112 protein-coding genes, 2 tRNA genes and 1 pseudogene (1 of these 115 running past the window's edge) are annotated in these 115,343 nt (G+C 52.8%); 44 read left to right on the top strand and 71 right to left on the bottom strand.

Going from position 1 to position 115,343, the window contains the following annotated elements; genetic code table 11:
• Positions 1 to 1,601, bottom strand: partial view of an ATP-dependent DNA helicase RecG gene (gene recG / locus ACMZ66_RS17240; protein WP_416939014.1) — the 5' portion only. It extends 487 nt beyond the left edge of the window; only the first 1,601 of its 2,088 coding nucleotides appear in the window; its start codon is at positions 1,599 to 1,601; its stop codon lies beyond the left edge, outside the window.
• A gap of 224 nt (positions 1,602 to 1,825) precedes the next feature.
• Between recG and ACMZ66_RS17235 the strand changes: the two genes are divergently transcribed.
• Together ACMZ66_RS17235 and mfd are read left to right on the top strand one after the other, a co-directional pair.
• Positions 1,826 to 2,098, top strand: coding sequence for a succinate dehydrogenase assembly factor 2 (locus tag ACMZ66_RS17235; RefSeq protein ID WP_416939012.1), 273 nt, complete (start codon positions 1,826 to 1,828; stop codon positions 2,096 to 2,098).
• 7 nt (positions 2,099 to 2,105) lie between these two features.
• On the top strand, positions 2,106 to 5,603 hold the full coding sequence (gene mfd, locus ACMZ66_RS17230; protein ID WP_416939010.1) for a transcription-repair coupling factor: 3,498 nt from the start codon (positions 2,106 to 2,108) through the stop codon (positions 5,601 to 5,603).
• 57 nt (positions 5,604 to 5,660) lie between these two features.
• On the opposite strand, the gene ACMZ66_RS17225 is transcribed toward mfd, so the two are convergent.
• The 9 genes and pseudogenes from ACMZ66_RS17225 to ACMZ66_RS17185 form a co-directional block, all read right to left on the bottom strand.
• Positions 5,661 to 6,347, bottom strand: a complete 687-nt coding sequence (locus ACMZ66_RS17225; protein WP_416939008.1) for a DsbA family oxidoreductase — start codon at positions 6,345 to 6,347, stop codon at positions 5,661 to 5,663.
• A 4-nt stretch (positions 6,348 to 6,351) separates the two neighbouring features.
• Complete coding sequence (locus tag ACMZ66_RS17220) at positions 6,352 to 7,575, bottom strand: phosphopentomutase (protein WP_416939007.1); 1,224 nt, start codon at positions 7,573 to 7,575, stop codon at positions 6,352 to 6,354.
• Between the two features lie 59 nt (positions 7,576 to 7,634).
• The gene (gene deoC / locus ACMZ66_RS17215; protein ID WP_416939005.1) at positions 7,635 to 8,468 is read right to left on the bottom strand and encodes a deoxyribose-phosphate aldolase; all 834 of its coding nucleotides are present in this window, start codon (positions 8,466 to 8,468) and stop codon (positions 7,635 to 7,637) included.
• Positions 8,469 to 8,694: 226 nt separating this feature from the next.
• On the bottom strand, positions 8,695 to 9,834 hold the full coding sequence (locus ACMZ66_RS17210; RefSeq protein ID WP_416939003.1) for a succinylglutamate desuccinylase/aspartoacylase family protein: 1,140 nt from the start codon (positions 9,832 to 9,834) through the stop codon (positions 8,695 to 8,697).
• A 116-nt stretch (positions 9,835 to 9,950) separates the two neighbouring features.
• The gene (locus tag ACMZ66_RS17205; protein WP_416939001.1) at positions 9,951 to 10,694 is read right to left on the bottom strand and encodes an ABC transporter permease; all 744 of its coding nucleotides are present in this window, start codon (positions 10,692 to 10,694) and stop codon (positions 9,951 to 9,953) included.
• A gap of 3 nt (positions 10,695 to 10,697) precedes the next feature.
• The gene (locus ACMZ66_RS17200; protein ID WP_416938999.1) at positions 10,698 to 11,390 is read right to left on the bottom strand and encodes an ABC transporter permease; all 693 of its coding nucleotides are present in this window, start codon (positions 11,388 to 11,390) and stop codon (positions 10,698 to 10,700) included.
• A 113-nt stretch (positions 11,391 to 11,503) separates the two neighbouring features.
• On the bottom strand, positions 11,504 to 12,301 hold the full coding sequence (locus tag ACMZ66_RS17195; RefSeq protein ID WP_416938998.1) for a transporter substrate-binding domain-containing protein: 798 nt from the start codon (positions 12,299 to 12,301) through the stop codon (positions 11,504 to 11,506).
• Positions 12,302 to 12,389: 88 nt separating this feature from the next.
• A complete protein-coding gene (locus ACMZ66_RS17190) occupies positions 12,390 to 13,151 on the bottom strand; it encodes an ABC transporter ATP-binding protein (protein ID WP_416939188.1) in 762 nt (253 codons plus the stop codon).
• A 427-nt stretch (positions 13,152 to 13,578) separates the two neighbouring features.
• A pseudogene (locus tag ACMZ66_RS17185) lies at positions 13,579 to 15,524 on the bottom strand (methyl-accepting chemotaxis protein).
• A 312-nt stretch (positions 15,525 to 15,836) separates the two neighbouring features.
• Between ACMZ66_RS17185 and ACMZ66_RS17180 the strand changes: the two are divergent.
• Positions 15,837 to 16,811, top strand: coding sequence for a TAXI family TRAP transporter solute-binding subunit (locus tag ACMZ66_RS17180; protein ID WP_416938997.1), 975 nt, complete (start codon positions 15,837 to 15,839; stop codon positions 16,809 to 16,811).
• A gap of 114 nt (positions 16,812 to 16,925) precedes the next feature.
• Positions 16,926 to 19,166: a TRAP transporter permease gene (locus ACMZ66_RS17175; protein ID WP_416938995.1), complete on the top strand. Its 2,241-nt coding sequence runs from the start codon at positions 16,926 to 16,928 to the stop codon at positions 19,164 to 19,166.
• 87 nt (positions 19,167 to 19,253) lie between these two features.
• Here the strand turns inward: ACMZ66_RS17175 and ACMZ66_RS17170 are convergent, their stop codons facing one another.
• Both ACMZ66_RS17170 and ACMZ66_RS17165 read right to left on the bottom strand, forming a co-directional pair.
• A complete protein-coding gene (locus tag ACMZ66_RS17170) occupies positions 19,254 to 19,592 on the bottom strand; it encodes a zinc ribbon domain-containing protein YjdM (protein ID WP_416938993.1) in 339 nt (112 codons plus the stop codon).
• A 112-nt stretch (positions 19,593 to 19,704) separates the two neighbouring features.
• Positions 19,705 to 19,794, bottom strand: a tRNA-Ser gene (locus ACMZ66_RS17165).
• 161 nt (positions 19,795 to 19,955) lie between these two features.
• Here ACMZ66_RS17165 and ACMZ66_RS17160 point away from each other — a divergent pair.
• The 9 genes from ACMZ66_RS17160 to ACMZ66_RS17120 all read left to right on the top strand — a co-directional run bounded on the left by ACMZ66_RS17160 (position 19,956) and on the right by ACMZ66_RS17120 (position 29,261).
• Positions 19,956 to 20,780: a YdcF family protein gene (locus ACMZ66_RS17160; protein WP_416938991.1), complete on the top strand. Its 825-nt coding sequence runs from the start codon at positions 19,956 to 19,958 to the stop codon at positions 20,778 to 20,780.
• Positions 20,781 to 20,800: 20 nt separating this feature from the next.
• Positions 20,801 to 21,805 carry a lytic murein transglycosylase gene (locus ACMZ66_RS17155; protein WP_416938989.1) on the top strand — a complete coding sequence of 335 codons (1,005 nt, stop codon included), beginning with the start codon at positions 20,801 to 20,803 and terminating at the stop codon, positions 21,803 to 21,805.
• 72 nt (positions 21,806 to 21,877) lie between these two features.
• Positions 21,878 to 22,924, top strand: a complete 1,047-nt coding sequence (locus ACMZ66_RS17150) for a septal ring lytic transglycosylase RlpA family protein (protein ID WP_416938988.1) — start codon at positions 21,878 to 21,880, stop codon at positions 22,922 to 22,924.
• Positions 22,925 to 23,133: 209 nt separating this feature from the next.
• On the top strand, positions 23,134 to 24,222 hold the full coding sequence (locus ACMZ66_RS17145; RefSeq protein ID WP_416938986.1) for a D-alanyl-D-alanine carboxypeptidase family protein: 1,089 nt from the start codon (positions 23,134 to 23,136) through the stop codon (positions 24,220 to 24,222).
• Complete coding sequence (gene tmk, locus ACMZ66_RS17140) at positions 24,219 to 24,875, top strand: dTMP kinase (RefSeq protein ID WP_416938984.1); 657 nt, start codon at positions 24,219 to 24,221, stop codon at positions 24,873 to 24,875. Before ACMZ66_RS17145 ends, tmk begins: the two co-directional genes overlap by 4 nt.
• A gap of 3 nt (positions 24,876 to 24,878) precedes the next feature.
• A complete protein-coding gene (locus tag ACMZ66_RS17135) occupies positions 24,879 to 25,985 on the top strand; it encodes a DNA polymerase III subunit delta' (protein WP_416938982.1) in 1,107 nt (368 codons plus the stop codon).
• Between the two features lie 86 nt (positions 25,986 to 26,071).
• Positions 26,072 to 27,637 (top strand): methionine--tRNA ligase, encoded by a 1,566-nt coding sequence (gene metG, locus ACMZ66_RS17130; RefSeq protein WP_416938980.1) that lies wholly within the window; start codon positions 26,072 to 26,074, stop codon positions 27,635 to 27,637.
• The gene (locus ACMZ66_RS17125; RefSeq protein WP_416938978.1) at positions 27,634 to 28,452 is read left to right on the top strand and encodes a TatD family hydrolase; all 819 of its coding nucleotides are present in this window, start codon (positions 27,634 to 27,636) and stop codon (positions 28,450 to 28,452) included. Before metG ends, ACMZ66_RS17125 begins: the two co-directional genes overlap by 4 nt.
• Entirely contained in the window at positions 28,449 to 29,261 is an 813-nt protein-coding gene (locus tag ACMZ66_RS17120) for an MBL fold metallo-hydrolase (RefSeq protein ID WP_416938976.1), read from the top strand. Before ACMZ66_RS17125 ends, ACMZ66_RS17120 begins: the two co-directional genes overlap by 4 nt.
• Positions 29,262 to 29,369: 108 nt before the next feature.
• Here the strand turns inward: ACMZ66_RS17120 and ACMZ66_RS17115 are convergent, their stop codons facing one another.
• Positions 29,370 to 29,816, bottom strand: coding sequence for an Lrp/AsnC family transcriptional regulator (locus tag ACMZ66_RS17115; RefSeq protein ID WP_416938974.1), 447 nt, complete (start codon positions 29,814 to 29,816; stop codon positions 29,370 to 29,372).
• Positions 29,817 to 29,956: 140 nt separating this feature from the next.
• On the opposite strand from ACMZ66_RS17115, the gene ACMZ66_RS17110 reads away from it, so the two are divergent.
• Both ACMZ66_RS17110 and ctlX read left to right on the top strand, forming a co-directional pair.
• Complete coding sequence (locus ACMZ66_RS17110; protein ID WP_416938973.1) at positions 29,957 to 31,018, top strand: ornithine cyclodeaminase; 1,062 nt, start codon at positions 29,957 to 29,959, stop codon at positions 31,016 to 31,018.
• Positions 31,015 to 31,932, top strand: a complete 918-nt coding sequence (gene ctlX / locus ACMZ66_RS17105; protein WP_416938971.1) for a citrulline utilization hydrolase CtlX — start codon at positions 31,015 to 31,017, stop codon at positions 31,930 to 31,932. The genes ACMZ66_RS17110 and ctlX overlap by 4 nt, the downstream gene beginning before the upstream one ends.
• A 6-nt stretch (positions 31,933 to 31,938) precedes the next feature.
• Here the strand turns inward: ctlX and ACMZ66_RS17100 are convergent, their stop codons facing one another.
• The gene (locus ACMZ66_RS17100; protein WP_416938969.1) at positions 31,939 to 33,357 is read right to left on the bottom strand and encodes a sensor histidine kinase; all 1,419 of its coding nucleotides are present in this window, start codon (positions 33,355 to 33,357) and stop codon (positions 31,939 to 31,941) included.
• Positions 33,354 to 34,019, bottom strand: a complete 666-nt coding sequence (locus tag ACMZ66_RS17095) for a response regulator (RefSeq protein WP_416938967.1) — start codon at positions 34,017 to 34,019, stop codon at positions 33,354 to 33,356. The genes ACMZ66_RS17100 and ACMZ66_RS17095 overlap by 4 nt, the downstream gene beginning before the upstream one ends.
• Before the next feature lie 105 nt (positions 34,020 to 34,124).
• Here ACMZ66_RS17095 and ACMZ66_RS17090 point away from each other — a divergent pair, with 105 nt between their 5' ends.
• Complete coding sequence (locus ACMZ66_RS17090; RefSeq protein WP_416938965.1) at positions 34,125 to 35,297, top strand: ABC transporter substrate-binding protein; 1,173 nt, start codon at positions 34,125 to 34,127, stop codon at positions 35,295 to 35,297.
• Between the two features lie 28 nt (positions 35,298 to 35,325).
• Here the strand turns inward: ACMZ66_RS17090 and ACMZ66_RS17085 are convergent, their stop codons facing one another.
• Positions 35,326 to 36,174 (bottom strand): citryl-CoA lyase, encoded by an 849-nt coding sequence (locus ACMZ66_RS17085; protein WP_416938963.1) that lies wholly within the window; start codon positions 36,172 to 36,174, stop codon positions 35,326 to 35,328.
• Positions 36,171 to 37,388 (bottom strand): CaiB/BaiF CoA transferase family protein, encoded by a 1,218-nt coding sequence (locus ACMZ66_RS17080; RefSeq protein ID WP_416938961.1) that lies wholly within the window; start codon positions 37,386 to 37,388, stop codon positions 36,171 to 36,173. The genes ACMZ66_RS17085 and ACMZ66_RS17080 overlap by 4 nt, the downstream gene beginning before the upstream one ends.
• Positions 37,389 to 37,506: 118 nt before the next feature.
• Between ACMZ66_RS17080 and ACMZ66_RS17075 the strand changes: the two genes are divergently transcribed.
• The 6 genes from ACMZ66_RS17075 (at position 37,507) to ACMZ66_RS17050 (ending at position 44,398) form a co-directional block, all read left to right on the top strand.
• Positions 37,507 to 38,187, top strand: coding sequence for an IclR family transcriptional regulator (locus ACMZ66_RS17075; RefSeq protein WP_416938960.1), 681 nt, complete (start codon positions 37,507 to 37,509; stop codon positions 38,185 to 38,187).
• A gap of 319 nt (positions 38,188 to 38,506) precedes the next feature.
• Entirely contained in the window at positions 38,507 to 39,505 is a 999-nt protein-coding gene (locus ACMZ66_RS17070) for a tripartite tricarboxylate transporter substrate binding protein (protein ID WP_416938958.1), read from the top strand.
• 44 nt (positions 39,506 to 39,549) lie between these two features.
• Positions 39,550 to 40,029 carry a tripartite tricarboxylate transporter TctB family protein gene (locus ACMZ66_RS17065; RefSeq protein ID WP_416938956.1) on the top strand — a complete coding sequence of 160 codons (480 nt, stop codon included), beginning with the start codon at positions 39,550 to 39,552 and terminating at the stop codon, positions 40,027 to 40,029.
• Positions 40,022 to 41,560, top strand: a complete 1,539-nt coding sequence (locus ACMZ66_RS17060; RefSeq protein ID WP_416938954.1) for a tripartite tricarboxylate transporter permease — start codon at positions 40,022 to 40,024, stop codon at positions 41,558 to 41,560. Before ACMZ66_RS17065 ends, ACMZ66_RS17060 begins: the two co-directional genes overlap by 8 nt.
• A 34-nt stretch (positions 41,561 to 41,594) precedes the next feature.
• Positions 41,595 to 43,277, top strand: coding sequence for a methyl-accepting chemotaxis protein (locus tag ACMZ66_RS17055; RefSeq protein WP_416938952.1), 1,683 nt, complete (start codon positions 41,595 to 41,597; stop codon positions 43,275 to 43,277).
• Entirely contained in the window at positions 43,277 to 44,398 is a 1,122-nt protein-coding gene (locus ACMZ66_RS17050; protein ID WP_416938950.1) for an AbrB family transcriptional regulator, read from the top strand. Before ACMZ66_RS17055 ends, ACMZ66_RS17050 begins: the two co-directional genes overlap by 1 nt.
• 21 nt (positions 44,399 to 44,419) lie before the next feature.
• Here the strand turns inward: ACMZ66_RS17050 and ACMZ66_RS17045 are convergent, their stop codons facing one another.
• Entirely contained in the window at positions 44,420 to 44,908 is a 489-nt protein-coding gene (locus ACMZ66_RS17045) for a MarR family winged helix-turn-helix transcriptional regulator (protein WP_416938948.1), read from the bottom strand.
• Between the two features lie 323 nt (positions 44,909 to 45,231).
• Between ACMZ66_RS17045 and ectA the strand changes: the two genes are divergently transcribed.
• The 5 genes from ectA to mazG all read left to right on the top strand — a co-directional run bounded on the left by ectA (position 45,232) and on the right by mazG (position 50,228).
• Entirely contained in the window at positions 45,232 to 45,780 is a 549-nt protein-coding gene (ectA, locus tag ACMZ66_RS17040; protein ID WP_416938947.1) for a diaminobutyrate acetyltransferase, read from the top strand.
• A 127-nt stretch (positions 45,781 to 45,907) separates the two neighbouring features.
• Complete coding sequence (gene ectB, locus ACMZ66_RS17035; protein ID WP_416938946.1) at positions 45,908 to 47,191, top strand: diaminobutyrate--2-oxoglutarate transaminase; 1,284 nt, start codon at positions 45,908 to 45,910, stop codon at positions 47,189 to 47,191.
• Positions 47,192 to 47,257: 66 nt separating this feature from the next.
• Positions 47,258 to 47,659, top strand: a complete 402-nt coding sequence (locus ACMZ66_RS17030) for an ectoine synthase (RefSeq protein WP_416938945.1) — start codon at positions 47,258 to 47,260, stop codon at positions 47,657 to 47,659.
• A gap of 85 nt (positions 47,660 to 47,744) precedes the next feature.
• A complete protein-coding gene (locus tag ACMZ66_RS17025) occupies positions 47,745 to 49,250 on the top strand; it encodes an aspartate kinase (RefSeq protein WP_416938943.1) in 1,506 nt (501 codons plus the stop codon).
• 153 nt (positions 49,251 to 49,403) lie between these two features.
• A complete protein-coding gene (gene mazG / locus ACMZ66_RS17020; protein ID WP_416938941.1) occupies positions 49,404 to 50,228 on the top strand; it encodes a nucleoside triphosphate pyrophosphohydrolase in 825 nt (274 codons plus the stop codon).
• A gap of 29 nt (positions 50,229 to 50,257) precedes the next feature.
• Here the strand turns inward: mazG and ACMZ66_RS17015 are convergent, their stop codons facing one another.
• The 13 genes from ACMZ66_RS17015 to ccsA form a co-directional block, all read right to left on the bottom strand.
• Complete coding sequence (locus tag ACMZ66_RS17015) at positions 50,258 to 51,127, bottom strand: AraC family transcriptional regulator (RefSeq protein ID WP_416938940.1); 870 nt, start codon at positions 51,125 to 51,127, stop codon at positions 50,258 to 50,260.
• 81 nt (positions 51,128 to 51,208) lie between these two features.
• Entirely contained in the window at positions 51,209 to 52,036 is an 828-nt protein-coding gene (locus ACMZ66_RS17010; RefSeq protein ID WP_416938938.1) for an inositol monophosphatase family protein, read from the bottom strand.
• 24 nt (positions 52,037 to 52,060) lie between these two features.
• The gene (gene hflX / locus ACMZ66_RS17005) at positions 52,061 to 53,392 is read right to left on the bottom strand and encodes a GTPase HflX (protein WP_416939187.1); all 1,332 of its coding nucleotides are present in this window, start codon (positions 53,390 to 53,392) and stop codon (positions 52,061 to 52,063) included.
• A 7-nt stretch (positions 53,393 to 53,399) separates the two neighbouring features.
• Positions 53,400 to 53,657, bottom strand: coding sequence for an RNA chaperone Hfq (gene hfq, locus ACMZ66_RS17000; protein WP_008891082.1), 258 nt, complete (start codon positions 53,655 to 53,657; stop codon positions 53,400 to 53,402).
• Between the two features lie 121 nt (positions 53,658 to 53,778).
• Positions 53,779 to 53,949, bottom strand: coding sequence for a hypothetical protein (locus ACMZ66_RS16995; protein ID WP_416938936.1), 171 nt, complete (start codon positions 53,947 to 53,949; stop codon positions 53,779 to 53,781).
• Positions 53,901 to 54,464, bottom strand: coding sequence for an HAD family hydrolase (locus ACMZ66_RS16990; RefSeq protein ID WP_416938934.1), 564 nt, complete (start codon positions 54,462 to 54,464; stop codon positions 53,901 to 53,903). Before ACMZ66_RS16990 ends, ACMZ66_RS16995 begins: the two co-directional genes overlap by 49 nt.
• Positions 54,465 to 54,526: 62 nt before the next feature.
• Positions 54,527 to 55,906: a Trk system potassium transporter TrkA gene (trkA, locus tag ACMZ66_RS16985; protein ID WP_416938932.1), complete on the bottom strand. Its 1,380-nt coding sequence runs from the start codon at positions 55,904 to 55,906 to the stop codon at positions 54,527 to 54,529.
• 42 nt (positions 55,907 to 55,948) lie between these two features.
• Complete coding sequence (locus ACMZ66_RS16980; RefSeq protein ID WP_416938930.1) at positions 55,949 to 57,325, bottom strand: sigma-54-dependent transcriptional regulator; 1,377 nt, start codon at positions 57,323 to 57,325, stop codon at positions 55,949 to 55,951.
• A 48-nt stretch (positions 57,326 to 57,373) separates the two neighbouring features.
• Positions 57,374 to 59,650 carry an ATP-binding protein gene (locus ACMZ66_RS16975; protein WP_416938929.1) on the bottom strand — a complete coding sequence of 759 codons (2,277 nt, stop codon included), beginning with the start codon at positions 59,648 to 59,650 and terminating at the stop codon, positions 57,374 to 57,376.
• Positions 59,647 to 61,095, bottom strand: coding sequence for a nitrogen regulation protein NR(I) (ntrC, locus tag ACMZ66_RS16970; RefSeq protein ID WP_416938927.1), 1,449 nt, complete (start codon positions 61,093 to 61,095; stop codon positions 59,647 to 59,649). Before ntrC ends, ACMZ66_RS16975 begins: the two co-directional genes overlap by 4 nt.
• Entirely contained in the window at positions 61,092 to 62,237 is a 1,146-nt protein-coding gene (locus tag ACMZ66_RS16965; protein ID WP_416938925.1) for a two-component system sensor histidine kinase NtrB, read from the bottom strand. The genes ntrC and ACMZ66_RS16965 overlap by 4 nt, the downstream gene beginning before the upstream one ends.
• 55 nt (positions 62,238 to 62,292) lie before the next feature.
• The gene (gene dusB, locus ACMZ66_RS16960; protein ID WP_416938923.1) at positions 62,293 to 63,303 is read right to left on the bottom strand and encodes a tRNA dihydrouridine synthase DusB; all 1,011 of its coding nucleotides are present in this window, start codon (positions 63,301 to 63,303) and stop codon (positions 62,293 to 62,295) included.
• 255 nt (positions 63,304 to 63,558) lie between these two features.
• Positions 63,559 to 64,365 (bottom strand): cytochrome c biogenesis protein CcsA, encoded by an 807-nt coding sequence (ccsA, locus tag ACMZ66_RS16955; RefSeq protein ID WP_416938921.1) that lies wholly within the window; start codon positions 64,363 to 64,365, stop codon positions 63,559 to 63,561.
• A 115-nt stretch (positions 64,366 to 64,480) separates the two neighbouring features.
• Here ccsA and ACMZ66_RS16950 point away from each other — a divergent pair, with 115 nt between their 5' ends.
• Positions 64,481 to 65,686, top strand: coding sequence for a bifunctional 2-C-methyl-D-erythritol 4-phosphate cytidylyltransferase/2-C-methyl-D-erythritol 2,4-cyclodiphosphate synthase (locus ACMZ66_RS16950; RefSeq protein WP_416938919.1), 1,206 nt, complete (start codon positions 64,481 to 64,483; stop codon positions 65,684 to 65,686).
• A gap of 78 nt (positions 65,687 to 65,764) precedes the next feature.
• Here the strand turns inward: ACMZ66_RS16950 and ACMZ66_RS16945 are convergent, their stop codons facing one another.
• Both ACMZ66_RS16945 and cutA read right to left on the bottom strand, forming a co-directional pair.
• A complete protein-coding gene (locus tag ACMZ66_RS16945) occupies positions 65,765 to 66,328 on the bottom strand; it encodes a septation protein A (protein WP_416938917.1) in 564 nt (187 codons plus the stop codon).
• 63 nt (positions 66,329 to 66,391) lie between these two features.
• On the bottom strand, positions 66,392 to 66,748 hold the full coding sequence (cutA, locus tag ACMZ66_RS16940) for a divalent-cation tolerance protein CutA (RefSeq protein WP_416938915.1): 357 nt from the start codon (positions 66,746 to 66,748) through the stop codon (positions 66,392 to 66,394).
• Between the two features lie 12 nt (positions 66,749 to 66,760).
• Here cutA and ACMZ66_RS16935 point away from each other — a divergent pair, with 12 nt between their 5' ends.
• Both ACMZ66_RS16935 and ACMZ66_RS16930 read left to right on the top strand, forming a co-directional pair.
• Positions 66,761 to 67,090 (top strand): hypothetical protein, encoded by a 330-nt coding sequence (locus ACMZ66_RS16935; RefSeq protein ID WP_416938914.1) that lies wholly within the window; start codon positions 66,761 to 66,763, stop codon positions 67,088 to 67,090.
• 238 nt (positions 67,091 to 67,328) lie between these two features.
• Entirely contained in the window at positions 67,329 to 67,775 is a 447-nt protein-coding gene (locus tag ACMZ66_RS16930; protein WP_416938912.1) for a histidine phosphatase family protein, read from the top strand.
• Positions 67,776 to 67,822: 47 nt separating this feature from the next.
• On the opposite strand, the gene ACMZ66_RS16925 is transcribed toward ACMZ66_RS16930, so the two are convergent.
• From ACMZ66_RS16925 to plsX, 5 genes are all read right to left on the bottom strand, one after another.
• A tRNA-Pro gene (locus ACMZ66_RS16925) sits at positions 67,823 to 67,899 on the bottom strand.
• A 68-nt stretch (positions 67,900 to 67,967) separates the two neighbouring features.
• A complete protein-coding gene (locus ACMZ66_RS16920; RefSeq protein ID WP_416938910.1) occupies positions 67,968 to 68,450 on the bottom strand; it encodes a MerR family transcriptional regulator in 483 nt (160 codons plus the stop codon).
• Between the two features lie 13 nt (positions 68,451 to 68,463).
• Entirely contained in the window at positions 68,464 to 68,754 is a 291-nt protein-coding gene (locus ACMZ66_RS16915; RefSeq protein WP_416938909.1) for an integration host factor subunit alpha, read from the bottom strand.
• Positions 68,755 to 68,913: 159 nt separating this feature from the next.
• On the bottom strand, positions 68,914 to 69,885 hold the full coding sequence (locus tag ACMZ66_RS16910; RefSeq protein WP_416938907.1) for a beta-ketoacyl-ACP synthase III: 972 nt from the start codon (positions 69,883 to 69,885) through the stop codon (positions 68,914 to 68,916).
• A gap of 41 nt (positions 69,886 to 69,926) precedes the next feature.
• Positions 69,927 to 71,003: a phosphate acyltransferase PlsX gene (plsX, locus tag ACMZ66_RS16905; RefSeq protein ID WP_416938905.1), complete on the bottom strand. Its 1,077-nt coding sequence runs from the start codon at positions 71,001 to 71,003 to the stop codon at positions 69,927 to 69,929.
• 11 nt (positions 71,004 to 71,014) lie between these two features.
• Between plsX and ACMZ66_RS16900 the strand changes: the two genes are divergently transcribed.
• Positions 71,015 to 71,257, top strand: coding sequence for a hypothetical protein (locus tag ACMZ66_RS16900; protein WP_416938903.1), 243 nt, complete (start codon positions 71,015 to 71,017; stop codon positions 71,255 to 71,257).
• Positions 71,258 to 71,260: 3 nt separating this feature from the next.
• Here the strand turns inward: ACMZ66_RS16900 and ACMZ66_RS16895 are convergent, their stop codons facing one another.
• Together ACMZ66_RS16895 and ACMZ66_RS16890 are read right to left on the bottom strand one after the other, a co-directional pair.
• On the bottom strand, positions 71,261 to 71,839 hold the full coding sequence (locus ACMZ66_RS16895) for a DUF177 domain-containing protein (RefSeq protein ID WP_416938901.1): 579 nt from the start codon (positions 71,837 to 71,839) through the stop codon (positions 71,261 to 71,263).
• A gap of 13 nt (positions 71,840 to 71,852) precedes the next feature.
• Entirely contained in the window at positions 71,853 to 72,404 is a 552-nt protein-coding gene (locus ACMZ66_RS16890) for a ubiquinol-cytochrome C chaperone family protein (protein ID WP_416938899.1), read from the bottom strand.
• A 165-nt stretch (positions 72,405 to 72,569) separates the two neighbouring features.
• On the opposite strand from ACMZ66_RS16890, the gene ACMZ66_RS16885 reads away from it, so the two are divergent.
• A complete protein-coding gene (locus ACMZ66_RS16885; RefSeq protein WP_416938897.1) occupies positions 72,570 to 73,019 on the top strand; it encodes an outer membrane protein assembly factor BamE in 450 nt (149 codons plus the stop codon).
• A 36-nt stretch (positions 73,020 to 73,055) separates the two neighbouring features.
• Here ACMZ66_RS16885 and thiL read toward each other — a convergent pair whose 3' ends face one another.
• From thiL to rpiB, 9 genes are all read right to left on the bottom strand, one after another.
• Positions 73,056 to 74,030: a thiamine-phosphate kinase gene (thiL, locus tag ACMZ66_RS16880; RefSeq protein ID WP_416938895.1), complete on the bottom strand. Its 975-nt coding sequence runs from the start codon at positions 74,028 to 74,030 to the stop codon at positions 73,056 to 73,058.
• A gap of 1 nt (position 74,031) precedes the next feature.
• Entirely contained in the window at positions 74,032 to 74,529 is a 498-nt protein-coding gene (nusB, locus tag ACMZ66_RS16875; RefSeq protein WP_416938893.1) for a transcription antitermination factor NusB, read from the bottom strand.
• Entirely contained in the window at positions 74,529 to 74,993 is a 465-nt protein-coding gene (ribH, locus tag ACMZ66_RS16870) for a 6,7-dimethyl-8-ribityllumazine synthase (RefSeq protein ID WP_416938892.1), read from the bottom strand. The genes nusB and ribH overlap by 1 nt, the downstream gene beginning before the upstream one ends.
• A gap of 4 nt (positions 74,994 to 74,997) precedes the next feature.
• On the bottom strand, positions 74,998 to 76,152 hold the full coding sequence (ribB, locus tag ACMZ66_RS16865; RefSeq protein ID WP_416938890.1) for a 3,4-dihydroxy-2-butanone-4-phosphate synthase: 1,155 nt from the start codon (positions 76,150 to 76,152) through the stop codon (positions 74,998 to 75,000).
• Between the two features lie 6 nt (positions 76,153 to 76,158).
• Positions 76,159 to 76,746 carry a riboflavin synthase gene (locus ACMZ66_RS16860; RefSeq protein WP_416938889.1) on the bottom strand — a complete coding sequence of 196 codons (588 nt, stop codon included), beginning with the start codon at positions 76,744 to 76,746 and terminating at the stop codon, positions 76,159 to 76,161.
• A 5-nt stretch (positions 76,747 to 76,751) separates the two neighbouring features.
• Positions 76,752 to 77,873, bottom strand: coding sequence for a bifunctional diaminohydroxyphosphoribosylaminopyrimidine deaminase/5-amino-6-(5-phosphoribosylamino)uracil reductase RibD (gene ribD, locus ACMZ66_RS16855; RefSeq protein WP_416938887.1), 1,122 nt, complete (start codon positions 77,871 to 77,873; stop codon positions 76,752 to 76,754).
• The gene (gene nrdR / locus ACMZ66_RS16850) at positions 77,873 to 78,346 is read right to left on the bottom strand and encodes a transcriptional regulator NrdR (protein WP_008891109.1); all 474 of its coding nucleotides are present in this window, start codon (positions 78,344 to 78,346) and stop codon (positions 77,873 to 77,875) included. Before nrdR ends, ribD begins: the two co-directional genes overlap by 1 nt.
• A 23-nt stretch (positions 78,347 to 78,369) precedes the next feature.
• Complete coding sequence (gene glyA / locus ACMZ66_RS16845) at positions 78,370 to 79,644, bottom strand: serine hydroxymethyltransferase (protein WP_416938885.1); 1,275 nt, start codon at positions 79,642 to 79,644, stop codon at positions 78,370 to 78,372.
• Between the two features lie 87 nt (positions 79,645 to 79,731).
• The gene (rpiB, locus tag ACMZ66_RS16840) at positions 79,732 to 80,175 is read right to left on the bottom strand and encodes a ribose 5-phosphate isomerase B (protein ID WP_416938883.1); all 444 of its coding nucleotides are present in this window, start codon (positions 80,173 to 80,175) and stop codon (positions 79,732 to 79,734) included.
• A 464-nt stretch (positions 80,176 to 80,639) separates the two neighbouring features.
• Between rpiB and ACMZ66_RS16835 the strand changes: the two genes are divergently transcribed.
• Positions 80,640 to 81,059 carry a MucR family transcriptional regulator gene (locus tag ACMZ66_RS16835; RefSeq protein WP_416938881.1) on the top strand — a complete coding sequence of 140 codons (420 nt, stop codon included), beginning with the start codon at positions 80,640 to 80,642 and terminating at the stop codon, positions 81,057 to 81,059.
• 85 nt (positions 81,060 to 81,144) lie between these two features.
• On the opposite strand, the gene ACMZ66_RS16830 is transcribed toward ACMZ66_RS16835, so the two are convergent.
• The 10 genes from ACMZ66_RS16830 to ACMZ66_RS16785 form a co-directional block, all read right to left on the bottom strand.
• Positions 81,145 to 82,251, bottom strand: coding sequence for a branched-chain amino acid ABC transporter substrate-binding protein (locus tag ACMZ66_RS16830; protein ID WP_416938879.1), 1,107 nt, complete (start codon positions 82,249 to 82,251; stop codon positions 81,145 to 81,147).
• A 206-nt stretch (positions 82,252 to 82,457) separates the two neighbouring features.
• Positions 82,458 to 82,814: a DUF6867 family protein gene (locus ACMZ66_RS16825; protein WP_416938877.1), complete on the bottom strand. Its 357-nt coding sequence runs from the start codon at positions 82,812 to 82,814 to the stop codon at positions 82,458 to 82,460.
• An 11-nt stretch (positions 82,815 to 82,825) separates the two neighbouring features.
• Entirely contained in the window at positions 82,826 to 83,536 is a 711-nt protein-coding gene (locus ACMZ66_RS16820; RefSeq protein ID WP_416939184.1) for an ABC transporter ATP-binding protein, read from the bottom strand.
• Positions 83,537 to 83,556: 20 nt separating this feature from the next.
• Positions 83,557 to 84,411 carry an ABC transporter ATP-binding protein gene (locus ACMZ66_RS16815; protein WP_416938876.1) on the bottom strand — a complete coding sequence of 285 codons (855 nt, stop codon included), beginning with the start codon at positions 84,409 to 84,411 and terminating at the stop codon, positions 83,557 to 83,559.
• Entirely contained in the window at positions 84,408 to 85,928 is a 1,521-nt protein-coding gene (livM, locus tag ACMZ66_RS16810; protein WP_416938874.1) for a high-affinity branched-chain amino acid ABC transporter permease LivM, read from the bottom strand. Before livM ends, ACMZ66_RS16815 begins: the two co-directional genes overlap by 4 nt.
• Positions 85,928 to 86,851 (bottom strand): ABC transporter permease subunit, encoded by a 924-nt coding sequence (locus tag ACMZ66_RS16805; protein ID WP_416938872.1) that lies wholly within the window; start codon positions 86,849 to 86,851, stop codon positions 85,928 to 85,930. Before ACMZ66_RS16805 ends, livM begins: the two co-directional genes overlap by 1 nt.
• Before the next feature lie 353 nt (positions 86,852 to 87,204).
• Positions 87,205 to 87,396: a DUF6898 family protein gene (locus tag ACMZ66_RS16800; protein WP_416938870.1), complete on the bottom strand. Its 192-nt coding sequence runs from the start codon at positions 87,394 to 87,396 to the stop codon at positions 87,205 to 87,207.
• A 128-nt stretch (positions 87,397 to 87,524) separates the two neighbouring features.
• The gene (gene mmsB / locus ACMZ66_RS16795; protein WP_416938869.1) at positions 87,525 to 88,415 is read right to left on the bottom strand and encodes a 3-hydroxyisobutyrate dehydrogenase; all 891 of its coding nucleotides are present in this window, start codon (positions 88,413 to 88,415) and stop codon (positions 87,525 to 87,527) included.
• A 78-nt stretch (positions 88,416 to 88,493) separates the two neighbouring features.
• Positions 88,494 to 89,582 (bottom strand): enoyl-CoA hydratase/isomerase family protein, encoded by a 1,089-nt coding sequence (locus ACMZ66_RS16790; protein ID WP_416938867.1) that lies wholly within the window; start codon positions 89,580 to 89,582, stop codon positions 88,494 to 88,496.
• Between the two features lie 3 nt (positions 89,583 to 89,585).
• Entirely contained in the window at positions 89,586 to 90,725 is a 1,140-nt protein-coding gene (locus ACMZ66_RS16785; RefSeq protein WP_416938866.1) for an acyl-CoA dehydrogenase family protein, read from the bottom strand.
• 228 nt (positions 90,726 to 90,953) lie between these two features.
• Here ACMZ66_RS16785 and ACMZ66_RS16780 point away from each other — a divergent pair, with 228 nt between their 5' ends.
• From ACMZ66_RS16780 to hemB, 4 genes are all read left to right on the top strand, one after another.
• A complete protein-coding gene (locus ACMZ66_RS16780; protein WP_416938865.1) occupies positions 90,954 to 92,240 on the top strand; it encodes an O-acetylhomoserine aminocarboxypropyltransferase/cysteine synthase family protein in 1,287 nt (428 codons plus the stop codon).
• A gap of 136 nt (positions 92,241 to 92,376) precedes the next feature.
• A complete protein-coding gene (locus ACMZ66_RS16775; protein WP_416938863.1) occupies positions 92,377 to 93,138 on the top strand; it encodes a DeoR/GlpR family DNA-binding transcription regulator in 762 nt (253 codons plus the stop codon).
• A 26-nt stretch (positions 93,139 to 93,164) separates the two neighbouring features.
• Positions 93,165 to 94,367, top strand: a complete 1,203-nt coding sequence (locus ACMZ66_RS16770) for an MFS transporter (RefSeq protein WP_416938862.1) — start codon at positions 93,165 to 93,167, stop codon at positions 94,365 to 94,367.
• 56 nt (positions 94,368 to 94,423) lie between these two features.
• Positions 94,424 to 95,431 (top strand): porphobilinogen synthase, encoded by a 1,008-nt coding sequence (hemB, locus tag ACMZ66_RS16765; protein ID WP_416938860.1) that lies wholly within the window; start codon positions 94,424 to 94,426, stop codon positions 95,429 to 95,431.
• Between the two features lie 93 nt (positions 95,432 to 95,524).
• Here the strand turns inward: hemB and ACMZ66_RS16760 are convergent, their stop codons facing one another.
• A complete protein-coding gene (locus ACMZ66_RS16760) occupies positions 95,525 to 96,496 on the bottom strand; it encodes an HAD-IIA family hydrolase (RefSeq protein ID WP_416938858.1) in 972 nt (323 codons plus the stop codon).
• Between the two features lie 501 nt (positions 96,497 to 96,997).
• Here ACMZ66_RS16760 and ACMZ66_RS16755 point away from each other — a divergent pair.
• Positions 96,998 to 97,156 carry a DUF1127 domain-containing protein gene (locus ACMZ66_RS16755; protein WP_081649507.1) on the top strand — a complete coding sequence of 53 codons (159 nt, stop codon included), beginning with the start codon at positions 96,998 to 97,000 and terminating at the stop codon, positions 97,154 to 97,156.
• Positions 97,157 to 97,263: 107 nt separating this feature from the next.
• Here ACMZ66_RS16755 and ACMZ66_RS16750 read toward each other — a convergent pair whose 3' ends face one another.
• A complete protein-coding gene (locus tag ACMZ66_RS16750; protein WP_416938856.1) occupies positions 97,264 to 98,781 on the bottom strand; it encodes a malonate--CoA ligase in 1,518 nt (505 codons plus the stop codon).
• Between the two features lie 190 nt (positions 98,782 to 98,971).
• Positions 98,972 to 100,138 (bottom strand): type III PLP-dependent enzyme, encoded by a 1,167-nt coding sequence (locus ACMZ66_RS16745; protein ID WP_416938854.1) that lies wholly within the window; start codon positions 100,136 to 100,138, stop codon positions 98,972 to 98,974.
• 232 nt (positions 100,139 to 100,370) lie between these two features.
• On the opposite strand from ACMZ66_RS16745, the gene ACMZ66_RS16740 reads away from it, so the two are divergent.
• A complete protein-coding gene (locus ACMZ66_RS16740; RefSeq protein WP_416938852.1) occupies positions 100,371 to 101,858 on the top strand; it encodes an aldehyde dehydrogenase family protein in 1,488 nt (495 codons plus the stop codon).
• 353 nt (positions 101,859 to 102,211) lie between these two features.
• A complete protein-coding gene (locus tag ACMZ66_RS16735) occupies positions 102,212 to 103,432 on the top strand; it encodes a threonine ammonia-lyase (RefSeq protein ID WP_416938850.1) in 1,221 nt (406 codons plus the stop codon).
• 90 nt (positions 103,433 to 103,522) lie between these two features.
• Here the strand turns inward: ACMZ66_RS16735 and ACMZ66_RS16730 are convergent, their stop codons facing one another.
• The gene (locus ACMZ66_RS16730; RefSeq protein WP_416938849.1) at positions 103,523 to 104,005 is read right to left on the bottom strand and encodes a flavin reductase family protein; all 483 of its coding nucleotides are present in this window, start codon (positions 104,003 to 104,005) and stop codon (positions 103,523 to 103,525) included.
• A gap of 254 nt (positions 104,006 to 104,259) precedes the next feature.
• Here ACMZ66_RS16730 and motA point away from each other — a divergent pair, with 254 nt between their 5' ends.
• The 4 genes from motA (at position 104,260) to ACMZ66_RS16710 (ending at position 108,259) form a co-directional block, all read left to right on the top strand.
• Positions 104,260 to 105,114, top strand: a complete 855-nt coding sequence (gene motA, locus ACMZ66_RS16725; protein ID WP_416938848.1) for a flagellar motor stator protein MotA — start codon at positions 104,260 to 104,262, stop codon at positions 105,112 to 105,114.
• A gap of 37 nt (positions 105,115 to 105,151) precedes the next feature.
• Positions 105,152 to 106,123, top strand: coding sequence for a flagellar motor protein MotB (locus ACMZ66_RS16720; RefSeq protein WP_416938847.1), 972 nt, complete (start codon positions 105,152 to 105,154; stop codon positions 106,121 to 106,123).
• Positions 106,124 to 106,236: 113 nt separating this feature from the next.
• Positions 106,237 to 106,986: an arginyltransferase gene (locus ACMZ66_RS16715; protein WP_416938846.1), complete on the top strand. Its 750-nt coding sequence runs from the start codon at positions 106,237 to 106,239 to the stop codon at positions 106,984 to 106,986.
• A 178-nt stretch (positions 106,987 to 107,164) separates the two neighbouring features.
• Positions 107,165 to 108,259: a TRAP transporter substrate-binding protein gene (locus tag ACMZ66_RS16710; RefSeq protein WP_416938844.1), complete on the top strand. Its 1,095-nt coding sequence runs from the start codon at positions 107,165 to 107,167 to the stop codon at positions 108,257 to 108,259.
• A gap of 132 nt (positions 108,260 to 108,391) precedes the next feature.
• On the opposite strand, the gene ACMZ66_RS16705 is transcribed toward ACMZ66_RS16710, so the two are convergent.
• The 8 genes from ACMZ66_RS16705 to ACMZ66_RS16670 all read right to left on the bottom strand — a co-directional run.
• Positions 108,392 to 109,765, bottom strand: a complete 1,374-nt coding sequence (locus tag ACMZ66_RS16705) for a TRAP transporter large permease (RefSeq protein ID WP_416938842.1) — start codon at positions 109,763 to 109,765, stop codon at positions 108,392 to 108,394.
• A complete protein-coding gene (locus ACMZ66_RS16700) occupies positions 109,765 to 110,310 on the bottom strand; it encodes a TRAP transporter small permease subunit (RefSeq protein ID WP_416938840.1) in 546 nt (181 codons plus the stop codon). The genes ACMZ66_RS16705 and ACMZ66_RS16700 overlap by 1 nt, the downstream gene beginning before the upstream one ends.
• Positions 110,311 to 110,552: 242 nt before the next feature.
• A complete protein-coding gene (gene parC, locus ACMZ66_RS16695) occupies positions 110,553 to 112,796 on the bottom strand; it encodes a DNA topoisomerase IV subunit A (RefSeq protein ID WP_416938838.1) in 2,244 nt (747 codons plus the stop codon).
• A gap of 133 nt (positions 112,797 to 112,929) precedes the next feature.
• The gene (recO, locus tag ACMZ66_RS16690; RefSeq protein WP_416938836.1) at positions 112,930 to 113,685 is read right to left on the bottom strand and encodes a DNA repair protein RecO; all 756 of its coding nucleotides are present in this window, start codon (positions 113,683 to 113,685) and stop codon (positions 112,930 to 112,932) included.
• Between the two features lie 9 nt (positions 113,686 to 113,694).
• On the bottom strand, positions 113,695 to 113,862 hold the full coding sequence (locus tag ACMZ66_RS16685) for a hypothetical protein (RefSeq protein WP_416938834.1): 168 nt from the start codon (positions 113,860 to 113,862) through the stop codon (positions 113,695 to 113,697).
• Entirely contained in the window at positions 113,862 to 114,092 is a 231-nt protein-coding gene (locus ACMZ66_RS16680; protein ID WP_416938832.1) for a hypothetical protein, read from the bottom strand. Before ACMZ66_RS16680 ends, ACMZ66_RS16685 begins: the two co-directional genes overlap by 1 nt.
• A gap of 42 nt (positions 114,093 to 114,134) precedes the next feature.
• Entirely contained in the window at positions 114,135 to 115,073 is a 939-nt protein-coding gene (era, locus tag ACMZ66_RS16675; RefSeq protein ID WP_416938831.1) for a GTPase Era, read from the bottom strand.
• Positions 115,066 to 115,343, bottom strand: a 278-nt coding sequence (locus ACMZ66_RS16670) for a putative dsRNA-binding protein (RefSeq protein ID WP_416938829.1), incomplete at its 5' end; no start/stop codon positions are given. The genes era and ACMZ66_RS16670, both read right to left, overlap by 8 nt.

Genomic DNA, 115,343 nt, shown 5'->3' with positions numbered 1-115,343 from the left:
TGGGCAAATCGCTCCATGACTTCATCCTTTTCCTTGCCCTTCATCTTGCCATGGACAAGGCCGACGCGGGCTTCACCAAATAGATCGACCAGAATGCGATAGCGTTCTTCGGCTGCTTGCAGGTCCAGAACTTCGGAATCCTCAACAAGCGGGCAGACCCAATAAATCTTGGTGCCGGTTTTGATCGCACGACCAATGCCGGAAATGACGTCATCGACCTTATCAATCGGAAGGACACGCGTATCGACGGGTTTGCGTCCCGGCGGCTTTTCATCAAGCCGGGAGACTTCCATATCACCAAACGCCGTGAGGGTAAGGGTCCGCGGGATTGGCGTTGCCGTCATGACCAGAACATCGACAGCCTGACCTTTGCCCGCCAGCATAAGACGCTGATGCACGCCAAAACGGTGTTGCTCATCAACCACAGCAAATGCGAGGTCCTTAAAGACCACATCATCCTGAAACAGGGCGTGCGTACCAACCGCAATCTGAACGTCACCATTGGTAAAGCCTTCAAGTGATGCCTTGCGCGCCTTTCCTTTGTCGCGGCCTGTCAGGATCGCGCAGGTAATGCCGATTTTCTCAAGAAGTGGGCCGATCGTTTCAAAATGCTGACGTGCAAGGATTTCGGTTGGCGCCATCAGGGCCGCCTGACGCCCGCATTCAACCGCATTCAGCATCGCCATCAAGGCAACAACGGTTTTGCCTGAACCCACATCGCCCTGCAGCAATCTCAGCATCCGGCCTTCACTGGCCATATCGGCATAAATATCGGTTAGGGCGCGTTGCTGCGCACCAGTCATGGCAAAGGGCAGGTGATTGGCCAATGCATCGCGCAATTTGCCGTCGCCCTTGGTCACCCGGCCACCAAGCTTGCGCATCTTTGCGCGGATCAGGGCGAGGGCCAACTGATTGGCAAGCAACTCGTCATAGGCCAGTCGTTTGCGTGCCGGATGGTCCGGCGAAAGGTCGGCTTCGTCTTGCGGGTTATGAATGGTGTGAAGGGCAGCTTTAAGGTCTGGCCATTTGTGGCGCGAAACCAACGCCGGATCATGCCATTCGGGAAGTTCCGGCAATGTTGCAAGGGCCGCGCGCGCAGCCTTCGTCAGCGTTTTACCCGTAACACCCGCCGACATCGGATAAACCGGTTCAACCGTTTGAATTTCGTTGCGTTCGGCTTCTGTCCCGATGCGGTCGGGATGGGTGATCTGATATTCACCGCGATAATGATCAATCTTGCCCGAGACAATGCGTTTCTCGCCAATCGGCAGAACCTCATTAAGGTATTTGGCGCGAGCATTAAAGAAGGCCAGAACAAGCGTTCCGCTCAGCGTTTTGCATATCACCCGATAGGGACGTCTGCGGTTTGGGGATGGATCATGGCGCTCGACCCACACATCCATCGTCACAACCGAACCATCGATGGTTTCTGCCAGGGGCGGTGATAAACGCCGATCGATGATCCCGGATGGCAGATGCCACAGCAGGTCCGCCACATGCTCTCCACCAATCAACCGCACCACAAGCGGCTTCAGCCGTGGGCCGATGCCGGGCAGGGTGTCGATTTCAGCAAAAAGCGGGAACAGAATTTCCGGACGCATGACGGTTTTCGTTGAAACTTTCGATGAGAACGTTAATAGAACAATTGCGTTTATGGCACGGGTATACAACAAAATTATCCTGCCACAACCACCAAGTCATCAATTGATGCAAAAAGCCCGATCACAGCATGGACCCCGGCACCGTTTTGCCGTACAAACCATGCCACAGAATTGCTTGCTACAGCCCGAAAACGGGCGCGGCAGAAGAAGCCAGGAGATCGACTATGACTGAGAACGTTTCGGAACTGGAAATGCGGCGCAAGAAGCTGCTGTTCCGTGGCAGCCATCGTGGCACCAAGGAAAACGATATCCTGATGGGGCGCTTCATGGATAAGCATCTCGCGACGCTCAGTGAAGAACAGCTTGATCGGTTTGAAACCCTGATCAATGAAGTGCCCGATGCGGACTTCTTCAAATGGGCGACAGGCAAGGAACAAGCCCCCGAGCAGTATGACACCGATGTACTGCATATGATTCAGGACCTGAGCAACGCCTGATAAAGCATTGAGAAAAATAAAAGAAATCATATCGACCAAAGGTCGTAAACGTGTTGGTGGTGTGCCAGAAGGTGTAGATGCCCTGATCCTGCGCGAGTTGTTGGAGACTGCGGGCAAGAACCAGACGGTTCTGCATATCGCACGCGATGACAAACGCATGTCGCAGCTGGCAGAAGCACTCAGCTTCTTTGCTGGTGAGGTGGAGGTTCTGACACTTCCGGCATGGGACTGCCTGCCATATGACCGCGTATCGCCGATATCCGAAGTCACCGCACGCCGGGTTGAAACCCTGACGACACTGGCCGAAGGCGATGTTCCCACCAACGGCCATGGCCGAATTGTCCTGACCACTGCGGCGGCCGCCATTCAGCGTGTTCCGTGCGTTGATGTCATGCGCAAGGGCAAATTGGCGTTCAAGGCTGGTGAAGAATATGACCGGGCTGCGCTGACGGCATATTTTGAACGGATGGGCTATAACCGCGCCGAGCAGGTTATGGAGCCGGGCGACTATGCGGTGCGCGGTGATATTGTCGATATCTTTGCGCCGGGCATGAAAGAACCGGTGCGTCTTGATTTCTTTGGTGACGAGATCGAAAGCATCCGTCGCTTTGACGTCGAAAGTCAGCGCACGGTTGGCAAGGTCAAGGAAATTGCCCTTCTGCCGGTCGGGGAAGTGTATCTCGATCCCGACAGCATTTCCCGATTCCGAAGCAATTATCGTGAACTGTTTGGCGCGGTATCACAGACTGATCCGCTTTATAAATCCATCTCTAACGGCCTGAAATATGGCGGCATGGAACATTGGCTGCCACTGTTCCATGACGGGCTTGATACGATCTTTGCCTATGTGCCCGACACCATTGTCACGCTTGATTATCAATATGGCGAAGTCATCGAAAACCGTCTTGAGATGATAGATGACTATTATCAGGCACGCCTGAACATCAAGGGCGGCGGGCTTTCCGGTGATAACGTCTATAAGCCGGTTCCGACCGAACGGCTCTATCTTGATCAGGCGGAATTTGACCGGTTGTTGTCTGATCGTGTCGTTCTTGAATATTCGCCGTACTACGACGATGAAAATCCGGAGCGCGGCATCTTTGATCTGGGTGCACGGGCAGGGCGTGATTTTGGTGATGTGCGTGCACGTGCTGATACCAACCTTTATGACGAATTACGTGATTTCATCACGACCCAGCGCGGCAAGGAAAATCAGGTTGTCATCGCAGCCTATTCCGACGGTTCGCGCGATCGCATGGTATCGCTTTTGCGCGAACACGGTGTCGGCAAGGTTGTTACTTGTGAATGCTGGGAAGACATCACCGATGATCTGACCCACGAGCATGTAGCGGTCGTGATCCTTGATATCGAACGTGGTTTCCGTCGCGAAGGTCTGTGGTTCGTTACCGAGCAGGACGTCCTTGGCGATCGCATGAGCCGTCCGGGCGGACGCCGTCGCAAGGCCGATAACTTCCTGCGCGAAGCATCCGAAATTTCCGAAGGTGATCTCGTCGTTCATCTTGAACATGGTATCGGCCGCTATCTTGGCCTGAAAACCGTGACGGCCGGTGGCGCGCCGCATGATTGCCTCGAGCTTGAATATGATGGCGGCGACAAGCTATTTGTCCCGGTCGAAAACATTGAAGTTCTGTCGCGCTATGGCTCGGACGAAGGGATTTCGATCCTTGATAAGCTGGGTGGCGTTGCCTGGCAGGCCCGTAAGGCTAAGTTGCGCGAACGCATCCGTGACATGGCCGGCAAGCTGATCAAGGTCGCGGCCGAACGCCATCTGCGCAAAGGGGCCACGCTTCAGGCACCTGAAGGCAGTTATGACGAATTCTGTGCTGGCTTCCCGTTTGCCGAGACGGAAGATCAGGCACGTGCCATCCGTGATACGCTTGATGATCTTGCAGCGGGCAAGCCGATGGACCGTCTGGTTTGTGGTGATGTCGGCTTTGGCAAGACCGAGGTTGCCATGCGCGCAGCCTTTGCTGCCGTCATGTCGGGTAAACAGGTTGCCGTTGTTGCACCGACCACACTTTTGTGTCGTCAGCATTATCTGAACTTCAAGGAACGCTTTGACGGATTGCCGGTGCGCGTTGAACAGCTTTCACGTCTTGTGACCGGCAAAAACGCCAAGCTGGTCAAGGACAACCTAGATAGCGGTCATGTCGATATCGTTTGCGGTACCCATGCGTTGCTGGGCAATGGTGTTCACTTCAAGGACCTTGGTCTTCTGATCATTGACGAAGAACAGCATTTCGGCGTGAAGCACAAAGAACGCCTGAAGGAACTGAAATCAGACGTCCATGTCCTGACGCTGACGGCAACGCCGATCCCACGAACGCTTCAGCTCGCCCTGACCGGGGTCAAGGAACTGTCGATCATTGCCACACCGCCGGTCGACCGTCTGGCTGTGCGGACATATATCACGCCCTATGATCCTGTTGTGGTACGCGAAGCGATCCTGCGTGAACGTCATCGTGGTGGTCAGATTTTCTATGTCTGTCCGCGCGTCAATGAATTGGGCCGTGTTGCCAAGGAACTTGAGAGCCTTGTGCCTGAAATCAAGTTTGATGTTGCCCATGGTCAAATGGGTGCACGTGATCTTGAACAGGTTATGACGGACTTTACCGATCGGAAGTTTGATTTGTTACTGGCCACCAACATTATTAAATCCGGTATTGATGTGCCCAACGCCAATACCATGATCATTCATCGCGCCGACATGTTTGGTTTGGCCCAACTTTATCAGCTGCGCGGTCGTATTGGTCGTTCCAAGCAACGTGCTTATGCCTATCTGACTTTGCCAAACGGCAAGAAGCTGACAGCAACGGCACTTAAGCGTCTGGAGGTCATGCAGACCCTTGATAGTCTGGGTGCCGGTTTCAATTTGGCAAGTCACGATCTTGATATTCGCGGCGCAGGGAACCTGCTTGGTGAAGAACAATCAGGTCACATCAAAGAAGTCGGGATCGAACTTTATCAGCAGATGATCGAAGAAGCCGTGGCTGAGGCCAAAGGCGAGATTGATGCATCTGAAGAAGCAAGTTTCGTCCCGCAGATCAATATCGGCATGCCAGTTCTGATCCCGGATCGCTATGTGCCGGATCTTGGTGTTCGTTTGGGTCTGTATCGTCGCATTTCCGAGCTGCGCTCACGCGAAGAGGTGGATCAATTCGCAGCCGAGATGATCGACCGGTTTGGCAAGCTACCCAAGGAAGTCGAGAACCTTCTGGATGTCGTAACCATCAAGCAATGGTGCCGTGTGGCCAATATCGAGAAACTCGATGCCGGACCGAAGGGTGCGCTTATTACGTTGCGTAATAACGAATTCCCGAACCCGGCAGGCCTGATCGGCTTTATCCAACAGCAGGTTGGTGTCGCGCGTCTGCGACCGGATCACAAAATTGTTTATGCCGCTGGATGGGATGGCCCCACGGACCGTCTTGAAGGTCTGAAACGCCTAATGAAGCGGCTTTCGGATATCGCAGTCAAAACATAAAGAAAAGGCGGGTAACAGTTTGTTATCCCGCCTTTTTAAATTCTTGAGACTCGCCGATTAAACCGGAATTTCTTCCTGACGTGCCAGCCGGATCATGCGCTGTAAAATGTCTGGTTCCTGCGCACCTGATAGGGCATGGCGGCTGTTAAACAGGAAGCACGGGACACCGGTAACACCCATCTGGTGGGCAACACGGTTTTCCTGGCCAACGAATTCGCGGTCCATATCACCTGACAGATATTCAAGGATCTCGTTGCGATCTTCACCGTGACGAACGGCAATGTCGGCCAAAAGTTCGTGATCGCCAATATCCTGACCTTCAAGGAAATAGGCGACGAACAAATCTTCGACCAAGGCATTGCCAACCGCCGGACGTTCGGCGCAAACCTTGTAAATCAGGCGATGAGAGTCCGTTGAATCTGGTGTCACCTTGATCTGGCCAAACTTGAAATCGATGCCGACAGCGGCACCGGCATCTTCGATTGCCTTGTAAACGCGTGCTGCACTTTCTGATCCGCCAAACTTTGCGGACAGATAAAGTTTGCGATCGATACCGCCGCTTGGCATGTCCGGATTAAGCAGGAAAGGGCGCCAGGTAATGATCAGATTATCGAGCTTCTCGCGCGATAAAGCCTTTTCCAGACGCTTTTTCCCGATATAGCACCACGGACAAATGGTATCGACAATCGCCTCAATGCGTATCGGCGACATGGATGGTTCACTTTGTCCGACCTGCCAGTTCATCAGCTTATCCGTTCAAGAATGACGTACCCGCTGCAAGCGGCGGAATGCCAAGATGATCTGCCACGGTCTGTCCGATATCGGCAAAGGTATCGCGCATTCCGAACGGGCCGGGGGCGATTGCAGGACCAAATGCCATAATCGGCACGAACTCGCGGGTATGATCATTGCCACGCCAGGTCGGGTCACACCCATGATCGGCGGTAATGATCACAAGATCACCCGGTTTCAATGCAGCACGAAGTTCCGGAATACGTTTATCGAACTCTTCAAGCGCGTTGGCATAGCCCGGAACGTCACGACGGTGACCGAATTCCATGTCGAAGTCCACCAGGTTGGTGAACACAATGCTGTTATCGGGTGCCGTTGCGATTTCGGTCATCATGGCGTCAAACAGCGCCATATTGCCCGACGCCTTTACCTTTTTGGCAATGCCACGATGGGCATAGATATCGGCAATCTTGCCAACAGAAATCACGGTACCACCGGTATTGCTGAATTGGTCAAGAAGAGTCGGTTTATGCGGCGGAACGGCAATGTCACGACGATTTGACGTGCGTTTGAAATCCGCTGGCGTTTCACCGATAAACGGACGGGCAATTACGCGGCCGATATTGTAAGGCTCAACCAATTTGAAGGCGATTTCACAAACTTCATACAGGCGATCCAGGCCGAAATGTTCTTCATGGGCAGCAATCTGAAACACGCTGTCTGCCGATGTGTAGCAAATCGGCATACCGGTTTTGATGTGCTCTTCACCCAGTTCGGCAATGATGGTTGTACCGGACGCATGGCAGTTGCCAAGAATGCCCGGAAGGTTTGCCTGTTTGATCAGCTCATCAGTCAGCTCGGCCGGGAAGGTCGGAACGGTTAGCGGGAAATAACCCCAATCAAAATCAACAGGTACACCGGCAATTTCCCAGTGACCGCTTGGGGTGTCCTTGCCGCGCGACAGTTCCTTGGCATGGCCAAAGGCGCCAATCATCGCACCACCATGATCAAGTCCCGGCGGTACACGTCCGGTTACGTCCTTGGCGGCTTCGCCAAGACCCAATGCAACCATGTTTGGCACATTCAGCGGACCGCTTCGCTGATCGCTATCAGCAAGTCCCTTGGCACAATATTCGGCGATATGACCAAGTGTATCGGATCCCTGATCGCCAAATTTCGATGCGTCCGGTGCGGAACCGATCCCAAAACTGTCTGCCACGATGATGATGGCACGTGCCATTGATGTCTTCCTTCAAACCTGATCGTGCGAGTGTTCTGTCTCGCAGATAGTCATTATTCTTAGTAGTTGCCAGTCGGAGCCGGCGCGTCACCCGGTTTTGCACCACATGTTTCAAGAAGGGCGGTCAGAACGCCACTTGCCCCGAAACGGAAGGTTTCCGGCTTAGCCCAGCCATCACCCATAATGTGATCGGCAATCGCGATATAAAGGGCCACGTCATCAGTGGTTTTTACCCCGCCCGATGCCTTGAAACCGGCATCGATACCGTCTTCGTCGCGTGCATCACGAATGGCGGTCAACATGGCAACAGCTGCTTCTGGTGTTGCACCGACCGGAACCTTGCCGGTTGAGGTTTTGACAAAGTTCGCGCCATGTTTGACCGCAAGGCGGGCGGCTTCGTAAACCTTGGTCAGGTCGTCAAATTCGCCGCTTTCAAGAATGACCTTCATCGTGGTCATTGAACCACATGCCATGCGAGTGGCATCCACAACATCAGCAGCAATTGCGCTATCTCCTTCGATGAAGGCCTTATACGGGAAGACCAGATCAACTTCGTCAGCACCCTTGGAAACACAGTCTGCGGTTTCATCACCGACGCGCTGTGCATTGGTGCCACCAGCCGGGAAGTTAACGACCGTTGCGGTCTTAACACCAGACTGGCCAAGTGCACGCCATGACGTTTCGATAAACGGCGCATAGACGCAAACAGCAGCCGTATTGCCAACCGGCGTTTGCGCGCGTTTGCAAAGGGCTTCGATGACCTCTGGCGTGTCATCATCGTTCAGACTGGTAAGGTCAAGAACGGAAATGGCACGAAGTGCAGTATCAGCGTCTGCAACAGCCTTTGCTTTTGCTGCGGCAATTACGTCAGAAACAGTTTTAGGGTCGAACATCGGAACATCCTTGCAACGCGCGAAGCGCGGTTAGTCGGTTAAGCGTCATCATCGAAAACAAGCGGTCCCAATGACGATGAAGGTCGGGGTTATAAACGCATCCGACCGAAAAGATAAAGACGGATCAATCCATCGCCATGAAGGTATCCAACCTTGCCCCGGCAATCAATCAATCCGTCCCAAAACACAGTTTCAATCAGAACAGGGAAAAGTACCCGTTTTGATGTTATTTCGACAGCAGAAGCTGACCTTCACGGCCCGGCAAAGGCGCATCACCGGCAACAGAGCAAACATTGCCACCCGGAACGATCAGGCGAATGCCAATCCGGGAATACAAAACGCCATCCGTACGGCTTGAGAACGGTGTTTTCTGACCGGTTTCACAATCAAGAACATAACCCAGTTCCTGACCGGCTTTGACCTTGTCACCGGCGTTTGCGGAAAACACAACCATGCCACCATGCGGGGCCATAACCCGATCAACACCCGATAGCGGGGTTGCATCGCATTTCGCCTCTGGCAACGGGCCGGGGTCACCAGCAATCAAGCCACGGCGCTGCAGGAATTTGAACATGTTGGCAGCATCGGGAATGGCGTATTCATCATACACATCGCGATCTCCACGAAGCTCAATCGTGGTCGCAAGCGTTGCCATCGGGATTGGAAACTTGTCGCCTAGCGCGCGGCGCAGTTCGACCCATGGGCGGCTGAATGCTTCATCAAACGGGTTGTCCCCACTGATTTCGGCAATCAGGCTGCATTCTGAACCGATCTGTGCCGAAAGATCTGCTGCATCCGGCCAATTGTGATCGCTGATGTAAAGATGCATCGGCGCTTCCCAGTCGCAATGCAGATCAAGAACGTAATCTGCATCGATCGCAAGTTCCGCCAAGGTCAGTCGCAGGTCCTGAAGATCGGTTAGCGGGCTGACTTCGTTGCGGTGTTCCGTGATCAGGCGACGCAGTTCTGCGCGGATCAGCGTTACGTTCTCATCGGCATCCTGACCAAGCTTGCCTGCAACGGCCTTAATCAACGCTTCGCTCAGATCCGGGTAATGACGGTTGAAGTTCTGACCGCTGCGCATCTCAAAGCGGCCAAGCGGCTTCATATCGACATACTGGGTAAAGCCGATCGGGTTGGCAAAAGGCACCACGACGATTTCACCGGTGATTTCACCTTTGTCTTCGGCCTCTTTCAGCAACGCTTCAAGATGATGCAGGGTAATAACACCGGGCAGTTCATCGGCATGAAGGGCGGCCTGGAAATAGGCCTTTGGTCCGCTGCCGGCTTTGCCGTAACGACGAACGGTCAAGGCGCGGGAAGTTCCCATCTGCGGGCGAATGAGTTCAATGCGTTCTTCTTGCATTTCGATATCCTGGAAAATGGTGGCGTGTGGGGCAAAGAACCCGGCCGGATCAAAATAGCGGTTGGCGCGATACCAAAGCTATTCGTCTCCAAAGGCCGGGTTTTAATGTCTTCTAATCAGGCAGAGGCAGCTTTGGCTGCACCAGCTTGTTTATCTTTACGGCGTTCATTGCGGCGCAGATATCGCTCAACACCCTTAAAGCCAAATGTCAGCGTGTAGACGATGATCAAATAGATCACACCGGCCGAGATAAAGGCTTCATAGGGAAGGGCGGTTCGCGCCACGATCTTACGCGCAGCACCTGTCAGTTCCATCATGGTGACGGTGGATGCAAGCGATGTTGCCTTAAGCGTAAAGATCACATCGTTGGTATATGCCGGCCAGATCATCTGCCACATCCGCGGGAAGATGATGCGACGATAGGTGGTTGCTGATGACATCCCGCAGGCACGCGCGGCTTCAAGTTCGCCATTTGGTACGTTCTGAATGCCACCACGCATGATTTCAGCAACATAGGCCGCGGTGTTCAAAACAAAGGTCAGCAGGCAATACCAATAGGGATTCCGCAGATATTCCCAGCTCCAGTGATCCTGAATGCCATCGATATTCGCGATCAGCTGTCCGACGCCATAATACATCATGAACAGCTGCCCGATCAGGGGCGTGCCGCGGAAAACATAGATGAAGGCAAATGGAAGTGCCTGGATCCAGACTTTCTTTGAAACGCGGGCAACAGCCAACGGAATGGCGAGCAATGTTCCAAATGTCACCGAGATGACAAGCAACTCGGCCGTCAAAAGAAAGCCGCGCCATAGCCATGTGTCGTATTTGCCAAGAACGTATATCAGATCTTCAAACATCGGTTACGCCCTCGCTATGCCGCGGGCAGCCCGCTTCTCAAGATGATTGAAGACAAGCAACGAAACCGTTGTAAATGAAAGGAACATCAGCATCGCAACGAGATAGAACGTAAACGGTGCTTTTTCCGTTCCCGCACCAATCGCGGCCTTACGCATGATCTCTTCAACACCGACCACGGAAATAAGCGCGGTGTCCTTGATCAGGACCTGGAACAGGTTGTTAAGACCGGGCAGTGCGAAACGCCACAGCTGCGGCAATTTGATGCGCATGAAAATCTGCATCGGCGTCATGCCACATGCGGTCGCAGCTTCGATCTGACCGATCGGGATGGACTGCATGGCAGCACGGAAGACTTCGGATGCAAACGCACCCTGAACAAGTGCAAGTGCCGCAACACCGGACCAGAAGGCCGGAATATCAACGCGGGTTTCTTCGCCGGAAATCAATTCGGCTATGTTCTGAACGGCAATCGTGCCGCCGAAATAAATCAACAAAATAACAAGAAGTTCAGGGATACCGCGAATAAGGACGGTGTAACTTTCCCCGATCACGCGAAGCGTGCGATAGCGCGACAGCTTGGCTGAAGCACCCAACAAACCAATGATAATCATGAATGGCAAAACGGTCAGGCAAAGCTGAACTGTAACCAGTCCCCCTTCGAGCATCTGCCAGCCGCGGCCGTATAAATCGAGCATGGTATCTCCAGCTTTCCTTGATGCTGAACGCGCTTCAAGCCCCTGATTAGAAGACCCGAACAACAATAAGGGTGGGGCGGCACATTAATGCCGCCCCGGAAACGTCTGACAGATCAATTCGGATGCAGATTGATCGTCGGGAAGTACTTTTTGTTCAGTTCTGCGTAAGAACCGTTAGCAAGCATTTCCGCCAGAGCCTTGTTGAAGATTTCCTTCAGGTCCTGGTCTTCTTTACGGATACCGATGCCAGCGCCGTCGCCGAACCACTGGCTCGGAGCGAACTGGTTGGAAACGAAGCCATAGCCTTTGCCTTCGTCAGACTTCAGCCAATCTTCGAGGGTACCGGAATCAGCAAGGGTCGCGTCAACGCGGCCAGCGGTCAGGTCAAGCAGAGCTTCGTCCTGGGTGCCATACATGCGGATTTCGATGCCCGGGAAGTTATCTTCCAGGAAGTTTGCGTGCGTGGTCGAACGCTGTACGCCGACAACCATGCCATCAAGAGCGTCTTCGACGACTTCGCCATCTTTGTACGCTTCGATGCTCATGCCGTCTTTACCAACGAAAACAGCCGGAGTGTTGCTGTAGTAGTTGGAGAAGTCGATGGAGCGCTTACGCTCTTCGGTGATCGACATCTGGGCGATGATTGCATCATATTTTTTGGCCAGAAGACCCGGGATCATACCATCCCAATCCTGAGCAACGATTTCGCACTCGACTTTTGCGGTTTCGCAAAGCTTGGTTGCGAAATCAACGTCAAAGCCGATCAGCTTACCGTTTTCGTCCATCATGTTGAACGGAGGGTACGCGCCCTCGGTTGCAACAACGACTTTCTCCCAAGCAGCACTTGCTGCGGTTGCGCTCAGTGCAAGGCCGACAGCAGCGGCAGATGCAACCTTAATCCAGTTTTTCATTCAAACTCTCCCTTGTAAATTGGAATGGCGCGCAATTCATTGCTTCCATTCTGACGGTCAAGACACACCATGCCTTGACCTGCCCAAATCAAAAGTCACGCTGCAGGAATTGCTTCATGCGTTCTGATTTTGGATTCTCAAATACATCAGTCGGATTGCCGAATTCCTCGACGCGTCCCTGATGCAAATACATCACGTGGCTGGATACCCCCTTTGCGAAACCCATTTCATGGGTAACGACCAGCATCGTGCGGCCTTCTTCGGCCAAATCTGTCATAACCTTAAGCACTTCACCGACCAGTTCGGGATCAAGTGCAGATGTCGGTTCATCGAACAGAAGAACTTCCGGCTCAATCGCAAGCGCACGTGCAATTGCTGCACGCTGCTGCTGACCACCGGAAACATGTCCCGGATAGTAATCGCGTCGCTCATACATGCCGACTTTTTGCAAAAGCGCATCGGCACGTTCGATTGCTTCTTTCTTGGGAACGCCAAGAACATGAACCGGTGCTTCGATCACGTTTTCCAAAATGGTCAGATGACTCCAGAGGTTGAAGCTCTGAAACACCATGGCAAGTTTGGTACGAATACGCTGGAGCTGTTTTTTATCCGCGGCTTCCTGCGATCCGTCCTTAAGGGTTTTCATGCGAATAAGTTCGCCATGAACTTGGACTTTCCCCGCATTCGGGGTTTCAAGCAGGTTGATGCAGCGAAGAAATGTACTTTTGCCCGAACCAGACGAGCCAATAATCGAAATTACGTCCCCGGTATTGGCCGTAAGGTCAATGCCTTTAAGAACCTCGTGGTCCCCAAAGCTTTTGATCATCCCTTCGACCTGTAGGGCGGGTATGTTTTTGCTCATATCGAGTTAAAAATTCCCCTGTTTGAGAGTCCAAATTTTTCGTTCGTCTTAGCACCAAAATCAGGTGCTCCCCCACAAGACACGCCAAAGCGCCTCTCATTCCGTCAATAATTGCCTGTCCAACGAGAGCATTTCCACTGATTTTTTGCAGTTTTATGAAGAAAACAGCGGTTTCAATTGGTTATCGGTCTCGATTGGCAACCGCATCGCACAAATCGTGCAGCAGTAAGGGATTTTACGCAATAAAAAACTACGATGATTTTTTGGGTAATCGATAATGACCTTCGGGTGGGGCTTCGTTCCAGCCAAGTGAAGACTCCCTTGAGCCGAAAATCGGGGACAGCTAACAACAAAACACCGCCAGCGGGAACAAACCCAAACTGACGGTGTGATGTGCTAGAACTCGAAGACAGTCTTATTCGTTGTCACGGACCGATTTCAGGAAGCCAAGAACTTCTTCGCGAAGGCGTTGAGCAAGCTGACGCATTTCACGTGATGAATTCAGCAAGGAGTTTGCCTCCTCGCTCACCATGTTCGACGCATGTGAGACGGCCGAAACGTTCTGTGATACTTCTTGCGTACCGGATGCGGCACGTTGGACGCTGTCAGCAATTTCGCGCGTTGCTGCGCCTTGTTGCTCAACCGCTGCCGCAATCGCATTACAGAATTCATTGATGCGTTCGATCGTAGCCGAGATGGACTCAATTTCCGAAACGGAGCGGGTAGAGGACCCTTGAATACCATCGACCTGCGTCTGGATGTCGCCGGTTGCCTTATCGGTCTGGTTGGCAAGTGATTTGACCTCACCGGCCACCACTGCAAAGCCTTTGCCCGCATCACCGGCACGGGCCGCCTCGATCGTAGCATTCAGCGCCAAAAGGTTGGTCTGACCTGCAATATCCTGAATAAGACCAACGACCTTGCCGATACGCTCGGCGGCCTCTGCAAGCTCCGTCACAGTCGTTGTGGTGTTGTTGACACCTTCGACAGCCTCCGTTGCGACATCAATCGATTGGGTGACCTGCGCACCAATCTCGCGGATGGCTGCGGATAATTCTTCTGTTGCGGATGCAACCGCCTGAACGTTTTCAGTGGTTATGTTGGCCGCATTGGACACGGCTGCAGCACGCGCCGTAGATTTTCGGCGTTGGCAGAAAGCTGTGTTGCAACCGATTGGGTTTTTTCCGCCGCATCGGCAACAGTTTCCACGATCGATAGAACGCTTTGCTCAAAGTTATCGGCCATTTGATCAAGGGCGCGTTTGCGTTCCTTTGCTGAACGCTTTGTTGCTTCCTCGTTCTCACGGGCCAATCGATCAACTTCCGCGGCGTTGTTTTTAAAGACAAGTACGGCTGCGGCCATTGCACCAATCTCGTCTTTGAGTTCAGTACCTGGTACGTCCACGTTCTTCTCGCCATTCGCCAGACGGGTCATGGCGGATGTCATGCTGAGCACGGGTGTGGAAACCCATGTCCGAACAAGGATGCCCATCAGGCCCATGATCGCCAGAACCGCAATGATAGCTGTGATGATCGCTGTATATCTAAACTCGCTGAGCGACGCGTAAGCAGCTTCGCGATCCAATGCGAAACCAAGATACCAGTTAACCGATGGCAGGCCTTCAACCCGGAAGAAGGTGAAAAGCTGCTCGCCCGTGCCGTTAAGGACGTTGTCCATGCCTTCTGCAACAGAAGGCGTGTCATTCGGGAAAACTTCGGCAATCGGTTTAAGGGTGAAGTCCTTGTTTGGGTGAATAAGGATCGTGCCTTGGTCATTCACCAGGAACCCATAGCCGATACCACCCAGATCGATACTGCGGACCAAGTCGCCAAGGATCCCAATATCAATATCGCCACCAACAACGCCCAAAAGTTTAGAGCCATCAAAAACCGGTGTGGTGGCAGTTACAATCAACTGACCGGTAGAAGCATCTGTATAGGGTTCGGTAAGTGTGCTGTCGCCAATTGCCACGGCATCACCGTACCAAGGACGTTGGCGGGGGTCATATCCTGGCGGCAGCTCGTCGGGCGGATACATCGTCATCACGCCCTCGGCACTTCCAAAATACGAATAAATAAATGATTTAACAAGTGCTTCGCCGCTGGCGATCTCGCTCACAGTATCTGGCGAGCTATCACGGGCGATGTTGTTGGCAAGGCTTTCGACAAGCAGACGGCGACCATCAAGCCAGTTGGAAATCCCCGCTGTTGCCAGCGATCCACTTTCGGTCAACTTCGATTGCAGAGCGCTTTGGATCGACGTTCGTTGCTGATAGTCAAAATAAAGAATAAACGCCACAAAGGTGGCAACGACGATCATTGCAGCCGCAAGCAGTATTCGACTACCGATATTTAACGACATCCAATCCCCCTCCAACAACAGTCTGATTAAGGGTCAGATTGGGTTGTTCGTTTGGTATTACAAGCGGTTGAGAAGAGGGGGATTCATTTAATTTAGAAGATGCGATTATAGAAAGGTGACAGCACCAAATTGGCCCGTATTCGACCAAAGTCGAACACGTACAGAGATCGACATCACTATGCATCAGAGCCGAATTAGTTATTGATAATAAGACATATTGCCTTCAACCTTGTGGTTCCCCATATGTGAACTCCTTTGGGGGCAACGTCGTATCAATAACGTCGCACAAATACCGATTAACGGAGGAAATAAATGAAACGCGCTTTATTTGCAGGGATGGCGGTCGCGTTCGCTTTTGGGAGCACCGCTGCCGTTGCTCAGGATCGCACCGGTTGGCCGGAGAGTTTCACTGTCGGCACCGCCTCTCAGGGCGGCACCTATTTCGCTTATGGCTCAGGCTGGGCCAACCTTGTTGCTGAAGAACTTGGTGTTTCCGGTGGCGGCGAAGTCACCGGCGGTCCGATGCAGAACATGGCACTGGTTCACACCGGTGAAGCTGCATTTGGCATGACCACCATGGGCCCGGCAGCTGAATCGCTTGCTGGTACCAACCCGATTGCACCGGGCGTACAGATGACCAATGCTTGCGCAATGTTCCCGATGTACCAGACGCCGTTCTCGATCACGGCTCTGTCTTCATCTGGCATCGCATCCGTTGCAGACATTCCGGCAGGTGCAAAAATCGGTTTCGGTCCGGCTGGCTCGACTTCCGACACCTACTTCCCGCGTATGCTTGAAGAACTCGGCGTTGATTTCGAACGTCGTAACGGCGGCTGGTCTGACCTTGGCGGTCAGCTTCAGGACGGCCTTCTTGACGTGATCGCGTTCGCAGCAGGCGTACCGGTTCCGGCGGTTAGCCAGCTCGAAGTTCAGACCGATGTGAACATCATCGAATTCACCGCAGAAGAGCAGACGAAAATCATGGATGCCTTCCCGGTATCCGAATTTGATATCGCTGCTGACACCTATACCACGCTGACCGAACCGGCGCGTTCGGTCTCGATGTGGAACTTTGCGATTGCAAACTGCGACCTTCCGGAAAGCTTTGTTTACGCAGCAACCGACGTCGTCATGTCTGACAACGATCGTATGGTTTCCATCCACCGTGCAGCCCGTTCGACCGTTCCGGCAAACTGGAACAAGAACAAGGTCATGAAATGGCACCCGGGCGCTGCCAAGTGGTTCAACGAAAATGGCGCATCCATTCCGGCGGACATGATCCACTAATTCTGTCCGAATGAATGCCGCAGGGCGGGCTACCAATCTTGGTGGCCCGCTTTGACTCTATCGCCACAAAGAAGCTAGCTAAGAACAATTGAACAAAGAGTGTGGGGAAACCTGATGACCGAACCAAACAAAGTGGAAGACGAACATCTCATCGCCGATGGCGTTGATGATGAGCCGGTTGAAAATAACCGCCGTCTTTTTGAGGGACGGGGCCTTGCTTTTATTACCATTTCTGCCGCGATTTACGCGGCTTTTCATATGTTGGCCCTTAATGGTGTCTCGCTTTCGGGTATGACCGGTGGTCTGGTCAATCTCGGTTTCCTGCCAGATTTCCCGATGGAAACATGGAACTTCCGTATCGTTCACGTGGCAGGTGCGCTTGCTCTTGGTTTCCTTTGGTATTCTGCCAACAAGTTTGTCGATGACCAATCATCACAAACTCCGATGCTGAACTATCTGGCCTATGCGCTTTTGGTTCCGGCATTCGTGGCTGTTGGTACCGCGATCAGCTTCTATTTCGAGATTGCTGATGGCGTGATGTGGAACGGCATTGATGCCCGCATCAAGTTCAACGAAACTTGGGTCTTCGGGGCACCATTGATGGTGGCAACCGTTGGCGGCATTGTGCTGTCATGGGCAAACAAGACCACCCGCGACAAATATTCCGCACCTGATTTTGTGCTGGCTGTTTGCGGGCTGGCTGTTGCGATCTATCTGATCACGATCTATGGCACTTTGATGCGCAACTCGACCGGTACGCCGTTTGCGCCGATTGGTATTTCGATTGCGGCTATTTCCGGCACGCTGTTGATCATGGAGTTGACCCGCCGTGTCGCTGGTCTTGCGCTTGTGATTATCGCAACGATCTTTCTGGTCTATGTCTTCGTTGGTGAATTCCTTCCGGGCTTCCTGCAGTCGCCAGCCATTACCTGGCAGCGCTTCTTTAGTCAGGTTTATACCGATGCAGGTATTCTCGGCCCGACGACTGCTGTTTCCTCGACCTACATCATTCTCTTCATCATCTTCGCCGCCTTCCTGCAGGCATCCAAGGTTGGCGATTATTTCGTGAACTTTGCCTTCTCGGTGGCGGGGCGTGCGCGTGGTGGCCCGGCAAAGGTTGCGATCTTTGCTTCTGGCTTGATGGGTATGATCAATGGCACCTCGGCGGGTAACGTTGTGGCGACCGGTTCGCTCACGATCCCTTTGATGAAGAAGGTTGGTTATCACAAGAAAACAGCCGGTGCGATTGAAGCCGCTGCTTCGACCGGCGGCCAGATCATGCCGCCGATTATGGGGGCAGGGGCCTTCATCATGGCTGAGATCACCGGTATTCCATATACCGATATCGCGATTGCGGCCGTGATCCCGGCGATCCTTTATTTCGTGTCGATCTATTTCATGGTCGATTTCGAAGCGGCCAAGCTTGGCATGCGTGGCATGAAAGAAGACGAGCTGCCGCGCTTTAACACCATGGTCAAACAGGTCTTCCTGTTCCTGCCGATCATCATCCTGATTATCGCGCTATTTATGGGCTATTCCGTCATCCGTGCTGGTACGTTGGCAACGGTTGCGGCCGTAGTTGTCAGTTGGCTAACCCCGCATCGTGTCGGTGTTCGCTCCGTGGTCAAGGCCTTTGAATTGGCGGGCGGTATGTCGATCCAGATCATCGCGGTCTGTGCTTGTGCGGGTATCATTGTTGGCGTGATTGCCCTGACCGGCGTCGGTGCACGTTTCTCCAACTTGCTGCTTGGCCTTGCAGAAGCATCCCAGCTGCTCGCACTGGTCTTTGCCATGTTGATTGCCATCCTGCTTGGTATGGGAATGCCGACGACCGCAGCTTATGCTGTTGCAGCGTCTGTGGTTGCACCGGGCCTGATTGAGCTTGGAATTGAACCGCTTACAGCACACTTCTTCGTGTTCTACTTTGCGGTTGTTTCGGCGATTACACCGCCTGTTGCGTTGGCATCCTATGCTGCGGCGGGTATTTCCGGAGCCAACCCGATGGAAACATCTGTTGCATCGTTCAAGATCGGCATTGCGGCCTTCATCGTGCCGTTCATGTTCTTCTATAACGCTGCAATCCTGATGGATGGAACTTACATTCAGATCGGTCAGGCGTTTGTCACCGCTGTTGTCGGCGTGTTCCTGCTGTCGGCTGGTGTTCAGGGCTGGTTCCTTGGTCGTGACGCGGTCTGGTTCCTCCGCATTGCGTTGATCGTTGCGGCTCTGTTCATGATTTCTGGTGGCCTGATTACCGATCTGATCGGCGTCGGGATGGCAGGAGCAATCTGGTTTGTTCAACGCGTGATCAAGCCAAAGCCGGGTGCAACGTTCCGAACCGGCAGCGCTGACTAAACAGCGTGATCGAAAGATGCATAACAAAAAAAGCGCACCAGAGTTTGGTGCGCTTTTTCTTTTGGGTAGCCTATTCTGCTTAAGCAGTTACTCGGCCACTTTCTTCACGAATTCAGACTTCAAGCCCATCTGACCGATGCCTGGAATTTTGCAATCAATGTCATGGTCGCCATCAACCAGGCGAATGCCTTTGACTTTGGTCCCGACCTTTACAACTGCCGAGGATCCTTTGACCTTAAGATCCTTGATCACACTTACCGTGTCGCCGTCGGCAAGTGGTGTGCCATTGGAATCGCGAACGACATTCTCTGAGCCTGCATCTGCAGACGCCGACCATTCATGGGCGCATTCCGGGCAAATCAGAAGCTCGCCATCTTCGTAGGCGTAGGGCGACTGACATTTCGGACAGGCGGGCAACTCACTCATTCCAGAAACCTTTTTGACATCATTTTTTGAATGCAAACAATAAACAACATTCACGCTGCAATGTCTTTGCGCTGCGTCAAATCGCTGTGTTCAGAAATGTCTGGGAAATGAATGGCGGAGAGGGTGGGATTCGAACCCACGGTACCCGTAAAGGCACGACGGTTTTCAAGACCGTTGCATTCAACCACTCTGCCACCTCTCCGCAAATATGGTTGGAGCTTTCTGCTCTGGGCGCTTTCAATAAATTGGGTGCGCGGCCCTGTCAATAGGCCAATCCAACTTTGCATCAAAAGCTGGTTAAATAATGTGATTTCAGTATGGTACCAGCAACTACAGCGCGAGCAACCTCTGGGTCCATAACAAGTGTTTTATTTTCTATCAAAAACTGTCGGTCATCTGATCAATACCGGAATGATGCATGGGATCATATTGACAGTTCTAATTTTACTTTTGCTGCTGAACAGCACTCGGCGTTTTGCTGTCAAAGGAATCCTCTGCGTCACAGTTCTGTCTGTCTTGATCACTATTGTGCCGGTCGGAACATTTTTATCTCGTGAACTAGAGAGGCGCTTTGACAAGCCAGACTTAAGTGACACTGAGTTTGTTGGTGTGGTGACCTTGTCGGGGAGCCTTGATCCTCGTGCCTATCTAACGCGGGGAGAGGTACAGTTTCCCAGCGCTCCGGACAGGGTTTTCACCATGCTGCAACTTGCCAACCAGTATCCGGAACGACCTGTCATTTTCACAGGTGGCGACGGGGTACTTACTGACAGAGGATTTAGCGAAGCTGCGGTGCTGCAATCGTGGCTTAACGATTTGGCGATGCTAACAGACAATATGTATTTTGAAGTTCACGCACGAAACACACATGAGAATGCGCTAAATTCACTTGAAATGATTTATGGAAATTGGCCGGAATTTGTGAAAAAGCCTTGGTTGCTAGTGACTTCTGCAGAACATATGCCGCGCGCGGTAGGCGTTTTTCGCAAAGCTGGCTGGAATGTAATTCCGTACCCGGTCGGCAGATTCACTTCAGATGAGATCCATTTAACAAGTCTTAACGTCTCAAGCGGTATCAAATCTCTAGGGCGCGGTCTGCGCGAATGGGTTGGTTTGACCGCCTATTACTGGACCGGGCGAACGGATGAATGGTTTCCCGGACCAAGCGCCGAGGTAACTGAAAACTGATATCGTGGATGAGGCTTTTGATGAAATTCTGGAAACTGCTGACTGCTGCGTCTGTAATTGCCGTGATGAGTGCAAACGCTCCTGCCTTTGCACAGACGGATGAAAAACTTCCAGAATTCACCACAGAAGGCTTCGAAGAATGGTTGGTGGCTTTCAAAAAGGAAGCTGCTGAAAAGGGCATTTCTCAGCCTACGCTTGAGGTTGCCTTTGCCAATACCAAGCCGATCCCGAAAGTCATCGAATACGACCGTAGTCAGCCGGAATTCAAACTGACATTTGAACAATATATTCAGCGCGTCGTTCCGCAGTCGCGCATTAATGAAGGCCGCAAGAAATACGCTGAAAACCGCGCGGTGATTGATGCTGCAGCGAAGAAATACGGCGTACCTGGCCACTATCTGACGGCGTTTTGGGGGATTGAAACCGGATTTGGTCGCCACACGGGTGGGTATTCGGTTGTTGATTCGCTTGCTACCTTGGCCTTCGAAGGTCGCCGTGCCGAATATTTCCGCAAAGAGCTGATGAACGCTTTGACCATCATTGATGCCGGTCATATTGCAGCCGAAGATATGTCTGGTTCCTGGGCCGGTGCGATGGGCCAAGCGCAATTTATGCCGTCAACCTTCCTGAACTATGCGCGTGATGGAAATGGCGATGGCAAAATCGACCTTTGGGGTGCGAAGGAAGACGTATTTGCATCTGCTGCAAACTATCTGTCGACCGTCGGCTGGAAAGGTGACGAGCGTTGGGGCCGTAAGGTCAGAATCCCGAAAGATTTCGATAAGGCATTGGAAGGCCGCGACATTCGCAAATCGATCTCCGAGTGGCAGGAGCTTGGTGTACGTATGCCAAATGATACTGACCTGCCGCAGGCCGATATGAACGCGTCAATTGTTACAGTAAATGACGGTGAAGGTCCGGCTTATATGGTTTATAACAACTTCCACACCATCATGCATTGGAACCGGTCCACCTATTTCGCGATTGCGGTCGGCACACTGGCTGATGCAATTGCCGGTCAATAATTGAAGTGATTGGGTGAGGGGCCTATACCCCGCGCCAGATAAGACAGAGCATCTTTAAGCGGGGACACCTTGATGCCCAAAATCGGAAAAAGTGCGTTTGCACAGCTGCGTAAGAAAAGCCGCATCGGCGTGGCTATCGTTACGCTTGGCATGCTGCTGGCCGGCTGTGCGGAAACGCAACTTGCTGTTCATGGTGTCAAACGAATTGGTGGCGCACAAACACAGCCCACCCAAATCGGTAACTACAAGATTGGCAATCCCTATGAGATTGCCGGTCAGTGGTATTATCCGGCAGTCGATTATGAATATAACGAAACCGGGATTGCTTCCTGGTACGGGCCGAAATTCCACGGCAAAAAAACCGCCAATGGTGAGATATTCGATCAGTACGAAATTTCTGCAGCCCACCGTACCCTTCCGCTGCCAAGCATTGTCCGCGTGACCAACCTTGAAAACGGGAAATCGCTTAAGGTGCGTGTCAATGACCGCGGACCTTTCGCCCATGGCCGTATCATTGATATGTCGCGCCGTGCGGCCCAACTGTTGGGGTTTGAGAAAAAGGGCACGGCCAAAGTGATGGTCGAAATCGTCGAATTGGAAAGCCGTCAGATTGCTGCTATCGCCCAAGGAAAAGCCGCCCCGCAAGTAACTGTGGCCGAACAAAATACCGTGACAGCAGCACCGCGTGATGTGGTCGAAACAGTTCGCCTTGATGACGGACCTATTACCGAGAGCGGTGAGCCAACCACGTCAAAAGTCAAACTGACGCCGCCATCGGCTCAGACTGCTTCGGTTACATCCACACCGCTGGAAGGAACGATCGAAGAAGCATCTGTTGTTCAAGTCGCGCCTGTTTCTTCATCGATCTATGTGCAAGCTGGTGCTTTTTCGATTTATGATAACGCGTTAAATCTGCGCAATCGGCTCTATGATTTGGCACCGGCCAAGATCGAACCGATCGATGTCAAAGGAACGACGTTTTACCGCGTACGACTTGGTCCACTAAACACAGTTCCTGAAGCGGACATCTTGCTTGAGCGCGTTATCGCAACTGGTCAGAACGGCGCGAAAGTTGTGGTTGAATGTGCTGATGGTGGTTCTGCGACATCTGGTTGCTGATCACCTGATTTGCTTTTAGAAACGACGTGCTGTTGCACAATTTTGCCGAATTTGCGACATAAGCAACAGTGCAGATACGCCGAACATCGGTGGAAATACATTTATTTAAACAGGGTTAGGATGCCATGACTTTGATGCCGCCAATTCCGTTCAAAAATAGTCTGAACCGGGTAGTGGCCGGGGCCGCAATATTTGGGTCCGTCTTGGCAATGTCGATGACCAGCGCGCAGGCAATTGAAACCAATGCGCGCGAAGCATTCATTATGGATTTTGATACCGGTACGGTTCTTCTGGATAAAGAAGGCGACAAACTCACCGAACCGGCATCCATGACGAAAATGATGACCGTCCATATGCTGTTCAAGCATCTGAAAGACGGAAGCGTTTCCATGGATGACACCTTCCACGTCAGCGAGAAAGCCTGGCGTAAGGGCGGGTCGAAGATGTTTGTTGAGGTAAACTCCAACGTCTCGGTTTCAGACCTGTTGCACGGTATTATCGTTCAATCGGGTAACGACGCCGCCATTGTCGTCGCAGAAGGTCTTGCCGGCACAGAAGAAGCGTTTGCCGATGAGATGACCGAAGAGGCGCGTGCGATCGGTATGACCAAGTCGGTCTTTAAAAATGCAACCGGCTGGCCTGCCGAAGGGCATCTTGTGACTGTCCACGATCTTGCGATTCTGGCACGTGACACGATCCGCAACTTCCCGGAACTTTATGAGCTCTATTCCGTCAAAGAGTTTACCTATAACGGGATCCGCCAGCCGAACCGCAATCCGCTTTTGGGGACGAGTGCTGGTGTTGATGGCCTGAAAACCGGTCATACGGAAGCGGCGGGCTATGGCCTTACAGCATCAGCTGAACGTGATGGTCGTCGTTTGATCATCGTTGTGAATGGTCTGGATTCTGTTCGTGAACGCAGAACGGAATCACAAAAACTCCTGGATTGGGGTTTCCGTGAGTTCGACAATTACGACCTGTTCACAAAAGGCGAAACTGTCAGTGCAGCCAACGTTTGGCTTGGTGCTGAAACCAAAGTCGATCTGGTTGCGGACAAGGACATCCTTCTGACCCTGCCGCGCAGTGCAAGCAACGACATGAAGGTATCGGTTGTTTACGAAGGTCCAATCCCGGCACCGATCGCACAGGGTGATCAGGTCGCAACCTTGAAGGTTGAAGTTCCAGATCAGGAAGCCATCGAATTCCCGCTTTATGCGGCCCATGATGTCGGCCGTCTTGGCTTTGTCGGCCGCATTGGTGCTGCCATCAAATACTTGCTCTGGGGGGCAAACGGGTGACATCGAAACCCGGTTTGTTTATCAGCTTTGAAGGCGGCGAGGGAAGTGGCAAATCCACCCAGATCAGGCGTCTTGAGAAATGGTTTCGCGATAATGGCCGTGACGTTGTTGTCACCCGTGAACCTGGCGGTTCACCGGGCGCTGAGGAAATCCGCAATCTGCTTTTGACCGGTGATCCCGGACGTTGGGATGCGGTCACCGAAGCCCTTTTGATGTTTGCATCGCGCCGTGATCATGTTGAACGCACCATTCGCCCGGCATTGGCGGACGGAAAAGTTGTCCTTTGTGACCGTTTTGCTGATTCTTCCGTTGCATATCAGGGCTATGGTCATGGTCTTGGCGCGGACTACATCCGCAATCTTTGGAACCTGGCCATTGGCGACTTTAAGCCAACGCTTACGCTGATCTTCGATCTACCGATTGAGGTGGGGTTGGAACGTGCAGGTGCACGTTTTGCCAATGTCAGTGCCGCCGAAGACCGTTTTGAGCGCATGGGTCTTGAATTCCATCAGCGCCTTCGCGACGGGTTTAAGGAAATCGCCACAACCGAAGCATCACGCTGCCGCGTCATTGATGCCAATGGCGATGTTGAAACAGTGACTGAACGGGTAATCGCCGCAGTTCAAACCAGCATTGCCGGGCAGGGAGCCTGACACATGGCTGCTGACGACCTTAACGAAGACGAAAATCCATTCGCACCACGTCGCAACGATGCACTTCTGGGCCATGAAGAGGCCGAGAAGGTCATTCTGGATGCCTGGAACAGCCAACGTATGCACCATGCCTGGCTGCTTTGCGGACCACGCGGCATCGGTAAAGCAACACTTGCTTATCGCATGGCACGCTTCATCCTGTCGGGTGGTGGTGCAAATGCTGGCATGGGGTTGTTTGGTGATAGCCCGGATGGCCTTTATGTCGATCCCGAGAAACCCGTCGCCCGCCGTATCGCCGGTGGTGGTCATGGTGATCTTAAGGTGATCGAGCGTCTTTATGACGATAAGAAAAAACGCCTGCAGGGTGAAATCACCGTCGCAAGCGTGCGGACCGTCGGCAACTTCATGTCAAAAACCTCGGCCGAGGGCGGATGGCGTATCGTCATTGTTGATGCAGCTGATGAGCTAAACCGCAATGCTGCCAACGCGATCCTCAAGGTTCTAGAGGAACCACCGGCAAATGCGATGATGATCCTGATTGCGCATCATCCGGGGCGTTTGCTGCCAACCATTCGGTCGCGTTGTCGTCGCTTGAACTTGGGCGCACTTCAGGACCATCAGGTTGTTGATCTTTTGGGGCGCTATTGTGCTGATATGGATCTTAGTGATCGTGATGCGCTTTCGGGTCTGGCCGAGGGCAGCATTGGCCGTGCACTTCAATTACACGAAGTTGGCGGTCTTGAAATGTATACCGAGTTGGTCCGACTGATCGCCGAACTACCAAATTCCGATGTCGCGGCCCAACACAAATTCGCTGAACGCTTTTCTGCAGCCGACAAGGATGCGGCGTTCGCCACGATCACGGAACTTCTGCATTGGTGGCTGGCGCGCATGATCCGTTTTGCAGCCACCGGGCAGGCGCCGCGTGAGGTTGTTGACGGTGAATTGCCTGCCATGCAGCGCATGGCTGCTGCGCAACCGCTTGATCAATGGCTGGAGGTATGGGAAAAGATCAACGAATTGATGGGCGCGACCCGCGGTTTGCATCTTGATCGCAAGCAGGCCTTGCTAAATGCCTTCTTCATGCTTGAAGAAACCATGCGAACCTGACATCACTGCCCACAGACCGAAATTTTGACCATCACGGCCCATTTCGGGCCGTTTTGTTTCACGACTTGCGCGAAGGATTTGCGACCATGACCGGGCACAAACAGCCCTATTACATCACGACACCGATCTATTACGTCAATGACAAGCCGCATATTGGCCATGCCTATACGACGCTTGCCTGTGACGTGCTGGCCCGCTTCAAGCGCCTGGACGGTTATGACGTGATGTTCCTGACTGGCACTGACGAACATGGTCAGAAGGTCGACAAATCCGCTGCCGCCAAAGGCATTGATCCGCAAGCCTTCACCGATCAGGTGTCGCAGAACTTCCGCGATCTTGCCGGTCATATGAACTACACCAATGACGATTTCATCCGTACCACGGAAGAACGTCATAAAAAGGCCTGCCAGGCTCTTTGGAACACCTTGCTTGAAAAGGGCGAGATCTATCTTGGTTCCTATGACGGCTGGTATTCGGTTCGTGACGAAGCATTCTTTGCAGAAAAAGAACTGATCGAAAAAGACGGCGAGAAAATCGCACCGACCGGCGCACCGGTAGAGTGGGTGTCTGAACCGAGCTACTTCTTCAAGCTTTCAGCTTGGGGCGATCGTCTGCTTGAGTTCTATGAACAGAACCCGGACTTCATTGCACCACAGTCGCGTCGTAACGAAGTGATCAGTTTCGTTAAAGGCGGCATGCATGATCTTTCGGTATCGCGCACCAGCTTTAAATGGGGTGTTCCGGTTCCGGGCGACGAAGATCACGTCATGTATGTCTGGCTTGATGCGCTGACCAACTACCTGACCGCGATTGGCTATCCGGATGCGGACCCGGCGAAGCTTGAAAAATACTGGCCGGCGGATCTGCACATGGTTGGCAAGGATATCCTTCGTTTCCACGCCGTTTACTGGCCGGCATTCCTTTTGGCTGCAGGCATCCAGCCGCCGAAACGTGTGTTTGCGCATGGCTGGTGGACCAATGAAGGTCAAAAGATTTCCAAATCAATCGGCAACGTAATTGATCCATATGACCTGACCGAGAAATATGGTCTGGATCAGACGCGTTACTTCCTGATGCGCGAAATTCCGTTCGGTAACGATGGTGATTTTGCCCATCGTGCAATGGTCAATCGCATGAATAGCGAGCTTGCCAACGACCTTGGCAATATGTGCCAGCGCGTTCTGTCGATGATCCACAAAAACTGCAACGCAGCAATCCCGACGCCGGGTGAGTTCACCGACGCCGATAAGGAAATCCTTGGCAAAGCCCATGGCATGCTGGGAACAGTGCGTCCGATGTTTGACGAGCAGGCGTTCCACAAAGGGCTTGAGGCAATCTGGAGCCTTGTGGGGGATGCCAACCGCTATGTTGATGAAATGGCGCCGTGGGGTCTGAAAAAGACCGATCCGGCACGTATGGAAACCGTTCTGTATGTGTTGGCTGAAGTCATTCGCCACGTTGGTATCCTTGTTCAACCAATCATGCCGGATTCCGCTGCCAAGATCCTCGATCTTCTGGTTCTGGGCGATGATCAGCGGGGGTTTGACATGCTCGGTGCTGAAAATGCGCTTAAACCGGGTTCGGAGATCCCGAAACCGGCCGGTGTATTCCCGCGCTATGTCGAAGCGGAAGACGAAGGAGCGAAGGCATGAATGTCGCGCTAGTCGACAGCCACTGCCATCTCGACTATCCGCAGTTCTCAGATGATCTGAGCGGGACCATCGCGCGCGCCAGAAATGCCGGCGTCGGCATGATGGTTAGCATCGGCGTAAAGCTGACGACCTTTGATCAGGTCCGTGCTGTTGCAGAACAGGCAGATCACATCTACTGCACGATAGGCGTACACCCGCATGAAGCAGGCGAAGAGGGGCTATCAAGCCCCGATGAGCTGATCGCGAAGGCGTCTGATCCCAAAATCATAGGGATCGGTGAAAGCGGGCTAGATTATTTCTATGATAATGCCCCGCGTGAAGCGCAACGCGAAAGCTTCCGCGCGCATATCGCCGCATGTCGTGAAACCGGACTTCCATTAATCGTTCATACCCGTGATGCGGATGACGACACGATGGATATCCTTGAAGAAGAATATGAAAAGGGGCCGTTTACCGGCGTTATTCATTGCTTCTCAAGCTCGGCCACATTGGCGCAACGTGCGCTCAAGATCGGGTTTTATATCTCGTGCTCGGGCATTATTACGTTCAATTCTGCCAAGGAAATCCGTGCAGCTCTTGAAGATGTTCCAATGGACCGTTTGCTCGTGGAAACCGATGCACCGTATCTGGCACCAGTTCCCAAACGCGGCAAACCCAACGAGCCAAGCTACGTAGCCCATACAGCGGCCAAACTGGCGGAAATCAAAGGCGTAAGCGTCGAGGAAATTACCCGGATTACCACGGATAACTTCTTTAACCTGTTCAACAAAGCGGATCGCAAGAACCTTCTGGTGCCAGGAGATGGCGCACAGTGACCAAAGTAACCATCCTTGGCTGCGGCTCATCAAATGGCGTGCCATCAGTTGGCCTTGGATGGGGAAAGTGTGACCCGAACAACCCGAAAAACCGGCGTTTGCGGAGCTCAATCCTGATTGAGGAATCTGGCAAGAAGATCCTTGTTGATGTGACGCCGGATTTCCGCGAACAGGCACTGCGCCACAATATCGATCATCTAGACGCAATCTTGTTTACCCATTCGCACGCAGACCATGTGCATGGCATTGATGATGTCCGGTGGCTGAATGTCGCGATGGGTAAACCGATCGACATCTATGCCAGTGCACAGACGATCTCGGACATCGATCAGCGTTTCAATTACGTGTTCACACCGCTGCCAGAGGGCGTTGAGTTCTATTTCAAGCCGGTATTGGTACCGCATGTGATCACAGGACCGTTGGAGGCAGCAGGGGTCCCGATAACTGTTTTCTCCCAGGATCACGGTTATGGTGAAAGCCTTGGTTTCAAAATCGGCAAATTTGCCTATTCAACAGATGTAGTGGATTTCCCGGATGCGTCGAAAGAACATCTTTATGATCTTGATGTCTGGGTGGTCGATTGTCTGCGCCACAAGCCACACAACACGCATGCTCATCTTGAAAAGCTGTTGGCCTGGGTTGACGAATACAAACCCAAGCAGGTCTATATGACTCACATGAGCATCCTGTTTGATTACGACGAAGCGATGCGAGACACACCGTCACATGTTGAACCAGCTTATGACGGGCTTGTTATCGAGGTGAATGAAGAAGCGTTAGAGCCGATCGATTGTCGGCGCGTGGAGTGAAATGCACGAAAGGTGCCCGATGTTTTAGCTGCACACGTAAGTTCTATAATATATATTATGACAAATATTTAGATGCAGTAGATCAGTGCATTAGGCTTATAGCACGCTTTATACGCTCGAAAGCAAGATACTGGTCTCACTGTTCAGGACGCCATCCACGACACGTACCTCCCGCAAGATGCGATCAAACTCTCCAAGGTTCTCGACCAAAATCTCAGCCACAAGATCCCATTTCCCACTCGTGGTATGAAGCGTTTTGAGCTCCGGCAATCCTCTGAGCTTGCTGATCACGTGTGACGTATTGCGACCTGATACCTCGATCATCATCACGGCACGTATCCATGTGTTGTCGTAATCCTCACGCACACGCGCTGTGAAGCCGATCAAAGCGCCTGATGCCAATAATCGATCAAGACGCGTCTGAACTGTTGCGCGCGAGACATTCATGATTGTCGCAAGCTTGGCCACCGGTGCGCGGCCATCTTTACGCAGCAAGGAAATCAGTTCCTTGTCGAGGTCGTCAAATCGGTATTTCGCGTCTGAGCTGACTGTCATGGTCAATACACTTTGTACAATGTCACTGTGCAATATGTTTAGTCTTCTGACTATTTTAAGCCAGTTTGAGAATTTTCCGCACAAAAATAAAAGCTGACGATGGTGCTGTTCACCGCGACATCACATTAAGGACACCTGAAATGTCAGCACCACAGCCGTCAAAACTTGCCTTCGTTCCGTTTGTCAGCGTCGAAAACATGATGCGACTGGTTAACCGTATTGGCGTAAGCACTGTGCTGACAGAACTTGCCAGCTATATCGAAGAAGATTTCGGACGTTGGGAGCTGTTTGACAAAACACCGCGCGTGGCATCTCATTCTGCCGAAGGCGTCATTGAACTGATGCCGACCTCAGATGGCATTATGTATGGATTTAAATACGTTAACGGCCATCCAAAGAACATGGCAAATGGCCTGCAAACCGTGACGGCATTGGGTCTTATGTCCCATGTCGATAATGGTTATCCGGCATTGCTAACTGAAATGACGTTGCTGACGGCCCTTCGAACAGCAGCAACATCAGCGATGGTCGCAAAGCATTTGGCCCCTACTCATTCCCATACCATGGCGATGATTGGAAATGGCGCACAGTCCGAGTTTCAGGCGCTTGCAATGGCCGCATTGTGCGGGATTAAAACGCTTCGTCTTTATGATATTGACGCCGCAGCAACCAATAAGTTGATCCAGAACCTTTCGGGACATGGATTGGAGCTGGTGGCATGTTCAAGCGCACAGGAAGCAGTTGAAGGTGCTCAGATCATCACGACCTGCACCGCAGACAAGCAGTTGGCGACCATTCTGACAGACAACATGGTTGGATCAGGCGTTCATATCAATGCGATTGGTGGTGATTGCCCGGGTAAAACGGAACTGCATCACGACATTCTTTATCGCTCCGATGTGTTTGTGGAATTTGAACCGCAAACCCGTATCGAAGGCGAAATCCAGCAGGTTCCGGCCGACTTCCCGGTTTCTGAGATGTGGAAAGTCATCAATGGCGAAAGCAAAGGCCGTACGCATGACGGCCAAATCACGCTGTTTGATGGTGTCGGTTTCGCGATCGAGGATTTCTCGGCCCTTCGTTACATCCGCGACAAGATCCACAATACTGCGTTCTATCAGGAGCTTGATATGCTCGCTGATCCGGATGATCCCCGCGATTTATTCGGCATGCTGCAGCGTGCCCGCGGAGACGAGAAATGAAATACTCTGCACAGTCGCCCGCGTCTGTCGTAATGATCCGGCCGCATCATTTTTCTGTTAACCCGGAAACAGCACAGGACAATGCGTTTCAGGCAACCGCCCTGCCCGCCAACGATCAAGCTGCCCTCGCCTACGTGGAACATTCAGAGGCCGTTAAAACACTCGAACGCCACGGCATCAAAGTGCACCTTTTTGAAGGTGAAAGCCCTTCGACACCCGATTGTGTCTTCCCGAACAACTGGTTTTCGACCCATTCAGGTGGCTATGTGGCGGTCTATCCGATGAAGGCGACCAATCGCCGCCAGGAACGCAGGACAGACATCCTTGAAACCCTAAAGGCACTGTATCGCGTTCAGGAAGTCGTCGATTTTTCCGGGCTTGAGGTTGATCGCCTTTATCTTGAGGGCACGGGTGCGATGGCTTTGGATCACGTTGAACGGGTTGCCTACGCCGTTCAATCGGATCGAACAAACCCGATTGCTTTGGAACGGTTTTGCGCGCGGTTTAACTACGAACCCATGACCTTTCCAGCTTCTGATCCCAACGGCCTTCCGATCTATCACACCAATGTATTGATGTGCATCGCGTCTGATTTTGTCCTTATCGGTGCAGATATGATCACCGATGCAGGCCGAAAGCAGGAAGTCATTGAAAGGTTACAAGATTCAGGAAGGCAGCTGATCATGCTAAGCCCCGAGCAGATATCGGCCTTTGCCGGTAATGCGATTGAGCTTCAGGGTTCCGATGGGCGCATACTGGCGCTATCGAAGTCGGCTTATGATGCATTGTCCGAGGACCAACTCGACATCATTGGCCAGTTTGCCAAACCGGTCCCGCTGCGCATCCCGACAATTGAATGTGCGGGTGGATCGGTGCGCTGTACCATTGCCGGCATTCATCTGTCACCGCGCTAACCGCTATTACGCTTGATCTTGCGGACCTTCTGAAAGAGCAAAGCTGATGCTAAAGATACATCCGCTATGCTCTTTTGGTTGGGTTAGTTTCACTTTGGTTTCGTGGCGCAAGGCGATTTCCTTAACGATCGAAAGTCCCAAGCCGCACCCTTCTTCATAACCGGTATCATTGATGCGATAGAACCGTTTGAAGACATCCTTGTGGTGCTCAACCGGAATGCCAGGGCCGTTATCTTCAACAGTCAGTTTAACGCGCTTTCCTGACTGTTCCTTATCAAGGCGAACTGTTACTGCACTGCCATCCGGGCAATATGTCAGGGCGTTATGCACGAGGTTCTTGAGCAATTCCTCGATCAGCGTTGCGTCACCCATGATCATTGTCGGCTCCGTCAGACCTTCGTAGCCAAGATCGATACCGCGTTCGAGTGCAGTCGGAACTTTGGAACTCGTCACCGAACGGCTGATGTCACAAAGGTCAATCTCATCAAACGGACGACCTGCCAAACCTTCGGGCGCTGCACGTGCCGATGCCAGTAACTGATTGGCAAGATGCGATGTCTGCCGTGTCGAGGACGCAATCGTTTCCATGATCTGGCGGATTTTTTCCGGATCTTGTTCGCGCTGACCAAGCTCCGCCTGTGTACGCAACGCGGCCAAAGGTGTTCTTAACTGATGTGCTGCATCGGCCGTGAAGCGCTGCATGGTTTTCAAACTGTTTTCAAGACGTTGAAACAGCTGGTTAATAGCACCGACCAAGTGACGAACTTCAATCGGTACATCATGCAAAATGGGCCTTAAATCCGTTGGTGAACGGCGGTTAAGGGCCTCTTCAAGGCGGCTAAGTGGTTTAAGGCCCTGACCAATGCCAAACCAGACAATGATCGCAGCAAGGACAATCAATACGATCTGCCTTGCTGCGGCACTGGCGAGAATATCTTCACTCAGACTGGTGCGCGTGCCCATGGTTTCGGCGACAAGCACCTGAAAACGCGTGGCTTTTCGGACACTGGCGACATAACGCGATAGCGCACCAATCCGGACCTGCTCGCCGTTATAAACCGCATCATAAAAGACCGGTTCTTCACGCAATGGCTGAAGATGCTCAGGAACGGGTGGTAAGTCTTCGTAACCGGTGATGAACTCGCCCTGCCCGGTGCTGACTTGATAGAAAACACGGTCTTCGGCCGCACTCGTCAACATCTCAAGCGCGACATAAGGAACATCCACCTCGATCTTCCCGCCGATCAAAACCACACGGTCAGCAATTGCTAATGCAGAACTTAAAAGAGCACGATCAAATGCCTGATTTGTTGAATGAACTGCGTTGCTGCGAACTTCAAGCAGCATCAATGAGCTGATCACCAAAAGCGGGATCAACAACCAAATAACAAGTCTGCGTCTGAGCGATCCGTTACGCCATTTCATGTCTTTTTCAACAAATATCCAAGACCACGCACGGTCTGAATTTTAACATCCGCCATCTCGACCCGTTTGCGCAATCGGCTGATGTAAAGTTCAACGGCGTTCGCACTGATATCATCCTCAAACCCGGCCAGCTGATCGGCGATCTGTTCCTTGCTCAGGACATGCCCAACACGCAGAAGCAGGATTTCAAGGATATTAAGCTCACGACGTGGAATTTCCACATCCTCGCCCCTGATCGTCACACGTCGTGCGACCGTATCAAAGGCCAGATGTCCGCATTTCATCTGGGTATTATGGGTGCCAGCATTGCGGCGCATCAGCGCCCTCACCCGTGCCTCAAGTTCCACCAGCTCAAACGGTTTGGCCAGATAATCATCTGCACCAAGATCAAGCCCCTTGACCCGATCTTCGATATCACCGCGCGCAGTCAGGATCAAAACCGCACTTTCCGCGCCGCGATGGCGCAGACGTCGCAAAATCTCAAGCCCGTCAAGTTTGGGTAAATTCAGATCAAGCACCACAAGACCGTATTCCTGCGTGCGCAGAATATCATCGGCTTCTTCGCCATCGGCAATCACGTCAACCGCATAGCCGGAATGACGCAACGAACGTGCAATCCCGTCTGCCAATGCGGCGTGATCTTCAACGACAAGGACTCTCATTGTTTGTGCTTCTCTTCCCTGATAAACCGTTTAGAGGCATTTTTGTCTTCGGTCTTCATGTCCGCAAGATCATGATATAGCAGATTATATCGTCTACCGTCGTCCATGATCGCCAGCCTTACGCTGGCAGCCCGTGACATAGAGTATTCCACCATGACCCTGGGCCGCATCTGTATTCGTTTATGTGCCATCGCTGTTGTGATGCAAGCTTCTTCTGCGTTGGCGGAGGTCTTTACCTTTGCCCCATTGCGCACGACACAGGCTGCTGATCCGGAACAATCCCTGCTTTCAAGCGATGCGCCGATTGCGGTGATTTATGGTTCGGCAGATATTGGTGCGTTCAGCCCGGTCATTGAAGCCTTTCAACAAGATAACCCCTATATCGGTGTCGAATATCATCAGCTCCAGACACTGGAGATGTATGATATCACCCAGCGCCAACGGGCCAATGACGAACCAAGTGCCGATCTGATTATCAGCTCCTCGATGGATCTTCAGATGAAGCTTGCCAATGATGGCTATGCGACATCGCATCAAAGTGCCGAAACACAGGCATTGCCGCATTGGGCGCGCTGGCGCAACGAAGCATTTGCTGTGACGCAGGAACCAGCGGTAATTGCTTATAACCGCGCGTTTTTCCGCGAAAACAAGCTCGAACCGCCGCGTACGCGGGATGCCTTTATCGAACTTCTCAACAATCACGATGATCTGTTTAGCGAACGGGTCACGACCTATGACATTGAACGAAGCGGTGTTGGCTTCTTGTTCCTTGCCCGTGATGAGCGTTTCTTTCCCGGCATTTGGGACTTTGTTCGGACCCTTGGGCAATCAAAAGTAAAGCTGTTTTCAAACACGTCACCGATGCTTGAAAAGATCGCCGATGGTCAAGTTGTGCTGGGCTATAACCTGCTGGGTTCCTATGCCGAAACCTTCAGCCAGCGAAACCCGAACCTTGGTGTAATCCTTCCTGATGATTTCATCGTGGTCTATTCTCGGATTGCCATCATCCCGCGTGATGCGCGGAACCCGGACCTTGGTGGGCGTTTCCTTGATTTCATGCTGTCGGTTAAGGGCCAAAGCGTTTTGCAGAATGACGGGAATTTCAACCCGGTTCGCTCTGACGTCCCGCCCAGCACATTCTCGTCGCTGATCTTTGATCGTTACGGCGAACGCGTGCGGTCTTTCCCAGTTGGGCCGGGGCTTCTGGTCTATCTGGATCAGGCGAAACGCCAACGCTTCTTGCGCCGTTGGCAGGATGCCTTGCTAAACCGTCGCTAAGCACCCTGCCCTGACTTCGGGATCTAACTCAGTCGGATTTCGAATCAACATCGAACGCTTTGCGCTTAGGCCCGGTATAATTCCAGATCATGCGACGCGGGATCGGCCCCTTGTTGCGGCCACCTTGCTGTGTTTGTTCCCAAGCATGGGCCAAAATCCCGACCGATCGTGACAAGCAGAACAAGCCACGCGCCAATTCCGGTGCAAAACCAAGCTCCGCATAAATCACGGCTGTCGCACCGTCGATATTCATTGGAATGCGTTTTCCCTTACGCGCCAACAATGTGTCTTCAATCGCGCTGGCGATAACGCCGAACTGACCACTGATGTGCTTGGCTTCGGCAGCCTCCGCCACCAGCGCAAGCAACCTTGGCGCACGCGGGTCAATTGGATGGAACCGATGTCCAAAGCCCGTAATATGTTTTCCATGTTCGGCGATCTGATGATCCAGCCCGGCGGCAACCGCATCAGTAAGGCCAACACCATCTTTCATCCGATCGGCAATGTCGTGATAAAGCGCAACGGCTTGTTCGCCCGCACCGCCATGAACATCGCCTAAAACATTAACTGCACTTGCCATCGCATTGTTAAGCCCAACGCCGCAGGTCGCCGCCATGCGGGCGATTGCAATGCTTGGTGCCTGTGGGCCGTGATCGACAGCGGAAACAAGGGCAGCCTCAAGCAGCTTGGCTTGCGCAGGCGTTGGCAGGTCGCCACGGGTCATCAACCAAATCATCGCAGGAAAACTGATATTACCGATCAGGTCCTCGATGGCATAGCCGCCATAGTGGATTTTGCCCGGCTCCATATCAATGATGCCGGTTTGCCACCAATCCTGAACTTCGTTTTCGATATCAGATGCTGACTTCTCGCTCACAACACGCCCTCCTCAGTAAGGGTTTTGATTTCATCATTTGAAAGCCCCAAGGACGCCAGGATCGTCTCATTGTCCTGGCCAAGAACCGGTGGCGGAGCATCGACAGATGGTGCCTTGCCATCCATTTTGATCCCGGTTCGAAGAATGCGGATGTCACGATCTGCACCCGGAACATCTTCAAACGATGCCAGCATGCCGCGATCGGCAATTTGCGGCAGTTCAAGCACCTGCGGCACAGTCAGGACTGCACCGGCTGGCACACCAACCGCGTTAAGTTTCTCAACCCAATGGTCTGCGGTATTGGTGACCAGAACATCTTCCAGCAATCCACTCAGAAGACTACGGTTCTCCAGGCGTTCCTTGCGGGTCGTAAAGCGACAATCCGTGATCAGGTCCTCAAGTCCCACAACAGAACAAAGAGCCTCGAACTGTTCCTGTTTGTTGGCAGCAATATTGATCTGCCCGTCTGCCGTTGCGAACGCACCTGATGGTGAGGACGTGAAATTATCATTCCCGTTCGCAGTGGGTTCCTTACCAGCGATCAGATAGTTCGAAACCACCCAACCCATGGTCGCAATCACGGATTCCAGCATCGAGATATCGATGAAACTGCCTTCACCCTCGTTGTTACCAAGCGCACGCCCGGCAAGGGCGGAAGTAATGGCAAAGGCTGCCGTCATGCCGCCGATGGTATCAGCCATCGGATATCCAACCCGGTAGGTTCCTTCACCTTCCTGACCAGTGATCGTCATGACACCTGACAGGCCCTGAACAATCTGGTCATAGGCCGGAAGTTTGCGCATAGGGCCTGTTTGGCCAAACCCGGAAATCGCACAATAGATCAGACCGGGATTGACCTTGGACAAAACGTCATAACCAAGCTCAAGCCGATCCATAACGCCGGGGCGGAAGTTCTCAACCAGAACATCGGCCTTCGCAACCAGCTGTTTCAGGATTTCTTTGCCACGCGGGTCCTTCAGGTTCAGTGTCAGCGAACGCTTGCCGGCATTCTGCGCCATAAATGAAACGCCCATAAGCTTGTCATTCAGGCTCATATCCGCACCAAGCTGGCGGGCAAGGTCACCACGTCCCGGGGCTTCAACCTTAATGACTTCGGCACCAAGATGGGCAAGTTGATGACAGCAAAACGGTCCGGCCAATACATTGGTCAGGTCAAGAACCGTTATGCCGCTTAGCGATTGTGCTCCGCTCATGACATTTCCTTAAATTCTGTCTGGTAGAATTATGTTCTATTATATAGAATTTAAGCTCTTCGCGAAATCCAAACCGGACAGCTGCGATCATGGTTTAACCCTGGAAAGCCGAAGTTTCATGTCAGAACAAAACGTTACAGCCGTTGAACGCGCCCTTTCGCTCCTTGACGTCTTTACTGATCAGGACCCGGATCTATCGCTTAAGGAGCTTGCTGAACGTACTGGAATGTACAAAAGCACCATCTCGCGACTGGCGGGTACGCTGGAGTCTCGGGGTTTCTTGATGGTATCGGGGCGCGGTCGGTATCGCCTTGGCCCGGCCCTTTGGCGGTTGGGATCAATTTATCGCCGGTCTTATCGCATGGACGATATCGTCCGGCCGCACCTGTCTGAACTGGTGACCGAAAGCGGCGAAACCGCGTCCTTTTATGTGCCCGAAAGATCCAATCGGCTTTGCTTGTTTCGCGAAAACTCACCAAGCAGCCTGCGTCATCATCTGGAAGAAGGTGCGATATTGCCGTGTGATCGTGGTGCCGCTGGTCATGTCATTCGGGCTTGGGGCGATGGCGTTGATGATCGCGCGATTGATGTTCTTGATGACAGGTTTGCCCAAAGTGATGGCGAACGTGATCCCGATATCTCAGCCATCGCTGTTCCGGTTTTGGACTGTCAAAACACCTTGCTGGGTGTGCTGACCCTGTCAGGCCCCAAAAGCCGATTCACCGAAGAAAAACGCCTTAAGCTATTGGTATCACTTCAAAATCATGCAGACGATTGCGGCAAACGGCTTTCTGCCTAAGCCTTGCGTTTCAGGCATTTTTGCCATTGACGCATAAATGATGTGAAAAATTTTCACTCAAATATGTGCAATGACAGGTTGATGACAGGTTCTGCTGCTAACGTCCTTTCCACTGCCGATCCGGGAGGTGTCAAACGCCCCCGGAACAAACAAAAAGAATATCGGCAAGGGAGGACAATATATAACCCGCAGGCAGTTAGGATTGGTCTATCTGTAAGACGGGTTTCTCGCTCTTCCTTGCTGAAGTTTTGTTCCTGAAGATCGGTCGCCACCACAAGGGTGGCTTGGGAAAATGCTTTAGTGTCTGGAGGAGACCCTGATGAACAAGCTGACGATGTTCTCACGTCGCGGATTTATCGCTGCAGCAACCGCTGTTGCTGTTTCGACTGCTGCATTCGGCGCAATGGATGCCAAAGCTGCAGAAATGGATGAAATTCACTTCGTCATTCCGGGTGGCGCAGGCGGCGGCTGGGATGGCACCGCACGTGGCACCGGCGAAGCCCTGACCAAATCGGGTCTTGTTGGCACCGCTTCTTACGAAAACATGTCTGGCGGCGGCGGCGGTAAAGCCATTGCTTACATGATCGAAGCAGCTGACCGTCTTGACAACACCCTGATGGTTAACTCCACCCCGATCATCGTTCGTTCCCTGACCGGTGTGTTCCCGCAGTCCTTCCGCGACCTGACCCCGATTGCGGCAGTTGTTGCTGAATATGCTGCTTTCGCAGTTCCGGCAGACAGCCCGTATGCATCCTTCACCGATGTTGTAAACGCGGTTAAAGCTGATCCGAACTCTGTCAAATTCGGCGGCGGTTCTGTTCGTGGCGGCATGGACCACATCGTTGCAGCATATGCTGTTCAGAAAGGTGGCGGCGACGCGAAACAGGTTAAGTACATTCCCTACGATGCCGGTGGTAAAGCAATCGCTGGCCTTCTGTCGGGTGAAACCGAAGTTCTGTCCACCGGTCTTGGTGAACTTCTCGAACTCGCAAAAGCTGGTCAGGTCCGCATTCTTGCTGTGACCTCCAAAGAACGTATCGAAGCAGCTCCCGAAGTTCCGTCGCTTGGCGAACTGGGCATCGATGCGGAATTCGTTAACTGGCGTGGTTACTTCGGCTCCCCGGCTCTGTCGGCTGACAAGGCTGATGCGTATGCAGCAGTTCTCAAAGACGTTCAGGCAACCGAAGAGTGGGAAACCGTACGTAAGCGTAATGGCTGGGAAAAAATCTACAAGCCGCGTGCTGAGTTCTCTTCCTTCATGGAAGACCAGGAAAAGGTCGTTGGCGACCTGATGCGCGAACTTGGCTTCCTGAAATAAGCCACCAGACGAAACGTAAAAAGACCTCCTAAGGAAACCACGCCATGTCCATCAATCGCGACAAATTCGGCGCGCTGCTCTTTCTTTGCCTCGCGCTGGTTTATGGCCTAAATGTCGGAGACATCCCGCTGCTGTTTGGCGACGAAGATGCTCCGTTCAATGCCAGAACCCTTCCGACCGCCCTTGCCTGGATCCTAGGCGTGGTTTCCTTTGTCCAACTGGTACTGCCGGCCAATCAAGAGGCCGGCAGCCTTTCAAACGCATTCCGCGGATTGAAATGGGGACGTGTTGTCGTCCTGGCCGTTCTGATGGTGTTCTATGGTTTCACCATCAAGTCCCTCGGCTTCCCGCTTTCCACTGCGCTGTTCCTGATTGGCGGTTTCTACACGCTTGGCGAACGACGCCCTCATGTATTGATCATTACCGCCGTCGGTGTTGCGCTCGCATTCTGGGGCCTGCTCAGCCTTCTTGGCATCTATCTGCAGCCGGGCGATCTGTTCTATTGGATTTCAAACAATGCTTGATGGAATTTTTGCCGGTCTTTCGACCGCTGTCATGCCGATCAACCTTCTGATGGTTGCGGTCGGCTGTTTCGCAGGCACCTTTATCGGGATGCTTCCCGGTCTTGGCCCGATTACCGCCATCGCGCTTATGATCCCGATTACCTACGGGTTTGATCCATCAACCGGCCTGATCCTGATGGCTGGTGTTTATTATGGCGCAATCTTTGGCGGTTCGACCTCATCTATTCTGATTAACGCGCCTGGTGTTGCCGGTACGGTCGCGACCGCGTTTGACGGCTACCCGATGGCGCAGAAAGGCATGGCTGGCAAGGCTCTGGCAATTGCCGCCTACTCGTCCTTCTCGGGCGGGACGATTGCTGCGATCTTCCTTCTGGTTGCTGCTCCGGCATTGGCGTCGGTGTCGCTTTCCTTCCAGTCTGGCGATTACTTCGCGCTGATGGTCTTGGGTCTGACAGCTGTTTCTGCCTTTGCCGGTAAAGGCCAAGTCCTTAAGGCGATCACCATGACCCTGTTCGGGATCATGTTGTCGACGATTGGTACTGACCCGGCCGCAGGCGTTGCACGCTTTACTTTTGGCAGCATGGACCTTGTTGATGGCATCAGCTTCCTTCTGCTGGCCATGTCAACCTTCGCGCTTTCCGAAGCACTTCTGTCGATCCTGCGTCCGACCAAGGACACCCGCTCTGAAGAAGAAAAGGCGCTAAAAAGCCTCGGCTCCATGAAGCTTTCGAAAGAAGAAGTTAAAACCATGGTTCCGGTTATTGGCCGCTCGTCCGTGCTTGGCTTCTTTACCGGGGTTCTTCCTGGTGCGGGGGCGACCATTGCGTCCTTCCTTGCCTATGGCATGGAACGCAACTTGGCATCGGCAAAGGAAAAGCTTCAGTTCGGCAAAGGTTCCATTCGCGGCCTTTCCGCGCCGGAAACTGCAAACAACGCTGCATGTTCTGGTTCCTTCGTGCCGCTTTTGACCCTTGGTATCCCGGGTTCGGGTACGACGGCCGTCATGATGGGCGCATTGATTTCCTATGGCGTTCAGCCGGGCCCGCGCCTGTTCGTTGAGCAGCCCGCTGTGTTCTGGTCTGTTATCATCTCGATGTATATCGGTAACGTGGTCCTACTGGTTCTGAACCTGCCGCTGATCCCGTATATCTCGCGTCTGCTTGCCTTGCCCCAGCAGCTTCTGGTGCCGTTCGTTCTGTTCTTCTCGCTGGTTGGTGTGTACCTTGTGACCTTTAACACCATGGACATCCACATGATGGTGATTGCTGCGGCAATTGCGATCGGCCTGCGACTTCTGAACTACCCGATGGCGCCGATGCTTCTTGGCTTCATTCTGGGCAAGATGATGGAAGAAAACCTGCGTCGCGCACTGGCGATTAGTGACGGCTCCATTTCCTTCCTGTGGGAACGTCCGATCACCCTCGTTATCCTGTCGATCAGCATCCTGTTCCTTGCTGCTCCGCTTATCGGAAATCTCCGTAGCTGGCTGGCAAACCGCAAGGCTGCTGTTCCCAATGATGGCGAACTCTAAGGTCACGTACTGACCTGCGTGGAGGATACTGGTAATGCGTTTTCTTGATAATCTGTCGATTGGTCCCAAAACCCTTTTGGTCCCGGTCTTCCTTATGATCGTCATTATCGCCATGGGGATTGCGACAGTTGCGACCCTCGAAAGCGAGAAGGACACCCTTACCAGCCTTCGCGTTGAAGCATATGAACGGCGTTCCGATGCGTTGACACTCAGCAACGCACTGAACGAAGCGCACGGATCGCTGTTTCGTATTCTGACCTGGGACTCAAACGGCATTAATGCCGCCGTCGTCCCGGATCTGCGTGAAAAGGTCAGCCAGCTTGAAGGTGAGCTGGCCCCGCTTGCTGAACGCCTTTCTGCCGTTGGCGGTGACGCATTCACCCAAAACTACGCCCGATACATGGAACAAGTTGAACAGTTCCTTGTTGAAAGCGAAATGAACATCTATGGCGCGCTTGAAGTGATCGCCCAAGCCGATGAAACCTTCCAGGCCCTTCAGGTTCCACTAAACGAAATCCTTGCCCAATCCCACGAGATTGCCACGACCTCATTTGCCGACGCATACACACAGGCCGAAGCCCTGCAGCGCGTGTTTGTGATCGTTGCCCTTATCGTTGTTGTGGTTGCAGTAATCGTCTCGGTCTTCGTATCGCGCCGTATTTCGCGCCCGATGACCGATCTGGCCGAACTGATCGAACAGATTTCCAATGGCGATCTGAATGTCGATATCCGTGGCAGCCAGCGTGCTGACGAAATCGGCAAAGTCGCGCGTTCTGTGACTGTCCTGCGTGACCAGTCCAAAGAAGCCGAACTGCTCCGTCAGGAACGCGAACGTATCCGTGGGTTAGAGCGCCAGCGTCAGCAAAACCTGATCGAGGCAACTGATCATTTCCAGCGCGTCGTTCAAGAAGCGCTTTCCGGCTTTGATCAGGAATTCAGCTCGCTCAACGGGTCGGCCAGCGACATGGAACAGATCGCAACGCTTGCCAGCGCGCGTTCCGCTGACGCCAACCAGCATTCCGAACAGGTCTTGCATCATATTGAAGCCGTGTCACACACGACAGCAAGCCTGTCCGAGGCAATTGCCGAGATCGGTCAGCAGGCACAAAATTCCGCCGAAGTTGCGGGCCGTGCACGGTCTGAAAGCGAACATTCCCGCGCATTGTTTGAACAGCTTACCAATGCCACCCAGCGAATTGGCGATATCGTCAGCCTGATCGAAGACATCGCAAGCCAGACCAACCTTCTGGCTCTGAATGCGACGATCGAGGCTGCGCGTGCCGGTGATGCCGGCAAAGGCTTTGCCGTGGTGGCTGGCGAGGTCAAAAACCTTGCGTCCCAAACAGCCCGTGCGACTGAAGACATCGCAAGTCAGGTCGAAGAAATTCGCGGACTGACAGATAACGTTGTCAATGCCTTACATAGCGTTGCAGATGTTATTGGTGAAGTCGACCAATCTGCCGCCGCCATCGCCGCAGCCGTTGAAGAACAACAGGCATCGACCGCCGGAATTTCGGACAGCATTCAGGACGCCAATGGCGGCATGCGCACCGTTGCCGAAGCCGTCGGTGCGCTTGATAACGAAACTGTTCGCGTCCATAACGGTTCTGCCAACGTGACACGCGCAACCAGCACATTGAATAACGAGGCTGCCAAACTGCGCCAAGCAATTGATGGCTTCCTCGAACAGATAGATAAGAACAAGGCTGAAGCATAATGACCAACACACCGGACGATCCTTCAAACAACAGTTGGATCAAAAGACTTTCCGGTGTTCTGACACCTCAGTTCTTCAAAAGGCTATCCATCGCACTGGGCATCGGTCTTGGTGGTGGCTTGATCGCACATTCGATCAATATGCCCCTGGCGTGGATGATGGGCCCGATGCTGGCAACCTTTGTTGCAAGCTTGATGCGGGTTCCCATGGGGGTGCCGATGCAGTTCCGCTCAACCATTCTTGGTGTGATTGGCGTATTTCTGGGTGCTTCATTCACTCCTGAAACCCTTGATCAGGCGGCACGGTGGCCGCTTAGCATGATTGCTGTTTTGCTTTATGTGCCGATCATTACCTTCGTCATCACCTGGTTCTATTCAAAAATAGCTCGCCTTGATCCGGCAACAGCGCTGTTTTCCGCAACGCCTGGCGGCTTGACGCCAATGGTGGTCCTTGGCGCGGCCGCAGGCGGCAATGAACAGGAAATCGCCCTCACCCAAGGTTTGCGGGTGTTGCTTTTGGTCATGTCAGCCCCCTTGATTGTGCTGATGATTACAGGCGTGGTCGCCAGCGGTCATGGTGACGGTGAAGCAATCCAGATGTCGCTCAACGAAGGTCTTTTGACGGCGGTCTGCGCAATCATCACCGTGCTTGTGTTTCGCAAGATCGGGGTTCCTGCGGCCTATATGACAGGCGCAATGGCCGCCAGCATGGTTTTGCACGTCACGGGTGTCGTAGAGGGCAACCTTCCGGGGTGGCTTCTGGCCGGGAGCCTGTTGATCCTCGGATCTGCGATCGGTAGCCGGTTTTCCGGCGTGAAAATAGCTGTGCTTACCAGACTTGCCGGTTATTCGATTGTTGCAACCATGGTGGTGCTGGCATTTACCGGCGCTGTGGCGTGGTTCGTTGCCGATTGGCTCGATCTTGACTTCATCGCCGTCCTTCTGGCTTTTGCGCCAGGTGGTGTCGCCGAAATGTCCCTGATCGCACTTGCGCTAAATGTCGAACCAAGCTTTGTCGCCTTCCACCATATCGTGCGTATTTTCGAGATTGTGCTGCTTGCACCGATCTTGGCGAAATGGTTCCAGCGTTATATGCAGAAAAAGGCTGGCGCGCAAAGCTAAGCGCGCCATCAACGCAGCCTATTAGTGCCGGTCGCTGCCCTTTTCCACGATCACATCATGATCAAGAACCGGGGCTACATCGATCTCACTGGCATCCATCATGCCAGACACGCGCTGTAACGCCGCGATCAGGAACGTTTGTTCCCATTCTTCAAGATTGTTGAAATTGTCCGAAAACCGGTCGTGTAGTGCCATAGGGGCACGGTCAAGGATCGCCCGCCCCTGTTCTGTCAGGCGGACAAAGACTTTGCGCTTGTCACTGTCACCGCGCTCACGGGTTACCAGTGCCATTGCCTGCAACTTGTCGACAAGTGCGGTGGTCGATGCCTGTGCCAAATTGACCTTGGCCGCAATCTGGCCAACTGTCATTTCGCCGAATTCTTCAAGGGATTGCAAAACCAGAAGCTGGGATGTCTTCAGGCCGGTAATTTTACCTAGTTTTTTCGCGTGGATGTCACTCGCGCGTAGAATACGGCGAATTGAAATCAACGCTTCATGCAATTTGTCCATTTCCAAGATCCGGGCGTGATTTTTGTATTTTTTCAAAGGCTGTTTTAGCCGCACAACCGGGATTTCGCAACGGTTTAAGCACATTTTCCATCGCACTTCGATCCGTTAATGTATCGATTTATGTTATTTTAGAGAAATATTACTTCATCGATCGCTCCCAATATGCATCGAATAGAAATACATTATTCTTTTATTTAATATCAATAACTTATTCGTTTTCACAGGAAAGTCATGATCACGGGGTTGATCATTTTATATCGATATTCTATACATCTGACGCGACATGAATGATCGCACATCGAAATAACAGAGCAGGCAGACCGATGAAAATTGCCACAACCAAGGGCAATACCGGCCAGAAAGCCAACCTGATTATCCGAAAACCCAAGGCCACTGACGGCGCGACGGTGAATAACCTGATTGCCGAATGTAAGCCGCTGGATGAAAACTCGATGTATTGCAATCTGCTGCAGTGCTCGCACTTTGCGGACACCTGCGCGATCGCAGAACTGGATGGCGAAGCCGTCGGCTTTGTTTCCGGCTACATCGTACCGAACAAGCCTGAACAACTGTTTATTTGGCAGGTCGCTGTTTCCCCGAAAGCCCGCGGGCTCCGTCTGGCGAAACGCTTGATCCTTGATATTCTGGATCGCCCGGCATGCCACAACGTCAGTGAACTGAACACGACGATTACGTCAACGAACGCGCCATCACAGGGTGTATTCCGTTCAGTCGCACGTGAGCTTGGCGCCGACGTCAAACGCAAGGTCCAGTTCGAACGCGAAACGCACTTCGAAGGTGCCGCTGCCAGCGAAATTCTGTGGCAGATCGGCCCGTTCGAGCGTGAAGATGTCGAACGCGTCGCGGCCTGATCCAACCGACCAATTTTTCCTTCGCCTTATTGCTGCAAACGGTCAACTCCGTTTTGGAACATCCGGCCCGCCGGGACGTTTGGCATGACAGGTGAACTAGAATTTTCCCAATCTGAAAGAGGGAACCATGACTGTATTTGATCGCCTTGAATCGGAAGTTCAGAGCTATGCGCGCTCCTTCCCCGTTACCTTTGACAAGGCCGAAGGTGCCTGGCTGACCGATGATAACGGCAACCGTTATCTCGACTTCCTTGCTGGCGCTGGCAGCCTGAACTACGGCCATAACCACCCTGTCCTGCAGGAAAAGCTGCTTGATTACATCAAATCAAGCGGCATCACCCATGGTCTGGACATGCACACCAAGGCAAAGGCAGCCTTCCTTGACGCGCTTGAAACCAAAATCCTCAAGCCGCGAAATATGGAATACAAGGTCCAGTTCACGGGTCCGACCGGCACCAACGCCGTTGAAGCTGCATTGAAGCTTGCGCGCCGCGTTAAAGGCCGTGAAACCGTGATTTCCTTCACTAACGGTTTCCATGGTTGCACCCTGGGTTCGCTTGCCATCACGGGCAACGAACATCACCGTGGTGCAGCTGGCGTGTCGCTTGATAATGCTGTTGCCGTTCCGTTTGATGGCTATATGGGCGATGGCGTTGACACCACCGAATATCTTGATCGGGTTCTGTCCGATAATTCCAGTGGTGTGGCTCTGCCGGCTGCTGTGATTGTCGAAACCCTTCAGGGTGAAGGTGGCTTGAATGCCGCAGATTTCGGCTGGCTCAAGAACCTTGAGACCGTCTGCCGCAAACACGACATCCTTCTGATCGTCGATGACATTCAGGCGGGTTGTGGTCGTACCGGTACGTTCTTTAGCTTCGAGCCGGCTGGTATCAAACCGGACATGATTACGCTGTCCAAGTCGCTTTCAGCCTATGGCTTGCCGCTGGCAGTCGTTCTGATGAAGCCGGAATATGATGTCTGGCATCCGGGCGAACATAACGGCACCTTCCGTGGCAACAATCACGCCTTTGTGACCGCCGCAGCAGCCCTTGATCACTTCTGGTCGGACGACAAGTTCGCCGCAGATGTTCGTGACAAGGCAGAGTTCCTTGGCAAGCGCCTGAACGAGATTGCTGATCGTTACGGCGATGGCAAGCTTTACAGCAAAGGCCGTGGCCTGATGCAGGGTATCTGCTTTGAAAGCGGCGAGGTTGCTTCCAAGGTCACCAAGGAATGCTTCAAGCATAACCTTGTGATCGAGACCAGTGGCCCGGAAGATGAAGTCGTCAAATGCCTTGTGCCTTTGATCATCTCCAAGCAGGATCTGGCACATGGTCTGGAAATCCTGGAATTGGCAACCGCCAAAGCCATGGGCAAGGAAGTTGTTCCGGCCAAAGCAGCTGCTGAATAAGACAAGTTGGGGTGACGCACGATGCGTCACCCTGCCCCACAACTTAATTTAGTCAAAGAGTTAAAGATGATTGTTCGTACTCTGAAAGAATGTGAAGCATCCGGTCGCCGTGTGGTTTCGGACAACTGGGAAAGCACGCGCCTGTCGCTTGCCGATGATGGCATGGGCTTCTCGTTCCACATCACCACCATCTATGCCGGCACCGAAACCGAGATCTGCTACGCCAACCATTTCGAGACCGTCTATTGCATCTCTGGCAATGGCGAAGTCGAAACCATTGCCGATGGCAAGAAATACAAGATCGAACCGGGCACGGTTTACATCCTCGACAAGCATGATCGTCACTATCTGCGTGGCGGCACCGAGGACATGGTTGTCGCATGTGCGTTTAATCCGCCGCTGAATGGCCGCGAAGTACATGACGAAAACGGTGTCTACCCGCTCGATGGTGACGCGCTCGCCAGCTAAGACTTTTGGATTGGGGCGGCATATCAACCGCCCCAATCACACACGAGCATATAATTTTTAAGGAAACGCCCCCAAAGGAGGCAACATGCTTTCAGCCCAGAAAAAATCGGACGCTGGGCATAGCGTTCACAAGATCGGCGGTACGTCGATGACCCAGGTTGATGCGGTCATGGACAACATTCTGGTCGGCAATCGTAGCGAAGAAGAACTGTATAACCGGGTCTTTGTCGTTTCGGCATATGGCGGTTTTACCGACCTTCTGCTCGAAAACAAGAAGACTGGTGAAGCAGGCGTCTATCAGCTTTATGCCGGATCGGAAACCGATTGGGCCTGGGGCGATGCCCTGACCACTGTTTCCGAGAAAATGTGTGAAATCAACGAGAAGATCTTTGGTGATGCACCGGAACTGAAACTGGCTAATGCCTTTGTGCAGGAACGTATTGAAGGCACACGTAGCTGCCTGATGGATTTGCATCGCCTGTGCAGCTTTGGTCATTTCAAACTGGAAAAGCACCTTCTGACCGTGCGTGAAATGCTCTCGGCCATTGGCGAAGCACATAGCGCGCACAACACCATGCTGCTGCTGCGCGCCAAAGGTGTGAATGCCGTATTCGCCGACCTGTCTGGCTGGCGCGAACCCGAAGCATCGACACTTGATGGTCGGATCAAGAAGGTATTTGAAGACATCGATCTTCCGAACCAGCTTGCGATTGCAACGGGTTATGCCCAGTGCAGCGAAGGTTTGATGAGCATCTATGGCCGTGGCTACAGTGAAGTGACCTTCTCGCGCATTGCCTGCCTGACGCAGGCGCGCGAGGCAATCATTCACAAGGAATTCCACCTTTCAAGCGCAGATCCGCGTATTGTCGGTGAAGATGCCGTGCGCCCAATCGGCCGCACCAGCTATGACGTGGCCGATCAGCTGTCAAACATGGGCATGGAAGCCATCCACCCGCGTGCGGCCAAGGGTCTTCGTCAGAACGACATTCCGCTGCGCATCGCCAATACCTTTGAACCGGAACATCCGGGTACAGTTATTGACGACCATTGGGATCCGGAAAACAGCCGCGTTGAAATCGTGACGGGTGTTCCGACCGCGTTTGAGATCGAAGTGTTCAATCAGGACATGGTTGGCGTTCCTGGCGGCGAAGAAGCAATCCTGAGCGTTCTGAAGCGCTACAAGGTGCCAACCGTCACCAAGAACCTGAACGCCAATACGATCACGCATTATGTCGCAGCACCGCTGAAACAGATCCGTCGTTGTGTGGACGAAATTGAAGCAAAACAGCCCGAGGCGAAGGTTCAGACCCGCAAGGTCGCGATTGTGTCGGTCATTGGCGCCAATATCGAACAACCGGGTCTATTTGCCCGCGCTGTTTCGATCCTCGATGACGCTGGTGTCGAACTCGTCGCTTCACATTATCCGAGCCGCCGCGTTGATCTTCAGTTTGTTGTTGCCGAAGGCGACTTCAACAAGGCGATCATTGCCCTGCACCGTGGTTTGGTCGAAGGCAAAAAGGAAGGCAGTGCATCATCGCAGAAATCCGACGATGACACTGAGACCAAACAGGAAAAACTAAAGGCGGCTTAACCGCTGGCATCCTGACATCACAGCAAAACCCGCAAGTGTTTCACAGCCTTGCGGGTTTTGTTTTGTCTGGAACATGGACTTGTCAGCAATGATGCGCCGCGATAGGACTTAATAAACACCTTTGCCCAACGCCTTACATCACAGGATTACATCATGAGCACCCATAACAGCAAAGCCATCAATGACCTTCTTGATGTTATGGCCCGCCTGCGTGATCCGGATGGTGGCTGCCCCTGGGATTTGGAACAAGACTTCGCAACCATTGCCCCCTACACGATCGAAGAAGCCTACGAAGTCGCCGACGCGATTGCCGACAATGACATGCCAGAGCTATGTAATGAGCTTGGTGATTTGTTGCTCCAGGTGGTTTTCCATGCCCAGATGGCCAAAGAAGCGGGGCATTTTGAGTTTGAAGATGTAGCCAACAGCATTGTTGCCAAAATGATCAGCCGCCATCCCCATGTATTCGGCGACGGTGATGCCAAAACCACCGAAGGCGTCAATCAGACCTGGGAGAAGATCAAGGCAACTGAGCGCGCACAAAAGGCCGAAACCAAGGGGCATGAGCGCCATAGCGCCCTTGATGGTGTGGCAAGCGCCCTGCCCGCGTTGATGCGCGCGGAAAAGCTGACCAAACGCGCTGCCCGTGTCGGTTTTGATTGGCCCAGCACCGATGAAGTGTTCGACAAACTCCACGAAGAAATTGACGAATTAAAGGCCGAAATGACGGCCAATCCTGATCCTGAACGCCTTCAGGACGAACTTGGCGATATGCTGTTTGTCATGGCCAATCTGGCGCGCAAAATCGGTGTTGATCCGGAAGTCGCCCTGCGCGGTGCAAACCACAAATTCACCAAACGCTTCCACTTCATCGAAGACGAGCTTGCACGTGATAGCCGCACTGCAGCGCAGTCAGATGTTCAAGAAATGGATGCTCTTTGGAATCTGGCCAAAAAGGTCGAACGCGGCCAGGTCTGAGACCCAACCGCGCACACTCGATTAAGCCGCTATCCTTCAAGCGGCATATAGATTTCTGTCAGAAGCTCCGTCGGTGCAACTTCGCGCGGGTTGTTGAGATATTCCTCAAACACCGGACCTTCGCACGCCTCTTCACCAGACTGCGGCAACCATTTGCCAAATAACCACAAATAGGCCGCCTTCATATCAGCATACGGGCCCTTGTAGTGCAGGCAGGCATATCGCCCGGATGCAACAATCGTCCGTTCAATTGGTGCTTCAAGTGCCACGGAACCTGCATCTTTTAGCAACGCCCCGGCCTTCGAAAACAGGTCTTCTTCGCGGTAGCTGTCAGGATCAGTGTGATAAACACCAATCAGTCGGGCATCGGGCGTGATCAGGTTGCGTACGGCAAGCCAACCAAACAGCCGATCAAACGCTTCGCCGATTTGCATGAAATCCCCATGATGATCGATCGTCAGAAGCGTCATCTCAGGCACCTTGCGAATTTCAACCTCCCATGGGCCGGAGGTCACAGCGCCCTGTTCCTCCAGCGCATTTTGAAACTGCTTGTGGCTGCCTTCCTTGCGATAACGCGCAGGTGGCATGCCGTAACTGTCTGAAAAAATGCGTGTGAAAGACTGCAGGTTGGGGTATCCGCAACGCTTGGCGATATCGTCAATCGCAATCGCGCTGTTGGCCAACATGCCCGCGGCTGTATGCAGGCGTACACGTTTTACCGTGGCAGCAATCGTTTCCCCAAACACACCGTGATAGATGCGATGCCAATGGGTTGGGGACATGCAGGCTATTTCGGCCAGTTTATTCAGATCAAGTTCGTCGGCAAGATGATCGTGGATATGCGCCTGCACTCTGGCAAGGCGTTCCTGATAGGATTTCTGGGCATGGAGTTTGTTCATCGTTCTCTCGTGCAATATGTGGTGCAGTCCGAAAACGCTAGCACGCGTGGATTTGACAAATCTTGCGGTCTTGGCCCGCCATCATTTTGAGAACAAGGGCAGCAGGATCTGATTTAATTCTGCCCATAACTCCTCGGAACTGGCGCAAAGCAATCCCGGGGCCTTGGTGTTGGCATTATATTCGTTGTTCGCATCTGTGGAGATATAGCGCGCCACACCACCTGCCTCACGCACAAGTAACGTTCCAGGCGCATGATCCCAAGGTTTGAGCGTACGATAAGCACAGAAATCAAACTTTCCATGCGCCAGATCTTCGTACTCGGCACCACAACATGACAGATGATCGATTTCGGCAAAGAAATCGAGACGACCATAATGCTTGCGAAGCCGATCACGTGCGTAGGAAATCAAAAATCCCTTGGCGTCTGATGGTTTGGTGATGCTCGAACGAACCGCCACAGGTTTACCGTCACATCGGGTCCCCGATCCTTTTTCAGCAACAGTAGCCGCACCGGTGATGGGATCGATGATCCAGGCCGCAACGGTTTCATACCCGTCATAAAGCGCGACCATACAGCGAAACGGCTGGCGATGATGGGCAAAGTTCTTGGTTCCATCAACCGGATCAATAATCCAGATTCGATCACCAGACGCAAAGGCGCGCGCTTGCAGAGTTGGGTCGGCATGTGCCGCTTCCTCTCCCAAGGCACGACTACCGGGCAAAAGAGCGGTCAATCGATCCGTCAGAACACGTTCTGCTTCGGTATCGGCGATAGTGACAAGATCAAGGGCGTGGGTTTTGGTGTCGATATCGCTATCATCAAGTTGGCCGAAGCGCGGGGCGATCTCAGTTGCCGATACGTCCCGGATGATCCCGGTAACTTTATCCATATCGACTTTGATCGCCACGCGGCTTCTCCTTCTTTTTGATCCTCAAACCGCGTGTACTTCAAGACCGGCTTTGGCACACCAGTCCTCGAAACGGCCAACGCGGGTGATGTCCACACGTACCTGAATGGAAATGCCGTCCTGACCTTCATTACGTTTAAGGACTTCGCCTTGCTCGTATAGACGGGCCAAGGATTTGCCATCCGAATATGGAACGCACAGCTCGAACACCGGCATGTCTTCGGTCAGGCGATCTTCGATCAGCTCAAGCAACGCCGTGCAATTCGTGCCCTTAACGGCCGAAATTGCGATGGTGTTGTCATAGCGCGCCGAATATTCCTGAACCGCCTGCAGGTCTTCGCCTTCAAGCTGATCAATCTTGTTCAGTGCCTCGACAAGCTCTTCACCATCGATAGCCTTTTGAAGACCAAGTTCCTTAAGGACCTCAAGCACATCAAGTTTCTGGGCTTCGGACTCTGGCGAAGAAGCATCACGGACATGAACAATCAGGTCTGCTTCAAGAACTTCTTCAAGCGTTGCCCGGAAAGCTGCAACAAGATCGTGCGGCAGATCAGAAACAAACCCCACCGTATCAGACATGATGACCTTGCGCCCGCTTGGCAAGTTCAAACCACGCATGGTCGGATCAAGCGTTGCGAACAGCATGTCCTCGGCAAAGACCTCAGACACGGTCAACTGATTGAACAGCGTCGATTTACCGGCGTTGGTATAGCCAACAAGGGCTACAATCGGGTAAGGCACACGACGGCGCGCTTCGCGGTGAAGCTCACGCGTACGTTTGACTTCCTCAAGCTCGCGCCGAAGCTTGGCAAGCTTGTCCCCAATCAAGCGACGGTCAATCTCGATCTGTCGTTCACCAGGGCCTGCCAGGAAGCCGCGACCACCACGCTGACGTTCAAGGTGCGTCCAGGTGCGAACAAGGCGGGATCGCTGATAGCTCAGCAATGCCAGTTGTACCTGCAGACGTCCCTCACGGGTGCGCGCGCGATCGGCAAAGATTTCAAGGATCAGGCCGGTACGGTCAATAACCTTGCACTTCCACTCTTTTTCCAGGTTACGTTGCTGGATCGGTGTCAGCTGGCCATTGATCATGACAATGTCGGCTTCTTCGGCTTTGACCTGAAGGCCAAGCCGTTCTGTCACCCCTTTACCAAACAAGGTAGAAGGACGCAGTTTTGCGACGGGCACGATTTCCGCGCCCACCACTTCAAATTCCAATGCCCCGGTCAGGCTGACTGATTCAGCCAGACGCGAAGAAGCATCACGCCACGACGCAGTATGGTCGGCGCGTTTTAGTTCCGGATGGAAAACCAGGACCCGGGGAGCTTCTGGCGCATCGCCGCCCCCCGAAGTCAGAGATTTGTCAGCTATTTTCTTCTTCCGTCGCAGGCTGGCTCGGATCAAACAACTTGATCGGGGTCGTCGGCATTACCGTCGAGATCGCGTGTTTGTACACGAGCTGGGTATGAGCATCGCGCCGCAGCAAAACAGAGAAATTGTCAAACCAGGTGATAATACCCTGCAATTTGACTCCGTTGACCAGAAACACGGTAACCGGCGTTTTGTTTTTACGGCAATAATTCAGGAATACGTCCTGAACATTTTGTGATTTTTCCGCCATTGGTTAGACCTAGCCTTCTTTTATGAGCGTTTTTTTGGTTTCGGGCGGTCAAGGAAAATGTGGAACCGTCGACTTTCAGGTCCGTCACGATTCCGGCCCCATTTTTAATGACCTGTCTGAACTATAAGACTTTCGAGAAGCTTTTTACAACCCTTACCAGCGCCTCGCAATCGGCGAAATGCCAATCAGGGCTAAGAGTTGCGGAATTCTGCGTGTCGCTGTGACCGGTAATTTCATCGCCGATCAGGATTGCAGTGGCTCCGACATTGCGCGCACATTGAATATCGACCACGCTATCACCAACAAACCACAGATTTCATATTGCGGCGCCGAAGAGTCGCCCATTGCCATATGGACCGGATCAGCGGCTGGTTTGTCATTGGCAGCATCGGTTGCGCCGATGATCTTGCCAAAAAACGGTGTCCATTCAAGGTGGTCGGCTTCCTTGCGTAGAAAGTCACCATTCTTGTTACTGACAACACCGATATAGGTGCCGTTATCACGCAACGCACACAAAAGATCATAAGCCCCGGCAAGCGGTGTCAGGGTTTCGAGATGGATTGATCTGAAATGCGCATAGAAACTGTCTTTGGCCGCTTCCCAGCGATCTTCACCAAACAAAACCGGGAAACTGTCACGTAAAGAACGGGCGACGCGTTGCTTGGTTTCTTCGAGCGTCCAACGATCCTTGCCGAAATCGTCAAAGGTCATGTTCAGCGCCGCCTGAATGGTTCCCCAGCTATCAACAAGGGTATTATCCCAGTCAAAAATCACGGCTTTTGGTGCATGGGGCAATTTGTCAGACATTTAAACTTCCGGTGGCTACGATCGAATTTATTTGTATGAGGATACCGAAATCCCCTGCCCGATCAGAAATATTCCAACCGGACAGCAAACATTTTTTCGACTTTCTTGATTTGCTCCGACCCGGCAAAGACCACGATGCGGTCATTGGCCTCGATCACGGTGTTGGCGCGCGGCATGACAACTTCGCCATCGCGCAGGATCGCCCCAAACACTACACTGGCCGGCATCGAGATATCTTTGATTGCCTTGCCAACGATTGGGGCTGTCTCAAGTGCTTCTGCCTCAAGAACCTCGCCAAAGCCCTCTGAAAGGCTATGCACCGCGCGAATACGACCACGACGCACATGGTGCAAGATGGTAGACACCGTAGTCATACGCGGGCTGATCACAACGTCGACACCAAGCTCGGACACCAGCGAGTTATAAGTGCTTTTGTTAATCAAGGTCAGCGCACGTGGGCAGCCATAACGTTTTGCCAGAAGTGACGCGAGAATGTTGGTTTCGTCGTCATTTGTGAGTGCGACTACTGCCTCAGCATTGCCGACATTGGCTTCTTCAAGCAATTCGGGATCAAGCACATCACCACGCAAAACAACGCTTTTCTTTGGCAGCTTCTGCGCAACGTAGCGTGCCCGTTCCGGATCGGCCTCCACCAAACGCGTGGTAACGCCCGGGAAGTTTTTATTAATCTCTTCAGCCAGGAAAAGCGCGATGTTGCCGCCACCAAAGATCACGATACGGCGTGCTTCGGGGTCTTCGTGGCCAAAGGCGGACATTGCACGATCAACCTGATCGCTCGAAACCGCCAAATAGACCAGGTCACCGGCGAGCATCTGGTCGTCACCTTTGGGATAGACGGCCTTGTCATCGCGGATCATGCCAAGAATCGAGATGTTAAGATCCGGGAACAGCTGATGGAGCTGGCGCAATGGCGTGTTGATCACCGGGCAATCTTCATTGCAACGCAGACCGAGGATTTTGACCTTGTCATCGGCAAACGGTATCATGTCGAACGCACCGGGCGCCTGCAGACGTCGCGCAACCGCGCGTGCAACTTCCATTTCCGGCGAAATGACGACATCGATCGGAAGCTTTTCGCGGCCAAACAGGCTGGCCCATTCCGGCTGCAGATACGTCTGGCTACGAATACGCGCGATTTTCGTCGGTACGTTAAACAGCGAATGCGCAACCTGACAGGCCGTCATGTTGACTTCATCGGCGAAGGTCACAGCGATCAGCATGTCTGCTTCATCCGCACCCGCCTGCTGAAGCACATCAGGGTGTGAGCCAAAGCCAATGATACCCTTGACTTCAAGCGTATCGGAAATCTTGCGCACCAGCTCTTCGGACTGGTCGATTACGGTGACATCATTGTTTTCCGCAGCCAGATATTTGGCAATGTGGAATCCCACTTGCCCGGCGCCGCAAATGATGACCTTCATGCTGTATTCTCCCGTTTACATCAGTCCGAGGTGATATTGGGCTTATTGCCCGTTTACACCAAGGCTTTTCAGCTTGCGATGTAATGCTGATCGCTCCATCCCGACAAAACTCGCCGTCTTGGAGATATTGCCTCCGAAACGGTCGATCTGGGTCTGGAGATATTCTTTTTCAAACATTTCGCGTGCTTCACGCAGCGGCAATGCCATGATTTCACTGGTTTTGTCAAAGCTAAGCGATGTTGGCACATCGGAAAACAGTTCGGACGGCAACATTTTGCCGCTGATCAGATCGGTTTTGTCTTCGTCCGGTGACATGATCATCAAACGTTCGATCACGTTGCGCAGCTGACGGACATTACCCGGCCAGTCATAGGCATGAAGCGTTGCCATTGCTTCGGGTGAAAGCTTACGCTTTGGCAGACCGGTGGCATCCGCATAACGTTCCAGGAAGGTTTCAGCCAGTTCCGGGATATCGTCGCGGCGTTGTTGAAGCGAAGGTACTTCAAGTGGCACGACGTTCAGACGATAATAAAGATCCTGCCGGAAAGTCTGATCAGCAATGCGCTGTTCCAGATCGCGCGCCGTTGTCGCAATTACCCGAACATCAACGCTGACCGGAACAGCTCCGCCGACGCGTTCAAATGTCTGATCTTGCAAAACGCGGACAATCTTTCCCTGCGTTTCCAATGGCATATCAGCCACTTCATCAAGTAGAAGTGTACCGCCATGAGCAAGTTCGAGAACGCCGGTGCGCGCTTCGCGGTCTGCATTGGCAACAGCGCCAAACAAGCTTTCTTCCATTGTTTCCGGTGAAATATTTGCACAATTAAGCACAACAAAAGGTGCTTCAGCGCGGGCCGACTTTTGATGGATCAGGCGGGCAACAACTTCTTTGCCAGAGCCTGCAGGGCCATGGATCAACACGCGGCTTCCGGTCCGCGCAACCCGTTCAGCGGATTGCCGCAGGTTGTTGATCACCGAGGACTTTCCCACAAGTTCGGTATCCCCACCGGCTTTAAGGGTCAGCTCACGGTTTTCCCGGCGCAGGCGCGCATCATCAATTGCACGCTCTACCACCATCAAAAGGCGGTCGGTGTTAAACGGTTTTTCGATGAAGTCGTAAGCACCAATACGCGATGCCTCAAGCGCGGTTTCGATGTTACCGTGACCAGAAATCATCACGACAGGAACTTCGCTATGTTCGCGCTTGATCAGCTTAAGCGTCTCGATCCCATCATGATCGCTTTCATCCATCCAGATGTCGAGCACCACAAGGCTTGGGCGGCGCGCAGCAACCTCGGCCAGCGCGCCTTGGCTCGACCCAGCCTGACGGGTGGTGTACCCCTCGTCCTCGAGAATCCCCGATATCAGTGCCCGGATGTCTTGTTCATCATCGACAATAAGAATGTCGTGCGCCATGTCGTGACCAAATCAATCTTTGTTTTTGTTACGATTTTGGCAATTTTATCAATTGCCTGAGGACTGCGCGTTCAGAGCCACACCATCAATATCGGCCTCAATGGCCTGCGGGAAAGATAGCGTAATCGTAGCCCCGCTTTCAACGCCGTCAGAGAGTATAAGCTCTCCACCATGGTCTTCCATGATTTTCTTGACGATCGCCAAGCCAAGCCCGGTTCCCTTGGAACGGGTTGTGACATATGGCTCTGTCAGGCGTTCACGATGCTCTGCCGGAAGTCCCTTACCATTATCAGATACCGCCACGAACACATGTTGATTGTTCGGTGACACCGTGATCGAAATCTCGATCTTGCCCGGCGGTAGTTCACCAACTTCGGGTTTTTCGCGCCCTTCAATAGCCTCAGCAGCATTCTTAAGGGTGTTGATCAAGCATTGGTTAACTTGATGGGCATCGCATGAAATTTGCAGATCCTCGATCCCCTTACGATCGAAATCGTAGGTGATGTCGACATGGGCCTGCTTTTGTAGGAAGACTGCGCTTTTCACCAGATCACTGATGTTTTCACGGCGCATTTTGGGCGACGGCATTCGCGCAAAGCTTGAAAACTCATCAACCATGCGGCCGATATCGGAAACCTGACGAATGATCGTATCCGTGCAGGTTTTGAAAACGTCCTGATCATCATTGATTTGCTTGAGATATTTGCGCTTCAGCCTCTCTGCCGAAAGCTGGATCGGGGTCAGCGGGTTTTTGATCTCATGCGCAATGCGACGCGCGACATCGGCCCAGGCCGCCATACGTTGTGCGGTTTGAAGCTCTGTCACGTCGTCAAATGTTACGACATAGCCAAAAACAGTGCCATCATCGGCCCATTCCGCTGTCACACGTGCCAGAAGTGTTAGATTGACGCCGTCCCGGCGAATTTCAATTTGGCGCGGTTTGCTGCGATCGCCATCCCGGCCGAAATCGTCAAACAAAGGCAGAAACTCTGGAATAACTTCCGTAAGTTCCATGCCAAGATAGCCATCAAGATCAATTGCCAAAAGATCAGACGCACTTCGGTTTGGAAGATCAATCTTGCGTTCCGGATCAAGGCCAATCACGCCTGCGGTCACACCACCCAAAATGGCTTCGGTGAAACGGCGGCGTTCATCATTTAGACGGTTGGCTGCGATCAGCTCGTTACGTTGGGTTTCAAGCTGCGCTGTCATGCGGTTGAAGGCACGGCTTAGGGCTTCAAGCTCATCCCCCTGCCCGTCAAGTGGTACTCGGAATGACAGATCGCCATCACGAACACGTTCGGCACCTGTGATCAGCTGTGATACAGGCTGCACCAAACGGGTTGCGACCATAAGACCAAGCGTGACAGCCGCTAGAAGCAACACGACCGAGATCAGAACGAAGATCATCACAAACGTGATGACGATGCCTGAACGTTCCCCCTCAAGGCTTTCATAAGCATCAACGGCACGGCGTGCCTTATCGATGCGATCCAGAACGTTTGGATCAACAAAGCGCCCCACCAGAAGGAATGCATCAATGAAGCTTGGAATTTTCGCCAGTGCACGAATGCGGTTGTCGCTCGATCCGATCATCAGAACGACGTCTTTTTCACGCGCTTCGTCATAGACCTCCGCCGGAATGGATGCCTGATCGGTTGCATAAGAAAAGCTGTATTCTGATTGCGCAAGGATTTGCCCGGTGCCATCAATCATCATGACTTCCGGCAATCCACGCGCCAGAGCCTGATCGGTCAGAAGGTCGGAAATACGTTCTGAACTTGTAGAGAAGTTAACCCCAAAGCGCTGTAGATCGCTGGTGGTGGCCAAAACATCTGCACGGATCAGTTCCTGATGTTCCTTAAGATACGCATCAGCAATCACCATACTTTCTTCAACAGCCGTGCGGATGCGGTCGCTGAACCAGCCCTGAATACCGAAATGCAGGAAGAGTGCAGAAAATACGGCAACGACAATCGCTGGGGTCACAGCCACCAGCGAAAACATCAAAACCATACGGGTATGAAGTTTTGCCCCGGCAACACCGCGACGGCGTTCTACCCAAATCTGAACAAGTTTGCGCGCAACCAGCGTTGCGAGAAGCAACACGAGTACAAGATCGATGTTTAACAGCAGCAGGATTAACCGTGGATCGGGACGAAACGGCGCCGTCCCGGTCATCGCAAGATAGGTCGCAGTTACCGATACAAGGGCCGCGGCAACCAATCCAAACGCAAAGCGCCGTGACTGGCCCAGCCGCCCCAGAAACCGTACAAAGCCCGACCGCAAGAAACGGTTGGAGATCGAACGGTCGGTATTATTCATTTCGTGCCCCTGACGACTTCCAGTCCAAGATCACGGATCTTCTTGCGCAACGTATTTCGGTTTAGACCCAAAACCTCGGCCGCTTTAACCTGATTGCCACGCGTTGCTTCAAGCGTCACATTCAAAAGTGGACGTTCCATTTCGCGCAGAATACGGTCGTAAAGGCCATTGGCTGGCAGATCATCATCATGGGCATCGAAATATTCGCGTACGTGACGTTCAATCGATTCCGACAAGGATTGCGGCTCGGCACTTGGTGCGGCTTCGCTGACATTGTTTTCGGAAAACTCGGTCTCGATGACATCAACGCCGATGACATCATGCGAATAAAGTGCCGTCAGACGACGCACCATGTTTTCGAGTTCACGGATGTTACCAGGCCAACGATGCGCCTTAAGGCGCGCCATTGCTTCGTTCGAGAGGGTCTTGCGCGGCAGGCCCTCTTCACTCGCCTGCATCAAGAAGTGATTGACCAACTCCGGAATATCTTCAAGACGCTCACGCAGCGAAGGCAAACGGATAGGCACGACATTAAGGCGATAGAACAGATCTTCGCGGAACGTGCCTTCGCGGATCAGCTTGCGCAGATCACGGTGGGTTGCAGCAACGATGCGGACATTCACGCGGATTGGGGTTCTGCCGCCCACACGGGTATATTCACCTTCCTGCAAAACGCGCAGTAAACGGGTCTGTGCTTCAAGCGGCATGTCGCCGATTTCATCAAGGAACAGAGTTCCGCCTTCGGCCTGTTCGAAACGGCCGACCTTGCGTTCGTTTGCACCTGTAAAGGCACCCTTCTCGTGGCCGAACAGTTCGCTTTCGATCAGCTCGCGCGGGATAGCCGCCATATTGATCGCAACGAACGGGCCATGACGGCGTCCACCATATTCGTGAAGTGCGCGCGCAACCAGTTCCTTACCCGTACCACTTTCACCGGTCACCATGACGGTCAGGTCGGTATTCATCAGGCGTGCAAGGGCGCGGTAAATTTCCTGCATGGCCGCCGAACGGCCAATCAGTGGCAGGCGATCATCGCCCTCGTCATCGCCGGATTTTCCTGCCTGACTTTCCTGCGGCGTTTCAAGCGCACGATCAACAATGCCCATCAGCTCATTGAGATCAAACGGCTTTGGCAGATACTCAAACGCACCACGCTGGGCAGCCTTGACCGCTGTCATAAGCGTGTTCTGCGCACTCATGACAATCACGCGAAGGTCCGGGCGCAGCTTGCGAATACGCGGCACCATATCAAGACCGTTCTCGTCAGGCATCATGACATCGGTAATGACCAGATCACCATCCCCATCGGCGATCCAATCCCAAAGGGTGCGACCATGACCGGTGCTGCGCACTTCGTGCCCCTGACGCGACAAGGCCTGCGTCAAAACGGTGCGGATCGCGCGGTCATCATCGGCGACGAGAATTCTTGCAGGGCTCGTGCTCATGCGGTTTGTTCCCTGTTATTGATTATTATAGGTTCACTGACCTCCTCGGCCAGCGCACGATTATAGATCGGCAGCATGATTTGAAATTCTGCGCCGCCCCCCGGCACATCCTTTACTTCAATCACACCACCATGGTCATTGATGATCTTTGCAACCAGTGCAAGGCCAAGGCCCGACCCGGTCGGCTTGGTCGTCACAAACGGATCAAACAGGCTTTCGCGCATGTCTGGTGGAATGCCCGGTCCATTGTCACGTACTGACACGACCAATGGCAAATGAACGCGCGCATCACCACCCGCAACAGCCAATCGAATACCGTGCTGATAACGGGTTGAGATGGTGATCGTGCCATCCTGCGGATCAACCGCCTCGCCCGCGTTTTTAACCAGATTTAAAAATACCTGTATAAGCTGATCACGATTACCAAATACCGGCGGCAAAGACGGATCGTAAACTTCTTCGAACACCAGATTTTTGCCAAATCCGTTTTCAGCCAGGCGGCGGACATGTTCCAGCACAGTGTGAATATTGACCGCACCGCGTTCCAGCGGTTTGTCCGAGAAGATTTCCATCCGGTCAACAAGCTCGACAATACGGTCAGCTTCATCACAAATCAGACGGGTCAGAACACGGTCATCTTCATTACTGGTTTGTTCAAGCAGCTGTGCAGCCCCACGAATGCCCGAAAGCGGGTTCTTGATCTCATGGGCCAGGATGGCCGCCATCGCACTGACCGAGCGCGCCGAGTTACGGCTAAGCAGCTGGTTATCAATTTTTTGGGCGATCGAGCGCGGTTCAAACGTCAGAACAGCGCAATCGCTGTCATCGGGCATGGAACCCACAGTCAGGTTAACTGTATGCTTGCCAATCTTTGGGCTTTCGATCAGCAGGTTATGGTCTGCAACCAATGTTGCTTCATCAATCGCCTGCTTTATCAACGAAAAGACTGGGCTGTCTGCCGGAATAAAGTCTGTCAGGTCGCTTCGGCACAAAACGCTTGAGCTGGTATTAAACAGCTGTTCGGTTGCCTGATTAACGAACTTGATCTTGCCGTCACGGTTCGCAACGACGACCGCACTTGCGATCGCGTTAAGAACGCCGGTCGGATCAACCCCGTTGCCTTTTCCAAATCCCAGTCTCATTCAATTCTTCCCCGACGACGTCAGTTCTTATCGCCAAATTATTGTTATTAAGTGATCAGGCTGCGGCCTGATCGTATTTGATCTGATTTTCGATCAGCGGTTCGTAAAAAGCACGCACCTGATCTTTTACTTCCACCGGATTATCCAGCACATTGACAATGCGACGAAATTCCGTCGCGTTGCGCAACGAATTGCAATACCACGCCAGATGTTTGCGTGCGATGCGCACACCCTGTCGACCATGATGATCAATCATTGCATCATAGTGACGCAGGATGGTTTCGAGCTGTACTGCCAATGACGGTGCAGCAAGCTTTTCCCCCGTTTTCAGATAATGCGACACCTGACTAAGGAACCATGGGCGCCCCTGCGCACCGCGGCCCACCATCACGCCATCTGCACCAGAACGACGCAACAATTCAGCAGCGTCTTCTTCGCTATTCACGTCACCATTACCGATAACCGGGATAGAGACCGCTTCTTTTACCAGGGCAATCGCATCCCAGTCCGCTTCCCCCTTATAGAACTGGCAGCGTGTGCGCCCGTGAATGGTCAGCATTGCAATGCCAAGGTCTTCGGCAATGTGAGCAAGGTTCGGCGCATTCCGGTTGTCGTCATCCCAACCCAATCGCATCTTGAGCGTTACGGGAACGGAAACCGCCTTGACCGTCGCTTCAATAATGTCTGCGGCAAGCTTTTCATCGCGCATCAGTGCGGAGCCAGCATAACCTTTGGTCACTTTCTTGGCCGGGCAGCCCATATTTATGTCAATGATCATGGCACCGCGCGCTTCATTCATGCGCGCAGCTTCGGCCATTTCTTCGGGCTCCGTACCGGCAAGCTGGACTGAAAGCGGGCTTTCGGCCGAGCAGTCGCCATGCATCTTGCGGACTTCCTTCTCATGGCGCTGGATGCGCGTCATGGCGTCTGACGCAATCATTTCAGACACAACAAGATGGCCGCCAAAATGGCGGACTTGCTGCCGAAATGGAAGGTCAGTCACACCTGACATAGGTGCCAGAATGACATTCTCTGGCACATGCACAGAACCAATCTGCAATGACATGAAGGATTTCCAGTTGCCTAAAACTTGGGCAGATTAATAAAACTGGCTGCCCGTTGCAACAACTCTAAGCGGGTCAGGGAAAATATCATGGCAACGAAGGGGCACAAATCCCCGGAATATACTGAAATCACCGAGGATTTTGGCTGTGAATAGCGGGTATGCGACTATGGTGCAATGCACAGTGATCAGTAATTACGCAGACAATTCGTAGTTTAGGCCAAAAGTTGCGTAATTATCCGGCAGATCAATAACGACCTAGCCAACAATATAGCTGGTCACAAGACGAACGCCCGGAAATGCGAGGGTCAAAAGCAACCAGGCGCCAAGAACAAACCGCACTGCCATGCGCCCGCGTAAGGTAGATTTTTCATGAATAAAGATCAGGGTGCAGATCGTCGCAAATCCAAGCAACGTTAATAGCATTTTGTGGTCAATTGCCCACAGACTGCTGCCTTCGACGTAACGCAGGGCAAATCCGGACACGATGCCTATCACCAATACCCACGCTGACCATTTCAAAAATCCAACCAGCATGAATTCGCTGTCACGCAATGGCGGAAGACGGCGGCTCCAACGCGTTGGTTTGCGGTGTTTAAGTGCATGCTCCTGTACGACATAAGCCATCGCTGCGATCGCCGCCAAGGTAACAAGCGCATAAGTAATCAGTGATGATCCGATATGCGCCCAAAGCCAGCCGGAATAAAGTGCAGGTCCGGAAACCGTTTCAGGCGATGCATTACCAAACAAACGAAATACAGCAGCCAGCAGTGCAAATAGCAGCAGATACCCGCCAATATAACCGGCAAGACGCCACACCTGATGCGGGCCTTTGCATATCACAAGACCGCCAAAGATCATGATCACGGTCAGCTCCGACCAATGAAGGGCGGCTGCAAACCCGCGCGACTGAACTTCTTCACCGGTCAGACCAAGCAACACCATGGTGCCAAGGGCTGCAAGCACAATAGATCCATATAGCCAGACATCGCGCTTTGGTTCAGCGCGCATGATTTGCCCGGTCAACGGCAACAAAGCCAGGATATGAATATATGCAGCAAGCATTCGATGGTCCGTTTTTGTCGCGGAAACGATCAAGTTCCCGATAATCCAAATGCCGACTTGGCAAAGCCTTCGCAGAAAGATAGCCTGCGGCGCAATTCAGACAAGCCATGGCATCATGTTTATGACCAAAAAAATCGGGGTTGTCATCGTTGCTGCTGGCAGCGGTAGCAGATTTGGCGACCCAATACCAAAACAATATCACATGCTTGGTGGCAAAAGCCTTGTGGCGCATTGCATCGAGAACTTTGCCAGACATACAGCACCCGATCTTATTCAGGTGGTCTATAATCCGGCCCATCAAGACCTGTATGACGCCGCAACTAACACACTTGACGGTATCTGCACCCTGCCCGCACCAACGGCTGGTGGCGAGACACGTCAGCAGTCTGTGTTAAATGGCCTGCGCGCATTGGCGGGCCAAAACCCTGATGTTGTTTTGATCCATGATGCCGCGCGCCCGGGAATTTCTGATGACGTGATCGCGCGCGTGATTGCCGCCCTTGACACCCATAGTGGTGCAATCCCGACTTTGGCCGTTGCCGACACCATTAAACAAGCGGATGACAGCGGCGTCATCACGCGCACCATCCCACGAGAAAGTCTGCACCGCGCCCAAACGCCACAGGGCTTCCATTTTGCGACCATTCTTGATGCGCATGAGAAGTTTGAAGGTCAGGAATTTACCGACGACGCAGCATTGCTTGAAACGCTTGGCCTTGATGTGGTCTGCGTTGAAGGTACGACCAACAATGATAAAATTACCCGTCGCGACGACATGGATCGTGCGCAAGACTGGGTTAACACCACACAGAAGGAAGTCTCGCGCATGTCGCAGGAAGAATATCGCGCTGGTACCGGCTTTGACGTTCACCGTTTTGCCCCTGGTGATCATTGCATCCTGTGCGGGGTCAAGGTCCCACATACCGCCCGCCTCGAGGGACATTCGGATGCCGATGTCGGGTTGCATACACTTACCGATGCTATCCTTGGCGCAATTGGTGCCGGCGATATCGGCCAGCACTTCCCGCCAAGCGACATGCAATGGAAAGGTGCGGCATCCGATATCTTTTTGAAACATGCTGCAGATCTGGTCCGCAAACGTGGTGGCCGCATTGTAAATGCCGATGTCACGCTAATCTGTGAGCGGCCGAAAATTGGTCCACATACGCAGGCGATGCGTGAAAAGGTTGCCGAGATCCTCGAAATCGACGTTGATCGTGTGAATGTCAAAGCAACTACGACCGAACGCCTTGGCTTTACCGGTCGCGAGGAAGGCATTGCCGCACAGGCCGCGGTCAGCGTCGCATTGCCCATTAACTAAGAAGCGCAGGCAGTGCACTAAAATGACAAAGGGCAGGAAATCATCCTGCCCTTTTTTTTGTTGTGATCTGATCGTCGATCAGGAGGCAGCTGAGCCACCCTCTTCTTCTGGTAACTGATGTTTCATCAATACCGGCACTTGTGCCATACCAAATACCATCGTGATTGGCATAATCCCCCAGACCTTGAAGGCTACCCAGGTATCGGTCGAGAAATTGCGCCACATGATCTCATTGACGATGGCCAAGAAGACAAAGAAGAATGCCCAACGCCACGTCAGGATACGCCAGCCTTCATCAGTTGCCTTGAACGCACTTTCCAAAACCAGTTTGAGAAACAGCTTTCCTGCCGCAAGACCACCAAACAGGATGCCGGCAAACAGCATGTTCACAATGGTTGGTTTGATTTTGATGAACAGTTCGTCATCGAGATAAAGTGTCAATCCGCCAAACACGATCACGAACGCACCACCAATCAGGGGCATAACCGGAATGGTTCGCGCGATGGCATAAGATGTTGCCAACGCAACAATGGTCGCCACGACAAACACAGCCGTTGCCGTCATCAGATTGGTCGTCGCATTAACCGCAAAAAACAGGATCAATGGCCCCATCTCAAGAGCCATTTTAGTCAGCTGGTTCATTAAAACACATCACCCAAAGGATTAAATTTGCGTCATCCTATGGGCCAGCGCCGCAAGATGCAATCAGATCAGCCGTGATCGTGATCCCAGTTGTTGTTGCAGCCATGACACATAGTCATGATTTCCACGCCCCAATGGCAGCTCCAGAATACAAGGCACCTCATAGGGATGATGTTCTTCAACCCACTGCGCAAGGGTTGGTGCCGACGCACGGGATGTTTTGAGGATCACGACAACTTCGGTTTCTTCCTCAACATCCCCGTCCCATTCATAGATCGCCGTCATTTGCGGCAATACATTGGCACAGGCGGCAAGCTTTTCACGGATGGCGCCACCAGCAATGACACGGGCAATTTCCATATCGGGAACAGTGACATACAAAAATGACATTTCACTTGCCTGAAACTGATCTGGCGTCATAGCGATTGCTCCATGGTTGATAATCCGTCACACTGGATGCCATCAGATGTTTATGAGACCAATCATATCATAACGGTGCGGGGAGTACCGATGGCGGGGAAAAAACATTCGAAGCCAACTGACGTTCAACTTGAATGGCTGCGCCGTGGTTTAAGCCAGCCTGGCGGTAAGTTGCCGCTTTTTGACGGCAATGGCAAACAAATCAGCGAAAAAACCGTGCGTAGTTGCATCGATCACGGCTGGGCCGCCCCTTGGTTTGACAACCCGGTCAAACCCGACTGGCTGATTTGCAAGCTCACGGATGAAGGCCGCCGGGTCGCAACATCGATCTCTGAGAAGTAAATCGCAGTATAGCAATTACTCCAAAACATGACGCTGAAACGACCAATCTGATCCGATCAGATAGATGGCGGGTATCAGGAATAGGTGCCTTTCTTCAAAACCCGGTCATGTCATGTTTGCTCAAAAGTCCATTACTACTCTGGCGGCGATCGTCTTGCTCGCCTTATCACCGCTATCCGCATCGGCTTCTGATAACGACCCATGGCAGTTATGGAAACAGCCGGGAGTGCACGCATTGATGCGCCACGCGATTGCACCCGGCACCGGTGATCCGGCCAACTTCCGCCTGGGTGATTGCACCACCCAACGCAATCTTGATGAAACAGGACGTGATCAGGCGCGCCGGACCGGTGATCGTATTCGCGATATGGGTGTCGAGATCGATCTGGTCCTGACCAGCCAATGGTGCCGGTGCGTTGATACAGCGACCCTGCTTGGTCTTGGTAATGTCGAAGAGGAACCGGCGCTGAACTCTTTCTTTGGTGATCGAAGCACCGAGCCCGAACAAACCGGCCAGACCATCGAACGGCTTGCCAACCTGCCCGATAACACCAATGCGATGCTGGTAACCCATCAAGTCAACATCACGGCTCTGACCGGGATTTATCCGCGATCCGGCGAGATCATTTTGATCAAACTTGATGAAAACGGGGATGTGGAAACACTTGGTCGCCTGATGCCGTAATGCCGGTCAGGTTGGACATCGTCATTTGATTTTGAAGGGGAAGATATTGGTCGGAGCGAGAGGATTCGAACCTCCGACCCCCTGCACCCCATGCAGGTGCGCTACCAGGCTGCGCCACGCTCCGACCGTATAGATGCGCCGGTTGGCGCGGCTCGATAAATAGCGGCGCCACGCCAAAGACGCAAATGATTTTTACGGATTTTTTTTGATGTCCTGCAGGCTCGACCTAAGGATGCCTTGCAGTTCTTCCAATTCACCCAAAACGCTGCGAAGCGCTGATTTATCAACGTCTGCACCGATCTGGGTAACACCAGAACTGGTGATTGAAACGGGTTCTGATACGCCCTGCTCTGCTTCTTGCGCAGTCACAGAGATTTCAGAGGGCAGCTTGCCCTTATTCTGATCAAGAAGCTTCTGCACCCCTTTGATCGTGAAACCCTGATCGTGCAGCAATGTGCGAATATTGCCGAGAAATTCGATGTCTTCCGGGCGGTAATAACGACGGCCGCCCGCACGTTTCATCGGCTGGATCTGTGGAAACTTGGATTCCCAGAACCGCAATACGTGCTGCTGAAGACCGAGTTCTTTAGCAGCCTCGCTAATTGTTCGAAAAGCAGAGTCAGACTTTGCTGTCCGGCGGGAAGTCCCCGCCACAGCCCCCAAGTTCGTTTTCATGAGTTCTTTTATCTTAAGCGTTAATGCGGGCTTTCAGAACCTGTGACGGTCGGAACACAAGCACCTTACGCGGAAGAATTGGTACTTCTTCACCCGTTTTCGGGTTACGTCCGATACGCTGCCCTTTCTGACGTACAGAGAAGCTCCCGAATGAGGAGATCTTCACGACTTCGTCTTTGATCAGGGCAGACGAAATTTCATCAAGCACAGTTTCGAGTAGCTGGGCGAACTCATTCCGCGACAGACCTACTTCCTGGTAAACGGCTTCAGCGAGATCCGCACGGGTAATCGTTGTTTCCGACATAACAGGCCGCCTCCTTATTTCGGGACTTTATACACAAGGCTATATCTGGTGGCGAAATCAGTCAATATCAACAGGATACACTGCTTTAAGGCGGAATGTTGTGATTTTTACGGAATTGCTGTGTTTTTCTGCGCGGCAGAGCTCAGGCAATCCGCCGCCTTACCAACGAACGAGCGATGCGCCCCAGGTAAATCCGCCGCCCATGGCTTCCAAAATCACGATATCACCGCGCTGAACGCGACCATCGTGAACGGCCTCCGCCAAGGCCAGCGGGATTGACGCTGCCGAAGTATTGGCATGGCGATCCACGGTCACAACGACCTTGTCAGGCGAAATGCCGAACTTCTTCGCCGTGCTATCGAGAATGCGACGGTTGGCCTGATGCGGCACCAGCCAATCAATATCACCTGCTTCAAGACCGGTATCAGCAAGAACTTCGCGAATCACGCTTGCAAGGTTGGTCACAGCATGGCGGAAGACTTCCTGGCCTTCCATGCGCAGATGGCCAACGGTCTGGGTCGCAGACGGACCACCATCAACATAAAGAAGCTCATACTTGCTGCCATCAGAATGCAGACGGCTTGCAAGAATGCCCTGATCTTCAACAGTACCCTTGCCTTCGACAGCCTGAAGGACAACCGCCCCTGCACCATCGCCAAACAGAACACAGGTACGACGGTCTTCCCAATCCAGAATGCGCGAGAATGTCTCAGCACCGATCACAAGTGCGGTCTTCGCCTGCCCGTTGCGGATATACATATCGGCGGTCGTCAGACCATAAACAAATCCCGAACAAACTGCCTGAACGTCAAAGGCAAAGCCCTTAACACCCAAACGGTTCTGGACCTTGGTCGCTGTTGCCGGGAATGTGTTGTCTGGCGTTGCGGTCGCAACAATGATCAGGTCGATATCTTCTGACGTGACACCGGCATGTTCCATCGCCTTTTTGGCTGCTTCGAAGGCAAGATCACTTGTGGTCTGACCTTCGGCGGCAATGTGGCGCTGACGGATGCCGGTACGCGCTACGATCCACTCATCTGACGTATCCACGCGCTTTGCCAGATCATCATTGGTTACAACATTTGCAGGAAGATATGAGCCGCAACCAATAATGCGAGAACGAACTGTCATGATTTGGGGACCGCCAGTTTTCTATTGTTTTAATGAGTTTATCAGTCGGCTTGACCAACAGGCACAGCAACTTCCGGCTCGCCATCCTCAAGGCCGCTCATGGCCTGTTCGAATGCAGCAAGCTCGTTCTTGATGCTGTCATTAAGCTTGTTCACGACCAGGTCATGGCAAACGCCGATCGCATTGGAGAAACCAAGTGCATCCGTACCGCCGTGGCTTTTAACCGCAATACCATTGAGGCCAAGCAACATTGCACCATTATAGCGCCGCGGATCCATACGATCGCGGAAGCGCTGCAAGGAACGGCGCGCAAGCAGATAGCCCACTTTGGCAAAGAATGAACTTTTGAACGTTTCACGCAGGAAATGAACAAGAAGACGCGCAGTCCCCTCAGCCGTTTTAAGGGAGACGTTACCGGTAAAACCGTCTGTCACGATGACGTCAACGGTCCCCTTGGCAAGGTCATCACCTTCGACAAAGCCCTCAAAACGGATCGGAAGATCGATATCGCGCAGAATTGCCGCGGCTTTCTTGACCGATTTATTGCCCTTGAGTTCTTCGATGCCGACATTGAGCAGACCGACAGAAGGCTTTTCAAGGCCAAACAGAATGCGCGCAAAAACTTCGCCCATCAGCGCGAACTGAACAAGGTTGTTCTCATCGCATTCGATGTTCGCACCAAGGTCAAGCATCACGGTTTCGCCGCGCTGGGTCGGCATATAGGTCGCGATGGCCGGCCGGTCGATGCCGCGAACGGTTTTGAGCACAAATTTGGCCATTGCCATCAGAGCGCCGGTATTACCGGCGGAAACAACACCTTGCGCATCGCCTTCTTTAACGGCGTTAATCGCAAGGCGCATGCTGGAATCACGACGCTGACGCAGGGCGACGGAAGGCTTGTCTTCCATCGAAACTTCCTGGGATGCGTGGCGAACCTCGCTAACAGCTTCCAATGCAGGATACTTGGCCAGCATCGGCTTAAGCCGTGCTTCATCGCCAAACATCAGAAACTTGAGATGGGGCAATCGTTTCAGTGCGATTTCAGCACCCGCTACGACCATCTCTGGCGCGTGGTCTCCTCCCATCGCGTCAAGTGATATGCAAACCTGTTCAGGCAACGTATTCTCTTATGGTTGTTCTAAAATTTTCTGAACCGGATAACCGGCAGGCAAGCCCTAAGGCTTTAGACCGTCGTCTGTTTGCCGGAACGCCCGTAATTACCGGAATTCTCGACCAGATACAAGGTAAAGCCGAGCCTGCTTGGCCAAGCCGTCCCCCGACAAACATCGACATCATGATGTCCAAAAGTGAAATGCCGGTAAATACCGGCATGTTCAAAGTCCCTAATCGTCAGGCATTCGCGCCCAAATAGCGATTATTTTTTCTTTTCAAGCTGCTCTTTAAGACCGGCAAGCTGCGCAAACGGGTTCGGACGTTCTTCCTGCGCTTCTTCCTCGGATTTGACGGAGTCCGGCATTTCTGCGTCGTCATTGCGCGGATACGGGTTCATCGCGACTGCCAGGAACTGGGCCACAACTTCACCAACATCAATCATGCCATCGACAAGCGGTTCCGGCTGGTCAAGCAACGCCATCAGTTCTTCTTCAGACAGGTCTTCAAGATCATCCGGGTTGGACGGAAGATCGTCTTCGGATACATGCGGCGAGAACAGAACTTCGATCGCGTCCTCAACGGTTTCCGGAACCGGTTCAAGGGTTGCGACACAGCTCTGAACGATATCGGCATGCATCGTGCCACGCAGGGTCACTTCGCCATTTGATGCCGTCTTGATCGTCAGCTCAGCGGTCAGGTTATCGATGGAAACCAGTTCGAAACGCTTGGCAAGAGCTGCGCGTTCTTTGTCGTTGGCTTCGATGACGAGTTTTTCCTTGGGATTGACCTGCTCGTCCGTTTTGACGATGCGGGAAAACTCGGGCGTAAATTTCTTAGACATTCATTCGTTCTTTCTAGTGCGTGGCGTCAACGGCAACTTTTGGTGCATCGGGAAAATGCACAGCACCGTTCTGCATTTGCAAAATAGTCTGTTTTTCCAGCGCGGCCAGTGCATCATGCACATACCCGACCATCGCCATCAGTTGTTCATCGCTGACATCGCAGTCAGCATAAAGGTTACGGTCCAATGCGGCGGCAAGCTCGGCTGCGCCAGACTGAACCCCTTCTTCATAGGCAACAATGCGCCCGTGATAGGATTTTGACATTTTCCGGATGCGTTTCAGGATACCGACGTCGCCGATCCCCATTTCACGCATATTCTGATCAAGATCGGCAAACATCACATCAAAGATATGTTGCGCAAGATCTTTGTCGCCATCATCAGCCTTAAGCCGCCGGAAAAGCACAAAGGCATGAACCAGAATAAGATCAAAGCGGCCCTCCATCGTGTCGGGAACGCCCAGCTTTGCGTAGAAGTCAGGTCGGCGCGCCTGGGTTACCATTGCGGTGTAAAGCTCGAACGCAGCGGTTTGCTTGCGGTCTTTTTTCTTCAGCCATCCAAACAACAGTAACACTCCTTCGTTGACATTCCTGTCATGGCACGCAGAATGCCGTAAATCTTTTTGGGGCATTCCTGCCCCAGTCATTGCCCGGCAATATCATGCGCCTAGCGCAGAAACTCAAGGCAATTCCGGTTTGGCTTCAACAAGAGGGTCGCTCAGGTGAGCTTCATGCATAACAAAATTACCCGCATTCCCCTGATCATGCTGGCAGGACTGGCTGTTGCCTATGTCTCGGCCTGCAGCCCAAGAATTGCCACACGCGGCAATGCGCCGGAACCGGAAATGCTTGAAAAGATCTCTGTGGGAGAATTGACCAAGGGTGATGTCACCGATATTTTGGGCTCCCCGTCGACCGTTGCAGCGTTCGATGAAAATGTCTGGCTGTATATTTCGCGTGTGACCGAAACGGTCGCATTCTTTGAACCGGAAACTGTGCAGCAGAAAGTTGTCCTGATCAGCTTTGATGCCGCGAACCGCGTCGAGATCTTGAGCGAATACGATCTGGAAGATGGCAAACCGGTCATCCCGACTGATCGCGTCACGCCAACAGCCGGTCGTGAAATGACGATCTTGCAGCAGCTGTTTGGCAACCTTGGCCGCTTCAGCGAAGGCAAGTAAGCCAGTCGATCACACGCTGATCAACCGATCAGTGAATTACTTGAAATGGTCGAACCCGTCTGGCGCGAGTTCGGCCATTTTGCCATTCGGGGTTTGAAGAATCACCTGCCCGGCTTGATCGGTAACTGAACCAATCACAGCAACTGTATCGCCCAACGAACTGATATCCCTAGAACTTCCCGTGATCAGTAATTCGTAGTCATCACCACCACCAAGGATCTGGGCCCAACAATCCGGATGTTCTTCCAGCACCGCCTTGGCAGCATCAGATAGCGGAATAGCGTCTTGATGAATGATCATTCCGACATTCGATGCAGAGCAAATCTTGCGACTGTCCCCAGCCAATCCATCCGATAGATCCATGGCAGCAAAGCGTCCACCAGCAGCCATACAGGACTGGCTTTCAGCCATGCGCGGCTGCGGAACCCAATAACGATCCCGCAAGAACTGAGCAGACTTCTCATCCAGATCAGGCAGTTTTCCCATTAGAACTGATAGCCCCAATGCCGCATCCCCCAAGGTACCGGTTACAGCCAGAACATCACCCGGACGCGCAGCATCGCGACGAAGCGCCCTGCCCGCCGGAACGTATCCGAACGCCGTCAGGCTGAAAAATGTCGGGCCCGGTGTTCCAACCGTATCGCCCCCCAAAAGCGGCACGTCAAAATGTGCACAATCTTCGCCAAAGCTTTTGGCAAAGCGGGCAATCCATTCTTCGGGAAGATCACGGTTATAGCCGGTGGTAAGAACCACGCCACCCGCCTTTGCCCCCATCGCGGCAAGATCAGACAGGTTCACGCGCAAAACTTTCTGCGCGATCAGTTCTGGTTCATCGATAGATCGGAAATGGACATCTGCCACCAGTGCGTCTGTTGTAACGACAACTTCGCATCCGGATGGCGGAGAAAAAACAGCCGCATCGTCCTTAAGCGACAATGCGGCTGGGTCACGCCCGGCGATGGGCGCAAAATAGCGCGCGATCAGATCAAATTCGCCAGATCGCGCTGCCATATCATTTCTGTCCGGCTTCACCAGGACGCAGGGTTTTACCAATGCGATCAAGAACCGCATTGACCAGCTTCGGTTCGTTCTCGTCAAAGAACGAATGGGCAGCATCAACATATTCAGTGATAACAACGCGCATCGGGACGTCTTCACGTGCCATCAGCTCGTAAGTACCAGCACGCATGATGCTGCGCAGAACGGTTTCCAGACGTTTGGTGGTCCAGCCTTTTTCAAGCGCACCATCGACCAGCGCGTCGATATCAACCATACGTGCGGCAACGCCCTGAACGAGATCGGCAAAGAAACCACGATCCGGATCAATCAGGTCATCATTGGTCAGGTCGAGATCACGACCGCCTTCGCCATCAAGTCGGAAATCGGAATATTCGCGCACGATATCGCTGGCGGACAGCTGGGAAAGCTCCGCCTGATAGAGCGCCTGAATAGCGGCAAAACGCGCTGCGCTGCGCCGCTGTGCGGCAGATGCCTTTGGTTTATCGGTCATTACTTGTGATGGATTCCAAAATGGTTTTGAACTTCGATCTGACGCAGAACAGCGTCGGCAGCTTCGCCACCCTTGTTCTTTTCGTCCGCCTTCGCCCGTGCCAGCGCCTGTGCCTCGTTCTCAACGGTAAGGATACCGTTGCCAATCGCAAGATTGTAATCAAGGCAAAGCTGCATCAGTGCACGGTTGGCTTCTTCGCAGATGTGATCATAGTGTGTCGTCTCACCGCGGATAACGCAACCAAGTGCGAGATATCCGTCATAGCGCGGGCCAGTTGCCAGTTCTTCCATCGACTGGACGGCGTAGCGAATAGCAATCGGCACTTCGAAGGCACCAGACACCGAAATACGGTCCCACGTTGCACCACCGGCCTCTAGAGTTGCAGAAGCCCCTTTGACAAGGTCTTCTACGATATGCGTGTAGTATGGCGCATCCACAATGAGAATGTGGGGGGCATTGGTCATGGTTTTATTCCTCCGAGACGACAAGCGGACGCTGATCAACCAGATTTAGGCCGAAGCCGTCAAGTCCTACAATGTGTCGTTTTGTATTTGAAAGCAGAATCATGTCGCGAATGCCCAGATCGTGCAAGATTTGTGCGCCGACACCATAGTCACGTAAATCCGCCTCGCCCGTGGCCTGCGCTATTTCCTGACGCAGGGCTTCACCGTCACCACCATTTAGCTCAATCAGCTTGGCAATCGATGATGAAAGCGTATTGGGACGCGGTTCACGAATTAGAACAACCACACCACGGCCTTCTTCGCCGATCTGGCGCATCGCGGCAGCCAATTGCCCATGATGTTCGGTCTGGGTGTCACCAAGGACGTCTTCAATTACATTGAGCGCATGTACGCGCGTCAGAACAGGCGCATCGTCGCTGATGTCGCCTTTTACCAGCGCGATATGTTCAGCATAGGTGACGTTGTTAACGTAAAGATGCATGTCAAACTCGCCACCATTCACGCTTTGGATCTTAGTGGTGGCTTTGCGCTGCACGACTTTTTCGTGTTTGCGGCGATAGCGGATCAGATCAGCAATCTGTGCGATTTTAAGATCATGCTTCTTGGCGAACTCAACCAATTCCGGCAGACGTGCCATTTCGCCATTTTCGCTCATGATCTCGCAAATAACGCCTGACGGGTTCAAACCGGCAAGGCGCGCGATATCAACCGATGCTTCCGTGTGGCCTGCACGGACCAAAACACCGCCCGGACGGGCTCGCAGCGGGAATACATGGCCTGGCGTTACGATATCATGGCGTCCGGCGTTTGGATCAATCGCCACGGCAATGGTACGTGCACGGTCAGGTGCTGAAATGCCGGTGGTCACACCAGTTTTGGCCTCGATTGAAACGGTAAACGCTGTTTCGTGACGGGTACCGTTATGAGCGCTCATCATCGTCAGGCCGAGCTCATCACAGCGCTGCGATTCAAGGGTCAGACAAATCAGACCGCGACCATGTGTTGCCATGAAATTGATAGCATCGGGTGTTGCCATCTGCCCTGGAATGACAAGATCACCTTCGTTTTCGCGATCCTCGTCATCGACCAGAATAAACATCCGGCCATTGCGGGCTTCTTCAATGACGTCTTCAATCGGGGAAAGATAGGTGTTTGGCATCTTTGATCAATCCTTGCCCAGCATGCGCGCAACATAGCGTGCAAGCATGTCGATTTCGAAATTGATCCGGTCACCCGGCTGTTTCGAACCCAACGTGGTGTGTATCTGCGTATGAGGTATCAGATTGATACCGAAAGTGTTTTCGTCAACCTCATTGACTGTCAAAGACACACCTTCAAGCGTCACGGAGCCCTTTGAAGCGATATATTTCGCAAAGGATTCCGGCACTTCAAATGTCAGACGCAAAGAATCGCCTTCCGGGATACGTTTGGTCAGGATGGCAACGCCATCGACATGACCCGAAACAATATGACCACCAAGCTCATCACCGACACGGGTTGCCTGCTCAAGGTTCACCTTGGAACCAACGGCAAGATCGCCGAGTGTGGTGCGCGAAAGGCTCTCTGCCGACGCCTCAATCGCAAACCAGTCATTGCCGGTTTCAACCACGGTCATGCAGGCACCATTACATGCGATCGACGCACCCAGAACGATCTTGGAGGTTTCAAAAGCCGTCGTAAATTCGAAACGGGTATCCCCGGTTTTTTCGATGGCGCGAACCGTTGCGATATCAGTAATGATGCCAGTAAACATATAAACTAATCCGTTTTATTAAAGTAAGTTACCGCAATATCCTGCCCCACTGTGTGAACAGAGGTTCGTTCAAAACACGGCATATCCGCAAGCCGTTTCAGTCCAAGTTCGGCAATCATCGCCTTGCCATCACCACCGATCATCGATGGGGCAACATAGTGAATGATCCGATCCACCAGACCGTCCTTGACCAATGCTGCTCCAAGGGTACCACCTGTCTCAACAAGGATGCGGGTCAGGCCTTCTTCGGCAAGCTTTTGCATGACGTCATGTAGGTCAAAATGATCAGCTGCGCATCTGGCAGAGATCACTTTTACAGAAGTTTTTTCAAATTTTTCCGATAGTTCCGCGAAATGCGGACCACTGGTCACAATCCAAGTCGGGACATCCCCGGCAGATCCCACAAGCTTGGCCGATGTCGGAACGGACCCGGTCCGGTCCAAAACAACACGGACCGGTGACTGATGTTCGCGCCCCGGCAGGCGGCAAGTCAGTGTAGGATCATCTGCAATGACTGTTGCTGCCCCAACAAGGATCGCATCATGATTTGCACGCAAGCGATGGCCATCTTCGCGCGCAGAAGGCCCCGTGATCCATTGGCTTTCACCGATGGATGTCGCGGACCGCGCATCAATGGTGGAGGCGAGTTTTAGGGTAACCAGCGGCCGATTGCGCTCGACCTTGGACAGGAATCCCTGATTGATCTGGCGTGCTTCGTCAGCAAATAGACCAACATCAACAGTAATACCGGCATCGCGGAGCATATCATGCCCCCTGCCCGATACACGTGGATCCGGGTCGGTCAAAGCACTGACAACTCGTTTGACCCCAGCTTCAATCAGGCCGGCCGCACAGGGTGGTGACTTACCAAAATGGCTGCATGGTTCAAGGGTGACATAGGCAGTGGCACCAAGCGCCAGATCATCCGCCATATCAAGGGCAACACGTTCGGCATGTGGTCGACCGCCAGGCTTTGTATGCCCGCGCCCGACAATGGCACCATCAGAAGAAACAAGGACACAACCAACGGCCGGGTTTGGCCAGACATTTCCCAAACCGCGTTTTGACAGGCTTAGTGCGACCCGCATGAAATGCCGGTCGTCTTCCGTAAACGCGGGGGCTGTCATTACTCTGCGTCCGCCTCTTCTTCCCCATCATGCATTTTTTCGACGAATTGTTCGAAATCGCGTGCTTCGCGGAAATTCTTATAGACCGAAGCGTAGCGCACATAGGCCACCTGATCGAGGGCATTGAGCGCCTCCATCACCATTTCACCAATGGTGTCGGTGGAAATGTCGCTTTCGCCGCTGCTTTCGAGACGGCGCTGAATACCATTTAATGCCTTCTCGACACGTTCATCTTCAATCGGTCTTTTGCGGCAGGCAAGAAAGATCGACCGCGCCAATTTGTCGCGGTCGAACAACTCGCGTTGCCCGTCCGTTTTGACCACCATCAACTCACGCAACTGAACACGTTCAAATGTCGTGAAGCGTGACCCACAGGCAGGACAGAACCGGCGCCGACGAATGGCATGATGCTCTTCGGTCGGACGGGAATCCTTAACCTGGGTATCGGTATGTCCGCAAAACGGGCAACGCATTATCTTTACTCAGCTCTTGGCGATCAGGAATAGATCGGGAAGCGTTTGCAGAGGTCTTCGACCTTTGCACGGACGGCTGCCTCAACTTCGGCATTGCCTTCCGGGCTATCGACCATGGCGTCAAGAACGTCACCGATCAGCTCACCGATCTGCTGGAATTCAGCAACACCAAAACCACGCGTGGTGCCCGCAGGCGTACCAAGGCGTACACCAGAGGTGATGGTCGGCTTTTCGGTATCAAACGGAATACCGTTTTTGTTACACGTGATACCTGCACGTTCCAGAGCGACCTCGGCAGTGTTGCCTTTCAGGCCCTTCGGACGCAGGTCAACCAGCATCAGGTGGGTGTCGGTGCCGCCAGTGACGATGTCAAAGCCGCGCTTGACCAGAACTTCAGCCAGTGCCTTTGCGTTATCGACAACCTGCTGTGCATATTCTTTGAATTCCGGACGAAGTGCTTCGCCGAATGCGACTGCCTTGGCGGCAATAACATGCATGAGCGGACCGCCCTGAAGACCCGGGAAGACAGCAGAGTTGATCTTTTTGCCGATATCAAGGTTGTTCGACAGGATCATGCCGCCACGCGGACCACGAAGGGTTTTGTGCGTAGTGGTGGTGACAACATCTGCGTACGGAAGCGGGCTCGGATGAACGCCGCCGGCAACCAGGCCAGCAAAGTGCGCCATATCAACCATCAGAAGCGCGCCAACTTTGTCTGCAATTTCACGGAAACGCTTGAAATCGATCTGACGCGGGATGGCCGAACCACCAGCAATGATCAGGGCCGGTTTGTGTTCAACAGCAAGCGCTTCAACCTGATCGTAATCAAGGGTCAGGTCATCTTCACGAACGCCATACTGGATCGCATTGAACCATTTACCCGAAAGTGCCGGACGCGCACCGTGGGTCAGGTGACCACCAGCGTCAAGCGACATACCAAGAATGGTGTCGCCCGGCTTGCAAAGTGCGAGCATTACCGCACCGTTTGCCTGTGCGCCAGAGTGCGGCTGTACGTTGACATATTCACACCCAAAGATTTCTTTGGCGCGATCAATTGCCAGTTGTTCGGCAACGTCAACAAATTCACAGCCACCATAGTAACGGCGCGAAGGATAACCCTCGGCATATTTGTTGGTCAGAACAGTACCCTGTGCGTCGATGACGGCTTTGGAAACGATGTTTTCCGAAGCGATCATTTCGATCTGGTTCTGCTGACGGTCCAGTTCATCGGTAACAGATTTGAACAGTGCCGGATCGGCGTCGGACAAGCTGGTGGTGAAAAAACCTTTGAACGACATGCTGGGGCCTCTTTCGATGCAATGTGACGGGCCGGTCATTGCCATGCAATGCAACCCGTTCCGGTTAATGCCAGATGGCGGTAAAAATCAGACTGAGCAGGACATTTTCGCAACGCGACCTTCGTGACGACCGCCTTCGAATTCGGTCGCCAGAAACGCATCAACGCAATCAAGTGCAGTCGCATCGCCCAGCAGGCGTGCGCCAAGGCACAGAACATTTGCATTGTTATGCTGACGGCACAGCTGTGCGGAAAGACGGTCATGGACGAGTGCTGCGCGAATTTGCGGGTAACGGTTTGCCGCGATGCTCATGCCGATACCAGAACCACAAACCAGAATGCCGGCTTCTGCATTACCATCAATGATCGACTTCGCTACAGCTTGAGCAAAATCCGGATAGTCAACGGACGCAGTGCCGTTGGTTCCAAGATCGTGAACTTCGATGCCGCGTTCTTTAAGGACATTGATAATGGCGGATTTCAGCTCGACACCACCATGATCGGCAGCAATGGCAAGGGACTTGACGGTCATAAGCGCGCCTTTATTCGAAAGTAGAACACCAAAATTGAGCGCCTTGTAGCATATAGCAGTGCCCCTGCCAACGCGCAGCTATGCCATTTTGGCAAGTTTTACGCAGACATTTCCCAATCAAAACATCCCCACACCACTTCATGTCCAAACCGGTCAAGCCTCAGGTACACGCTTTGGTTTTACCACTAATACTCAAGCAACATAAAATAGCAACAAGAACGACTTACCGTATAGTACAATGATACCGTATCAGCAGTAGTATCGCGCATAACGCTTAACTGTCTTTGCTAATGCGCCTATTGGTTATGCTAATTTATTTCTGAAAATCCGTTAGCCAGTCAGAAGTATACTTCTACCAAGACAACTTCTGATGAATTGGCTTGTGTTTTTCTGTTGTTTGACTATATCGAATGAATAGTGCATTAAGTTTAATGTAAATTTTCAAATGAAGGGTTACTTCAATTATGGCTGAAAACGAGAACAGTGTGCTTGATCGCGACGAACTCTTGCAGATGACCGTTGATATTGTTTCCGCATATGTCAGCAACAATGCTCTTGCTGCCGCTCAGATCCCTGAACTGATTTCCACTGTATTTTCTTCGCTTGATGAAATTCATGAAGTTGAGAAAGAACCGGAACAGGAGCCGCTCAAACCGGCTGTACCGGTACGCAAATCCATTGGCGATGATTACATCATCTGCCTTGAAGACGGTAAGAAGCTGAAAATGCTGAAACGTCACCTGCGCACCACCTACAACCTGACCCCGGAAGAATATCGTGCGAAATGGGGCCTGCCGGCGGATTACCCGATGGTTGCGCCGAACTACGCAAAACAGCGTTCGCAGTTCGCCAAGAAAATCGGTCTTGGCCGTAAGGCAAAGTAACCTTGTCCCTGCCCGTCGCAGGATAAAGACAGACACAAAAAAAAGCCCGGCACAAGGCCGGGCTTTTCCAAATCAGATGATTTGATTAGTTCGCGTAGTCGTAGGAACCGTTTTCCCACTCGTAGAATACGTAACCCGGAGCAGCAACGTCACCTTTGGCGTCGAACGAGATCGAGCCAAGAACGGTGTCGAAGGAAGCGCCGCTGTGCAGAGCTTCGATAACAGCTTCGGAGTCAGTGGTGCCAGCTTTGGCAACTGCCTGTGCCCAGGCCTGGATCGCACCATAGGTGTAAAGGGTGTAACCTTCCGGCTTGTAACCCTGACCTTCGAAGTATTTTACGAGTTCAGCGTTGCGCGGGTCTTTTTCAAGAGCCGGGCCAGCGGTGAAGAGCGTGCCCTTACCAGCGTCGCCAGTGATCGACCAATATTCGAGCGAGTTCAGTGCGTCACCCGAAATTGCAAGGGTGTCCATGCCCTGCGCGCGCATCTGACGAACGATCAGACCGAGTTCGGTGTGATAGCCGCCATAATACAGAACGTCGATGCCTTCTGATTTCAGCTTGGTCACCAGAGCCGAGTAATCTTTCTCAGCCGGGGTGATTGCTTCGTACATTGCTTCGGTAACGCCAGCAGCATTCAGGTTTTTCTTGGTCTCGTCAGCAAGACCTTTGGAATATGCCTGTTTGTCATGAACGATAGCGATTTTCTTGTCGCCATAGTTTTCTGCCAGGTATTTACCAGCAACTTCACCCTGCTGATCGTCACGGCCGCAAACACGGAACACGTTGTCCATGTCACGCTCGGTGAGCTGCGGGTTGGTCGAAGCCGGGGAAATCTGAACGATGCCTTCTTCGAAGTACACTTCTGAAGCCGGGATCGAGGAACCCGAGCAGAAGTGACCAGCAACCAGGGCTACGTTTTTGCTAACCAGCTGGTTTGCAACAGCAACAGCCTGTTTCGGGTCGCAAGCGTCATCGCCAACTTCGAGAACGACTTTTTCGCCATTCACGCCGCCAGCAGCGTTGAGGTCAGCAACTGCTTTCTCTGCGCCCTTGGTCATCTGTTCGCCGAACGCAGCGTAAGGACCGGTCATCGGACCTACGGTCGCGATCACGATGTCAGCCTTGGCAGCACCCATTGAAAGAACAAGCGCGGAAGCAGTGGCAAGAAGGCCGAGCTTGGTTTTCGACATTAGAGAAGTCTCCCTGTTCCAAAGGTTGGTCCCATCACCATGACGGAACCATCTTTTCGGCTCCAAAACCGGCTCATGTTATTTGCCGATTACCGGTTTCAGCTCCCTTGTACTTTAACACCCCGGAATTGGTGTGCAATAGTACAAACCAGTGCGTTGCCAATTATTTAGCAACGCTGTGGTGACGCAGTGCGTCACCACAAAAATCAACGAATATCAGCCCCTTCGCGGGCACGATAGCCAAACGGCCCTACCCGCTCATACAGCCACGGATACTGCGTCAGCATCTTGTTCACCTGGGTCAGGCGGAAAGCGCCCAACGTGATCACAAACAGGATCACAGTGTCAAAGATGTAACCCGACAGCGAAAGAAGTTCGCCTTCGAACAATGCATAGACCAAGAAACGATCTACACAGCCGAGCAGCAGCGCATATGGCAGAAGCTGATAGGACGGCCGCCAGGTGTTGGCGATGGCCTGACCGGTCATAAATGAACAGAAGCCCATCAGAATGATTGTCATCCCGATGGTAACTCCGATGCTGGTACCAGTAATGGTTTCCATATCAGACCTCCTTAGTGGCCGCCTTCGAGGTAAGCTGCGCGCACTTCCGGGTTTGCCAGAAGTTCCGCACCCGTACCCGAGAGCGTAATATTGCCATTGACCATCACATAACCGCGATGCGCGAGCTTGAGCGCATGGAATGCGTTTTGCTCAACAAGGAATACAGTCACCTTGTTCTCACGGTTAATTTTCGCAACAGTCTCGAAAATCTGCTTCACCACAAGCGGCGCCAGACCAAGTGACGGTTCATCAAGCAGAAGAAGACGCGGACGTCCCATCAGGGCGCGACCAATCGCCAACATCTGCTGTTCACCACCAGACATGGTGCCTGCACGCTGGTTGATGCGTTCCTTCAGACGCGGGAACAGATCAAACACCATTTCAAGATCCGAGTTGAAATGCTTCGGGTCCTGGGTGATTGCCCCCATCTGAAGGTTTTCATAAACCGACATGCGCGGGAAAATACGACGACCTTCCGGCGACTGCTGAATGCCAAGGTTGCAGATCTCATGCATCGGCATGCGACTGATATCCTGACCTTCAAACAGAATGCGGCCCTTGCTGGCCTGCGGCGAACCACAGCAGGTCATAAGCAGCGTTGTCTTACCGGCACCATTGGCACCAATAAGGGTTACGATTTCACCTTCATTGACTTCCATATCAATGCCCTTGAGGGCTTCGATATTGCCATAGAAGGTATGAACACCTTCGATCTTAAGCATGGACATATCGACGAACTCCCTCAGTGCGCATTCGGATCAACATTAAGGTCGGCTGCGACTTCCGGCGGCAACTCGTCATCCTCTTCTTCGCCAAGATAGGCGCGGATAACAGCCGGATCATTCTTCACAGCTTCTGGATCGCCATCAGCAATCTTGCGGCCGTAATCAAGAACAATCACATGGTCGGAAATCTGCATGACGACACTCATGTCATGTTCAATCAGAAGGCACCCCACGCCCTGATCGTCACGGATGCTCTGAAGCAGAATGTTGAGCTCGGCCGACTCACGCGGGTTAAGGCCCGCAGCCGGTTCATCCAGACACAGAAGCGACGGATTGGTACACATTGCACGTGCAATTTCCAGACGACGCTGGGAACCATAAGGCAGGTTACCGGCATTCCAGTCAGCCTGATCATACAGACCAACCTTGTTGAGCCAGAACTTCGCCTTTTCGATCGCTTCCTTCTCCGCCTTGGCGTAACGGCCAAGGTTGAACAGGCCCGCAATTGAGAAGGCAGATGCCTCCATCAATGCGTTGTGCTGGGCAACGATCAGGTTTTCCAGAACGGTCATGCCGGTAAACAGGCGGATGTTCTGGAAAGTACGTGCAACACCGTTATTGCGTGGAATACGGAACCCTTCGGTCCGTTCCAGCAAACGCGGGCCATCTTCGGCGTGAAGGGTCAGACGCCCTTCGGTCGGCACATAAAACCCGGTCAGGCAGTTAAACACAGTGGTTTTACCTGCGCCGTTCGGGCCGATGATTGCCGTGATTTCACGCTTGTTGGCAATGAAAGACAAATCATCGATCGCGACCAGACCACCGAAACGCATGGTCAGGTGTTCGACTTCAAGCAGTTTGTTGTCGGTCATTTCAGCTCTCCGGCAACTTTTTCTTTCTGGCTCATATTGAGCAGAATGGTCGGGTCACGGAAGGACAACAGACCGCGCGGACGCCACAGCATAATGGCAACGATACCTGCCCCGAAGATCAGCATGCGATACTCGGCCAGTTCACGGAACATTTCCGGGAAGCCGATCATCACGATTGCTGCCAACACGACACCGATCTGACTGCCCATGCCCCCCAGAACCACGATCGCAAGAATCACAGCTGATTCAAGGAAGGTGAAGCTTTCCGGGCTAATGAAGCCCTGACGGGTTGCGAAGAACGCACCGGCAAAACCACCAAACATCGCACCAATTGCAAAAGCAGAAAGCTTGGTGTTGGTCGGGTTGATGCCAAGCGAACGGCAAGCAATCTCGTCTTCACGCAACGCTTCCCATGCACGACCGATCGGCAGTTTGCGCAGGCGCATGGTGACAAAGTTGGTCACAAGAGCCAGCACTAGGATCAGGTAATACAGGAAGATCAGACGGTGCATGGACGAGTAATCCATACCGAACAGCTCGTTAAAGCCAATCGATCCTTCCGGCACACGGCGCGAGAAGTCCGCAAGGCCAAAGAAGCTTGGACGCTCGATCGAGGAAATACCATCCGGACCACCGGTCAGATCATACCAGTTGATCAGAACAACACGGATGATCTCACCAAAGCCCAAAGTCACGATGGCAAGATAGTCACCACGCAAACGTAGAACCGGGAAGCCAAGGATGATGCCAAAGCTTGCAGCAAACAGACCCGCCAGCGGCAGGCAGAGCCAGAAGCTCAGATCGAAGTTCTGCGACAGCAATGCATAGGAATACGCACCAACCGCGTAGAATGCCACATAGCCAAGATCAAGCAGGCCAGCCAGACCAACCACGATGTTCAGACCCCAACCCAGCATGATGTAAATCATAACAAGGGTTGCAAGGTCGATCGCGGAACGGTTTTCGCCAAACAGGAACGGGAAGATAATGAAGAAGATAATCCCGACCAGACCGATTTTCTTGGTGTTCGAGCGATATACAAGCTGAATTTTCGCAGACAGCTTCTGGCTTTCATCGACCTCAGCAACGCCCTTTTCTTTCATCGTGAAATAGGCAGTTGCAAAAACAATGGCGATGAACGCGATGGCTACAATCGTTGAAACGACACTGCTAAAGGCCATATCGAGGATAACCGGAGAAACCCAGCGATCATCAAGTTCGCGGAAACGCACGAACATTTCAAACACGGCAGTAGCAGAGACCGTGATCAGAACAGCCTGGACCAGTCGTGACATACCTTCACGGCGGAAGATCAATGCCAGTCGACCAATAACAGTCGATCCGATAGCAATCAGGACAAGGTCCCAGCGTACGGCGAGTTCAAGACCCGTCGGACGGTCAACCGTCTCGACGCCAAGGATCATGACCGACATCAGCAGTGCGACAACTGCAAAGAACGCGAGTTCTTTTACAATTTCCGAGCCGCTGGTATGAGATGAAGCAAATGCAGAAGACATTAGACTTTCTCCACCTCCGGCTTGCCGAGCAGACCCCATGGACGGAAGATCAGCACGAGAACGAGAATACCGAACGTCGCAACGTCCTTATATTCAATCGTGAGATAACCTGACCAGAATGCTTCGATCAGACCAATCAGCAGACCACCCAGCATCGCGCCCGGAAGCGAACCGATACCGCCAAGAACTGCTGCGGTGAATGCCTTAACACCGGCCAGGAAGCCGATATAGAAGTCAATCACACCATAATACAACGTCACCATCATTCCAGCGACCGATGCAAGGGCAGCGCCCATGACAAAGGTGGTCGAGATGGTGCGGTCAACGTTCACGCCCAGAAGGCCCGCCATCGTGCGGTCCTGCTCGCAGGCGCGCTGTGCGCGACCAAGGGTTGTTTTGGCAATCAGGAGCGAGAAGACGACCATCAGTACGAATGTCAGAACGATAATCACGATCTGCATGTAGCTTAGCTGAACGTCAAAGTTCGCGCTTTCCATCAGGGTAATGCCGCCCTCAACAAGCGGCTGCATCGGTTTAACGCGCGCACCCTGCGAAATCTGTACGAAGTTCTGCAGGAAGATCGACATCCCGATGGCAGAAATCAGCGCTGCCAGGCGGAATGAGCCGCGCAGCGGCCGATATGCTACTCGTTCAACGCCCCAACCATAAACAGAGGTCAGAACCATCGAAACAAACAGCATCAAAAGAAGTGTAAGCGGTAGGATTCCGCTGATACCTGCAGCCTGACAGATCAGGAAGGTGATCAGGGAATGGAACGCACCGATCATATAGATCTCGCCGTGCGCAAAGTTGATCATGCCGATAATGCCGTACACCATCGTGTAACCGATAGCGATCAAACCATAAATGGCTCCCAGCGTCAGACCATTGATCAATTGTTGTAGGAAATAAGCCCAATCCATTGCACAACCTTAGATTTGGCACAGACAAACAAGGTCTTCGCCAGTCCGGCAGAAGGCATCAAGCCATACATACATGTATTGATTGGATGAGACAAAGTCTCCCCATTGCCCCCTTGCAAACCCGCAAAGCCTCCGTCTTCTTGTTAACGGGTAATCCCCGGTTTTAACTTTCGGCGCCGGCCATTCTGTTTGTGGCTCTTACGTTCGAAAGCGCGATTAGAGCGTGGACCTTAGACACATGTGTTCAAAGGCTGCAAGCGGCTTTGAAATTTTAGTGAAAACTACCAAATCAGGTTTCGAAATTGGAATAAAACACTGACCGGCAAAGCCACCCGCTCTTTATATTGTATACATTATCCCTTTTTCAGGACGTATTCAAGCTTTTGTGCAGCGACCCGTTTCAGTTGCTCCGGATTTCGACTCACAGGCCCGGCTACCGTGACTTCCACGCCTGTCCGCCCATCAATAGCTGTACACCGCAGATAGGTGCCCACCTGTCGAAGTTCAAAATAAATCTCGCGCGAAGTGTCATGTCGTGTGGTCATTGCAGCACTGCAGTTCCTTGAAGAATTCGTATCACCGCTATTGTGCGCTGATTTTCGAACAAGGCAATACCAAACAAAAACGGGCCCGGAAAACCGGACCCGCCCATTTGCGCCGTTTTCACGACATATTACTTCTCGCCGTCGAGCAACTTAACAATGGCTGAGAAATCCATACCACCGTTGCCGCTGTTTGAATAAAGCGCGTAAAGGCTTTCTGCCAGTGCGCCCATCGGCGTGGTTGCGCCAGATGCTGCGGATGCCTGCTGCGCAAGCTTGAGGTCTTTCAACATCATATCAACAGCAAAGCCCGGCTGATAATCGCGGTTAGCCGGCGAGGTCGGAACCGGGCCCGGAACCGGGCAGTAGCTTGTAAGCGACCAGCATTGACCAGATGCCTTGGATGAAATCTCAAACAGTTTCTGCGCATCAAGCCCAAGTCGTTTGGCCAGCATGAAGGCCTCGGAAACCGCAATCATGCTGACACCCAACACCATGTTATTACAGATCTTTGCCGCCTGCCCTGCACCACTATCGCCCGCATGGATGATGTTGCTGCCCATCGCATCAAGGATTGGCTCTGCACTTGCGAAATCTGCATCCGAACCGCCTACCATAAAGGTAAGCGTTCCAGCCGCAGCACCAGCAGTTCCGCCCGAGATCGGCGCATCCACCGCACCCAGACCAGCTGCCTTGGCCAGTTCAGATGCCTTGCGCGCAGCGTCAACTTCAATGGTAGAGCTATCAATCAGGACCGTCCCGGCCTTCGCATTGGCAATGATGCCTTCTGGCCCATCATAGACCGACAGTACATGTTTGCCCGCTGGCAGAACGGTCACCACGAATTCGACATTGCTGGCCGCATCAGCAACGGATGCTGCTTTGGAAGCGCCACCTTCGATAGCCTTTGCCACCGCGTCCGCCGACAGATCAAATACTTTCACTGCGTGGCCTGCCTTGACCAGGTTGGCCGCCATCGGTCCACCCATATTGCCCAAACCGATAAAACCGATATTCGCCATTTGAAGTCTCCTCTGGTATCCCGCGACGGGATTTCTGTTTTATTTTAATTCACTAGGGGCTTTTGCGAAGCTAACGCCTTAAAGACCCAATTCCTTGTCCGCAGGAAGTTCTGCAAAATATTCAGCAATCTCGCGCGGGTCGACCTGACCGATATCCCCATGCTGCCATTTCGGCGCATGGTCCTTGTCAACGATCACGGCACGCACACCTTCAAAGAGGTCAGGTTTCCGAACCATCCGCTGCGACATGCGGTATTCCATGTTCAGAACTTCGGCCAGGGCCATATCCCCGCCCTGACGGATTTGATCGAAACTAACGCACAGAGCTGTTGGTGATTTACTGATCAAAACGTCGCGCGTTTGCATCCCGAAATCGCTTTCTTCACGTTCAAGCGCCTCAAAGATCGCAACGACACTGCTTTCGGCAAAGGCACGATCGATTTCATCGCGATACGCGGCAAGCGGTGCTTGCCCGAATGCGGTAGTATATCGATCCAAGATTTCTTGCGTCTTGGCGGCGGCGTCACCTTCAAATGCCGCACCAGCCAGATCGGCCTTCAGCTTATCAAGTGAAGCACTATCCGCACCATGCGTCGCCAATCCGGCATATAGGCAATCAGCAGCTTTGATCCGCGCCCCGGTCAAACCAAGATACATGCCGATCTGTCCCGGACAACGCGGCAGGAAATAACCCCCACCAACGTCCGGGAAAAAGCCGATGCCAGTTTCTGGCATCGCGAACAATGTACGCTCAGTCACCACGCGGAATTTGCCATGGATGGAAACACCAACACCACCACCCATGGTAATGCCGTCTATCAACGCGACATAGGGTTTCGGGTAATTGGCGATGTAATTGTTCAGGTGATATTCGCGACGATAAAACGCATCGAGCATCTCTTCGTCATCGGCCTTACGCGCATCATATAGACCACGAATGTCGCCACCGGCACAAAAGGCCTTCTCGCCTGCACCTTCGATCACGACGACCTTGATGCTCGGATCCTGTTCCCAGGATCTCAGCTGGCCCATCATCATATCGACCATGACAAGGTCCAGCGCATTAAGGGCACGCGGACGATTAAGGACAATCCGCCCCATAGCACCATCTTGGGAAAACAGAACCGGTGCTTCGGATGGCTCTTCTACATTTGAAGTCGTCGTCATAACTTAGTCTTTCAGGGCTGCACGCGAGATGATCAGGCGCATGATTTCATTGGTGCCTTCAAGAATTTGATGCACACGCAGGTCACGGAGCAAGCGTTCAATCGGATATTCGCGAATATAGCCATATCCACCATGAAGCTGCAGCGCTTCGTTACAGACATTAAATCCGGTGTCGGTAGCAAAACGCTTGGCCATGGCACAGAACTGCGTCGCATCGGGTGCCTTGTGATCAAGCTTCCATGCGCCTTTATGAAGCATCAAGCGGGCTGCTTCGAGTTCGGTCACCATATCGGCAAACTTGAACTGCAGGGCCTGGAACTGATCAAGGGTTCTGCCGAACTGCTTGCGGACTTTCATGTGTTCACGAGCATGATCCATGGCTGCGCGTGCGCCACCGATTGAGCAGGCCGCAATATTAAGCCTGCCACCATCAAGGCCCTTCATGGCGAATTTAAAACCTTCGCCCTCTTCACCAAGACGGTTTTCAGCAGGGATCTTGCAGTTGCTAAAGATAACGGCTGAGGTTGGCTGACTGTTCCAACCCATCTTTTCCTCAAGCTTGCCAAATGACAGGCCTTCGGCATCCTTTGGCACGATGAATGTTGAAATGCCGCTTGGGCTGTCATCGCCGGTGCGCGCCATCACGACATAAATGTCGCTGCGCGATCCGCCAGAAATAAACGCCTTCTCACCGTTAAGAATATAATGATCGCCATCACGTTCAGCACGTGTGCGAAGTGATCCCGCATCTGACCCAGCCCCTGGCTCCGTCAGGCAATAGCTTGCGAAATGGTCCATCGTCACAAGTTTTGGCAAGAATTTGGCGCGCTGGTCATTATTGCCAAACGTATCAATCATCCAGCATGCCATATTGTGGATGGAGATATAGGCAGCGGTTGATGGACAGGCAGCAGCCAATTCTTCAAAGATCACCGCGGCATCCAAACGCCCCAAACCAGAACCGCCGAATTCTTCGCGGGTGTAGATCGCGGCAAAGCCAAGTTCGGCTGCTTTACGCAATGTGTCTTCGGGGAAGATATGGTTCGCGTCCCATTCACCGGCATATGGCGCCATTTCGTTTTGGGCAAAATCACGCGCTGCTTCGGCAAATGCCTGCTGATCGTCAGACAGGTTGAATTCCATTGGATCGCCGCCTCTGAAGTTTAATTATTTTCCCTTTACGTAAACGTGAAACGGCCTCTTTGTCAATTCATTCGGTATAACAGTACCGAATTATCACAATATCGATTTGGCACACCATTTACGTGCAACGGCCTTCGTGTTTTTCGCCAAATGTTTCTTGCTGTTTAGCTATACATCCGCTTAAGTTTTCAGCGTCAGGAATAACGATAAATCAGGGAAACATTCATCATGTCGTCCACCAAACCGGAAACCATTGTCCTACACGCAGGATATCGCGCCGACCCGACCACGGGCTCTGTTGCTGTTCCGCTCTATCAGACTACCAGCTACCAGTTCCGCGATACCCAGCATGCGGCAGACCTTTTTGCCCTTAAGGAACTTGGCAATATCTATACCCGCCTGATGAACCCGACCAATGATGTGCTTGAACAGCGCGTCGCAGCCCTTGATGGTGGCGTCGCAGCAGTGGCACTTGGCTCCGGGCAGGCTGCATCGACTTTTGCCGTTTTGAATATCGCGCAGGCTGGCGACAATATCGTCAGCTCGACCGATCTTTATGGCGGCACATGGAACCTGTTTGCCAATACCTTCAAGCAAATGGGCATCGAGGTACGCTTTGCCGATCCTTCTGATCCGGAAAGCTTCCGCCGCCTGAGCGATGATAAAACCCGCGCCTTCTATGCCGAAACCCTGCCGAACCCGAAACTGCAAGTCTTCCCGATACGTGAAGTCGCCAATATCGGTGACGAGTTGGGCATTCCATTGATTGTCGATAACACTGCGGCACCGGTGATTTGCAAACCGATCGAACATGGCGCGAGCATCGTCATGTATTCGACCACCAAGTTCATCGCCGGTCACGGCACATCGGTTGGCGGTATGGTTGTTGATTCCGGAAAGTTCGACTGGGAAAAGCATGCAAAACGCTTCCCGCTTCTGAACGAACCGGATCCAAGCTATCACGGTGCGGTATGGACACAGGCTGTCAAACCAATCGGTCCGGTCGCCTACGCCATCAAGCTGCGCTGCACGCTTCTGCGTGACATTGGCGCGGCAGCATCACCGTTTAATTCGTTCCAGACCATTCAGGGTATGGAAACCCTGCCCCTTCGTATGGAACGCCACTGCAGCAACGCTAACAAGGTGGCTGATTTCCTGGTATCCCACCCGAAAGTCACCAAGGTCATCCATCCAAGCCAGCAAGATGGCGAAAGCCGCCGTCGTGCGGATACGTACCTTAAAGGTGGTTATGGATCGCTGATGGGCTTTGAATTGGCCGGTGGCAAGGATGCGGGCGAGAAGTTCATCAACGCGCTTGAGCTGTTCTATCACGTTGCCAATATCGGTGATACGCGGTCCCTTGCGATCCATCCGGCAACCACGACTCACAGCCAGCTTTCTGAAGAAGATCGTCTGTCATCTGGTGTAACCGCTGGCTATGTCCGACTTTCAATCGGCATTGAACATATTGATGACATTTTGGCCGATCTGACGCAGGCGCTTGATAAGGCCTGATCCTTTTCGATCTTTTGGACACCAAACGAAACCGGTCGGGCATCAGCCCGGCCGGTTTTTTATTGACGCCTGAGAAGAATGCACATTAAACAAAATACGCAAAACGTGCAGAACATGCAAAACAGGCATACAAACAATGTCGAGCGTCACCACACGGCAGGATGAAATCCTGACCCTGCTTCGCAACAAGGGCACAGTTCATATCCATGATCTGGCAGCCCTGTTTCATGCATCCCTTGATACGATCCGGCGTGACCTGCGCCAGATGGAGGATGACGGGCTTCTGCGCCGCATTCACGGTGGTGCAGTATTGCCCAACAAGGCATCGGAAACATACGAGGAACGCGCCCGCGAACTTCAGCCCGAGCGCGCCCAGATTGCGCAAAAAGTTGCCCGCGATCTGATCCCGGATGATGCGGTTGTCTTTTTTGACAGTGGAACCACAATTTGCGAGGTAGCCCGTCATCTCAAACCATCGTTTCGCGGAACCGTTATCACGGTTAACCCGATGATCGCCGTTGAACTATCAAACCATCCCAATGCTGAAGTCATCATGATTGGTGGTGCGATGCTAAAAAAGGACATGGTTGTTACCGGTCCGACGACGATTGATGAAATCCGCAAATACAATGCCGATCTGGTGCTACTTGGCACCTGTGCGCTGCATCCCGAAACCGGGCTTTCGACAAGTCACGCGTCAGAACGGGCATCAAAGGCCGCGATGATCGCGCAGTCAGCAGAAGTGATCGCCGTAACAACAGCCGACAAACTCGAAACGAGCTACCCGCATCGGGTCTGCGATGTAGAAGCTATCTCGCACCTTGTTACAGGTCGCAAGCTGTCATCGGGTTATCTCGCTAATTACGCAGATCGCGGCATCAATATCATTCTGGCCTAGGCCACCTGCCCCGGAGCTTTTCGCTTATGCATTCCTATTCCACTGCCCATAACCGGGTGCGCACCATCTTCTTCCTTCATGGTGCGGCCTTTTCAAGCTGGGTTCCACATATCCCGCTGGTCCAAGAACGTCTTGGTCTGGGTCATGATGAGCTGGGTGGCATCTTGCTGGCCGCGGCCATTGGTGTTCTTGCCGTCATGCCGATTGCCGGACGGATGGCGGATCGGTTTGGCAGTGAACGTGTAGTGCGTTATTCGGGTTTGTTCTATTTCACCGCTGTGGGCATCCCGGCCTTTATGAGTGACTATGTCAGCATTTCCATTGCGATGTTCGCACTTGGTTTCTCGGGTGCGTTCCTGGATGTTGCAATGAATGCCAATGGCCTGCATGTGGAGCGGGTTAAAGGGCGCAGCATCATGTCAGGTCTTCATGGCTTTTGGAGCCTTGGCGGCTTTGCCGGTGCGGGCATTGCTGCGGCATGGTTTGCTCTACCGATCAGCAACTACTATCACCTACCGTTTGTTCTTTCGCTGTTCCTGATTGCCCATATCATTGCGCAGACAGGCCTTCTAAGTGATGCGCAAACCAATGCGATCCTGACGTCGGCGCAATCTGAAACCGACGAAGACCACACATCGTCAGTTAAACCTAAAGAACGAAACATGTTCCTTTTGCTCCTGCCGTTTGGCGTTTGCGCTTTCATCGGACAGTTTGGCGAAGGTGTGATTACCGACTGGGCGACGGTCTTTATGAATACGGAACTGTCATCTGGCGCCACCATGGCCGCAGTCGGCTTTGCGATCTATTCATTCGCAATGGCAGCCACCAGATTGTCGGGCGATGCATTGGTCACCAAATTCGGTCGTGCACAGGTCTTGTTAACCAGCTCGGTCCTTGCATCACTAGGCACGTTTATCATTACCCTTTCGCCTCATTACATTGTCGCCTGGATCGGGTGCGGCATTGCCGGGATGGGCTTAGCGGTTATCTTGCCGCTGCTTTTGTCCGCCGCTTCCAAAGCGACTGGCAAAGGTGGTGGTGCCGTGGTTTCGATTATTGCCGCGACCGGTTATTCCGCGATTATGGCAGGCCCACCAATAATCGGGGCAATTGGCGAAGTCGCAGGACTTGTCACGGCCTTTGGCCTGACGGCGACATTCCTTGCCATGATCATCCCTGTTTATCTGCTAACCATGCGTAGTCGTTTGCAAATTGCCGGGAATGGTTGATTGGCGGCGCAATCTGTCCCATAAATTGCCAAGCCTCACACAACAGAGAACAGATCATGGTCAACAAATTTGCCTATGGCACTTTCCCGTCCACCCGCCAGCGCCGTAACCGCATGACCGATTGGTCGCGTCGAATGGTCGCGGAAACCCGTTTGACGTCCCATGATCTTATTCTTCCAGTCTTTGTGATTGATGGCAGTAACGAACGCACGCCGATCCCGTCCATGCCGGGCGTCGAACGTCAGTCAGTGGATGTTTTGGTGGAAACCGCGAAGCATGCCGAAAAACTCGGGATCCCGGCACTTGCACTGTTTCCCTATATCGATGCCAGTCTGAAAACCAAGGATGCGCGCGAAGCCTATAACCCCGACAACGTCGTTTGCCGCGCGGTCAAGGCGATAAAGGATGCCTGCCCCAATCTTGGTGTGATTACCGATGTCGCGCTTGATCCGTTCAATGCTGATGGTCAGGACGGGATTGTTGTCGATGGACAGATCCTGAATGATGAAACCACCGAGGCATTGGTACGTCAGGCATTGGTTCAGGCGCAGGCGGGCTGTGATGTGGTTGCACCATCTGACATGATGGATGGCCGCATTGGTGCGATCAGAAAGGCGCTCGAGGGCGAAAGCCTCAAGAACGTTCAGATCATGGCCTATTCGGCGAAATACGCATCATCGTTCTATGGCCCGTTCCGTGACGCAATCGGATCGGCCAGTGCATTGGGTAAGGCAGACAAGAAAACCTATCAGCTTGATCCGGCCAATAGTGACGAGGCCATGCGAGAAGTTGCCTATGACCTTGATGAAGGTGCTGACTCCGTTATCGTCAAACCGGGCCTGCCATATTTGGACGTGCTTTATCGTGTGCGTCAGGAATTTGGCGTGCCAGTCTTTGCCTATCAGGTGTCAGGCGAATACGCGATGATCCGTGCAGCGGCACAGAATGGCTGGCTTGATTATATCGGCTGCGCCATTGAAACCCTGTCTTGCTTTAAGCGCGCCGGCGCATCGGGCATTCTGACCTATAGCGCCATCGAAGTTGCCGAGGCGATTGAGGGCTAAGCGCCCTTCCCAATCCGACTTTCAGCACACCAAAAACAAAGGGCCTCGGATTGAGGCCCTTTTCTATTTGATGCTTCTGCCAGGAAAAGATCATCAAGCGTCGCAGCAAGCAGTCTGTTTTGCCTCGTCATCGATCCCGTGGCCAATCGCACGCGCGCAGAAATGCGGGCGCAGGCCGGAACGGGCAAACACGCCTTCGATATCCTGCCCATCAAGGAAACCGCCCTGATGGACCAAAAGGGTTTTGATGCCCGATGCCAAGCCACCGAGCACATCGGTGTGGACCGTATCACCCACCATCAAAACCCGTTCACGGTCGACACCCGGATTACGACGCAGAATTTCCTCAAACACGTGGTGATATGGTTTCCCGACGCATTCGGGCATTACACCGCAGGCATCCGCAGCAAGATGGGCGAAATAGCCCGACTCAACAGACAGGAAATCGCCCATTGGTGCACAGATATCAGGATTGCCGACAAGGATCGGGCGCGGATTGGCAGCAAGACTTTCTTCGAGCATTTTCTGCTGGGCATCTGACCAGTTTTCAGAGTCAATCAATACAAAACCGCCGACCGCATCATAAAGTGCGCGATCCTCGCCAAGCGGCTCGACATGATCTGGCAAAACGTCAAACGGCCAGAATGTCGGGGCCATTGCACCCCAATGAGAAATGTCGGTGTACGCATTCATCATCGGCGCAATGAATTGCTGGCTGCTGATCAGGTTTTCATTGTTGAAATCAAAACCGCGTTTGCGGTGGCGCCCCAGGATCGCCTCGGCCGAGCTTGAGGCATCGTTGGTCACGACCGCAAGCTTCTTGCCCATCTGCTGCAGGGTTGCGACGGTTTTAACCGCACCCGGGATCGCGGTTGGGCCGCTGTTGAGCACGCCGAACGCATCAAAGACAATCAGATCAAACTGATCTGCAATCGACAGAAGGTTATCGACATAATCTGTCTTTGCCGGAACGGCGTCGGCGGCAACCTGCGGCAAACGCGGGGCATAATGCAGATATGCTTCAATTGCCTGCGTAAAATTCAATCGCAGCCGATTGATGCTCATGATCAATTCTCCTGCTTGATGCGCTTTGGTGCACTTTGATGATCTGGGAACCCTGGACGAAGGCGTATTCAACCTGATTACGACACTGATTACACCCCAATTTATTCCCAAAACAGCGTATTAGGAAAATCAACTGAAAGGTGTCACGCAATTTCATTAGCCATGCATCATTAGCATAGCAATAAAAGTTGCAAAAGTGGCGGCTTGTGACGGAAATAAAGCCAATTCATTGCAAAATGGTGACTTTCTGCGCTTTCCAAGTCACTGCCATGCAAAAAACGCATTGGATTAACACATCAATCGCCCGTAGATTGCCCTCACGAAATGAATAGGACGTATCGACTGGGAAATGCGCCACCAGGCAGATGATCATTCGATACATTGGACACAAACCGACACGTCAAACCAGTTAACTATTCCTGTGCGGAATACCTTCGGTGAGAACATGCCGGTTATCTGAATAGACGCCGAACATTCGGCCGGTTTGAAATAGGTGATGATATGATCGTAACTAAAATTTTTGCTTTTCTTCGTGCTCTTCGCGTTCAGTACCAGACCCAGGTTGCGCTGCGTAAACTTGATCCGCGCGAACTTGCAGACATCGGTTTGAATCGCGACATGATCGACGATGTTGCACACCGTGTTGCTTTCGGTCGCTAAGCCACGACCGTAGCGTCCTTGAGAAAAACCCCGGCGGGTTACCTGCCGGGGTTTTTCTTTATCTGCATTTTGGGATTGGGCAGCTCAAGCTGCCCTTTGCGCTAACGCTAATTGGTAAACAGGGCCTTATAGTCTTCGCGCAGAACATTCTTCTGAACTTTGCCCATCGCATTGCGCGGCAGTTCATCCATGAAGAAGACCCGTTTGGGCACCTTGAAGTTCGCAAGCTGTGATTTGATTTCGCCAATCACGCCATCTTCGGACAGCAGGCCCTGTTGTGACGGGACAATCACCGCCACAACTGCCTCGCCAAAATCGGGATGCTGAACACCGATCACAGCACTTTCGACAACGCCGTCCATCTTGTCGATCAGGGTTTCGATTTCTTTTGGATAAATGTTAAACCCGCCGGAAATCACCAGATCCTTGGCGCGCCCAACGATATGGACATATCCCTTGGCATCGATCTTGGCGATATCACCGGTGATAAAGAAGCCGTCTTCGCGGAATTCTTCGGCGGTCTTTTCTGGCATCTGCCAATATCCGGCAAACACGTTTGGACCACGCGCTTCCAGCACACCGATTTCATCGGTTCCCAGAACATTGCCCTGATCATCGCACACACGAACATCAACATCCGGCAGTGCCGGACCAACGGTATGCACAATTCGTTCGCCATCAAGCGGGTTGGACGTCGCCATACCCATTTCGGTCATGCCATAGCGTTCAAGCAAGGCCTTGCCGGTGCGCTCCTGGAATGCGGTGAAGGTTTCTGGCAGCAACGGCGCCGAACCGGAAATGAACAAACGCATGTTTGACGTGATGTCCGCGGTGAAGTCATGGCCGGACAGAAGACGCACATAGAAGGTCGGAACGCCCATCATCACGGTACTACGCGGCAGAAGCGCCATAACCTGATCGCGATCAAACTTCGGCAGGAAGAACATTTTAGATCCCGACAGCATCACGCAGTGACATGCAATGAACAGACCGTGGGTATGGAAGATCGGCAAGGCATGAAGAAGTGTGTCAGCACCCTCAAAACCCCAGAGCTTTTCAAGCGTTGATGCGTTAGACCACAAATTCATCTGCGTCATCATCGCGCCTTTTGGCTTCCCGGTCGTGCCAGACGTGTAAAGGATTGCCGCCAGTTCATCGTCCTCGCAAGCAACGGGTTCGAACGAAGTCGAATGTGTGCTCGCGCCATCGACCAAGCTGCCATCGCCATCCATGCCAAGAGTCAGGACGTTCTTAACACCTTGGGCATCGGCGATTTCTTTGACTTCAGCCGCACGGTGTGGCTGGCAAACAAAGATGACTGGCGACGCGTTATCCATGAAATAGGCAAGCTCACCTGCCTGATAGGCGGTATTGAGCGGCAAATAGACCAGACCTGCGCGAATGCAGCCCAGATACAAAAACAGTGCCTCAGGGGATTTATCGACCTGAACAGCAACACGGTCACCCTTTTGCGCGCCCAGCGAGCTCAGAAGACCGGCAATCTGCGCAGAGTAGCGATCGGCATCACCGTAGCTATAAGTTTTACCGGTCGGCGTTTCGATCAGAACCGAAGACAGATCTGCCGGGAACCGGTCGCGAATGCGCATAAAAAGGCTGTTGGTCACTGTGCTGTTTCCCCGAAATATTATCCTTTGACCAGCACAAGTTCAGGCTGGTCTTTCGTGCGGGCAGCATAGTGCAATCAACCGTTATAGGTAAACAAGTACCTTTTTACCGTAATTGCGAATTTTTGCGATTTTAGACAGGAACTGACCGGCCCGCACCGCAACGACGAAGGCCGGTCAATATGATCACTTACCCGACAGACGGGAATTCACCATCCACATACGGGAAGGCCTCACCCACGGTGACCTGCACCTCAGGATAGAAGCCATTAAAATGGGTCGCCAAAGCGTTGCTATAGGCCCCGATATGGCCAAACTCGATCCAGTCGCCTTCGCGAATGTCTGCTGGCAAGTTTACCGTTGCAGGCAACACATCCATGTTGTCGCAGGTCGGGCCATAGATGGTGAATTCTAGTGTTTCTTCCGGATCGAAATCACCACCAATGCGCATCGGACGAACCGGATAACGCAATTGCCCCGTCACGGTTTCAGACAAGCTGCCATAGACACCGTCATTGATGAACAGCGTGTCTTCTTTACGCAAGTGGATCTGCGTGATCAGTGAAACGCCGCTGGAAACAAGCGCCCTGCCCGGTTCGCACATGAAAGTGGTTTCAGGCATATCAAGCCAACGGATACAATCCTTGATCTCATCCATGAATTCTTCAAGGCTGGCGCCACGCTGGTTCATATATTGACCAGGGAAACCTCCACCAACGTCGATATGCTTGACCTGCACGCCAGAGAAATCAACGACCTGACGGATCAACTCGACCGCGATGCGATAGCCGTTCGGCGTGGTGCATTGCGAACCGACGTGGAAGCAAAGGCCTAACTCATAACCGTATTCATCAACCTTTTTAAGAAGCTCGGCAGCCACCATCGGACGCGCTCCAAACTTTGCCGAAAGGTTATAAGCTGCACCGGCCGGCGGCGTTGCAAGACGCACGTGAATGACAAGCTTCTTATCGCCTTCGGTTTCTTCGCGGATTTTTTCAAGTTCCTCGGCGGTATCGATCACATAATGATCAATGCCATAGACACGATGCGCATTGCGAATGGCGTCGCGGCTTTTGACCGGATGCATGAAATAGGCCTTCATTCCCGGAAACTGGCGACGCACGAGCGAGATTTCCTCAGGCGAGGCAGTATCGAAGTGACGTACACCGCCTTCATGCAGATAACGCATAACTTCCGGATGCGGGTTACATTTCACCGCATACAGAACGTCACCCGGGAACATTTCGACAAAGCGCTGCGCTGTTTCTCGAAGAATATTGGGTCTGAGACAATAAACCGGATAGGAAGGTTTAAGTTCCTTAACAACATCGAACGTCGTATCGAAATGACGTGGCATAGGTACTCCATCGTGTACGTATATCAGGCGCCCAGACACGTACCGCCGCCGGGCTGGCCTTTTAGCGTCACAAGGTTATCAGCCCTTTGGGCAACTGTCATGCCCCTTGACGCGAATTACGCTTGAAATTGCATGACCCTGTCGATAATTTGGTAAACCAATACCAAATAACCAATATAGTGCACGCGACGCAGAATTGCGCTGCCGCACCCCCACACACAGGGAGCCTGAAATGCCCATCGATCCAATCCTTGATCCGACTGCGTTGGCAGCCGAACTGTCTGGCCGCCACCTGATCAATGGAGAACTTGTCGCCCCGAAAAACGGCAAGGTTTTTGACGTCATCAACCCGGCAACCGGCAAAGTCATTGGTCAGGCTGCTGACGGTGACGCAGATGATGTCGCAAACGCAGTTGCTATTGCAAAGGCAGCACAAAAGGATTGGGCAGAACGTCCGGCACGCGAACGCGGCAAACTTGTTGCTGAATGCGGTCGCGTTTTGATGGCGCATACCGAAGAACTTGGTCGCCTTGTGGCGCTGGAATCCGGTAAAGCACTTCGCACCGAAAGCCGCGTCGAGGCATCGGTTCTGGCTGACATGTTTGTCTTCTTTGGCGGCCTTGCCTCCGAACTCAAAGGCGAAACCGTTCCGTTTAACCCCAATATGATGACACTCACCACCCGCGAAGCCGTTGGTGTTGTTGGTGCGATCATCCCGTGGAACGTGCCGCTCCTTTTGATGGCTATCAAAGTCGCCCCGGCGCTGGTTGCTGGTAACTCGGTCGTTGTGAAATCGGCTGAAGACACCCCACTAACCGTTCTGCGCGTCTGCCAGATCATGCAGGAAATCCTGCCAAAAGGCGTTTTGAACATTCTGTCCGGTTTTGGCCCGTCTTGCGGTGGTCCGCTGGTCGAACACAAGGATGTTAAAAAGGTTTCCTTCACCGGCTCGGTCGAAACCGGCCGCACCGTTTACAAGGCAGCCGCAGAGAAACTCATTCCGGTAACCCTGGAACTGGGTGGCAAGTCACCGATGATCGTTATGGATGATGCCGATCTCGATAAGGCTGTTGCCGGTGCAATTGGCGGTATGCGCTTTACCCGTCAGGGTCAGAGCTGCACAGCATCGTCGCGCATGCTTGTTCATGAAACACTTCATGATGAGTTCGTTAAGCGACTGGTTGATAAGGTTAATACCCTTAAGATGGGTAACCCGCTTGATGAAGAAACTGATATCGGCACCATCATCAACCGCAAGCAGTTTGATAAAGTGTCCGGCTATATCGAAATCGGTGAAAAAGAAGGTGCGACCAAGCATGAACTAAGCGCCCTTCCGACCGATAGCGAGCTTTCAGATGGTCTGTTTGTACGTCCGGTGATCTTTACCGATGTTGATCCGAACGCCCGGATCGCGCGCGAAGAAATCTTTGGCCCGGTCGCCTGCGTCTTTAAGTTCAAAACCTTTGAAGAGGCGCTTGAGCTTGCCAACGACAGCGACTTTGGCCTTGCTGCAACGGTCTGGACCACGGACCTCAAGACCGCGCTAACCGCGACCAAACGCCTTGAAGCTGGCTTTGTTCAGGTCAACCAAAACCTGGTGGTTCAACCGAACCTGTCTTATGGCGGCATCAAGCTTTCAGGTCTTGGCAAAGAAGCATCGCTTGAAAGCATGCTTGAGCACTTCACCTACAAGAAAACCATCATCATGAATATGGAATAACGCCAGACACCCCATGCCAGGCGTTGAACTGGGCCGGGTTGCAGGAAACGCAACCCGGTTTTTCTTTTGCGAAGCTTGACCTAGGCGGCCTAATCCGCAAAGCTGCCAACCGAAACAACATTCTTAACCCAGAAAGTACATGGTTATGTCTGCATACACTGACATCCTTTCATCGCATTCCCGTCCGACGCTTCGTGCCGGTGCGATGGCCATGATTATGGGGATTTCCGACCTGCGAATGTGATCCCTGTCATCTGCGGATGACAGGTCCGGTTAACTACCGTTTTTCACCCACGACATGATATTATCGCCATCACATCACACACGCTGATGGCCGCAGGAGTATGGAAATTATGACTGTTTCCTATCACGACATCGTACGCGCATCCGGTCTTTTGGACGGCATCGTTGCGAAAACACCACTGGTAAAATCTTTAACGCTTTCAAATATTTGCCAAGCAGAAGTTTATCTTAAGCTTGAAAATCAACAATATACCGCATCCTTCAAGGAACGTGGCGCCTATGTCAAATTGGCTAGCCTGACACCTGAGGAACGCGAAAAAGGCGTGATTGCGGTTTCGGCCGGCAACCACGCGCAAGGTGTCGCCTATAACGCCAAACGACTTGGCATTCCGGCAACCATCGTCATGCCGAAAAACACACCGTACACCAAGGTGCACCACACCCGATCACATGGTGCCGAAGTTGTTCTGACCGGCAATGTATTTTCCGAAAGCCTTGAGGCCGCTGGACGCATCCAACAGGAACGCGGGTTGACCTTTGTTCATCCGTTTGATGATCCGCACATCATCGCGGGACAAGGCACGGTTGGGCTTGAAATCCTGAATGAAAATGTGGATCTCGATACCATTGTTGTTCCGATTGGCGGTGGCGGCCTTGCATCAGGTATCGCAACCGCTATCAAGGCCCGGCGCCCAGACATCGAAGTCGTTGGTGTCGAAACCAAGCTTTACCCTTGCATGTATGAAGGCATTCGCGGTGATGAATTCACCGGTGGTGGTGTAACGATTGCCGAAGGCATTGCTGTTAAACAGCCCGGTGGCCTGACACTTGAAATCTGCAAGGAAAAACTCGACGAGGTGGTTCTGGTCGATGAAAGCTCAATCGAACGCTCCATCCAGATGCTGATCGAGATCGAGAAAAGCGTGGTCGAAGGTGCCGGTGCGGCCCCGCTTGCTGCCCTGCTTGACCATCCGGAACGGTTCAAGGGCAAAAAAGTTTGCCTGATCGTCAGTGGTGGCAATATCGATACCCGTCTTCTGGCGCAGGTTCTGATGCGCGGAATGGCCCGTCAGGGCCGCTTGGTCCGTGTTCGCATTGAAATCCCGGATGTGCCAGGCGCATTGGCAACCATCAGCAAGCTGATCGGTGAGGAAGAAGCCAACATTATCGAGGTCTATCACCAGCGCCACTTCTATGACGTACCGGCAAAGCAAACGGACGTTGATATGGTTTTGGAGGTCCGTGACACCGGCCACGCGCAAGAAGTCATCGCGCGCCTGATCAAAGAAGGTTTCGGTGGCCGCCTGCTCGGCAACACGTCACTCGATTAAGCAACATACGAACCACAAAGAAAAAAAACGGACCGCTGGCGATGTCGCTGCGGCCCGTTTTTTTTTTCAATCTCACCAGTCAAATGGTGATCATTCACCCAAGGCGCGATAACGCCCACCATAATACAAAAGCGGTGCACCGGTATTGCCCATGACAAGTTCTTTGACATTGCCTACGATGATGCTGTGATCACCACCATCATGGATCGCATGGCGCTCGCAACTAAATGCGGCAAGGCTTCCAGCGAACCTCGGCACACCAAAACTGTCATTCTCATATTCAACACCATCCCAGCCATCCTGACCGGGTGCTGAAAACAGCTCCGAGATGTGCTTTTGATCCTGTCTAAGGATATTGATGCAGAAACGCGTGCAGTCACCTGCAAACAAAGAATGCGTGGCAGCGCGATGATCAACCGAAAAAAGTACAAGAGCAGGATCAAGCGACACAGAGGCAAAACTGTTGATGGTGATGCCAGCTTTTGCGCCATCTTGCGTACGCGTGGTCACAACCGCGACACCAGTTGCGAATTGACCCAAACAGTCGCGAAAATCACGCGAGGAGAAAGACATATTGAAGAATGCTCTTGTTAGATAAACCTAATGATTATGTACCCCGTATGAAGGGCACGGGGGAAAATGGCGCTTAAACGCCTTGCTGTCAAACCTAACTCGCAACCGATTTAAACGTGATGTTAACAAGATTAAAAGTTAAATGGGGCGATACAGATACTGGAACGACCTCTGCTAAGTGCAGGAAGTCACCGGGTTTTATCAATATCATGACGCGTTGCGGTAGCTGTCTTGGATAGTGGAGAAGAAAACGAATGTTCTTGATCATCGGCTATGTTGTCGTCATCGGCTCGGTCCTTGGTGGCTATCTACCGCACGGGGAATTCGGAATCCTTGTCCAACCACTTGAAGTCCTTATCATTTTCGGGGCGGCATTCGGTGCATATCTAACAGCCAACCCGTTTGGCACGGTGAAGCGATCCTTTACCTACACAATCCGCGCCATGAAGGGCCCAAAGAAGAAGGCAGCATACCTTGAGCTTCTGATTTGCCTGTATGCGATTTTCCGCCTGGCAAAATCCAAGGGTGACCTTGCCCTTGAAAGTCATGTTGAAAACCCGGAAAGCTCAAGCCTGTTTTCGAACTTCCCGATGTTGATGAAAGATCATCACGCGATGGAGTTCATGTGCGACTATCTGCGCTTGTTGACCCTTGGTACGACCAACGCTTATGAGCTTGAAGCCGTGATGGATCAGGAACTTGAAGCCCATCATGAAGAAGAACACGGTGTTGCAGCTGCTGTTCAGACGGCAGGTGACGGCCTCCCTGCCCTTGGCATCGTTGCTGCGGTTCTTGGTGTGATTGTCACCATGAGCTCGGTAACCGAACCACCTGAAATTCTTGGTGGCCTGATTGCAGCAGCGCTTGTTGGTACCTTCCTAGGTATTCTTGGCGCATATGGTTTTGTCGGTCCGACCGCATCGATCATTAAAAGCACGGTCGAATCAGATGCGAAATATTACAGCTGCATCAAGGCAGCCTTGATCGGGCACATGCAGGGCTATGCACCGCAGGTGTCGGTCGAATTCGCACGTAAGATACTGCCCCACGACTTGCGCCCGAACTTCAAAGAACTTGATGATGCCTTGCAAGACGCGCCAACTGCGTAACTGCCGTTAAAGCCAAGGTTTAGGGAAAACGTGACGCATGCCTGATATCGTCATAAAGAAAATAAAAAAAGGTGGCCACGGCCACCATGGCGGCGCTTGGAAAGTCGCTTATGCTGACTTTGTGACGGCAATGATGGCGTTCTTCTTGTTGCTATGGCTGCTTTCAAGCGCCACAGAAGAACAGCTTCAGGGTATCTCGATGTATTTCACCCCTGAAACGATTTCCCAGAACGAATTAGGCTCTGGTGGTGTTCTTGGTGGCACCAGTCTGGCTGAAGAAGGATCTGCGCGATCAGAGTTTGGTGCGCCACAGGTCAGCATGGATATTCCGCCCGTTCAGACGCCCGAAGAACGCGAAGCCATTCGCGTCGCGGCAATGGAAGAACAGGAATTCAACGAAGCCAAGGAAGAACTCCTGAAAGCCATTGAAAGCAACGAAGAACTTCAGGGCTTGGAAAAGAACATCCGCATCGAGGAAACCGACGAAGGTCTTCGCATTCAGATCCTTGATGAAGATGGTACCGCCATGTTCCCGAGCGGAAGTGCCGCCATGGCCGAACACACCATGCTGCTTTTGCAGCAAGTTGCAGGTGTCGTTGAGAAAATGACGCAGGATATCTCGATTGAAGGCCATACGGATGCAATTCCGTTTAACCGCTCTGATGGGTATTCGAACTGGGAACTGTCATCTGATCGAGCACTGGCGACCCGTCGCGCACTGGTAGACCTTGGCTTGAATTCTGAACGGTTTGCCAAGGTTGCCGGTCTTTCAGATACTGATCCGCTGCTTCCAGACGCACCGGAAAATGAAAGTAACCGCCGCATCAGCATCACCTTGCTACGTGGTACGGGTGAACGTTCCGAACTTGGTAGCGCATCCGAAACTGAACCAAGCGACACCGCGCCGGTTCCTTCAGGTACAGCACCGGCAGAAGCAGAAACACCGATACAGCCAAACCCGGGCACGACACAGCGTCGTCCAAGCTTCTCGGTCCCTTCTCAGCCTTAAGGATCATAAATATTTGAATGCCCTTTTGGTGGGATGACCTTTAAACTGTCATAAACAGCACTTAATCTCATAAGATAGATATTCTCGGAAGTGATCGGGATTTAGCTTACCAAATGACAGTCAATCAGCGGCGCCTTACCCAGCACTATTTCATGACCGCCCCGATGCCGTGCCCCTACTTGCCCGGCCGGTTTGAGCGCAAGCTAGTGACAGAGCTGCGCGGGCCGGAAGCCAACAGCGTTCATGATTTGCTGTCGCGGGCGGGCTTTCGCCGCAGTCATTCGATTGCTTATCTTCCCGCTTGTAGCGACTGTAACGCCTGTATCCCTGTTCGGGTCCGTTGTGATGGCTTTGAAGTCAATAAGTCCTTCCGCCGTATCCAGAACAAAAACCGCGACCTGACCCGAACCGTATTACCGGCAACCGCAACCCAGGAACAATATCAGCTGTTTAGCACCTATCAGGATGCCCGACACGGCAACGGTGATATGGCACGTATGGATGCCCGTGATTACCGCGCCATGATCGAAGACAGCACCATTGATACCTCGATCTTTGAATATCGCCGTGAAGATGACAGCCTGATAGCGGTCGCACTGGTCGATAATCTGGCTGACGGGTTGTCTGCGGTATACAGCTTCTTTGACCCAGCTGAACATCGCCGCGGGCTTGGCACTTATATCATTCTTGACCTGATTGATGAGGCGAAGCTGCTTGATCTGCCGCACATCTATCTCGGCTACTGGATCGGTGAATGCCGAAAAATGTCCTATAAAATGCGCTTCCAGCCGCTTGAAGGCTTCCGCAACGGGCAATGGGTTTCGATGAAAGACGCCCAACCATCAACGCAATCCGTCGAATAAGTGGCCTTCTCGCCCTATTCTTACCCCCATCACCTGCTACATTAGACTAAAGTCCAAGACAACAGGGCGATCCCCGGTTGCCTGCTTTCGCAGACGCATATAAGCTGCGATACAAAGTCGATTAACCGGCTTTGCTACATATAAATCATGAGCTTGCATCTTTGGGAGGCTGTAACTAATGAAACGTCGCCAATTTCTTTCTGGCGCTGCCGTAGCAGGTGCGACTGCTGCCGCTGCGTCCACTTTCGCCAAACCGGCAATTGCACAGGACGTCCGTGAATGGCGTCTCGTCACCACCTGGCCGAAAAACTTCCCCGGTCTTGGCACTGGCGCAAACCTTCTTGCTGAATACATTACCAAAGCATCCAACGGTCGTCTGAAAGTCACCGTTTTCGGCGCGGGTGAAATCGTTCCGGCATTCGAAGCAATTGATGCAGTCGGCAGCGGCACCGTGGAAATGGGTCACGGCGCACCTTACTACTGGAAAGGTAAGGTTGATGCGACCCAGTACATCGCAGCAATGCCGTTTGGTCTGAACGCTCAGGAACAGAATGCTTGGTTCCAGTGGGGTGGCGGTCAGGAACTGGCAGACAAAGTCTATGCCGAACTGAACTGTAAGTTCTTCCCGTCGGGCAACACCGGCACCCAGATGGGCGGTTGGTTCAACAAGGAAATGAACACCATTGCAGACTATCAGGGTCTGAAAATGCGTATTCCTGGCCTTGGTGGCGAAGTCGTCAAAGCAGCGGGCGCTAACGTTGTGAACCTTCCGGGTGGTGAAATTCCGCCGGCACTGCAGTCTGGCGCGATTGACGCGACCGAGTGGGTTGGCCCGTATAACGATCTGGCATTTGGTCTCTACAAGTCGGCCAAATACTACTACTACCCGGGCTGGCACGAGCCGGCGACCGTTCTCGACAACTTCATCAACCTTGATGCCTGGAACGCGCTTCCGGATGACCTCAAGGCGATTGTCGAACAGGCTAACCGCGCTGTTAACCAGATGGTTCTGTCCGAATTCACCGCACGTAACGTTCAGGCTCTCGACACCCTGCGCAACAAGCATGGCGTTGATGTCCGTCCGTTCTCTGATGACATTCTGACCGGCCTTGGCAAACTGTCCGGCGAAGTTCTGCGTGACCTGGTTGCGTCGAACCCGCTGTCGCAGGAAGTCTTCGAAAGCCTCATCGCATTCCGTACCCAGTCGATCGCATGGTCGAAATTCTCGGAATTGGCTTTTGCTCAGGCACGTATCCTGCCGTTCAAATACTAAGTTCTCCGGTTTCGGAAAACGTCGAAGGGCTGGCTTTTGCCAGCCCTTTTTCTATGCCCTGCTCCATTCCACCGAACAAAAAAAGGCACCCGCTGGGTGCCTTTCTTCTTTGATGTGGTTTGTATTCGTCGATCAGAACAGAACGCTTGGCAGCCAGGTGGCCAGCCACGGGAAGGCCGCAACAAGGCACAGGCCCAGCATCTGGATAATCACGAACGGAATGATACCGCGATAGATATCGAGGGTCTTGATCGCTGCCGGGGCAACACCGCGCAGATAGAACAGCGCAAAGCCAAAGGGCGGTGTCAGGAAGCTGGTCTGAAGGTTGATCGCAATCATCACACCCAGCCACACCGGATCAAGGTCAAGCTTCAGAAGGATCGGACCAACAATCGGGATCACGACAAACACGATCTCGATGAAGTCCAGGAAGAAGCCCATGAAGAACATCAGCAGCATCACAACCAGCATCGCGCTGAATGCGCCACCCGGCAGGTTGTGCAGAAGCTCTTCCACCAGATGATCACCACCAAGACCACGGAACACCAGCGAGAACACCGATGCACCCAGCAGGATGACAAACACCATCGCACTGACCTGAACAGTCTGACGCACAACATGGCGCATCACCGCCATATCAAGGCGCTTATAGAAAGCTGCGAGAACAATCGCACCGATCGAACCAAATGCTGCCGACTCAGTCGGTGTTGCAATACCTGTCAGGATCGAGCCCAGAACCGCAACGATCAGAAGTGCTGGTGGCAGAAGCGCGCGAAGTACCTCACCCCACAGGCCTTCCGGACGTTTGTCGGTGACCAGCGCCGGGGCCGATTTCGGATCAATGATCGATTTGACGATGATCCAGCCGATATAAAGCCCAACCAGCATGATCCCCGGAATGAAGGCACCGGCAAACAAGTCCATCACCGAGATCGGTTCAGGCGCCCAGTTGCCCAGGGCACGCTGTGCTTCGGCATAAGCGCCCTGAAGGATATCACCCAGCAGAACCAGAACAATCGACGGCGGAATGATTTGACCCAGCGTACCAGACGCACAAATCACACCGGTCGACAGTTTAGGATCATACCCGGCCTTCTGCATCGCTGGAAGGCTGAGCAAACCCATGGTCACCACGGTCGCGCCAACAATACCGGTCGATGCTGCAAGCAGCATACCGACCAGAACCACCGAAATCCCCAGACCACCCCGCATGGTGCCAAACAAAAGGCCCATGGTGGTCAGAAGCTTTTCCGCGATGCGCGCGCGTTCAAGCATAACGCCCATGAACACAAACAGCGGGATCGCAACATAAAGCTCGTTGGTCATCACACCGAAATAGCGTGACGGCAAAGAGCCCAGAAGCGGCATATCGAACGTGCCCATGGCATTGCCGATAAGCGCAAAAGCAAGACCGGTACCTGCAAGTGAGAAGGCAACCGGAAAACCAAGAAGAAGCACGCCGCACGCTACGGCGAACATCACCAGGCTAAGAATTTCCCCTGACATTAAACGCCCTCGTGCTCTTCTTCTTTGATTTCAAATTCCTTGTGACCGGTAAGGACCAGAACACTGCGTGCCGCAAGCGACAACCCCTGAAGCAGCATCAGGACACAAAACACCAAAATCACAGACTTATACAAAAACAGGCCCGGAAGACCGCCCGTCTGATGGGATCCCTCAAGACGGATCCAGCTATTCTCAACATAGGGATAGCTATAGATCATCATCATGATGATAACCGGCGTCATCAGGAACAGGGTTCCAAACAGATCAACCCATGCCTTGTAACGCGCTGATGCCGGACGATAGAAAACGTCAACGCGGACGTGACCGCCATGCAAAAGCGTATAACCGGCGCCGACCATGAACATGATGCCATACAGCCACATATAGCTTTCCTGCATCGAAACCCAGCCGACCGAGAAGCCATATCGCAATGTGGCTACTAAAAATGTGATCACAACCATCGGGATCACCAGCCAGGCTACGCCACGTCCTATCCAGTCATTTAGACCGTCGATAAAGCGGACGAAATTTCCCAGAAATCTCACTTTTCACTCCCAAGCCCTTATGAATCTCACAGGATTTTTGCGGGCATCCTGCTAATCAGGTTGCGAAGTTACATTTTAACCACCCAAAACGCTATATCTTTTGCGACGCAATTCCGCCATTTCCGAGTGAAATTGCAGCATATGATGTTGTTCTCAAGCAATTTGGCCAATCAAGGTAACAAAAAAACCGGATGGTTTAGAACCATCCGGCTTTATGAATATCACCTGACTGTACAGGTGAATTATTCGAATTTATTAGACCGCGGGAACCCGTTTGGCGGCAGTCGTCCTGCCCCGGCACGCTTACCAGTCCACTCGGCAAGTTCGGTTACGGTACGCGTACGACCTTCACTGCCCCCCATGGCCCAGCTCAGACCATCTTCAAGATTAAACAGGATCAGGTCAGACAGTCCACCCTGGCGATATTTCTGCAAGATCACGCCACGGCCACGGGTCATTTCCGGCACTTCGGAAACCGGATAGATCAGAAGCTTGCGGTTATCACCAAGTACGGCAACGTGATCTTTTTCGACCGGCAGGAATATCTTGGCGACTTCGCCGTCACCAAGATTAAGAACCTGCTTGCCGTTCTTGGTTTGCGCGACCACTTCTTTTTCTGCGACCAGGAAGCCACGACCACCGGAACTTGCCACCAGAAGATTACGGCCATCCTTGTGAACAACCATCGAAACAATGTCATGTTCTTGGGGCAGATCGATGGAAAGACGGATCGGCTCCCCATGTCCGCGACCGCCGGGAAGCTTGTCGCACGCCATGGTATAGCAACGACCAGCCGTCGACAGAATCAGGAGCTTATCGGTCGTGAACGCTTTGATGGCAAAGCGGTGTTCATCGCCATCCTTGAATTTCAGATCGCTGATATCGGCCGTGTGGCCCTTAAGCGCACGGATCCAACCCATTTTCGAGCAGATGACCGTAATGGGTTCACGCTCGATAAGGGCTTCGAGCGGCACTTCAATTTCTTCGGGTGCATCGCCGATTTCAGTGCGGCGCTTACCAATCTTGGTCTTCTTGCCGAAGTTTTCGCGCATGATTTCAATCTCATCGCGAATTTTTTCCCAACGAAGGCTTTCACTGGCAAGAAGTGCTTCAAGGCCTTCTTTTTCTTCGGTCAGTTTGGCGTGCTCGTTCTTGATTTCCATCTCTTCGAGCTTGCGCAAAGACCGCAGACGCATATTAAGGATCGCGTCAGCCTGAACTTCGGTCAGGTCGAACGCCTTCATCAGGGCATTTTTCGGCTCATCCTCAAACCGGATGATGCGGATCACTTCATCAAGATTAAGATAGGCAACAAGGTAGCCTTCCAACACTTCAAGACGATGATTGATCTTTGCCAGTCGATGGTTGGAACGACGGATCAAAACGTCCTGACGATGCGCCAGGAAGGCGCGCAGAACTTCGCGCAGGTTCATCACGCGCGGAGTGTTATCGCCATCGAGCACGTTCATGTTCAAGCCAAACCGGATTTCCAGTTCGGTATTCTTGAACAGCATTTCCATCAGATGTTCTGGTTCGACCGCACGTGTGCGCGGCTCAAGCACCAGACGAATGACATCGGTTGATTTATCGCGTACATCGTTCAGAAGCGGCAGTTTCTTCGCCACCATCAAATCGGCAATACGTTCAACCAGTTTGGCTTTTTGAACCTGATAAGGAATTTCAGTGATCACGACCTGATAAAGGCCGTGGCTCAGTTTTTCGACTTCCCATTTCGCACGCAGGCGGAACGAACCGCGGCCCGTGGCATAGGCTTCAAGAATGTTTTCGCGCGGTTCGACCAGAACACCACCGGTCGGGAAATCCGGACCCGGCACGCAGCGAACCAGTTCGGCGATTGAGGTTTCCGGATTATCGATCAGCTTGATGAGGCCAGCACAAAGTTCACCGGCATTATGCGGCGGAATATTGGTTGCCATACCAACCGCAATACCGGCCGCACCATTGGCCAGAAGGTTCGGGAAGGCTGCGGGCATGACGACCGGTTCCTGCTCCTCACCATCATACGTGGGGCGGAAATCAACAGCGTCTTCGTCAAGGCCATCCATCAATGCTGCGGCAACAGCGGTCATGCGGGCTTCGGTGTAACGCATCGCAGCCGCGTTATCGCCGTCGATGTTACCGAAGTTGCCCTGGCCATCGACCAGCGGATAGCGAACGGCAAAATCCTGCGCCAAACGGACAAGTGCGTCATAAACGGACTGATCACCATGCGGGTGATATTTACCGATCACGTCACCGACAACACGCGCGCATTTTTTGAACCCCTGTTCCGGGTTCAGTTTCAATTGGCGCATCGCATAGAGAAGACGACGGTGAACAGGCTTTAGGCCATCACGCACATCAGGCAGAGAACGCGACATGATCGTCGACATCGCATAGGCGAGATATCGTTCGCTTAGCGCGTCGGCAAGTCTGGTTTCCCTGATTTGGCCGGCACCGGCCGGATCGGAAGTCTTGGTGCTCATGAACGATTTTTCTTGTTGCTTGGCAGAATGGACAGGCGCGATTGCCTCAAGATAATCCCGATGGATCGCATTATCTGCAACATACTACGCCCAGCATGGTACTGGTCAACAGATGCGAACCAAATTGCATGATTTATTTTTCTTCGCCGTCTTTTTGACGCCAGACATGACTGACAAGGCGATCACGCGCGGCAACGGGCTTGATCCCCTTGGCTTCAAAAATATCGCGGTGAATGAAGAACCCGGTCAGCTTCAGGCCATCACGAAACTGATCGGAAAGATCGATGTCATTGCGTGTTTGCGACGCCCGCCCGGATGCCAGAAAGGCAGGCAATGGCAACAAACGATCACGATAGGCATTTCCGGCGGCCTCAGAAACTGCCCGCCCACTTTTGGGCGACACAAACGCCAAATCCGTTGTTTCACCGGTTGCGGCACATTGATCAAGGGCTAAGCCATAGCCAAGCTCTTCAAGCAAGCCTACTTCCCATCTGATATAGGCCGGTAACCATTGCTCGGACTTAAGCGCGCCCATTAGGGCGACTGTCCCGTGATACAAATCAGGATGCGCTTCGCGTTCGGGCAAGGTCGCATCAAGCATGGCGCAAGCCGCACTCATCGCCATTAATGGTCCGGCATGAAGCAAAAGATCGGCTGCGTGAGCACCGGTAAGTTCACAGCGAAATTGACCAAGATGTTCGGCAAGCCTTGCAGACCACCCTACCCGGACTTCATTTCCCGGTTCCAGCGTACCGCGCATGGATTTGCTGGTGGCACCCCGGACCATCCCGGCATGGCGACCATAGTCACGTGTCAGAACGGATAGACGAACCGAGTTTTCGCCCAGCTTGTGTGTCGAAAGAACAATGCCGTCATCACGCCAATCCATCCGCGCCCCTTAGAAATAGCCGCTGGGCACAATCAGACGCGTCACAAGGAAGAACATACCGATCAGGCATGACGCAAGACAGAAGACCGCCACACCAAACACGGCCTTGCGGGCCCATGAACGGTTTTCGACTTCATCAATCGCCTGATCAATTGGATCGGATGAATGGTTGGACATTAGTTAGGTCCCCCGCCCGTCATGCGCCAGAAAAGCCCCAGCGCGAAAATCCCGACCGCAACTAAAAGCGCAATCAGATTAAGCGGGCGTTGCAGAAATGATTTTTCGCGTTGAACGGATGCACTGCTGGTGCGATTGCGGAACGGGCGCCGGGCAACACGCGCAACGATCATTGCGGCGGCAGCGCCAACAACGATCATGACAACACCCCAGAAAGATCCGATTTCCATTAGCTACCCAACACTTGATGGCAGTTCCGTTCAACGCATGGATTACGCGTTGGGATCAAGGCCCCACATGGCGAAGCGATTGGGATCATCGCCCCAGTTTTCGCGTACTTTGACAAACAGGAACAGATGCACACGGCGTTCGAAAATTGCTTCGAGTTCCTTGCGTGCGTCACTCCCTAATGCCTTGATGCGCTTGCCACCTTTGCCAAGGATGATGGCCTTCTGGCCTTCGCGCTCAACGAAAATGGTCTGCTCAAGCTTGACCGACCCGTCTTTGCGTTCTTCCCAAAGCTCGGTCTCGACCGTTGCCGAATATGGCAGTTCCTGCTGAAGCTGATAGTAAAGCTTCTCACGCGTGATTTCCGCTGCCAACAGTCGAAGCGGCATGTCCGAAACATCGTCTTCCGGGAACATCCAGGGGCCATCAGGCATCTTGGCGGCAAGGAAGTTGACTAGGTCCTGCGTACCAGCACCTTTCTTTGCCGAAATCATGAAGACATCGGTAAAGACTTCATGTGCAAACAGGTCTTGCGACAGACGAAGGAGCTTTTCCTTGTCGGTCACTTTATCGACCTTATTGAGGGCCAGGATTGCTTTGCGGTTCTGATCTTTGAGCGTGTTAATGATTGCCTGATCTTCGTCCGTGATGCCGGTTCCGGCATCAATCACAAGAACGACAAGATCGGCGTCATCCGCACCATTCCAGGCTGCCTTGACCATTGCACGGTCCAGACGGCGCTTGGGTGCAAAGATCCCCGGGGTATCAATGAAAACAATCTGCGCATCTTCGGTCATGACAATGCCGCGCACACGAGTACGGGTTGTCTGGACCTTTGGCGAGACGATCGACACTTTCGTGCCGACAAGCTGGTTCAGCAAAGTCGATTTGCCTGCGTTTGGCGCACCTACAAGTGCGACAAAGCCGCAACGCTGCTGATAAGGTAATCTGTCTTCGGCCACCGGTGTGGGAACCTCATTCATCACTAAGTTTATCCAACATCAATTTCGCGGCGAGCTGTTCAGCTTCGCGTTTTGATTTTCCTTCGGCACTGACACTTTCACCATCGCCTGTCGTCAGTTCGATGGTGAAGATCGGTGCATGGGCCGGACCTTCGCGTCCGACCATTTCATACTTCGGTAGCGGCTTGCCCCGCCCTTGCAGCCATTCCTGAAGCTGCGTTTTGGCATCCTGGGGCGGCTTGTTTGCTTCATCCAAAAGCGGCGTCCACAGCTTTTCGATGAAACGACGCG

This window comes from Thalassospira sp. (assembly GCF_048059015.1).
GTDB lineage: Bacteria > Pseudomonadota > Alphaproteobacteria > Rhodospirillales > Thalassospiraceae > Thalassospira.
The sequence above is the reverse complement of the archived record's forward strand: the minus strand, read 5'-3'. Positions and strand labels throughout refer to the sequence as shown.

Coding starts and splice junctions, on each gene's coding strand:
- ACMZ66_RS17235 (WP_416939012.1), top strand. CDS start 1,826: ATGACTGAGAACGTTTCGGAACTGGAAATGCGGCGCAAGAAGCTGCTG.
- ACMZ66_RS17225 (WP_416939008.1), bottom strand. CDS start 6,347: ATGAACTGGCAGGTCGGACAAAGTGAACCATCCATGTCGCCGATACGC.
- ACMZ66_RS17220 (WP_416939007.1), bottom strand. CDS start 7,575: ATGGCACGTGCCATCATCATCGTGGCAGACAGTTTTGGGATCGGTTCC.
- deoC (WP_416939005.1), bottom strand. CDS start 8,468: ATGTTCGACCCTAAAACTGTTTCTGACGTAATTGCCGCAGCAAAAGCA.
- ACMZ66_RS17210 (WP_416939003.1), bottom strand. CDS start 9,834: ATGCAAGAAGAACGCATTGAACTCATTCGCCCGCAGATGGGAACTTCC.
- ACMZ66_RS17205 (WP_416939001.1), bottom strand. CDS start 10,694: ATGTTTGAAGATCTGATATACGTTCTTGGCAAATACGACACATGGCTA.
- ACMZ66_RS17200 (WP_416938999.1), bottom strand. CDS start 11,390: ATGCTCGATTTATACGGCCGCGGCTGGCAGATGCTCGAAGGGGGACTG.
- ACMZ66_RS17195 (WP_416938998.1), bottom strand. CDS start 12,301: ATGAAAAACTGGATTAAGGTTGCATCTGCCGCTGCTGTCGGCCTTGCA.
- ACMZ66_RS17180 (WP_416938997.1), top strand. CDS start 15,837: ATGAAACGCGCTTTATTTGCAGGGATGGCGGTCGCGTTCGCTTTTGGG.
- ACMZ66_RS17175 (WP_416938995.1), top strand. CDS start 16,926: ATGACCGAACCAAACAAAGTGGAAGACGAACATCTCATCGCCGATGGC.
- ACMZ66_RS17170 (WP_416938993.1), bottom strand. CDS start 19,592: ATGAGTGAGTTGCCCGCCTGTCCGAAATGTCAGTCGCCCTACGCCTAC.
- ACMZ66_RS17155 (WP_416938989.1), top strand. CDS start 20,801: ATGAAATTCTGGAAACTGCTGACTGCTGCGTCTGTAATTGCCGTGATG.
- ACMZ66_RS17150 (WP_416938988.1), top strand. CDS start 21,878: ATGCCCAAAATCGGAAAAAGTGCGTTTGCACAGCTGCGTAAGAAAAGC.
- ACMZ66_RS17145 (WP_416938986.1), top strand. CDS start 23,134: ATGTCGATGACCAGCGCGCAGGCAATTGAAACCAATGCGCGCGAAGCA.
- ACMZ66_RS17135 (WP_416938982.1), top strand. CDS start 24,879: ATGGCTGCTGACGACCTTAACGAAGACGAAAATCCATTCGCACCACGT.
- metG (WP_416938980.1), top strand. CDS start 26,072: ATGACCGGGCACAAACAGCCCTATTACATCACGACACCGATCTATTAC.
- ACMZ66_RS17125 (WP_416938978.1), top strand. CDS start 27,634: ATGAATGTCGCGCTAGTCGACAGCCACTGCCATCTCGACTATCCGCAG.
- ACMZ66_RS17115 (WP_416938974.1), bottom strand. CDS start 29,816: ATGACAGTCAGCTCAGACGCGAAATACCGATTTGACGACCTCGACAAG.
- ACMZ66_RS17110 (WP_416938973.1), top strand. CDS start 29,957: ATGTCAGCACCACAGCCGTCAAAACTTGCCTTCGTTCCGTTTGTCAGC.
- ctlX (WP_416938971.1), top strand. CDS start 31,015: ATGAAATACTCTGCACAGTCGCCCGCGTCTGTCGTAATGATCCGGCCG.
- ACMZ66_RS17100 (WP_416938969.1), bottom strand. CDS start 33,357: ATGAAATGGCGTAACGGATCGCTCAGACGCAGACTTGTTATTTGGTTG.
- ACMZ66_RS17095 (WP_416938967.1), bottom strand. CDS start 34,019: ATGAGAGTCCTTGTCGTTGAAGATCACGCCGCATTGGCAGACGGGATT.
- ACMZ66_RS17090 (WP_416938965.1), top strand. CDS start 34,125: ATGATCGCCAGCCTTACGCTGGCAGCCCGTGACATAGAGTATTCCACC.
- ACMZ66_RS17080 (WP_416938961.1), bottom strand. CDS start 37,388: ATGAGCGGAGCACAATCGCTAAGCGGCATAACGGTTCTTGACCTGACC.
- ACMZ66_RS17075 (WP_416938960.1), top strand. CDS start 37,507: ATGTCAGAACAAAACGTTACAGCCGTTGAACGCGCCCTTTCGCTCCTT.
- ACMZ66_RS17070 (WP_416938958.1), top strand. CDS start 38,507: ATGAACAAGCTGACGATGTTCTCACGTCGCGGATTTATCGCTGCAGCA.
- ACMZ66_RS17065 (WP_416938956.1), top strand. CDS start 39,550: ATGTCCATCAATCGCGACAAATTCGGCGCGCTGCTCTTTCTTTGCCTC.
- ACMZ66_RS17060 (WP_416938954.1), top strand. CDS start 40,022: ATGCTTGATGGAATTTTTGCCGGTCTTTCGACCGCTGTCATGCCGATC.
- ACMZ66_RS17055 (WP_416938952.1), top strand. CDS start 41,595: ATGCGTTTTCTTGATAATCTGTCGATTGGTCCCAAAACCCTTTTGGTC.
- ACMZ66_RS17050 (WP_416938950.1), top strand. CDS start 43,277: ATGACCAACACACCGGACGATCCTTCAAACAACAGTTGGATCAAAAGA.
- ACMZ66_RS17045 (WP_416938948.1), bottom strand. CDS start 44,908: ATGGACAAATTGCATGAAGCGTTGATTTCAATTCGCCGTATTCTACGC.
- ectA (WP_416938947.1), top strand. CDS start 45,232: ATGAAAATTGCCACAACCAAGGGCAATACCGGCCAGAAAGCCAACCTG.
- ectB (WP_416938946.1), top strand. CDS start 45,908: ATGACTGTATTTGATCGCCTTGAATCGGAAGTTCAGAGCTATGCGCGC.
- ACMZ66_RS17030 (WP_416938945.1), top strand. CDS start 47,258: ATGATTGTTCGTACTCTGAAAGAATGTGAAGCATCCGGTCGCCGTGTG.
- ACMZ66_RS17025 (WP_416938943.1), top strand. CDS start 47,745: ATGCTTTCAGCCCAGAAAAAATCGGACGCTGGGCATAGCGTTCACAAG.
- mazG (WP_416938941.1), top strand. CDS start 49,404: ATGAGCACCCATAACAGCAAAGCCATCAATGACCTTCTTGATGTTATG.
- ACMZ66_RS17015 (WP_416938940.1), bottom strand. CDS start 51,127: ATGAACAAACTCCATGCCCAGAAATCCTATCAGGAACGCCTTGCCAGA.
- hfq (WP_008891082.1), bottom strand. CDS start 53,657: ATGGCGGAAAAATCACAAAATGTTCAGGACGTATTCCTGAATTATTGC.
- ACMZ66_RS16990 (WP_416938934.1), bottom strand. CDS start 54,464: ATGTCTGACAAATTGCCCCATGCACCAAAAGCCGTGATTTTTGACTGG.
- trkA (WP_416938932.1), bottom strand. CDS start 55,906: ATGAAGGTCATCATTTGCGGCGCCGGGCAAGTGGGATTCCACATTGCC.
- ACMZ66_RS16980 (WP_416938930.1), bottom strand. CDS start 57,325: ATGGCGCACGACATTCTTATTGTCGATGATGAACAAGACATCCGGGCA.
- ACMZ66_RS16975 (WP_416938929.1), bottom strand. CDS start 59,650: ATGAATAATACCGACCGTTCGATCTCCAACCGTTTCTTGCGGTCGGGC.
- ntrC (WP_416938927.1), bottom strand. CDS start 61,095: ATGAGCACGAGCCCTGCAAGAATTCTCGTCGCCGATGATGACCGCGCG.
- ACMZ66_RS16965 (WP_416938925.1), bottom strand. CDS start 62,237: ATGAGACTGGGATTTGGAAAAGGCAACGGGGTTGATCCGACCGGCGTT.
- dusB (WP_416938923.1), bottom strand. CDS start 63,303: ATGTCATTGCAGATTGGTTCTGTGCATGTGCCAGAGAATGTCATTCTG.
- ccsA (WP_416938921.1), bottom strand. CDS start 64,365: ATGCTTGCTGCATATATTCATATCCTGGCTTTGTTGCCGTTGACCGGG.
- ACMZ66_RS16950 (WP_416938919.1), top strand. CDS start 64,481: ATGTTTATGACCAAAAAAATCGGGGTTGTCATCGTTGCTGCTGGCAGC.
- ACMZ66_RS16945 (WP_416938917.1), bottom strand. CDS start 66,328: ATGAACCAGCTGACTAAAATGGCTCTTGAGATGGGGCCATTGATCCTG.
- cutA (WP_416938915.1), bottom strand. CDS start 66,748: ATGACGCCAGATCAGTTTCAGGCAAGTGAAATGTCATTTTTGTATGTC.
- ACMZ66_RS16935 (WP_416938914.1), top strand. CDS start 66,761: ATGGTTGATAATCCGTCACACTGGATGCCATCAGATGTTTATGAGACC.
- ACMZ66_RS16930 (WP_416938912.1), top strand. CDS start 67,329: ATGCGCCACGCGATTGCACCCGGCACCGGTGATCCGGCCAACTTCCGC.
- ACMZ66_RS16920 (WP_416938910.1), bottom strand. CDS start 68,450: ATGAAAACGAACTTGGGGGCTGTGGCGGGGACTTCCCGCCGGACAGCA.
- ACMZ66_RS16915 (WP_416938909.1), bottom strand. CDS start 68,754: ATGTCGGAAACAACGATTACCCGTGCGGATCTCGCTGAAGCCGTTTAC.
- ACMZ66_RS16910 (WP_416938907.1), bottom strand. CDS start 69,885: ATGACAGTTCGTTCTCGCATTATTGGTTGCGGCTCATATCTTCCTGCA.
- ACMZ66_RS16900 (WP_416938903.1), top strand. CDS start 71,015: ATGGTTGTTCTAAAATTTTCTGAACCGGATAACCGGCAGGCAAGCCCT.
- ACMZ66_RS16895 (WP_416938901.1), bottom strand. CDS start 71,839: ATGTCTAAGAAATTTACGCCCGAGTTTTCCCGCATCGTCAAAACGGAC.
- ACMZ66_RS16885 (WP_416938897.1), top strand. CDS start 72,570: ATGCATAACAAAATTACCCGCATTCCCCTGATCATGCTGGCAGGACTG.
- thiL (WP_416938895.1), bottom strand. CDS start 74,030: ATGGCAGCGCGATCTGGCGAATTTGATCTGATCGCGCGCTATTTTGCG.
- nusB (WP_416938893.1), bottom strand. CDS start 74,529: ATGACCGATAAACCAAAGGCATCTGCCGCACAGCGGCGCAGCGCAGCG.
- ribH (WP_416938892.1), bottom strand. CDS start 74,993: ATGACCAATGCCCCCCACATTCTCATTGTGGATGCGCCATACTACACG.
- ribB (WP_416938890.1), bottom strand. CDS start 76,152: ATGCCAAACACCTATCTTTCCCCGATTGAAGACGTCATTGAAGAAGCC.
- ACMZ66_RS16860 (WP_416938889.1), bottom strand. CDS start 76,746: ATGTTTACTGGCATCATTACTGATATCGCAACGGTTCGCGCCATCGAA.
- ribD (WP_416938887.1), bottom strand. CDS start 77,873: ATGACAGCCCCCGCGTTTACGGAAGACGACCGGCATTTCATGCGGGTC.
- nrdR (WP_008891109.1), bottom strand. CDS start 78,346: ATGCGTTGCCCGTTTTGCGGACATACCGATACCCAGGTTAAGGATTCC.
- glyA (WP_416938885.1), bottom strand. CDS start 79,644: ATGTCGTTCAAAGGTTTTTTCACCACCAGCTTGTCCGACGCCGATCCG.
- rpiB (WP_416938883.1), bottom strand. CDS start 80,175: ATGACCGTCAAGTCCCTTGCCATTGCTGCCGATCATGGTGGTGTCGAG.
- ACMZ66_RS16835 (WP_416938881.1), top strand. CDS start 80,640: ATGGCTGAAAACGAGAACAGTGTGCTTGATCGCGACGAACTCTTGCAG.
- ACMZ66_RS16830 (WP_416938879.1), bottom strand. CDS start 82,251: ATGTCGAAAACCAAGCTCGGCCTTCTTGCCACTGCTTCCGCGCTTGTT.
- ACMZ66_RS16825 (WP_416938877.1), bottom strand. CDS start 82,814: ATGGAAACCATTACTGGTACCAGCATCGGAGTTACCATCGGGATGACA.
- ACMZ66_RS16820 (WP_416939184.1), bottom strand. CDS start 83,536: ATGCTTAAGATCGAAGGTGTTCATACCTTCTATGGCAATATCGAAGCC.
- ACMZ66_RS16815 (WP_416938876.1), bottom strand. CDS start 84,411: ATGACCGACAACAAACTGCTTGAAGTCGAACACCTGACCATGCGTTTC.
- livM (WP_416938874.1), bottom strand. CDS start 85,928: ATGTCTTCTGCATTTGCTTCATCTCATACCAGCGGCTCGGAAATTGTA.
- ACMZ66_RS16805 (WP_416938872.1), bottom strand. CDS start 86,851: ATGGATTGGGCTTATTTCCTACAACAATTGATCAATGGTCTGACGCTG.
- ACMZ66_RS16800 (WP_416938870.1), bottom strand. CDS start 87,396: ATGACCACACGACATGACACTTCGCGCGAGATTTATTTTGAACTTCGA.
- mmsB (WP_416938869.1), bottom strand. CDS start 88,415: ATGGCGAATATCGGTTTTATCGGTTTGGGCAATATGGGTGGACCGATG.
- ACMZ66_RS16790 (WP_416938867.1), bottom strand. CDS start 89,582: ATGACGACGACTTCAAATGTAGAAGAGCCATCCGAAGCACCGGTTCTG.
- ACMZ66_RS16785 (WP_416938866.1), bottom strand. CDS start 90,725: ATGGAATTCAACCTGTCTGACGATCAGCAGGCATTTGCCGAAGCAGCG.
- ACMZ66_RS16780 (WP_416938865.1), top strand. CDS start 90,954: ATGTCGTCCACCAAACCGGAAACCATTGTCCTACACGCAGGATATCGC.
- ACMZ66_RS16775 (WP_416938863.1), top strand. CDS start 92,377: ATGTCGAGCGTCACCACACGGCAGGATGAAATCCTGACCCTGCTTCGC.
- ACMZ66_RS16770 (WP_416938862.1), top strand. CDS start 93,165: ATGCATTCCTATTCCACTGCCCATAACCGGGTGCGCACCATCTTCTTC.
- hemB (WP_416938860.1), top strand. CDS start 94,424: ATGGTCAACAAATTTGCCTATGGCACTTTCCCGTCCACCCGCCAGCGC.
- ACMZ66_RS16760 (WP_416938858.1), bottom strand. CDS start 96,496: ATGAGCATCAATCGGCTGCGATTGAATTTTACGCAGGCAATTGAAGCA.
- ACMZ66_RS16755 (WP_081649507.1), top strand. CDS start 96,998: ATGATCGTAACTAAAATTTTTGCTTTTCTTCGTGCTCTTCGCGTTCAG.
- ACMZ66_RS16745 (WP_416938854.1), bottom strand. CDS start 100,138: ATGCCACGTCATTTCGATACGACGTTCGATGTTGTTAAGGAACTTAAA.
- ACMZ66_RS16740 (WP_416938852.1), top strand. CDS start 100,371: ATGCCCATCGATCCAATCCTTGATCCGACTGCGTTGGCAGCCGAACTG.
- ACMZ66_RS16735 (WP_416938850.1), top strand. CDS start 102,212: ATGACTGTTTCCTATCACGACATCGTACGCGCATCCGGTCTTTTGGAC.
- ACMZ66_RS16730 (WP_416938849.1), bottom strand. CDS start 104,005: ATGTCTTTCTCCTCGCGTGATTTTCGCGACTGTTTGGGTCAATTCGCA.
- motA (WP_416938848.1), top strand. CDS start 104,260: ATGTTCTTGATCATCGGCTATGTTGTCGTCATCGGCTCGGTCCTTGGT.
- ACMZ66_RS16720 (WP_416938847.1), top strand. CDS start 105,152: ATGCCTGATATCGTCATAAAGAAAATAAAAAAAGGTGGCCACGGCCAC.
- ACMZ66_RS16715 (WP_416938846.1), top strand. CDS start 106,237: ATGACAGTCAATCAGCGGCGCCTTACCCAGCACTATTTCATGACCGCC.
- ACMZ66_RS16710 (WP_416938844.1), top strand. CDS start 107,165: ATGAAACGTCGCCAATTTCTTTCTGGCGCTGCCGTAGCAGGTGCGACT.
- ACMZ66_RS16705 (WP_416938842.1), bottom strand. CDS start 109,765: ATGTCAGGGGAAATTCTTAGCCTGGTGATGTTCGCCGTAGCGTGCGGC.
- parC (WP_416938838.1), bottom strand. CDS start 112,796: ATGAGCACCAAGACTTCCGATCCGGCCGGTGCCGGCCAAATCAGGGAA.
- recO (WP_416938836.1), bottom strand. CDS start 113,685: ATGGATTGGCGTGATGACGGCATTGTTCTTTCGACACACAAGCTGGGC.
- ACMZ66_RS16685 (WP_416938834.1), bottom strand. CDS start 113,862: ATGTCCAACCATTCATCCGATCCAATTGATCAGGCGATTGATGAAGTC.
- ACMZ66_RS16680 (WP_416938832.1), bottom strand. CDS start 114,092: ATGGAAATCGGATCTTTCTGGGGTGTTGTCATGATCGTTGTTGGCGCT.
- era (WP_416938831.1), bottom strand. CDS start 115,073: ATGAATGAGGTTCCCACACCGGTGGCCGAAGACAGATTACCTTATCAG.